This is a genomic window from Caballeronia sp. LZ016, from assembly GCF_031450805.1.
Lineage (GTDB): Bacteria > Pseudomonadota > Gammaproteobacteria > Burkholderiales > Burkholderiaceae > Caballeronia.
In genome coordinates this window covers 57,672-173,014 of the sequence record NZ_JARTVY010000003.1, presented here as the reverse complement: position 1 = coordinate 173,014, position 115,343 = coordinate 57,672, and the positions used below count along the sequence as shown (strand labels likewise).

The 115,343-nt window shown below is 60.8% G+C and carries 94 protein-coding genes and 8 pseudogenes (2 of these 102 cut by a window edge); 37 read left to right on the top strand and 65 right to left on the bottom strand.

The window, feature by feature from the left end; translation table 11 throughout:
- A protein-coding gene (locus P9220_RS19825; protein WP_309767048.1) for a DUF2934 domain-containing protein crosses the window boundary here: on the top strand, positions 1-291 show its 3' portion. The gene continues 180 nt to the left of window position 1, outside the view; 291 of the gene's 471 nt are visible here — the last part of the coding sequence; its start codon lies beyond the left edge, outside the window; the stop codon is at positions 289-291.
- 926 nt (positions 292-1,217) lie between these two features.
- Here P9220_RS19825 and P9220_RS19820 read toward each other — a convergent pair.
- A complete protein-coding gene (locus P9220_RS19820; protein ID WP_309767046.1) occupies positions 1,218-1,493 on the bottom strand; it encodes a hypothetical protein in 276 nt (91 codons plus the stop codon).
- Between the two features lie 106 nt (positions 1,494-1,599).
- Between P9220_RS19820 and P9220_RS19815 the strand changes: the two genes are divergently transcribed.
- Positions 1,600-2,094, top strand: coding sequence for a hypothetical protein (locus P9220_RS19815; protein ID WP_309767045.1), 495 nt, complete (start codon positions 1,600-1,602; stop codon positions 2,092-2,094).
- Here the strand turns inward: P9220_RS19815 and P9220_RS19810 are convergent.
- Positions 2,067-3,251, bottom strand: a pseudogene (locus P9220_RS19810) (IS3 family transposase). The gene P9220_RS19815 and the pseudogene P9220_RS19810 sit on opposite strands and share 28 nt — an antisense overlap.
- Between P9220_RS19810 and ligD the strand changes: the two are divergent.
- Positions 3,193-4,812 carry a DNA ligase D gene (gene ligD, locus P9220_RS19805; protein ID WP_309767044.1) on the top strand — a complete coding sequence of 540 codons (1,620 nt, stop codon included), beginning with the start codon at positions 3,193-3,195 and terminating at the stop codon, positions 4,810-4,812. The pseudogene P9220_RS19810 and the gene ligD sit on opposite strands and share 59 nt — an antisense overlap.
- A 33-nt stretch (positions 4,813-4,845) precedes the next feature.
- Here ligD and P9220_RS19800 read toward each other — a convergent pair whose 3' ends face one another.
- The 6 genes from P9220_RS19800 to gmtY form a co-directional block, all read right to left on the bottom strand.
- On the bottom strand, positions 4,846-5,067 hold the full coding sequence (locus tag P9220_RS19800) for a hypothetical protein (RefSeq protein ID WP_309767042.1): 222 nt from the start codon (positions 5,065-5,067) through the stop codon (positions 4,846-4,848).
- 111 nt (positions 5,068-5,178) lie between these two features.
- Positions 5,179-6,150, bottom strand: coding sequence for an SOS response-associated peptidase family protein (locus P9220_RS19795; RefSeq protein WP_309767236.1), 972 nt, complete (start codon positions 6,148-6,150; stop codon positions 5,179-5,181).
- A gap of 85 nt (positions 6,151-6,235) precedes the next feature.
- Entirely contained in the window at positions 6,236-6,580 is a 345-nt protein-coding gene (locus tag P9220_RS19790; RefSeq protein WP_309767040.1) for a hypothetical protein, read from the bottom strand.
- 483 nt (positions 6,581-7,063) lie between these two features.
- Entirely contained in the window at positions 7,064-7,726 is a 663-nt protein-coding gene (gene gmtX / locus P9220_RS19785; RefSeq protein WP_309767037.1) for a gamma-mobile-trio protein GmtX, read from the bottom strand.
- Complete coding sequence (locus P9220_RS19780) at positions 7,723-10,329, bottom strand: VPA1269 family protein (RefSeq protein WP_309767035.1); 2,607 nt, start codon at positions 10,327-10,329, stop codon at positions 7,723-7,725. Before P9220_RS19780 ends, gmtX begins: the two co-directional genes overlap by 4 nt.
- A gap of 28 nt (positions 10,330-10,357) precedes the next feature.
- The gene (gene gmtY, locus P9220_RS19775) at positions 10,358-11,488 is read right to left on the bottom strand and encodes a gamma-mobile-trio recombinase GmtY (RefSeq protein WP_309767034.1); all 1,131 of its coding nucleotides are present in this window, start codon (positions 11,486-11,488) and stop codon (positions 10,358-10,360) included.
- Between gmtY and P9220_RS19770 the strand changes: the two genes are divergently transcribed.
- Positions 11,430-12,616, top strand: a protein-coding gene (locus P9220_RS19770) for an IS3 family transposase (protein ID WP_309766881.1) whose coding sequence is annotated in 2 segments (ribosomal slippage) — positions 11,430-11,724 and positions 11,724-12,616 — 1,188 coding nt in all. Because the reading frame shifts where the segments join, the coding sequence is not laid out codon by codon here. The two genes, gmtY and P9220_RS19770, sit on opposite strands and share 59 nt — an antisense overlap.
- On the opposite strand, the gene P9220_RS19765 is transcribed toward P9220_RS19770, so the two are convergent.
- The 8 genes from P9220_RS19765 to P9220_RS19730 all read right to left on the bottom strand — a co-directional run bounded on the left by P9220_RS19765 (position 12,589) and on the right by P9220_RS19730 (position 19,027).
- The gene (locus P9220_RS19765) at positions 12,589-13,023 is read right to left on the bottom strand and encodes a hypothetical protein (RefSeq protein ID WP_309767031.1); all 435 of its coding nucleotides are present in this window, start codon (positions 13,021-13,023) and stop codon (positions 12,589-12,591) included. The genes P9220_RS19770 and P9220_RS19765 overlap by 28 nt on opposite strands.
- Positions 13,024-13,107: 84 nt before the next feature.
- Positions 13,108-14,334: an MFS transporter gene (locus tag P9220_RS19760; RefSeq protein ID WP_309767030.1), complete on the bottom strand. Its 1,227-nt coding sequence runs from the start codon at positions 14,332-14,334 to the stop codon at positions 13,108-13,110.
- On the bottom strand, positions 14,321-15,085 hold the full coding sequence (arsH, locus tag P9220_RS19755) for an arsenical resistance protein ArsH (protein WP_309767028.1): 765 nt from the start codon (positions 15,083-15,085) through the stop codon (positions 14,321-14,323). The genes P9220_RS19760 and arsH overlap by 14 nt, the downstream gene beginning before the upstream one ends.
- A 751-nt stretch (positions 15,086-15,836) precedes the next feature.
- Positions 15,837-16,664, bottom strand: a complete 828-nt coding sequence (arsN2, locus tag P9220_RS19750; RefSeq protein ID WP_309767026.1) for an arsenic resistance N-acetyltransferase ArsN2 — start codon at positions 16,662-16,664, stop codon at positions 15,837-15,839.
- Between the two features lie 9 nt (positions 16,665-16,673).
- Positions 16,674-17,735, bottom strand: a complete 1,062-nt coding sequence (gene arsB / locus P9220_RS19745) for an ACR3 family arsenite efflux transporter (protein ID WP_309767024.1) — start codon at positions 17,733-17,735, stop codon at positions 16,674-16,676.
- The gene (locus P9220_RS19740) at positions 17,722-18,243 is read right to left on the bottom strand and encodes an arsenate reductase ArsC (RefSeq protein ID WP_309767023.1); all 522 of its coding nucleotides are present in this window, start codon (positions 18,241-18,243) and stop codon (positions 17,722-17,724) included. The genes arsB and P9220_RS19740 overlap by 14 nt, the downstream gene beginning before the upstream one ends.
- Complete coding sequence (locus P9220_RS19735; protein WP_309767022.1) at positions 18,240-18,698, bottom strand: ArsI/CadI family heavy metal resistance metalloenzyme; 459 nt, start codon at positions 18,696-18,698, stop codon at positions 18,240-18,242. The genes P9220_RS19740 and P9220_RS19735 overlap by 4 nt, the downstream gene beginning before the upstream one ends.
- Positions 18,695-19,027 (bottom strand): metalloregulator ArsR/SmtB family transcription factor, encoded by a 333-nt coding sequence (locus P9220_RS19730; RefSeq protein WP_309767020.1) that lies wholly within the window; start codon positions 19,025-19,027, stop codon positions 18,695-18,697. The genes P9220_RS19735 and P9220_RS19730 overlap by 4 nt, the downstream gene beginning before the upstream one ends.
- A gap of 193 nt (positions 19,028-19,220) precedes the next feature.
- Here P9220_RS19730 and imuA point away from each other — a divergent pair, with 193 nt between their 5' ends.
- From imuA to P9220_RS19715, 3 genes are read left to right on the top strand one after another with little or no spacing between them, the layout of a single operon-like run.
- A complete protein-coding gene (imuA, locus tag P9220_RS19725; RefSeq protein ID WP_309767018.1) occupies positions 19,221-20,012 on the top strand; it encodes a translesion DNA synthesis-associated protein ImuA in 792 nt (263 codons plus the stop codon).
- On the top strand, positions 19,936-21,423 hold the full coding sequence (locus tag P9220_RS19720) for a DNA polymerase Y family protein (protein WP_309767017.1): 1,488 nt from the start codon (positions 19,936-19,938) through the stop codon (positions 21,421-21,423). The genes imuA and P9220_RS19720 overlap by 77 nt, the downstream gene beginning before the upstream one ends.
- Before the next feature lie 20 nt (positions 21,424-21,443).
- Complete coding sequence (locus tag P9220_RS19715; protein WP_309767015.1) at positions 21,444-24,641, top strand: error-prone DNA polymerase; 3,198 nt, start codon at positions 21,444-21,446, stop codon at positions 24,639-24,641.
- Positions 24,642-24,941: 300 nt separating this feature from the next.
- Here the strand turns inward: P9220_RS19715 and P9220_RS19710 are convergent, their stop codons facing one another.
- The 7 genes from P9220_RS19710 to P9220_RS19680 all read right to left on the bottom strand — a co-directional run bounded on the left by P9220_RS19710 (position 24,942) and on the right by P9220_RS19680 (position 30,831).
- Positions 24,942-25,805, bottom strand: a complete 864-nt coding sequence (locus P9220_RS19710; RefSeq protein ID WP_309767014.1) for an alpha/beta hydrolase — start codon at positions 25,803-25,805, stop codon at positions 24,942-24,944.
- Positions 25,806-25,853: 48 nt separating this feature from the next.
- The gene (locus P9220_RS19705; RefSeq protein ID WP_309767012.1) at positions 25,854-26,237 is read right to left on the bottom strand and encodes a DUF3331 domain-containing protein; all 384 of its coding nucleotides are present in this window, start codon (positions 26,235-26,237) and stop codon (positions 25,854-25,856) included.
- Between the two features lie 351 nt (positions 26,238-26,588).
- Positions 26,589-28,160, bottom strand: coding sequence for an aldehyde dehydrogenase (NADP(+)) (locus P9220_RS19700; protein ID WP_309767010.1), 1,572 nt, complete (start codon positions 28,158-28,160; stop codon positions 26,589-26,591).
- Positions 28,161-28,224: 64 nt separating this feature from the next.
- Complete coding sequence (locus P9220_RS19695) at positions 28,225-28,428, bottom strand: hypothetical protein (protein WP_309767009.1); 204 nt, start codon at positions 28,426-28,428, stop codon at positions 28,225-28,227.
- A gap of 138 nt (positions 28,429-28,566) precedes the next feature.
- Entirely contained in the window at positions 28,567-29,895 is a 1,329-nt protein-coding gene (locus P9220_RS19690; protein ID WP_309767007.1) for an epoxide hydrolase, read from the bottom strand.
- A gap of 40 nt (positions 29,896-29,935) precedes the next feature.
- The gene (locus P9220_RS19685; RefSeq protein WP_309767006.1) at positions 29,936-30,571 is read right to left on the bottom strand and encodes an isochorismatase family cysteine hydrolase; all 636 of its coding nucleotides are present in this window, start codon (positions 30,569-30,571) and stop codon (positions 29,936-29,938) included.
- A 20-nt stretch (positions 30,572-30,591) separates the two neighbouring features.
- Positions 30,592-30,831, bottom strand: coding sequence for a hypothetical protein (locus P9220_RS19680; RefSeq protein ID WP_309767004.1), 240 nt, complete (start codon positions 30,829-30,831; stop codon positions 30,592-30,594).
- 56 nt (positions 30,832-30,887) lie between these two features.
- On the opposite strand from P9220_RS19680, the gene P9220_RS19675 reads away from it, so the two are divergent.
- A protein-coding gene (locus P9220_RS19675) for an IS3 family transposase (RefSeq protein ID WP_309766881.1) occupies positions 30,888-32,074 on the top strand; the annotation gives its coding sequence in 2 pieces (ribosomal slippage) (positions 30,888-31,182 and positions 31,182-32,074; 1,188 coding nt in all).
- Here the strand turns inward: P9220_RS19675 and P9220_RS19670 are convergent.
- From P9220_RS19670 to P9220_RS19650, 5 genes are all read right to left on the bottom strand, one after another.
- Entirely contained in the window at positions 32,055-32,399 is a 345-nt protein-coding gene (locus tag P9220_RS19670) for a VOC family protein (protein ID WP_309767002.1), read from the bottom strand. The two genes, P9220_RS19675 and P9220_RS19670, sit on opposite strands and share 20 nt — an antisense overlap.
- Before the next feature lie 79 nt (positions 32,400-32,478).
- The gene (locus tag P9220_RS19665) at positions 32,479-32,838 is read right to left on the bottom strand and encodes a BON domain-containing protein (RefSeq protein WP_309767001.1); all 360 of its coding nucleotides are present in this window, start codon (positions 32,836-32,838) and stop codon (positions 32,479-32,481) included.
- Positions 32,839-32,987: 149 nt separating this feature from the next.
- The gene (locus P9220_RS19660) at positions 32,988-38,942 is read right to left on the bottom strand and encodes an AAA family ATPase (protein ID WP_309767000.1); all 5,955 of its coding nucleotides are present in this window, start codon (positions 38,940-38,942) and stop codon (positions 32,988-32,990) included.
- 140 nt (positions 38,943-39,082) lie between these two features.
- The gene (locus tag P9220_RS19655; protein ID WP_309766999.1) at positions 39,083-39,925 is read right to left on the bottom strand and encodes an enoyl-CoA hydratase/isomerase family protein; all 843 of its coding nucleotides are present in this window, start codon (positions 39,923-39,925) and stop codon (positions 39,083-39,085) included.
- Between the two features lie 41 nt (positions 39,926-39,966).
- Positions 39,967-40,644 carry a type 1 glutamine amidotransferase domain-containing protein gene (locus tag P9220_RS19650; RefSeq protein ID WP_309766997.1) on the bottom strand — a complete coding sequence of 226 codons (678 nt, stop codon included), beginning with the start codon at positions 40,642-40,644 and terminating at the stop codon, positions 39,967-39,969.
- A gap of 439 nt (positions 40,645-41,083) precedes the next feature.
- Between P9220_RS19650 and P9220_RS19645 the strand changes: the two are divergent.
- Positions 41,084-41,725: pseudogene (locus P9220_RS19645) on the top strand (response regulator transcription factor); the annotation flags it as partial.
- Positions 41,726-41,868: 143 nt separating this feature from the next.
- Here the strand turns inward: P9220_RS19645 and P9220_RS19640 are convergent.
- On the bottom strand, positions 41,869-42,876 hold the full coding sequence (locus P9220_RS19640; RefSeq protein ID WP_309766995.1) for an alpha/beta hydrolase: 1,008 nt from the start codon (positions 42,874-42,876) through the stop codon (positions 41,869-41,871).
- Positions 42,877-43,000: 124 nt separating this feature from the next.
- Positions 43,001-43,930 (bottom strand): LysR family transcriptional regulator, encoded by a 930-nt coding sequence (locus P9220_RS19635; RefSeq protein ID WP_309766994.1) that lies wholly within the window; start codon positions 43,928-43,930, stop codon positions 43,001-43,003.
- Positions 43,931-44,112: 182 nt separating this feature from the next.
- Here P9220_RS19635 and P9220_RS19630 point away from each other — a divergent pair, with 182 nt between their 5' ends.
- The 3 genes from P9220_RS19630 (at position 44,113) to P9220_RS19620 (ending at position 46,334) form a co-directional block, all read left to right on the top strand.
- Positions 44,113-44,577: a RidA family protein gene (locus tag P9220_RS19630; RefSeq protein ID WP_309766993.1), complete on the top strand. Its 465-nt coding sequence runs from the start codon at positions 44,113-44,115 to the stop codon at positions 44,575-44,577.
- Between the two features lie 154 nt (positions 44,578-44,731).
- On the top strand, positions 44,732-45,442 hold the full coding sequence (locus P9220_RS19625) for an SDR family NAD(P)-dependent oxidoreductase (RefSeq protein ID WP_309766991.1): 711 nt from the start codon (positions 44,732-44,734) through the stop codon (positions 45,440-45,442).
- A gap of 454 nt (positions 45,443-45,896) precedes the next feature.
- Entirely contained in the window at positions 45,897-46,334 is a 438-nt protein-coding gene (locus P9220_RS19620) for an MFS transporter (RefSeq protein ID WP_309766990.1), read from the top strand.
- A gap of 1,014 nt (positions 46,335-47,348) precedes the next feature.
- On the opposite strand, the gene P9220_RS19615 is transcribed toward P9220_RS19620, so the two are convergent.
- From P9220_RS19615 to P9220_RS19605, 3 genes are all read right to left on the bottom strand, one after another.
- Positions 47,349-47,696 carry a transcriptional regulator gene (locus P9220_RS19615; RefSeq protein WP_087128927.1) on the bottom strand — a complete coding sequence of 116 codons (348 nt, stop codon included), beginning with the start codon at positions 47,694-47,696 and terminating at the stop codon, positions 47,349-47,351.
- Positions 47,693-47,980, bottom strand: coding sequence for a DUF6516 family protein (locus tag P9220_RS19610; protein ID WP_309766988.1), 288 nt, complete (start codon positions 47,978-47,980; stop codon positions 47,693-47,695). Before P9220_RS19610 ends, P9220_RS19615 begins: the two co-directional genes overlap by 4 nt.
- A 115-nt stretch (positions 47,981-48,095) precedes the next feature.
- A complete protein-coding gene (locus P9220_RS19605) occupies positions 48,096-48,542 on the bottom strand; it encodes a hypothetical protein (RefSeq protein ID WP_309766987.1) in 447 nt (148 codons plus the stop codon).
- Positions 48,543-48,922: 380 nt separating this feature from the next.
- Between P9220_RS19605 and P9220_RS19600 the strand changes: the two are divergent.
- Positions 48,923-49,192: pseudogene (locus P9220_RS19600) on the top strand (globin domain-containing protein); the annotation flags it as partial.
- 1,065 nt (positions 49,193-50,257) lie between these two features.
- On the opposite strand, the gene P9220_RS19595 reads toward P9220_RS19600, so the two are convergent.
- The 11 genes from P9220_RS19595 to P9220_RS19545 form a co-directional block, all read right to left on the bottom strand.
- Entirely contained in the window at positions 50,258-50,692 is a 435-nt protein-coding gene (locus tag P9220_RS19595; protein ID WP_309766985.1) for a response regulator, read from the bottom strand.
- 356 nt (positions 50,693-51,048) lie between these two features.
- The gene (locus tag P9220_RS19590) at positions 51,049-51,528 is read right to left on the bottom strand and encodes a hypothetical protein (protein ID WP_309766982.1); all 480 of its coding nucleotides are present in this window, start codon (positions 51,526-51,528) and stop codon (positions 51,049-51,051) included.
- Between the two features lie 75 nt (positions 51,529-51,603).
- A complete protein-coding gene (locus P9220_RS19585) occupies positions 51,604-51,966 on the bottom strand; it encodes a response regulator (protein ID WP_309766980.1) in 363 nt (120 codons plus the stop codon).
- A gap of 2 nt (positions 51,967-51,968) precedes the next feature.
- Positions 51,969-52,565: a HAMP domain-containing sensor histidine kinase gene (locus P9220_RS19580; RefSeq protein ID WP_309766979.1), complete on the bottom strand. Its 597-nt coding sequence runs from the start codon at positions 52,563-52,565 to the stop codon at positions 51,969-51,971.
- Complete coding sequence (locus P9220_RS19575; RefSeq protein WP_309766977.1) at positions 52,546-54,018, bottom strand: PAS domain S-box protein; 1,473 nt, start codon at positions 54,016-54,018, stop codon at positions 52,546-52,548. Before P9220_RS19575 ends, P9220_RS19580 begins: the two co-directional genes overlap by 20 nt.
- Positions 54,019-54,225: 207 nt before the next feature.
- A complete protein-coding gene (locus P9220_RS19570) occupies positions 54,226-56,193 on the bottom strand; it encodes a phage integrase family protein (protein ID WP_309766976.1) in 1,968 nt (655 codons plus the stop codon).
- Between the two features lie 86 nt (positions 56,194-56,279).
- A complete protein-coding gene (locus P9220_RS19565; protein ID WP_309766975.1) occupies positions 56,280-56,756 on the bottom strand; it encodes an RES domain-containing protein in 477 nt (158 codons plus the stop codon).
- Positions 56,757-56,817: 61 nt separating this feature from the next.
- Complete coding sequence (locus P9220_RS19560) at positions 56,818-57,246, bottom strand: antitoxin Xre/MbcA/ParS toxin-binding domain-containing protein (protein ID WP_309767235.1); 429 nt, start codon at positions 57,244-57,246, stop codon at positions 56,818-56,820.
- Positions 57,247-58,048: 802 nt separating this feature from the next.
- Positions 58,049-58,471: a hypothetical protein gene (locus P9220_RS19555; protein ID WP_309766974.1), complete on the bottom strand. Its 423-nt coding sequence runs from the start codon at positions 58,469-58,471 to the stop codon at positions 58,049-58,051.
- Positions 58,472-59,924: 1,453 nt separating this feature from the next.
- Positions 59,925-60,911 (bottom strand): ParB/RepB/Spo0J family partition protein, encoded by a 987-nt coding sequence (locus P9220_RS19550; protein WP_309766972.1) that lies wholly within the window; start codon positions 60,909-60,911, stop codon positions 59,925-59,927.
- On the bottom strand, positions 60,908-62,119 hold the full coding sequence (locus tag P9220_RS19545) for an AAA family ATPase (RefSeq protein ID WP_309766971.1): 1,212 nt from the start codon (positions 62,117-62,119) through the stop codon (positions 60,908-60,910). Before P9220_RS19545 ends, P9220_RS19550 begins: the two co-directional genes overlap by 4 nt.
- 867 nt (positions 62,120-62,986) lie before the next feature.
- On the opposite strand from P9220_RS19545, the gene P9220_RS19540 reads away from it, so the two are divergent.
- Positions 62,987-64,375 carry a replication initiation protein gene (locus P9220_RS19540; protein WP_309766970.1) on the top strand — a complete coding sequence of 463 codons (1,389 nt, stop codon included), beginning with the start codon at positions 62,987-62,989 and terminating at the stop codon, positions 64,373-64,375.
- Between the two features lie 664 nt (positions 64,376-65,039).
- Positions 65,040-65,576 (top strand): annotated as a pseudogene (locus P9220_RS19535) (ArdC-like ssDNA-binding domain-containing protein).
- Between the two features lie 75 nt (positions 65,577-65,651).
- On the opposite strand, the gene istB (P9220_RS19530) reads toward P9220_RS19535, so the two are convergent.
- From istB (P9220_RS19530) to P9220_RS19520, 3 genes are all read right to left on the bottom strand, one after another.
- A complete protein-coding gene (gene istB, locus P9220_RS19530; protein ID WP_309767233.1) occupies positions 65,652-66,419 on the bottom strand; it encodes an IS21-like element helper ATPase IstB in 768 nt (255 codons plus the stop codon).
- Between the two features lie 25 nt (positions 66,420-66,444).
- On the bottom strand, positions 66,445-67,455 hold the full coding sequence (istA, locus tag P9220_RS19525) for an IS21 family transposase (protein ID WP_309766969.1): 1,011 nt from the start codon (positions 67,453-67,455) through the stop codon (positions 66,445-66,447).
- A 166-nt stretch (positions 67,456-67,621) separates the two neighbouring features.
- A complete protein-coding gene (locus tag P9220_RS19520; protein WP_309766968.1) occupies positions 67,622-67,909 on the bottom strand; it encodes a helix-turn-helix transcriptional regulator in 288 nt (95 codons plus the stop codon).
- A 236-nt stretch (positions 67,910-68,145) separates the two neighbouring features.
- Here P9220_RS19520 and P9220_RS19515 point away from each other — a divergent pair, with 236 nt between their 5' ends.
- A complete protein-coding gene (locus P9220_RS19515) occupies positions 68,146-68,580 on the top strand; it encodes a GNAT family N-acetyltransferase (protein WP_309766967.1) in 435 nt (144 codons plus the stop codon).
- 179 nt (positions 68,581-68,759) lie between these two features.
- Here P9220_RS19515 and P9220_RS19510 read toward each other — a convergent pair whose 3' ends face one another.
- The 3 genes from P9220_RS19510 to P9220_RS19500 all read right to left on the bottom strand — a co-directional run bounded on the left by P9220_RS19510 (position 68,760) and on the right by P9220_RS19500 (position 70,307).
- Positions 68,760-68,984 carry a hypothetical protein gene (locus tag P9220_RS19510; RefSeq protein WP_309766966.1) on the bottom strand — a complete coding sequence of 75 codons (225 nt, stop codon included), beginning with the start codon at positions 68,982-68,984 and terminating at the stop codon, positions 68,760-68,762.
- A 137-nt stretch (positions 68,985-69,121) separates the two neighbouring features.
- Positions 69,122-69,586, bottom strand: coding sequence for a hypothetical protein (locus tag P9220_RS19505; RefSeq protein ID WP_309766964.1), 465 nt, complete (start codon positions 69,584-69,586; stop codon positions 69,122-69,124).
- Position 69,587: 1 nt separating this feature from the next.
- Entirely contained in the window at positions 69,588-70,307 is a 720-nt protein-coding gene (locus P9220_RS19500; protein WP_309766962.1) for a conjugal transfer protein TraL, read from the bottom strand.
- 968 nt (positions 70,308-71,275) lie between these two features.
- On the opposite strand from P9220_RS19500, the gene P9220_RS19495 reads away from it, so the two are divergent.
- The 9 genes and pseudogenes from P9220_RS19495 (at position 71,276) to kdpE (ending at position 83,938) form a co-directional block, all read left to right on the top strand.
- Positions 71,276-71,656, top strand: a complete 381-nt coding sequence (locus P9220_RS19495) for a hypothetical protein (RefSeq protein ID WP_309766960.1) — start codon at positions 71,276-71,278, stop codon at positions 71,654-71,656.
- A gap of 1,232 nt (positions 71,657-72,888) precedes the next feature.
- A pseudogene (gene istA / locus P9220_RS19490) lies at positions 72,889-74,386 on the top strand (IS21 family transposase).
- Entirely contained in the window at positions 74,383-75,204 is an 822-nt protein-coding gene (gene istB / locus P9220_RS19485; protein ID WP_309766959.1) for an IS21-like element helper ATPase IstB, read from the top strand. The pseudogene istA (P9220_RS19490) and the gene istB (P9220_RS19485) overlap by 4 nt, the downstream one beginning before the upstream one ends.
- Positions 75,205-75,731: 527 nt before the next feature.
- Entirely contained in the window at positions 75,732-75,827 is a 96-nt protein-coding gene (gene kdpF, locus P9220_RS19480) for a K(+)-transporting ATPase subunit F (protein ID WP_309766957.1), read from the top strand.
- Positions 75,824-77,632: a potassium-transporting ATPase subunit KdpA gene (gene kdpA / locus P9220_RS19475; protein ID WP_309766956.1), complete on the top strand. Its 1,809-nt coding sequence runs from the start codon at positions 75,824-75,826 to the stop codon at positions 77,630-77,632. Before kdpF ends, kdpA begins: the two co-directional genes overlap by 4 nt.
- An 86-nt stretch (positions 77,633-77,718) precedes the next feature.
- Positions 77,719-79,776, top strand: coding sequence for a potassium-transporting ATPase subunit KdpB (kdpB, locus tag P9220_RS19470; protein WP_309767231.1), 2,058 nt, complete (start codon positions 77,719-77,721; stop codon positions 79,774-79,776).
- A 47-nt stretch (positions 79,777-79,823) separates the two neighbouring features.
- Entirely contained in the window at positions 79,824-80,399 is a 576-nt protein-coding gene (gene kdpC / locus P9220_RS19465) for a potassium-transporting ATPase subunit KdpC (RefSeq protein WP_309766955.1), read from the top strand.
- A gap of 46 nt (positions 80,400-80,445) precedes the next feature.
- Complete coding sequence (locus P9220_RS19460) at positions 80,446-83,175, top strand: DUF4118 domain-containing protein (RefSeq protein ID WP_309766953.1); 2,730 nt, start codon at positions 80,446-80,448, stop codon at positions 83,173-83,175.
- Positions 83,176-83,245: 70 nt separating this feature from the next.
- Positions 83,246-83,938 carry a two-component system response regulator KdpE gene (kdpE, locus tag P9220_RS19455; RefSeq protein ID WP_309767230.1) on the top strand — a complete coding sequence of 231 codons (693 nt, stop codon included), beginning with the start codon at positions 83,246-83,248 and terminating at the stop codon, positions 83,936-83,938.
- Between the two features lie 858 nt (positions 83,939-84,796).
- Here kdpE and P9220_RS19450 read toward each other — a convergent pair.
- The 5 genes from P9220_RS19450 to P9220_RS19430 all read right to left on the bottom strand — a co-directional run bounded on the left by P9220_RS19450 (position 84,797) and on the right by P9220_RS19430 (position 88,600).
- Positions 84,797-85,531 carry a Crp/Fnr family transcriptional regulator gene (locus P9220_RS19450; protein ID WP_309766951.1) on the bottom strand — a complete coding sequence of 245 codons (735 nt, stop codon included), beginning with the start codon at positions 85,529-85,531 and terminating at the stop codon, positions 84,797-84,799.
- A gap of 553 nt (positions 85,532-86,084) precedes the next feature.
- Positions 86,085-86,588 (bottom strand): hypothetical protein, encoded by a 504-nt coding sequence (locus tag P9220_RS19445; protein ID WP_309766950.1) that lies wholly within the window; start codon positions 86,586-86,588, stop codon positions 86,085-86,087.
- 90 nt (positions 86,589-86,678) lie between these two features.
- Positions 86,679-86,831 (bottom strand): DUF3717 domain-containing protein, encoded by a 153-nt coding sequence (locus P9220_RS19440; RefSeq protein WP_309766949.1) that lies wholly within the window; start codon positions 86,829-86,831, stop codon positions 86,679-86,681.
- A 227-nt stretch (positions 86,832-87,058) separates the two neighbouring features.
- On the bottom strand, positions 87,059-87,334 hold the full coding sequence (locus P9220_RS19435; RefSeq protein WP_309766947.1) for a hypothetical protein: 276 nt from the start codon (positions 87,332-87,334) through the stop codon (positions 87,059-87,061).
- Between the two features lie 210 nt (positions 87,335-87,544).
- Positions 87,545-88,600 carry a nucleotidyltransferase domain-containing protein gene (locus P9220_RS19430; protein ID WP_309766946.1) on the bottom strand — a complete coding sequence of 352 codons (1,056 nt, stop codon included), beginning with the start codon at positions 88,598-88,600 and terminating at the stop codon, positions 87,545-87,547.
- Positions 88,601-90,016: 1,416 nt separating this feature from the next.
- On the opposite strand from P9220_RS19430, the gene P9220_RS19425 reads away from it, so the two are divergent.
- Both P9220_RS19425 and P9220_RS19420 read left to right on the top strand, forming a co-directional pair.
- The gene (locus tag P9220_RS19425) at positions 90,017-90,250 is read left to right on the top strand and encodes a type II toxin-antitoxin system Phd/YefM family antitoxin (protein WP_035970879.1); all 234 of its coding nucleotides are present in this window, start codon (positions 90,017-90,019) and stop codon (positions 90,248-90,250) included.
- On the top strand, positions 90,250-90,627 hold the full coding sequence (locus P9220_RS19420) for a type II toxin-antitoxin system VapC family toxin (RefSeq protein WP_309766944.1): 378 nt from the start codon (positions 90,250-90,252) through the stop codon (positions 90,625-90,627). The genes P9220_RS19425 and P9220_RS19420 overlap by 1 nt, the downstream gene beginning before the upstream one ends.
- 568 nt (positions 90,628-91,195) lie before the next feature.
- Here the strand turns inward: P9220_RS19420 and P9220_RS19415 are convergent.
- From P9220_RS19415 to P9220_RS19385, 7 genes and pseudogenes are all read right to left on the bottom strand, one after another.
- Positions 91,196-91,585: a cupin domain-containing protein gene (locus P9220_RS19415; RefSeq protein ID WP_309766943.1), complete on the bottom strand. Its 390-nt coding sequence runs from the start codon at positions 91,583-91,585 to the stop codon at positions 91,196-91,198.
- 100 nt (positions 91,586-91,685) lie between these two features.
- Positions 91,686-92,477: pseudogene (locus P9220_RS19410) on the bottom strand (AraC family transcriptional regulator); the annotation flags it as partial.
- Between the two features lie 358 nt (positions 92,478-92,835).
- Positions 92,836-93,996, bottom strand: a complete 1,161-nt coding sequence (locus P9220_RS19405) for an IS30 family transposase (protein ID WP_309766941.1) — start codon at positions 93,994-93,996, stop codon at positions 92,836-92,838.
- Positions 93,997-94,813: 817 nt separating this feature from the next.
- Positions 94,814-96,124 carry an SGNH/GDSL hydrolase family protein gene (locus tag P9220_RS19400; RefSeq protein ID WP_309766939.1) on the bottom strand — a complete coding sequence of 437 codons (1,311 nt, stop codon included), beginning with the start codon at positions 96,122-96,124 and terminating at the stop codon, positions 94,814-94,816.
- Positions 96,125-96,636: 512 nt separating this feature from the next.
- Positions 96,637-97,002, bottom strand: a pseudogene (locus P9220_RS19395) (Crp/Fnr family transcriptional regulator); the annotation flags it as partial.
- Between the two features lie 724 nt (positions 97,003-97,726).
- Positions 97,727-99,373 carry an ABC transporter substrate-binding protein gene (locus tag P9220_RS19390; protein WP_309766937.1) on the bottom strand — a complete coding sequence of 549 codons (1,647 nt, stop codon included), beginning with the start codon at positions 99,371-99,373 and terminating at the stop codon, positions 97,727-97,729.
- A 170-nt stretch (positions 99,374-99,543) separates the two neighbouring features.
- The gene (locus tag P9220_RS19385; protein WP_309766935.1) at positions 99,544-100,737 is read right to left on the bottom strand and encodes a porin; all 1,194 of its coding nucleotides are present in this window, start codon (positions 100,735-100,737) and stop codon (positions 99,544-99,546) included.
- Positions 100,738-101,009: 272 nt separating this feature from the next.
- Here P9220_RS19385 and P9220_RS19380 point away from each other — a divergent pair, with 272 nt between their 5' ends.
- Entirely contained in the window at positions 101,010-102,338 is a 1,329-nt protein-coding gene (locus P9220_RS19380; protein WP_309766933.1) for an LLM class flavin-dependent oxidoreductase, read from the top strand.
- A 3-nt stretch (positions 102,339-102,341) separates the two neighbouring features.
- Positions 102,342-103,310: an aliphatic sulfonate ABC transporter substrate-binding protein gene (locus P9220_RS19375; protein ID WP_309766932.1), complete on the top strand. Its 969-nt coding sequence runs from the start codon at positions 102,342-102,344 to the stop codon at positions 103,308-103,310.
- 27 nt (positions 103,311-103,337) lie between these two features.
- On the opposite strand, the gene P9220_RS19370 is transcribed toward P9220_RS19375, so the two are convergent.
- Positions 103,338-104,177, bottom strand: a complete 840-nt coding sequence (locus tag P9220_RS19370) for a TauD/TfdA family dioxygenase (RefSeq protein WP_309766931.1) — start codon at positions 104,175-104,177, stop codon at positions 103,338-103,340.
- Between the two features lie 483 nt (positions 104,178-104,660).
- Positions 104,661-105,896 (bottom strand): acyl-CoA dehydrogenase, encoded by a 1,236-nt coding sequence (locus P9220_RS19365; protein ID WP_309766929.1) that lies wholly within the window; start codon positions 105,894-105,896, stop codon positions 104,661-104,663.
- Between the two features lie 225 nt (positions 105,897-106,121).
- On the opposite strand from P9220_RS19365, the gene P9220_RS19360 reads away from it, so the two are divergent.
- Genes P9220_RS19360 through P9220_RS19350 form a run of 3 tightly spaced genes read left to right on the top strand, consistent with a single transcriptional unit; the run spans position 106,122 to position 108,831 of the window.
- The gene (locus P9220_RS19360; protein ID WP_309766928.1) at positions 106,122-107,060 is read left to right on the top strand and encodes an ABC transporter permease; all 939 of its coding nucleotides are present in this window, start codon (positions 106,122-106,124) and stop codon (positions 107,058-107,060) included.
- On the top strand, positions 107,047-107,805 hold the full coding sequence (locus tag P9220_RS19355) for an ABC transporter ATP-binding protein (RefSeq protein WP_309766927.1): 759 nt from the start codon (positions 107,047-107,049) through the stop codon (positions 107,803-107,805). The genes P9220_RS19360 and P9220_RS19355 overlap by 14 nt, the downstream gene beginning before the upstream one ends.
- A gap of 27 nt (positions 107,806-107,832) precedes the next feature.
- Entirely contained in the window at positions 107,833-108,831 is a 999-nt protein-coding gene (locus P9220_RS19350) for an ABC transporter substrate-binding protein (RefSeq protein ID WP_309766926.1), read from the top strand.
- A gap of 36 nt (positions 108,832-108,867) precedes the next feature.
- Here the strand turns inward: P9220_RS19350 and P9220_RS19345 are convergent.
- A pseudogene (locus P9220_RS19345) lies at positions 108,868-110,224 on the bottom strand (LLM class flavin-dependent oxidoreductase); the annotation flags it as partial.
- Positions 110,225-110,483: 259 nt separating this feature from the next.
- On the opposite strand from P9220_RS19345, the gene P9220_RS19340 reads away from it, so the two are divergent.
- The 5 genes in view from P9220_RS19340 to P9220_RS19320 are tightly spaced (at most 38 nt apart) and all read left to right on the top strand, a layout consistent with a single transcriptional unit that may run on beyond the window.
- Positions 110,484-111,350, top strand: a complete 867-nt coding sequence (locus P9220_RS19340) for an ABC transporter permease (protein WP_309766925.1) — start codon at positions 110,484-110,486, stop codon at positions 111,348-111,350.
- Positions 111,347-112,066 (top strand): ABC transporter ATP-binding protein, encoded by a 720-nt coding sequence (locus P9220_RS19335; RefSeq protein WP_309766924.1) that lies wholly within the window; start codon positions 111,347-111,349, stop codon positions 112,064-112,066. Before P9220_RS19340 ends, P9220_RS19335 begins: the two co-directional genes overlap by 4 nt.
- Positions 112,067-112,090: 24 nt before the next feature.
- Positions 112,091-113,101 (top strand): ABC transporter substrate-binding protein, encoded by a 1,011-nt coding sequence (locus P9220_RS19330; RefSeq protein ID WP_309766923.1) that lies wholly within the window; start codon positions 112,091-112,093, stop codon positions 113,099-113,101.
- 18 nt (positions 113,102-113,119) lie between these two features.
- Positions 113,120-113,857, top strand: coding sequence for an SDR family oxidoreductase (locus tag P9220_RS19325; protein ID WP_309766922.1), 738 nt, complete (start codon positions 113,120-113,122; stop codon positions 113,855-113,857).
- A gap of 38 nt (positions 113,858-113,895) precedes the next feature.
- On the top strand, positions 113,896-115,343 hold the 5' portion of the coding sequence (locus P9220_RS19320) for a rhodanese-like domain-containing protein (RefSeq protein ID WP_309766921.1). 226 nt of this gene lie beyond the right edge of the window; the window shows 1,448 of its 1,674 coding nt (coding positions 1-1,448); the start codon lies at positions 113,896-113,898; its stop codon lies beyond the right edge, outside the window.

The following is a 115,343-nucleotide window of genomic DNA, read 5'->3' as shown; positions in this document are numbered from 1 at the left end:
TATTGGTATCTGGCCATACAGCTTCTCGAAGAGCAGGCCCAGCTTACTGGACAAATGTCCAAAACCATCGCCGCTTCACCCTCGGCGCGGGAAGGCGACGTGCGCGCTTCGAAGCAAGTTGCCCCCGATCCCGACAGATCGTCAGGATTAGCAGAAGTGGGAGCCGGCATCGATAGCCGCATGCAGACAAGCGCGACGGGCGCCGCAAAGAAAGCGACAACTACCAAACGCAAGGCGGCTGCTACAACAGTCGGCCCGGCTGCAGGAGGAAAGAAAAAAGCGGCGATGTGAAGCGCTACTGCTGTGATGGTCCCAAGCGCAATGTCGCCCTGCGGCCCCCGGCACAGCGACCGTCGATTGAGGACTGCGCCCGATACTGGAGCGTTGTTCTTCCTTGATGGCATGTCCAGGGCCGCGTGTCGGGCGCACGGTCAATGAACGATCTTCGCCGGGGTATGTGCGTTCCAGTTCGCCGCAAGCCGCCGCCGTGTCGCCGTGTACAAGAGCGAACTGGCCGCCAACACCGGGCATCGGGCCTGCGGGGAGATAGCCTACGCGTCAGGCATGAGGATTGTTGACCTAGGGGTTTCCTCCTCGTCTTTCTTTCTCTCGGCGAATGGAGCAGTAGCCCGCCTCTGCCCCCGAGCGCGAGCTCTTTTTATTGTAATCTCCGGTTCGCCACCTAAGCTAATACTGCGTCCCCTTGGCGAGACGCATCGTGGATGTTAAGGATTCGGCCCGTCCCAAGTCCAGGCGGGCTTTTCTTCCTGCTCCCACCGCAATCCGCGCCCACGACTGCACAAGACCGATATGCGGACATAACGCCTAATGTCTCCGGTCTGTAGATCGCGGTTGTTGTGGCTGCCCTTTTATTTCGGGTGTGGCCCAACAACGACAAGCTCAACGCGCACCGATCCGAATCGCGATGTGCCGACGTAAAGTCAAGGGTATGCCGACGGGGCCTCACCTCTCGCAGCCGACTGCGTTAGCTTGAATGGGTACGCCGCGTTTTCTATTTTTAGGATTGCGACTCATCGAAGTAGATTGATTGTGGAGTGGCAACTGCGCTCGGTGGACGAGAACAGGCGGACCAAAGAAAAACCCGCTCAGTTGAGCGGGTTGAATCCATATCGGTGGACATGGAGGAGACAACCCCAGTATAAACCCTTAGCGCTCAACTGCAAGTCCTCTTCAACGTGTCTCACATAGGCAACGGCTTACCGTGCTTTCGCTCCCCAGGCGCAACGCTTGCGTAATCCAGTGCGGGAGGCGCCGCCATGAAAGCGACTACATTCTTGGAACAAGCCCAACGGGAAGCCCAGCTCGTCGATGCGCTGCTCGTTGCCCGATACGCCCTCGTCATCCATGACGGCATGACGCCGGTAGGCGACGATGATCCGCCGTCGCGCTAGCCCATGCGCTTCGACCGCGAACTGCAGTGCATCGATGCAGCCCTCCAGATGGCCGGGATTGACACGACGCAGGCGCTTCATCCGCCGAATCTCTATTGGAAAGACCACGACGCTGATGGCGGCGGTGGTTTGCCACCGGGCGGGGACGACTGAGATGGGGCGCTGGAGCGGTTCACGAGCGACACGCGTGCGCTCACCTGACGCGCTGCCTGGCGAAATGCCCCGGCTGATCGAGCCGCAGCTGGCGACGCTGGTTGAACGTCATCCTGGCGAAGGCGACTGGTCCTACGAGATCAAGTTCGACGGCTATCGCATGCTCGCGCGCATCGAGCGGGGCAACGTGAGGCTCGTGACGCGCAATGGGCACGACTGGACGGAGCGCATGCCGCGGCTGTGCGCAGCACTTGAGGCCATACCGGCCGATACCGCATGGATTGACGGCGAGGCGGTCGTCCTTGATGCGACGGGTAAGCCCGACTTCAACGCACTGCAAACCGCCTTCGACCGGCGCAGTACGGCCGATATCGTCCTGTTCGTCTTCGATCTGCTGTGGCTCAACGGCGCCGACCTCCGCGAACAGCCGCTGCGTGCGCGTCGAGCACTACTGCACCAGTTGATGCAAAGTGACCCTGCCTCCTTTCCACGTACAGCAAATTATGCAGCGATCATCCTAGCCTCGTAATCGACGGGAGTGGAGAAATCGATAGAGGTGTGCAGGCGTTGTCGATTGTAGTAGCCCTCAATCCAGTCGACGATATCCAGACGAGCCTGAGCGCGGGTTTCGTAGCGAACCTGATAGATTCGCTCGACTTTCAGGGTTTTGAAGAAGCTTTCCATTGGCGTTGTCCCATGCATTAGCGCGACGGCTCATCGAAACGTTCATCTTGAAGTCGGCGGCCAGTTTTCGGTACGCCCGACTTGCATATTGACTTCCGCGATCGGAATGTAACAACAACCCTGGCGGGGGCTTACGGTGCCAGCACGCGCCGCGCAGTGCCTGGCAGACCAGTTCCGCGTTGATGCGCTCTGACATTGACCAGCCTACGATGCGTCGGCTTGCCAGATCCAGAATGGCAGCTAGGTATAACCAACCTTCGCCGGTCCTGATGAAGGTGATGTCGCTGACCCAAGCCTGATCGGGCTGCCAGCCGTCAAAACGACGATCAAGCAGGTTGGGAGCCACCGGTAAGCGGTGTGTCGAATCCGTCGTCACCCGATACGGGCGTTTATAGACCGGCCGCAGCTCTAAGCGTTGCAGGCTACGGCGTACACGCTCAGCGCTGGCCGGCTGGCCCTGGATCCTTAATTGCCTTACGATCCGAGGACGGCCGTAGCTGCCGCGACTGGCGCGATGAATCGCTGCCACCTCCCGATCAAGCGCGGCGTTGGCCTGCGCTCGCTGACTTGGCCCGCGCTTACGCCACTGGCAATATCCGCTGCGCGACACCGTCAGGATGTGACACAGCCGAGTAACACTGTACTGGTCGCGGTGCTCGTCGATCCATGCGTACTTCACCGCGACCCCTTCACGAAGTACGCCGTCGCTTTTCGAAGGATCTCGATATCAAGTCGCGCACTGGCGAGCTCTTTGCGAAGGCGGCTGTTCTCCGCCTCCAGTTCGTTGACCGGGCGCGTCGGTCGCGTGCTCTTCACTTCGTGACTGTCGACCTCGCCGATACGTTGAGCAGCGCGACTGCGTCGACTCCAATTGCCCAAGGTTGCCACGGGCACTCCAAGCCTACGCGCGGCTTCGTGCTGCCCGACTGATTCGGCAAGCCTAATGGCCTCGACCTTGAACTCGTCCGTGTACTGCCGCTTTGGCACTAGCTTCTCTGACATTAAAACCTCCGTACAAACAGAAATTAGCAAATTCCTGCTGTACGTGAAATCGAGGCATGGTCAAAGCGTCGAGAATCCGCTCCTGCGCTATTCCGACGATTTCGCCCAGGATCCGGCTTCACTCGTCGCCTCGGCGTGCAAGATGCAGCTCGAAGGCATCATTGGCAAGCGGGCCGATGCGCCCTACCGGTCCGGACGCTCGAACGACTGGATCAAGCTCAAGTGCACGCTGAGACAAGAGTTCGTGGTCGGCGGCTTTTCGCGTGTGAAGGGCGCGAAATCAGGCGTGCGTTCGTTGCTGCTGGGCGTCTACGAGCCAGATGGCATGCTCCGGTATGCCGGCCATGTTGCGCCTCACCTCACGCCCGCACGAAGTGCTGCCTTCAGCAAGCGCGCGCAGGGTTTGCAGCAGGGCCAACCGGCCTTCTATAACGCGCCGGAACCCGAGCGCGATCGCGAGTTTTACTGGCTCAAGCCGGACATCGTGGCGGAGGTCGCCTTCCTCGAATGGACGCCCAATGGCGAAGTCCGCCATCCGGTCTTTCACGCGCTGCGCGAAGACAAGCCGGCCCGTGCGGTGACGGAAGAGAAGGTCATCGACAATCCGTGTGTGGAGGGTCTTCAGCAGATCGGCTCGACGCGCGAGCGGCCCGGGCCGCGCGGGACGGTCATCGTCGGCGACATCAAGATCAGCAATCCGCAGCGCGTGATGGATCAAGCATCAGGGCACACCAAGCTCGACATCGTGCGTTACTACGACGCTATCGCCGAGTGGGCGCTGCCCTATCTACATGCCCGCCCCCTTGCGCTCGTACGCGCGCCCGACGGCATCGCCGGCGAGCTGTTCTTCCAGAAGCACTCCGAGCGCGCGCGCATTCCCGGCATCCAAGAATTGCCTGTGAGTCTGTATCCGGGACACAAGCCGCTGCTGGTGGCGAACACCGCCGACGCGCTGATTGGACTCGCTCAAATGAGCGTCGTCGAGATTCACTCATGGAATGGCGCGGCGCCTGATCTGGAGTATCCGGATCGGGTCATCTTCGATCTCGACCCGGATCCTGCGTTGCCGTGGTCGGCCATGCTCGAAGCGGCAGCGCTCGTGAAGGTGGTGCTAGATGAGCTGGGATTGCGCTCGTTCGCGAAGACCAGCGGCGGCAAAGGCTTTCACATTGTCGTGCCGCTCAACCGGCGACAGGGGTGGGATGAGGTCAAGCTGTTTTCCCAGGCGGTCGCCCAGCATATGACACGCGTGGTGCCGCAGCGTTTTTCAGCGGTCCTCGGTCCGAAGAACCGCGTGGGCAAGATCTTCATCGACTACCTGCGCAACGGTCGGAGCGCCAGCACGGTGGCCGCGTTTTCCGTGCGCGCACGCCCCGGCATGGCGGTGTCGATGCCGGTCTCATGGGATGAATTGAGTGACGTGAAAAGCGGCGACCAATGGACGATGGCACAAGCCATCCACCGACAACGGACGCTCACCACCGATCCGTGGGGAGGCTACTGGCGCACGCGGCAAGGAATCACCGCCGCGATGCGCCGGGCGGTCGGCATGAAGCGCTAGGGAAGTCGCAATCTCACGCTGGCGAATCAAACGCTAGCCACGCGCTTCGGTGCCCTTGAGCTCGCCATGTTTATGCGAGTGCGTCGCGCCGTATTTGAGTTCATAGTGCGCGCCCTTGCCAGTGCGCGTGGGCGGGAAGTGCTCACCCTCAACACACGTCACCTCGAAGGTGTCTTGTCCATCGTCGTGAACTACGGAATAGATACCCGACACCTTGACGATTTCACCGGGCTTATACGAGTTGTCACCTGCCATCGTCGCATCTCCTGAGAAAATAACAATGACCGACGAGCAAGGAGCGTTCCGAGCGTTTCCGGCCAAACGTCGCCGGCCAAAGCATCACCGCTGGTCGCCACTACGCCCCCTCTACGCCGCGAGTCGATGCTCGTAGTACGGCCGGTCTCGATCTTCCAAAATGGCATCGAGCGCGGCGAGGTCGGACGCCTGCGGATGCAACCAGGCGTCGACATGCTCTCGCTTGATCGGGACGATGCAGCGATCATGGCCCGCGGCTTCGACCTCGGCCGGCGGCTCGTCGGTGATGGCCGCGAACGACAACAGATCCGGCTGAGCCGGCGCCGTCCACCTGGACCACAGGCACGCGACCATCAGCAACTGGCCGTTGTTGGGACGAAACTCGAGGACGACGTTCTCGCCCGGCGCCTGCGGTCCGGCATGCGTTTCAAATAAGGTGTTCTCGCACTTCGCGCGCATGACGTTCTCATAGAAGACGTCGACGAGCAGCAGGCCGTGCGTATGGCCAAAGCACGGCTTCCAGAACTTGTCCAGGCTGTCGCGCCGCGCGTTGTACGTGCCGGGAAATTTGATGTCGTAGTTCGCAGGCTTGCCCGCTATGCGGCATTGATAGCGCATCGGCTTAACGACATACTGCCCGTCTTCGACCACAAGCACCGGCGCATAGTAGCCGGGAAAAATGCGCGAATCACGCGGTTCCGGCTCGCAACGATCGAGATCGGTGAGGCGCCGTAGCGCGGCATCGATCTTGTCCGTGGCAATGCGCTTGCTCTCGGTTGCCGCTTTGGTCACCTTCGTCTGCAGCGACCGCTCTGCATCCGCCAGCCGTGTGCGTTGCTTGAACAGATCCTGTTCGAGCCGGGTTGCCTGCTCCGCGTTGAACCGGTCAATGAACGTCTTGATCTGACGCTCGTCATCGGTCGCGGGCTCACGAGAAGCGTCTTCCATCGCCTTGGGGATCTTGGCCTTGCTGCCTTCAGCGCGTTCCCAGAAGAGTCGCGTGAACTCGCGAATATCCATCTGCGCGCCGAACAACTTCACGTACCGACGGTAGTCGGCCTGAATCTGTGCTGAATAACACATGCGTGAGGTCCCCCGTTGGTGCCGTCGTGCTGTTGCGGATCCGTGGCTGCGGTGCACCGTTCCCGGTCGCATCGATGCCGATCTTTCACAGCGCCTCTTTGCACAGCGCGAGCATCTTCTTGATGACGGTGCACCCATAGTTCAATTGCATATCGCCGGTAAAGAGCGCCTGCACATTCGACTGGCGCACCGCGATCCCGGCGCCCTTTAGATCTTGCTTTGCGATTCTGAGCGCCAGCTGCCCGAGCCGTACGCGATCGAGCCAGTCCATCCAGAGGTGGTTACGCCGAAGCCGGATGCGGCAGCTCTCCACCACATGATCGACTCGCCACTCCTGCGTAAGCGAGCGCGACGCCGCGACGGTTGCAACCAGGAAGCACAGCAGTTCCGCACGCGCTTGCGCCACTTCGTTGATATCTGAGTCAGCCATAGGGTGGTTGTTCCTTTGGGTTGTTCGTTCAGGTTGTTCCCTCTCGTCCTTCGTTTCTCGATGTTGACCGCGAGGCGCGTTCACGCCTGGTTGATTGCAAGTGCGGACACGGACGCGAGAATCAACGCCTGTTCCTGCGCGGCTCCGCGGGTCGGACCACGCTGGCCGGAAGTCTTACCGATCCGCCCTTCGAATGGGCAATGGGCTCCAGCATACGCATGCATGCGCCGACGCTGGCAAAAAAGGGCGCAATTCCATGTTGCAGATTTCGATGTAAAGTACTGTACATCCATACAGTACTTATGCAAAATGGCGGCCCTGCCCAAACATGTCGAGTCCATTCATCCCGGCATCTGGACCTATACCCGTGAAGTACATAGTTTGAGGGCGAAAAGCGTGAAGGCGTTCTGCGGTGGGGTCGCCAAGGACTCTCCGTTTCGATGTATGCATACATCGAACTACATCGTTTCGGTTATCGGCTGTTCAAGCTCCGAGGATCTTTCGTATTGCACGCGCGAAGCCGACATCGAACACTGTCCGACCGTGTTCGTTCACGATCTCGCCATGGCTGCCTTCGTGTAAGCCATGTCTTTCGAGGTAGTCGGCAGAGACCGCCTTCCCCAGCGCTTCAAGTTCTGAAGGAGTGAGCTGCGCGTTGTGGCCGTTCGTCGTTGTTGGCAACGCGATGGCGGCTCCTGACGCGCGCACACCGATTGGGCGTCGATCCACGACGACTTGAGCGTGGGATTTCAGAAGGTTGACCTCGGCCCGGAGCTTGTCTCGCTCCCCGATGATTGCTTGCATGATGGAGCGGATCGCGGGGTCGTGAATACGCATGAGGTATTCGTGGCTTGCCAGCGGTTTCGATGGTCGAAGTGTCGGGGGCCCGGCATACGTCGCCCAGGCCAAAATCAGCTTGCGGTAGTCTGCCGATTGCATGTTGTAGAGGACGCGCCCCTTTAGGATGCCTTCCGCCTCCGCCAGGCGACCGATGGTTGAGAGAGAAAAATCGCGCGAGCCTGATTCCTGATGCCTGCGACAAATGTCGTGCAGCGCTTTTAGCCGAGCAAGCCGATGGGCGCGACCACCCTTGGCGAGCAGCGTGCCGAGAAGCACATTCGGGTGGTCGAATGTCACGCTGTTCATGCTTGCGACTCGTCGATTGTTTGAGGCTTGCGCTTAAGCATGCTGGCGGCATTGCATTCCGGCAGAAACGTGGCGAAATCAACGCCAAATCGCTCGCTCAGACTCCGGCCGGCGTCCATCAGGTTGATGACCTGCCGCGTTCCCAGCATTGGATTAGCGGGGTTTATCTGCCGCGCGAGACGGCGCATGAATGCATTGCCAACGCGGAGTTGCTCTTCTTCGCCCAGCGTCATGAAGACGGGCGCAAGGTGATCGCGATAAAGCACGGCATCGAGCAACTGACTACGACGGAAGACTGCCTTGCCTGCATCGAGATCCGGATAGAGCTCGACGTCGTCGCAAACCCCAGCGAGCTGAAGCAATTCCGATTCGGTCTCTTCGAACGCGATGTGCACATCGCTCGCGGTGCCCACCGCCACCAGTTGAGTAGAGTCTTCGACGGCCCGGTCGAGCGCAGCCTTGCAGCGCTCAATGAGCCGCCAACAAGCGGTGAGATCTTCCGCGAAGTCGTTGAATCGCTTCATCGACCCTTCCCACACGCGCTCAGCCTGCCGAAAGGCATCGAGATGAAGGAAGATCTTGCCAGCGTCTTCAGCGTCAGCCTTCTGCTTCTTTAGGTCGAGAAGCATGCGTTCATTCACGAGGCAAGCATTGCGGGCCTCGTCGAAATGGTAGGCGATCGTGTTGAAGTGCGCGGCGAGCGATGGAAGGTAGTGAGGCTCCGTCACAAACCAGCGGCATCGAACGCAGTTGCGATTCCCTCCCGGAACAGGAGCGTGCTTTGCGTTGCCAACGGCAGTCCCCGGCAAAACCATCGGACCTCCGTTATGGCATCCGCCAATCGACCGATTCTCCATCGAATCGCTGGCATTTCCTCCAGCGAGGCACAGGCCGTGGTGCATTGGCATCCAGCCCAACGCGTTTCTTGCCGCTGGATGCTCAGGGATTGCATCGGCAACACTGCTCACACTATTGCAGATTGCACTTCGGACAAGTTCGTCGTGTGCAGTATCGAGCAAGAAGTTCTGAATGCTCGCATTCTTATTTGCATCCAGGCGAGCCTTCGCATCGAGCAGGACGTCGCGAATATGGGTGGCTCCAGGCTTGGTGTAGTACAAGGTCATGACCAACCGGCTATGACCGACAAGCTTCTGCAGCACAGGGAACGGCACCTGTCCTTCCAAGGCCAGCGCAGTGACAAGGGAGACTCGCAAACTGTGAAGTGGGAAGAACGTCCTCCTCTTGGTCTGGGGCGGCAGCAGCCGAATCGGTGTTCCGTTGTGGTGAGTCTCGGAGCGCCCGGCGAGCCGTGACTCGAATTCCTTCAGCAAATAAAACCAGCACGAATTGAGCGCCTGATCCTGAAGCGGGAAGTTACGCATTCGTGCCGTCGGATATTCTGGCAATCGGAAGAGAAAGCACGCGTCAGGATAGCGCGCCAACTGAAAATCAGTCTTGGCGATGATATGTCGACGATCAAGTTCTGCCCATGAGGTCCGACGCGAGATGGGGTTGTACTTCTGTTGCCAGTTGCGCAGCTTCTCGATCCAGTAAAAAACATTCTGGTGAACCGCTCCGCCTTGCATCCACGGCAGCAAATAGCCCTTCTCTGGCCCTGACTTCGAAATATCGGCGGTCTTGTTCGTGTTGATATACAGGACCGCTAGTGCGTCCTCGCTGCTGCTGCGATCAAAGTCGCGCCGGAACACACCCTGCTGTAACGGTCGAGATTCGCTTCCTTCTGCAATGTCGCTGCTGTTTCGTTCCCAACGTCCTGCCGCATAGCGCCAAGTGTCTGCCTCTCCGGAGTCAAGTACACGGACCTGGCTAGTTCGTAACGGCAAGATAAGCTTCACAAGCAGTGCAACCCATCGGACCGGACTCCACATCTGCAACACTTGACCACCGCGATAGTTTCGACTCAGCTTGCGTATGCGCCAGACGCAATCCGGATCGTCGCGATCAATCTCGTCTTCGGTCACGTCGAGCCAATCAGGCGCGCTCGCACCCATATGGCCGATCTTGCTCCCGAGTGCACCATGTGCCCATTGCCAATCGCGAAAATGAGGTCCCGCCGCCAGCATCTGCCGAAGTTGGTCGATGTAGCCATAAGGCAGCGGTGAATAAACGCTCTCGCCGCGCTTCGGCAACCCCGCTTTCGACATACGACGTACCGGGTTGTGATAGCCCTGCATTAATACGGCGTTATCGTTGTTACCAATCTGACTGAAATGCCGAAGCAACACAAACTGCAGGAAAGCGTGAATAAGATTGTTCGCGCTGATGCCCCAAGGAGAGTCAGGACACGCCGTTCGGTGAAATTCTGGAACCTGTGTCGTTTGCGCTAGGAATACACTCGGGTCCAGCGGCAGGCTCTGCAGGATGAGGTAGCGCTCGAAGAAAGTCGATAGGGCCTGCAGCCTTTGGTATAGACCATGCGTTTCCCCACCGAGCCACTCCAAGGCGAAGCCTCTCCAGGCTGCAAGTTCTGGATAAAACTCCAGCACCCAGGCCAGGGTTGCATCCGAATCGCGTCGCATGCTGCGCTCGGTCCTTGCCGCCTTGCGACGCGCCTTGGGCTTAGTTGGAGAGGTTTTGTACATGTATTTGCTCGGTCACGTGGAGATGTGGCTAGTCAGATGAACGGACCAAATCCGACAGGGGCGTCGCAAGAAGTCCATCCAGCCGGTGCGCCGCTTGCTGAAGTGCTTCTCGGGCTTCGCTAAAGCTTGCTTGTGTGTAGATCTCCTGGCTCTCGATCGATGCGTGATGCATGAAGCGGCGAATCATTGGCTTGTCGATTCCCGCGTGCTTCAAACGCTGGCCGTAGGCGTGTCGGTGCCCGTGCGGAGTTGTGCCAAGCGCCTTACCAACTTCGAGGCCAATTCGCTTGCACGCGGCCGCGTGAGCCTTGTTGTATTGCGTGAGGGTGTATATCGCACCATAGGGTTCTCGCCGCAGGTTCACGAAAGCGAACGGATGATCCCGATCAAAATGCGCAAGCTGCTTCAAATAGCGATGCCACAGTTCCAGAAACCACTCGCCGTACTTCGGCACGAACCAGTACGCCTGCTTGTAGTAAGGACCGTCGTGCATACCGCCTTTCCAGCCAGCATGCCGTCGGTCCATCAAGTCTGTACGCGGCACAAGGCCGAAGCGCTGGCCGAGGTATTCTGCCCGGTTCGATTTACGCGGTCGCCCTCGCTCGTCGCACCAATCAGCAGGCGCGGTCCCGTAGTGCGGATGGTGGATAAGGACCTTGGCTTGACGCGGGTCTTGGGGATCTGGAAATACGTCCTGCACGTAAAGGTGAAAAGGCTCCGACTCTCGAAATCCCGCGCCATGGAGCAGTAGCGTGATCAAGATGCCACGATAGTCGTAACGATCGCCGTTACGAAAGCCTTTGAAGAGCAACGCTTCAAAGTGACGTTCTGGAAAAGCTGGCGGCTCACCTCGCGCGACCTTCGGGATGCTCCGGTAGCGAAGCCAATATCCTGTGGCGCGCGCTGTGGCATTCGATGCCCACGTATGCCCAAGGAAGGCCTTGCTTCTACGGTATTGGTAAGCGGCTTCATCGATCTGTCGATCGAACCTGCTGCCGACGTAGCGAGGATTGACGCTGGCTGCTTCGGGACGAACTTGACCATGCCTCGATTTCACGTACAGCAGGAATTTGCTAATTTCTGTTTGTACGGAGGTTTTAATGTCAGAGAAGCTAGTGCCAAAGCGGCAGTACACGGACGAGTTCAAGGTCGAGGCCATTAGGCTTGCCGAATCAGTCGGGCAGCACGAAGCCGCGCGTAGGCTTGGAGTGCCCGTGGCAACCTTGGGCAATTGGAGTCGACGCAGTCGCGCTGCTCAACGTATCGGCGAGGTCGACAGTCACGAAGTGAAGAGCACGCGACCGACGCGCCCGGTCAACGAACTGGAGGCGGAGAACAGCCGCCTTCGCAAAGAGCTCGCCAGTGCGCGACTTGATATCGAGATCCTTCGAAAAGCGACGGCGTACTTCGTGAAGGGGTCGCGGTGAAGTACGCATGGATCGACGAGCACCGCGACCAGTACAGTGTTACTCGGCTGTGTCACATCCTGACGGTGTCGCGCAGCGGATATTGCCAGTGGCGTAAGCGCGGGCCAAGTCAGCGAGCGCAGGCCAACGCCGCGCTTGATCGGGAGGTGGCAGCGATTCATCGCGCCAGTCGCGGCAGCTACGGCCGTCCTCGGATCGTAAGGCAATTAAGGATCCAGGGCCAGCCGGCCAGCGCTGAGCGTGTACGCCGTAGCCTGCAACGCTTAGAGCTGCGGCCGGTCTATAAACGCCCGTATCGGGTGACGACGGATTCGACACACCGCTTACCGGTGGCTCCCAACCTGCTTGATCGTCGTTTTGACGGCTGGCAGCCCGATCAGGCTTGGGTCAGCGACATCACCTTCATCAGGACCGGCGAAGGTTGGTTATACCTAGCTGCCATTCTGGATCTGGCAAGCCGACGCATCGTAGGCTGGTCAATGTCAGAGCGCATCAACGCGGAACTGGTCTGCCAGGCACTGCGCGGCGCGTGCTGGCACCGTAAGCCCCCGCCAGGGTTGTTGTTACATTCCGATCGCGGAAGTCAATATGCAAGTCGGGCGTACCGAAAACTGGCCGCCGACTTCAAGATGAACGTTTCGATGAGCCGTCGCGCTAATGCATGGGACAACGCGCCAATGGAAAGCTTCTTCAAAACCCTGAAAGTCGAGCGAATCTATCAGGTTCGCTACGAAACCCGCGCTCAGGCTCGTCTGGATATCGTCGACTGGATTGAGGGCTACTACAATCGACAACGCCTGCACACCTCTATCGATTTCTCCACTCCCGTCGATTACGAGGCTAGGATGATCGCTGCATAATTTGCTGTACGTGGAAAGGAGGCAGGGTCAACTTCGCCCAACCAATTGAAGAAGTCGCTCAAATGGATGATGATGCGTGCCGCGTCGTGCGGCGAGCGAGGTGGCCAGCAAAGGCCCGTGGCGTCGATTCCTGTTTCGCGATTGAACGTTCCTGTGTACAGGCGCTTCGCGAAATTCTGAAACAGTTGATGAGGGTCGCGTTCGGCGGGGTTAAGCTGAATGTACTCAAGAAAGAGCCGCACCGATCGCGTCACCTTGCGCATCCATTCCAGACTGCGATCGTGGCTTCTATGGAGGAAATAATCAATCAGCGGCTCGAGTATCCCCGTCGCCGCGACCAGGGCGGGGATCTCAGTATAGACGCCGGTTTCGTCCGTGAGGACCTTAGCTCTGATGCTGCCGAACATCACTCGACAGAAATAGCAAACACCTTACGCACGCATTAAGTCACCACGTTGACAGTTGTAAGTCATCGCTGCTCCCGCATCGACTCACCGATAAGAGGGCCGCGCCGGCGCGCACTTCGCTGCGATAAAAAAGCTGACGGCGGATAGCGCGGAGACAAGTAACACCGTCCATTCGACGGCGACATACCCATGCGTCAGTCCCCAGATGCTCGCCGCTGCGATGGGCGCGATGCCCTTCGCAATGTTCGACGGAAACGACAGCATGCCGCTGATCGCGCCGTAGCCCTCCGTCCACAGAAACTGCTGGACGATCGTGCCCCGCAGGATCGTCATCATTCCGTTGGCGGCGCCATAGCAGAGCGCGAAGATCCACAAAAGCGCAGCGGATTTGCCAGCCACGATCAGGACGACCGTCGAGACGGGAAAGAGCGTCACTACGATGAAACCAACTGTCGTGATGGTGACCTTGCGATCGAATGCGAACCAGACCGCGCGGGCGATGACTTGCGCGGGTCCGATCAGCGCCATGGTGATGACCAGAACCGTGTTGGTGACGCCGCGCTCGACCATCAACGGAACCAGATGAAATGTGAGCGCGGCGAAGGTCGCGTAGTAGGTTGTGAAGCACAGCGCGAGCGCCCAGAAGGTAGGCGTGCGCAGTGCACGTCGCGTCGCCGCAGCATCGACCGCCATGCGCTCCGCGCTCCGCTGGGAAGCGTTCGGGTCGATTCGTGAAGAGCGGTTCGCGACGACATGAATCGGCAGGCAAATGATTAGGTTGCACGCGGCCAGTGCGACAAGCGCGAGACGCCACCCGGCCACATCCACGAGAAACTGCGTGACCGGAATGAAAACCGTGCTCGCGAATCCCGCAACGAGCGTCACCAGTGTGATCTTGGTCTTGTATCGCAGCGGATAGCGATGCGTGAGCACGGCAAAGAGCGGGTCATAGAAGGTCGCCGCCATCGACAAGCCCAAGCCGATCCACGCTACGAAGAGAACCGTAAGCGACGAAGTGGCGGACCACATCAGCAGCATAGCTGCCGCGATCAGCGATCCAATGGCCATGACCCGACGTCCGAGCCCGTGGTCGATCCATTTGCCCACCGGATACGCCGCGAAACCCGAGACCAGCAGTCCGAGCGAGAGGGCCGCATTCGTGGACGTTCGGCTCCAGCCCATCGTCTGCTCCATGGGTACGACCAGCAGCGAAAACGAATAGTAGACCGAGCCCCACGACACCAGTTGGGCGAGCGCGAGCGCCCAGGTGGCCAGTGATTCGGCGCGATCCGCCGAATTACTCGACTTCATTGTCGTCGGTGTCGGCGTTCTGTGTGCTGTACTCATGGCTCATTGCTGCATTGGCGAGGGTGGAAACTGATGCCGGGGCGTTCTCTTTACGCTCGCTGTACCGGTCGGTCAGGTAATCTGAGCGGTCGCGCACGAGCAACGTGAATTTATAGAGCTCCTCCATCACATCGACCACGCGGTCGTAGTACGGCGATGGCTTCATGCGTCCGTCCTCATCGAACTCTTGAAACGCCTTGGCAACGGAGCTCTGGTTGGGAATGGTCACCATCCGCATCCAGCGGCCAAGCACGCGCAAAGCGTTCACCGCATTGAAGGATTGCGAGCCTCCCGACACCTGCATGACCGCTAGCGTGCGCCCTTGCGTCGGCCGGATGCTACCGGAATCGAGCGGCAGCCAGTCGATCTGATTCTTGAACACGCCAGTCAGTGCGCCATGTCGTTCCGGGCTGCACCACACTTGGCCCTCGGACCAGATGGACGCTTCGCGCAATTCGACGACCTTTGGGTGGTCTGCGGGCACGCTGTCGGCGAGTGGCAGGCCATGCGGATCAAACACTCTGGTCTCAGCGCCGAACTGCCGGAGGATGCGTTCAGCTTCAAGCGTCAGCAGCCTGCTGTACGACGTGGGTCGAAGTGAACCGTACAGGAGGAGGATTCGGGGCGGGTGCTGCGAAATCGCATGCGCCTCAAGCTTCGCGAGATCGGGTATGTCGAGATGCGAGGCGCTGACGTGCGGCAGGTCATTGATCATATTGATGTGCAGTTACAGGTGGCTCGTGTTGACGTCCGACTTGCCAATCCGGAAGGCTCCGCAACAAAAGTGGCGTGCGGACATTAGCGCCGACGCTATCGACGAAGCCAAACTGTCTTCCGCCCCGTTGCGCGTTTCAGCGACTCGCGCTTCGTCCCTCGTTAGAAGTCCAACACCGTTCGTGTCACAAAACCGAGCGAGTCGCGATCCCTCGTACCGGTCGTTTAATCGGTACAGCGCGCCTGACAGGCTATGCTCCCTGCGGCCATTCACCAGAAGCGCATAGACCTTGAATCCGTCGTCAGAGAGGCGGTTGCGTGTTTGCAGGAGCGGGGCTTGCCAGTTACAGCGCGGGACCTGAAACAGGGTTGGCACATCGAGTAACAGGACAGCAGCGGCTGTTGTGCCGCCCAAGACAAATCGCATCAAGTCCTCATGCCCGCTTCGAGCCGCGGTTAAATCCATTGCTTCCGCGAACTGCCCGGCCTCCCGGCCAAGCGATCGTAAGAGTGCATCGATCAAGGTTGAGGTGGACATGCTGACTGACTGCAAAGCAGCGGGTACATTCGATCCAGTGATGGTCCTGAGTCTCGCGTTGCAGGACTTCCGTGCCGGGCGCAATCGAAGCGCGATCGCAGCCGTCATCGGGTTGCAGCGCGAGCCAGAGGAACCAACCCACAACGAGGGTGCCGTGATGTCAACATTGTCCATGACTGGACTCCAATTAAGTGCCATCCCGCGCTCGCGCGAGCTACAGGGTAATGGCACGCGACATGAGTACCGCACTGGCCGGACACAGGGTGCAAGCCTGTTGCGTCATTAGAATCGTTGGGGGCGCCGCCTCGCGCATGACGGCCCTGAAACCAGTCTTCTCGAAAAAGGCCGAGGTGTCCGTCGTGAGCAGCCATGCAGTGCGAGCACCTGCATCGAATGCCTCGTGCAGCAATACATTTAGCAGGTGGCGACCGATGCCCAAGCCTCGATGCCCGGACGCGACGACGATCGAACGGACGAGCGCATCACTACCGTACCGTTCGAATCCACCGGAGCCGATGTGTACACCGGCTAGCGTGCTGAGCGTAAAGAATGCGCGTCCGGGCTCGGACAGGTCATCGACCGGTAGTTCGGCATCCCTCATAGTCTGCACAAAGGTGGCGTCGTCGCCCGGGATTGCCCGGGCGACGAGGAACGGTACGCCATTCTCCTTTAGCATCTCGCGCTCGGGCGCATGAGCCAGTACGTCAACAACAGCGTCCGAAGGTCGGCATAGACGTGTGCCGCGCGGCGTCACGACAATCGGTCGATTGATCAGGATCGGATGGACCAGCATCGCGTCAATCAGTTGCGCATCGGTCAATGCCGCATCGTCGAGTCCGAGTTCCGCATACGGCGTGCCTTTGATCCGGAGTATGTCCCTGACCGCCAGTCCGGTGTCCGTGATGATCCGTTCGAGCGTTGTGCGATCCGGTGGTGTCTTCAGATACTCGATGACGCATAGGTCTTCACCGGCTTCGCGCAAGATAGCGAGGACATTGCGCGACGTACCGCAATCGGGGTTGTGGTAAATGATGATGCTCACGCCCGCTCCTCACGCGGTCTCGTACCAGCGCTGCGAGCGGTTCACAACGCCAACCACGAGCAGCATGACTGGCACCTCGATCAGCACGCCAACGACAGTCGCGAGCGCCGCGCCCGACTGGAAGCCGAACAGGCTGATGGCGGTCGCGACGGCCAGCTCGAAGAAATTGCTTGCGCCGATTAGACTCGAAGGCCCGGCTACGCAATGCGCGACACCGAGCTTACGGTTCAGCAAATAGGCCAACCCGGAGTTCATAAACACCTGAATGAGAATCGGGACTGGGAGCATCGCGATGACCAGCGGCTCCCGGACGATGGCTTGCCCCTGGAAGGCAAACAGCAGCATCAGCGTGGCGAGCAACGCGCTAATCGAATAGGGCCCGAGGCGTGAAACCGTGCGATTGAAGTGGGCCTCACCGTTCACGAGCAGCACGCGACGCAGTAACTGCGCGATGACGACTGGAATGATGATGTAGAGACCCACCGACGAGATCAACGTATTCCACGGAACGGTGATGGCGGACAAGCCAAGCAACAGTGCCACGATCGGCGCGAACGCGACAATCATGATCGCGTCGTTCAGGGCCACCTGCGACAAGGTGAAATAGGGATCGCCCTTGCAAAGCTGCGACCAGACGAACACCATCGCGGTGCATGGGGCAGCAGCCAGCAGAATGAGGCCGGCAATGTAGCTATCGAGTTGCGTTGCGGGCAACCAGGCGGCGAAGACGTGGCGCACGAAGATCCATCCGAGCAGCGCCATCGAGAACGGCTTGACGAGCCAGTTCACGAATAGCGTGACGCCGATTCCGCGCCAGTGGCCCTTGACCTGCGCCATCGCACCGAAGTCAATTTTGATGAGCATCGGGATGATCATCACCCAGATGAGCACGCCCACCGGCAGATTGACCTGCGCCACTTCCATGCGACCGATCGCCTGAAACAGCGCCGGCAACCATTGGCCCAGCGCGATGCCCGCGACGATGCACAGTGCAACCCACAACGTCAGATATCGCTCGAAGAAGCCAATGACGGGGCGGCTGGCGCGAGCGACCGAGTCAGTGCTGCTCATTGGATTCCTCGGCGGGACGTTCGCCAATCGCGCGCACTTCCTTCTGGGCTGCATTGCGATCGAGTATGTGCAACGGCAGGTTCACAAACTGGCTTACCCGCGTCAGAATCTGCCGATAGACCTTGGTGAAGACCGCGCGCTTCTCTTCGTCGCTGCCCAGGAATGCGGCAGGGTCTTCAAAACCCCAGTGCGCGGTGATCGGCTTGCCGGGCCATATCGGGCACACCTCGCCAGCCGCCTGGTCGCACACGGTGATCACGAAGTCCATTTGCGGCGCGTCCGGCGCACCGAACTCATCCCAGCTCTTACTGCGCAGCCCGGTCGTGTCGTAGTCCAGTGACTCGCAGCGCTCAAGCGCAAACGGATTGACCGCGCCTGACGGGTGACTGCCTGCGCTGAACGCGTGGAATCGGCCCTTGCCGAGCGTGTTAAAAAGCGCTTCGGCCATAATGCTTCGGGCGCTGTTGCCCGTGCAAAGGACCAGAATGTTGTAGGTTTTGTCGTTCACGTGTTGCTCCGATTGAGATCTGCGCCCGAGCAGCAGGCATTTGAAGACACGCGGGCTTCGCGCGAACGATCGCGCGACTCTCCATAAACAGGGGCGTGCTCAAGCGTTTGAAAGGTCTCCCATGCGACGCCCTGTGGGTCCACTGTCCAGGTCTTATCCGACTTTGCGTAACAGCAGGTCGTCGCCGTCTGATTCGTGACGGGCAACTCAGCGCTTGCGAAGCGCGCTCGCATCTCAGCGAGTTCCTCGTCCGATTCGACCTGAATGCCAAGGTGATCAATGCCCGGCTTTACGCCACGCTGCGAAATAGCGAAGTTGACCTTCGGATCGCTTAACTCCCATTTGCGGTAGTCCGACTGCGATACCGTCGGTTTTGCGCCTCCAAACATGGCGACGTAGAACCGGGTGCTCGCATCAATATCTTCGACAGCAACGTGGATGTGCATACGTTTCATGATTTAGCTCCTGGGCACTGCGACACACCTTGAACGGAACAGTCAGCGCCGGCACAGCAGTTCTCAGTTAGAAACCCGACCAGTCCGTTCATCGCATCGAAGTTGGCTGAATAGAAGATGAACCGTCCCTTCTGTTCGCTGTTGACGAGGCCCGCATGCGACAGGTCTTTAAGGTGAAACGACAGGCCAGACGGCGAGAGGCCAAGCTGCTGAGCGATCTCACCAGCCGGCATGCCTTCGGGGCCCGCGACAACCAGTGCGCGGAAGATCGCCAGGCGCGATTCATGAGCGAGCGCGCCGAGCGCGCGTACAACGAGGTTCGAGTCCATGGCGGCATCATAGACCCGTCAATTCAAAGATTCAAGTAATCTTGAAACGACAGGGCGACGGTGCTTGGTCGATCAATTAGGGACGGGAGATAGCGAGCGGAATCGACGAAGGTTGGACTCGACCTCCAACCTGAGACTCAAATACTTGGGCTAGAATACCTGTATATTTATACAGTATCTCTGGAGCCAAATCGTGAGTCGGACTGCCTTAGCCGCACAGCAGTTACGCACGCCCGAGGAACGGGCGCGCTCCATCGATGCTGCGCTCGATAGAAATATGTATTCGGAGTCGGGGGGAATAACGCTGTGGCGCGGATCGCAGCTCGCGCGCGCCTACGGCAAGACCGTCGACACCGGCTACGCGGCGTTGTCGGCGGAGTTGCCTGGCGGTGGCTGGCCCTTGGGTGCGCTCGTGGAATTGCTGGTCCAGCAGCCCGGCGTGGGCGAGATGCGTCTGATGCGTCCGGCGCTCGCACGCGTCGCTCATGATGCTCAGCGGCCCGTCGTGCTGCTGCAGGCGCCGCACGTGCCAAACGCGCTGGCGTTCTCCTACCTCGGCGTGCCACTCGAGAAGCTGATGTGGCTGCGTGCGTCGAAAACGGCGGACGCCTTGTGGTGCGCGGAGCGCGTGCTGCAGGCCGGCACTTGCGGTGCGCTGCTGTTCTGGCCACAGCACATCCGCTCCGAGGCGTTGCGACGCTTGCATCTGGCCGCTCAGGCAACCGAGACGTTGCTAATTCTGGTGCGGCCGCTTGCCAGCGCCCAGGATGCGTCGCCGGCGAGCTTACGGCTTGGCGTTCGACCGGCAGAGGGCGGGATTGCCGTCGACATGATTAAACGACGCGGCCCCAACCGAACGGAGCCCTTGACCGTCACCCTACAACCGTCGCCGATCTTGCTGAGTCCCTATGGCCGTGTTCGTCGCCATTCACTTGCCCCGGCTGTCGCTGGAGGTGTTCAGACCGAGGTGGTCGCCTCCGTCTGAGCACGGGTGCGTGGTGCTCGAGCGCGACAAGGTCATTGTGCTCGATGCAGGGGCAAGAGACGCGGGTGTGCGCGTCGGGATGAAACGCGGTGGGGTCACGACGCTCGCGTCGGAAGCACTGATGTTCGATCGCAGCCCAGAGCGCGAACACGACATGCAGCGCGAGGTGGCCATTGCGCTGCTGCGTTTTTCGCCGCAGGTGGCCGTGTGCGAAGAGGAAACCATCGTTGTCGACGTCACGGCGAGCTTGCGACTCTTCGGCGGCATCTTGCGCGTGTGCAGGGAGATCAGGTGCGTCGTCGCGACCATCGGCGTCACCGGGCGCATGAGCGTCGCGCCGACCGGGCGCGGCGCCTGGCTCCTCGCCAAGGCCGGCCGCCGGCGAGTGCTCACGATGCGCTCGCTTGAACGTCACTTAGGCGCCTTGCCGTTCATGGTGGTGCCAGAGCTGCGGCCGTTCGCCGACTGGTTCAGTGGGCTGGGCTGCCGTGTCCTGAGCGATATACAACGCCTGCCTCGTGCAGGTTTGAAGAAAAGGTGTGGCGTGGACCTACTCGATTTCCTGGACCGGGCCTATGGCCTGGCGCCTGAACTGCAGGAATGGCTGGAACTGCCGCCGACCTTCAGCGCGCGCGTCGAGCTGCCTGATCGCGTCGAGCATGCCGAAGCCATCCTGTTTTCCGCGCGGCGACTCGTCGTGCAGCTCTGCGGGTGGCTCACCGCCCAGCAACTGGCGCTCACGCATGCCACCATCACGCTCGAGCATGAACGCGGACGCCAGGCCATCGAGCCGACGCTGATCGAGATCGCGCTTGCCGAACCGACCTGGCATGAAGAGCACCTGGTGCGTCTTTTGAAAGAGCGACTTGGGCGCACCGAACTCGAAGCCGCGGTCATCGCCGTGCGGCTGACGGCGTCTGAAGTGCGCGCGGCTGAGCCGCCCAGCGATTCGCTGTTTCCCGAGCCTGGTGGATCCGCGCAAGACCATAACCGGCTGCTGGAGTTACTGGCTGCGCGCCTCGGCCCCGAAAATGTTTTGCGGCCAGCGCCCGCGCCCGATCATCGCCCGGAGCACGCCAATCAGTGGGTGCCCGTGCAAGGCAGCCCAAGGACGCACGCCGTGACCCTCGCGTCCTCTGCGCTCGCGCCGGATGATCTGCCGCGGCCCACCTGGCTGCTGCATGTGCCGTTGCGGTTGATGGTCAAGCACCATCGTCCGTTCTACGGCTCGCCGCTCAAGCTCGTTTCGACCGGCGAACGCATCGAGGCCGGATGGCATGACGGCGCACTGGTGACGCGCGATTACTTCGTCGCGGAAGCGGACGACAAGAGCTGCTACTGGATCTACCGCGAACGCCCGAGCGTCAGAACCGAGGAGACACGCTGGTTCCTTCACGGACTGTTTGGCTAAGCGGATCAGCAGGTGGCATTGTGGAATTTCCCTCATCGGCCCTGCCGGATTACGCGGAGCTTTTCGCGTTCAGTAACTTTTCGTTCCTGCACGGCGCATCGCACGGCGAAGAGCTGGTGCTGCGTGCGGCACAACTGGGTTACGCGGGACTGGCCATCACCGACGAGTGTTCGGTCGCGGGCGTCGTGCGCGCGCATGTTCAGGCCAAGGAAGAGAAGTTGCCGCTGATCATCGGCTCGTACTTTCGTCTGGTCCATGCGCGTCAGGGTGCGGATAGCGGTCCCAAAAACCGCCCCGCTCTTGGTCCCACTTCTAGCCCCGCGTTTGGCCTCATCTTGCTCGCCCAAAACCGCGATGGTTACGGCAACCTGTGCGAGCTCATTACGCTTGCGCGCATGCGGGCGGCCAAGGGCAGTTACCTGCTGACACCCGACGATCTTGCACGGCCGGAACCAAACTACGCGCATTTGAAGGGCGCTCCAGACTGCCTTGCGATCCTGGTGCCGGACTTTCCGGCGAACGAAGAGACGCTGACTGCGCAAGTCGATTGGCTGCGCCAGACGTTTCCGGCGCGTGCGTGGATCGGGCTCACGTTGCATCAGCGCGCGATGGACGACATCCATCGCGGCATCGTGGAACAGGTGGCGTTGCGGGCCGGAATGCCGGTCGTGGCCACCGGCAACGTCGTGATGCACGTGCGCTCGCGCAAGCCCCTGCAAGACACCATGACCGCGATCCGCGTCGGCAAACCGGTGGCCGAATGCGGGTATGAGCTCGCGCCCAACGCCGAGCAGCATCTGCGTTCCCGCTTGCGGCTCGCCAACCTATATCCGCCGCATGCGCTTGCCGAAACGTTGAGGATTCTCGCGCGCTGCAGCTTCTCGCTCGACGAACTGCGCTACGAGTATCCCGACGAACTGGTTCCCGAAGGCTACACGCATGAAGCCTATCTCCGGCAGGAGACCTATATCGGTGCGCACCGGCGCTTTCCTGCCGGCGTTCCCCACGACGTGCAGCAACAAATCGAGCATGAGCTGCAGCTTATTCGCGAGCTGCGTTATGAGGCGTACTTTCTCACCGTTTACGACATCGTGCGCTTCGCGCGCAGTCAGCACATTCTCTGTCAGGGCCGGGGGTCGGCTGCAAACAGCGCGGTGTGTTATTGCCTGGGCGTCACCGAAGTCGATCCCTCACGCGGCAACATGCTGTTCGAGCGCTTCATCAGCAAGGAGCGCGGCGAGCCACCCGACATCGATGTCGACTTCGAACACCAACGGCGCGAAGAGGTCATCCAGTACATCTACCGCAAGTACGGGCGCGATCGCGCGGCGATCGCGGCCGCGGTATCGACCTACCGACCGCGGGGCGCGCTGCGGGAAACCGGCAAGGCGCTCGGCATCGATCCGCAGATCGTCGACAAGGTCGCGAAGAGCCATCAATGGTTCGATCACTCGCAGGATCTGTTGCGTCGATTCGAAGAGTCCGGCCTCGACCCTGCCAATCCGCTGATCGCCATGTGGGCGAATCTGGCGGCGCAGATCCTCAACTTTCCTCGCCATCTGTCGCAGCACTCGGGCGGCTTTGTGATCAGTCGCGGCAAGCTCACACGGCTGGTGCCAGTCGAGAATGCGGCGATGCCGGAGCGCAGCGCGATCCAGTGGGACAAGGACGACCTCGAAGCGCTTGGCCTACTGAAAATCGACGTGCTCGCGCTCGGCATGCTGTCCGCGATTCGACGCACGCTCGATATCGTCTCGGAGCAACGCGGTGAGCGTTTCGAGATGCAGGACATTCCGGCGGAAGATGCGGCCACCTACGAAATGATCTCCCGCGCGGACACGGTCGGTGTCTTTCAGATCGAGTCGCGCGCGCAGATGAGCATGCTGCCGCGCATGCAACCCAGGGAGTTCTATGATCTAGTGATCGAAGTGGCGATCGTGAGGCCCGGGCCGATTCAGGGTGGTGCTGTCCATCCTTACCTGCGGCGCCGCCAGAAGCTGGAACCGGTCACCTATCCCAGCAAGGAATTGGAGATTGCGCTGGGCCGCACGCTCGGCGTGCCGATCTTCCAAGAGCAGGTCATGCAGGTGGCGATCCTGGCCGCAGGCTTCACGCCGGGTGAAGCCGATCAGTTACGGCGCGCCATGGCCGCCTGGAAGCGCAAGGGCGGCCTGCAGCAGTACTACGATCGCATCGTGAACGGCATGCAGGAGCGCGGCTACGATAAAGCCTTCGCGGAAGCGATCTTCGAGCAGATCAAGGGATTCGGTGAATATGGCTTTCCGGAGAGTCATGCGGCGAGCTTCGCGCTGCTGGTCTATGCGAGCAGCTGGCTCAAGTGCCATGAGCCCGCCGCGTTTCTGGCCGCCATGCTCAACTCTCAGCCGATGGGCTTTTACTCGCCCTCTCAGCTGGTGCAAGACGCCCGGCGTCATGGCGTTGAGATCGCGCCAATCGACGTGACCATCAGCGGATGGGATTCTGTGCTGGAAAAGCAGCCCGGCCACAGGAAGCCGGTAGTACGACTCGGGCTGTCGTTGCTCAAGGGCATGCGCGAGGGCGCCGCCGAGCGGATCGAAACGGCACGCGCGGTGAAGCCGTTCGCAAGCGTGAGCGACTTGGCGCGCCGCGCGCAGCTCGATCGCCGCGACCTGCAAGTACTCGCGGCAGCGAACGCGCTCCGGTCACTGGCGGGAAACCGTCGCGAAGCGCTGTGGCAGTCTGCGGCCGCGGTGCCCGACCGCGACATCCTGGCCGATACACGGATCGACGATGAGACGCCGACCCTCGGTGCCCCGTCGGAAGCGCAGGAGATCGTGAGCGACTACAACACTGCCGGACTGACACTCGGGCGCCATCCGCTCTCGCTCTTGCGGCCGGCGCTGCTTGAACAACGGCTCATGCCCGCTTCAACCTTGCGGACCTATCGGAACGGCCGTCTGGCGCGGGGCTGTGGGCTGGTGACCGTACGGCAGCGACCCGGCACGGCTAAAGGCGTCATGTTCGTGACGCTCGAGGATGAGACGGGCAACGTCAATGTCATCGTGTGGCCGTCGTTGCTGGAGAAGCAGCGACGCGAAGCGTTGGGCGCGGCATTGCTCGCGGTGTACGGCACCTGGCAATGCGAAGGGGAAGTTCGTCACCTAGTCGCGCATCGACTCGTCGACATGTCGCATCTGCTCGGTGGTTTGACGAACGTCAGCAAGAACTTCTGTTGACGCGGAGCGATACCGGCTTCGACGACCGGCGAATAGCGACCCATCTCAGACATACGGCTCCGCGGGGCCGCGGTGACTGCTTTCTGTCAGTGAACAGCCGCAAGGTATTGGTCTCGGGAAGCGCCTTAGCTAGCTCCCCCTCGGTCACCGCGTCGTCCGATACAAACGAGCGGGTCTAAGCATCTAGCCACCTAGCTCGCGATTACGACGGATCACCGCATCACCGATACTTTGCGACGACAGATTTTCGCAGTATTCGCGATGGGCGGTGCAAGCCGAGTCAAATCAATGGGGCATGCCTTACTGTTCCTGCCAACGCCGGAAGAATGCACGTACGATGCGCGCGATTTCGTCGGCCTTCTCGTCAAGCGCAAAATGCCCTGCTTTCAAGACGTTAACTTCGGCGTCCGGCACATCGGCGCGATACGCCTGCGCTTCGTTAAGCATGAAGGACGGATCGTATTGTCCCCAGAGAATGAGCAGACGGGGCCGGTGGGCCCTAAGCCATGCCTGCCACGCTGGGTATAACGCGACGTTGTTCCGATAGTCGTAGAAGAGGTCGCTCTGTATTGAGAGCTGCCCCGGACGCGATAGGAAGGCGTACTCGTCGGTCCACAAGTCTGGGTCATAGAATTCGGCATTCGGACTTGTCCCAACGTGGCGATACCGTGCCGCCGAAAGCGACATTAAGTTCTGTTTGATGGCAGCCTGATGCGCTTCCCGGTCTTGCCAGAACGCGCGGCGAGTCTCCCACAGTGGCCCAAGTCCGGCCTCGTGCGCTACCGCGTTCTGAACGATCAGCGACTGCAGCCGCTTGGAACCATCAAGGGCAAGCCGAAACCCGACCGGTCCGCCGTAGTCCTGCAGATAGAGCGAGTACGAACCGAGACCGAGTGCCTCGATGAACCCCCTCATAACTTCGGCAATATGATCGAACGTGTACGAGAATTCGCGAGGATCGGGGCAATCACTGTGACCAAAACCGGGGTAGTCCGGGGCGATAAGGTGGAATTCGTCGCTCAACCTTCGAAGCAGCGGCTCATACATTCGTGACGATGACGGAAAGCCGTGCAGCAGGAGTAGCACGCGCCGATTTTCCCAGCCTGACTCGCGATAGAAAACCGACAAGCCCCCGACCTTGATGGACCGGTATCGCACTAGCATCTTTTTTCGCTCCTCCGTGTGTCAGTTTGAGAAAGCACATGCACAGTCTTAAGGGGAAGCCCTCACCCCCATCGTGCGGCGCTCGAGCTCCGACGTCAGGATCATCGCGTGTGCATTGGATACGGTGGCGCTTCGCCTCGGCACGTAGATGGCGTCACCGCGTTTTATCGGCAGCCCGCTCATCGCACAATGCCCCGTTCTGCGCGCAACTGCTGCCCTCCATGCCTGGTCTGGATAACAACAACGCGTGGCATCTCGCCAGTAGAGCGTCGCGGTGCTTGCGGTCGGGCGGTCCACAACGCTGATGACAAGGGAATCGCCGAACGCGCCCTGACCGTTTCGATTCGCCTTCACAGGTACAACGGGCGTGGTGCCATCCCACGATGCGCGCATCATCGCGATGGTTCGCGACCAAGGGTCGCGCGTTTTCATGCCTGTTTGCATCGTTTAGTCCCTCACTCAAGAATCGTTAGATCGCGTGGACGGCTCATTTCGTCAGGCACCGGGGTGGGACACTAAGCCTCGCTGCTGCAGCCACTATTTCGCCGTCGAGCGCCTTGAATCATCGGAAGCCGCCGTCATCAGGGCGTTTCAAGATGGAGGACGTGCAGGCATATGCTCCCTCCCCAACGCTGCATGACCGTTTCCTTCTACCGTACGCTGTGAGCCTTTCCAAAAGTGCCTTTCATGCAAAGGTCGGATGAGCCGGCGAACAAATGAGCCGTCCGGCCAGTAACGTCTGGTTCAGGAAATCTCAAGATAGGCGCGACTCAATAGACCAATTTACCGGAGCTCTCCATCGATCAGCCGGGGCACGTGTGCAGGGTTCGCCGCTCTGAGGGCTTCCGGCAACAGTTCGTCCGGAAATCCCTGGTAGCAGACCGGCCGGAGAAAGCGCTCGATCGCGCTCATGCCGACGGACGTGAACCGTGAATCCGACGTTGCCGGAAAAGGCCCCCCATGAATCGAGGCATACGACACTTCTTGCGGATGCGAAAATGCATTGACGACAATACGCCCTGTCCGTCGTTCGAGTACCGGGAGAAGACGTGCGGCAAGCGCATAATCGGCGGGCTCAATGTGCATGGTCGCGGACAGCTGTCCACGCAGCTGCTTAGCGATGTCCTCCATTTGCCCGAAATCCGTTGCGCGAACCAGAAGCGCTGCCGGGCCGAACAATTCTTCCGAAAGCGAAGGCACGTCCAGCAATTGCGCTCCTTCGACCTGAAAGAGAACCGCTTGCCCCTCCCACGGCCCCCGTTCCTCACCGCCTGTTGCAATGCGCTTCGCCCCAGTGCCTGCGCGCCGCTCGACGCCTTTCCGATACGCCACGTTTATCGCCGGTGTCAGCATGGTTCGCGCGTGCATTCCCTTCACGCGCGCTATCATCGCGTGGCGCAACTCGTCGAAGCCGGCACCGGTAATCGCAAGCAGGATGGCAGGCTTGAGGCACGCTTGCCCGACGTTCACGAGCATGCGTTCGGCGAAACCATCTCCGATGCCAGCCCCTCGGGCGGCAAGCGCCGCCGGCAAGACGAAAGTCGGATTGACGCTCGTCATTTCGGTGAAGACGGGGATAGGATCCGAACGTTGCTGTGCCCGCTGGAATAGCGCCATGCCTCCGGCCTCTGACCCAGTGAACGTGACCGCCTTGATGAGCGGATGATCCACCAGCGCCTCGCCGATTTCGTTGCCGCCGCCACGCACCATCGAGAAGACGCCGCTGTGCAGGCCCATATCCTTGACTGCCTGCATAATCACGCGACTCTCGAGTTCCGATGCGCCAGGATGCGCGTTGTGCGCTTTCAATATCACCGGACAGCCAGCGGCCAAGGCGGATGCCGTATCTCCTCCTGCTACGGAGTAGGAGATTGGAAAATTGCTGGCGCCAAAAATCGCAACCGGCCCGAGCGCGATTTTCTGCATGCGATGATCCATCCTCGCGCGCGGCTGACGTTCGGGCAACGCGGGGTCGATCGTCGCCTGACGGAACCGGCCTTGACTGACCAGGGCGCCGAACTGGCGGAAGACTGTCGCAGACTTGACAATCTCCGCTTCGATCTGAGTGATTGGCAAGCCCGTCTCAAGCGACGTGCGTTGCGCCAATTCCTCCTTGATCGCCTCCAGCCCATCGGCGATGCGCGCGAGGAACGAACTTCTTTGTTCGAGGGTCGTGGCGTTGTAAGTGTCGAATGCTTCATCGGCGCACCGCGCGGCGCGGTCAACTTCAGCCGCACCGCCAAGAGAAAATGACGGTTCGATGTGCGCGTTGGTTGCTGGATTCAAGGCTTTCATCGTCCCGGCCGTCCCGCGTACTTCGTCACCGCCGATAAACAGCTTCCCAGTGAAGTCCATGCGTACTCTCCTTGCAGCGTGCGCGCTGCGTGGCGTCAGTGCAACTGTGGCCGAGTATTGCTCATTAAGGATTCTTGTAGATAGGTCCCAGTCCAACCACGGAGTCGTCCGCAGTGGAGTAACCCGAAGGGGTTTGCATACTGCCGCTCGCACCGCCGACAGAACCTAACCCGGAATTGCCCGCCGCTTGTTGATCGCTCGTTTGAGCCGACGCAAGCGCGGGCGCAGCGATGAGCGCCGCGATAATGAATTTCTTGACGAGTTTCATCACAAGTTCCTCCAGTTTCACGGAAACGATAAATCGCTCCGTGGTGCCCCTACTCCATCGACATTCGTTACGACCTGGCGACGCAGGAACACCGCAACATCGCGCAACGCATGAGCGCATCGCATAAGCGAACTTCCGTCAGCGCACCGACCGAAAGCTTGCGCGGATTTCCTCAGCGAAGGTTTGTGGTTGTTCCCACGCCGCGAAGTGACCACCCTTCGGCAGGCGGTTGTAGTGAATCAGATTGACGTACGCATTTTCGGTCCAGCTTTTCGGGGCCGCGTAAATCTCGTCTGGAAAGACGCTGACCGCTACTGGAATCGAAACATGCTTTGGCTCGAAGAAGTTGAGCTTGTTTTCCCAGTACAGGCGCGCGGACGAAATCGCCGTGCGCGTAAGCCAGTACAGCGTAACGTTATCGAGAATGTCATCGCGCGTAAGCCCTTCCTGCTGCCCCTGGAACACGCGGGCGATTAACGCCTGACTGCTAGCATCGTGGTCGAGCATCCATGCAGCCAGACCAATCGGGGAATCTTCGATGCCGTAGAGTGTCTGCGGTCGATTCGCCATTTCGAGTGCGTAGCCGAGTCCGTGCTTGTAGAAGAAATCGAGCTGATCAAACGCGTGCTTCTCGTCTGGCGAGAGACCGGCCGGCGTAGCTTCTCCATACTTCAGCGCCTTCGCGATATTGTCGGGGACCGTAGCAGGCATGTTCGTGTGGATTGCGACCAGCCCAGGGGGCTTCAGCAGCGCCATCTGCTCGGTGACGGCATTGCCCCAGTCTCCGCCTTGCGCAACGTACCGCGAATAGTCAAGGCGCTGCATCAGGACGACCCACGCGCGCGCGATGCGCACGGGGTCCCAGCCCGTCGTGATCGGCTTCTCGGAAAACCCGTAGCCGGGTAGCGAGGGGATCACGACGTCGAAGGCATCGGCGGCCGCCCCGCCATGCGCGAGCGGATCGGTCAGCGGCCCGATGATCTTCAACTGTTCGACGATGGAGCCGGGCCATCCATGCGTGATGATGATTGGTAATGAATTTGGCTGTCTTGAACGCACGTGAATGAAGTGAATATCCAGCCCGTCGATAGAGGTAACGAACTGCGGCAATGCGTTCAATCTCGCCTCGACCTTGCGCCAGTCATACGCTGTCGTCCAGTACCGCGCGACACTTTGCATCGTCGCAATCTGAACGCCCTGCGAAGCATCGTTCACCGTTTCGCGCGTCGGCCACCGTGTCGCCTGAACCCGGCGTCGCAAGTCGGCCAGCTCCGCGTTGCTCGCGTGAATGCGCAGCCTGCGGAGGCCGGCTTTGTCGTCGGCTGAGGATTGCGAGATTTGCACCATGGGCGCGGCCGTCGTATCAGCGAACGCCCCGCGACTCCATGCACCCGCAGCCAGCACAGCCGCTGCCGCACCGATGAAGCCTCGGCGTGAAGCGGTTCGGAGGAAGTTGTCGTCGAGCATGCAAGCTCCTTTGCTGCAGTGTTGGACCGTAAGCAACCGATTACGCGCCGTGCGTGGCTTCGAGTGCCGCAATCAGTTCCGCCGTCGTCACAATCTCGTGTGCGAACGTCGGTCCGTTGAGTTCGTGCGCGGCACGCATCATCTCGCGCGTGAAGGCGGCGGTCGCATCGCGCACAAGCGTGACGTGATACCCCAGTTCCATTGCGAAGCGGCCCGTACATTCAACGCAGGTGTTGGCCAGCAGCCCGATCAGAATCACATGCGTGATGCCCTGCTGTTTCAGTTGAAAATCAAGGTCCGTGTTAGCGAAGCCGCTCTGCGCCCAGTGTTCTTTTATGATGATGTCATCGGCGCTTGGCAAAAAATCTGGGTGCCATTGCCCGCCCCACGTTCCCTCTTCGAACGTATGGCGCTGCTGAATGCGCCGCTGCGTCGGATTTGGATGATGCCAATTCTCGTAATCGCCCGGTCGCCATCGCCGATGCGGCACGTGCAGTACTTGTACGTGCGCGCGGCGCGTGGCGGCGACAATCGCGCGCATATGGTCCAGCAGGCCAACGTCTTCGGCAATCTCTTTGACCATTGGAAAAATCTTGCCGCCGTCAGAAAGAAAGTCGTTGTACGGATCGATCAGCAAGAGTCCTGTGCGCTCAGCGCAATAAGAAAGATCGGCCATTCTTTTCTCCGGTTTGAGCGTCACGCGCTCTTCGCACGATGGAGCACCTCGACAATCTGACTGCTGAATCGTTGATCGCCCGGCTCGACATCAGGCGAGAGGCGGGCGGTAACCTCCTGAAGGACCCAGCGGTTGCCGTCCGGATCGCCGAACATCGCGAACGAGCCATAGCTTTTCCGACCTGGACTCGCGCCGCTTGAACGTCCCTTTCCGTCGGCTCGGTGAAAGACGCCGCCTGCATCGTGAAACAGCTTGACCATGCCTCGATTTCACGTACAGCAGGAATTTGCTAATTTCTGTTTGTACGGAGGTTTTAATGTCAGAGAAGCTAGTGCCAAAGCGGCAGTACACGGACGAGTTCAAGGTCGAGGCCATTAGGCTTGCCGAATCAGTCGGGCAGCACGAAGCCGCGCGTAGGCTTGGAGTGCCCGTGGCAACCTTGGGCAATTGGAGTCGACGCAGTCGCGCTGCTCAACGTATCGGCGAGGTCGACAGTCACGAAGTGAAGAGCACGCGACCGACGCGCCCGGTCAACGAACTGGAGGCGGAGAACAGCCGCCTTCGCAAAGAGCTCGCCAGTGCGCGACTTGATATCGAGATCCTTCGAAAAGCGACGGCGTACTTCGTGAAGGGGTCGCGGTGAAGTACGCATGGATCGACGAGCACCGCGACCAGTACAGTGTTACTCGGCTGTGTCACATCCTGACGGTGTCGCGCAGCGGATATTGCCAGTGGCGTAAGCGCGGGCCAAGTCAGCGAGCGCAGGCCAACGCCGCGCTTGATCGGGAGGTGGCAGCGATTCATCGCGCCAGTCGCGGCAGCTACGGCCGTCCTCGGATCGTAAGGCAATTAAGGATCCAGGGCCAGCCGGCCAGCGCTGAGCGTGTACGCCGTAGCCTGCAACGCTTAGAGCTGCGGCCGGTCTATAAACGCCCGTATCGGGTGACGACGGATTCGACACACCGCTTACCGGTGGCTCCCAACCTGCTTGATCGTCGTTTTGACGGCTGGCAGCCCGATCAGGCTTGGGTCAGCGACATCACCTTCATCAGGACCGGCGAAGGTTGGTTATACCTAGCTGCCATTCTGGATCTGGCAAGCCGACGCATCGTAGGCTGGTCAATGTCAGAGCGCATCAACGCGGAACTGGTCTGCCAGGCACTGCGCGGCGCGTGCTGGCACCGTAAGCCCCCGCCAGGGTTGTTGTTACATTCCGATCGCGGAAGTCAATATGCAAGTCGGGCGTACCGAAAACTGGCCGCCGACTTCAAGATGAACGTTTCGATGAGCCGTCGCGCTAATGCATGGGACAACGCGCCAATGGAAAGCTTCTTCAAAACCCTGAAAGTCGAGCGAATCTATCAGGTTCGCTACGAAACCCGCGCTCAGGCTCGTCTGGATATCGTCGACTGGATTGAGGGCTACTACAATCGACAACGCCTGCACACCTCTATCGATTTCTCCACTCCCGTCGATTACGAGGCTAGGATGATCGCTGCATAATTTGCTGTACGTGGAAAGGAGGCAGGGTCAGCTCGCTAACTTCCACTCCGCGACTCAGGAGTTCCATACGAGCCGCAACGATGTCCGGAACAACTAAATAATGTCCGCGCGCGGAGCCCGGAGCGGCGTCGGTTACGTTCTGGCCGAAGATAACGGAGCACTCCGAACCGGTTGGCGTGAACTGGACGACGCGATAGCCATCGTCGGTTTTGAAGTCGACGTCGAGCCGCCATCCAAGACCACCATAGAACTGCTTCGCGCGGTCGGTATCCGACACTGCAATGACGACGATCTCGAGCTTCATGTCGAGACTGGGCTGGTTCATCGTTGACTCCTTGCTTGCGTTGTCTCGTTCGTCGATGCAGAACGGCCTGTCGCTCAAACGCTATTGATTGCGAATCGGACTAATGACCCGGCTCACTCACCGTCAGCCGGTTATCGACACGACCCACGCCGGCCACCTTTGACGCCGCAGCGCCGGCGGCCTCGATCTGGACTTGATCCGGCGCGCTACCGGCAAGCGTGACGGTGCTGCCGCGTGAGACAACGTTAATGCGGGAAGCGTCTAGCCCGCGCGTGTGCGTGAAGGACTGTCGGACGGCGTGGCTCAGCGCACGATTTTCCGCGTGGACCTGTTTCTTGGTAGGCGCATCAACGCCGGTGGTAGAAAGATCAGCGGCGAAGGCCCTTGGCATTTCCGCCAGCGACGTCGCGGAGAACGCCGTCACGGCCGCCATGGATAGAATGAACGCTCGCGTTTGCATACCTTGGCTCCTGAGGGTGACGACCCGGCGCATCACGCAAGGGTCGGAAATCAGGCTCTATTACAGGCATTTTTTTGCTGTGCTTCAATTGTCGCGAGGTATTGGGATGCTATCCATACGTATGACTTCCGCGTACGAAAGGAACCCCGCTAGACAGCACCCTCGTTCACTTCCGCCGGCGACGCAGCAAGCGGAAGTGTGAAGAAAAAGCGCGCGCCCCCATGCGGAGACGCGTTGTCGGCGGCAATGGTCCCACCGTGCATTTCGATGATCGAGCGCGAAATGGCGAGTCCCATACCCATGCCGCCTGCCTTCGTCGTGTAGAAGCTTTCGAAAACGCGCTTAACGTTTCCCAGGTCGATGCCCGGCCCGCCGTCCTCAACGGAGCACGTGACCGACGAAGTATCGAGAGCATGCGTCGCGACAGTAATCTGGCCGCCCGTGACCGCTGCGGCCTCCATTGCCTGCATCGCGTTGACGACGAGATTTACGACAACCTGCTGCAACTGCACCCTGTCCACAATTACCACCGGCACACCAGCCGCGCGTTTGCGCACGATGGCGATGCCCCGCTTATGCAATTCGTGATGCAGGAAAAGCAGCGCCTCATCGACGAGCGGATCGAGCGGCGCTGCGACCCGCTTCAATTCGCGCCGCGTCGCCATTGCGTGAATGCGATCGACGATTTCGACGGCGCGCTGCGCATCGACCGTGATGTGCTGATTGACAAGCCGGGCTTCCGCGATGTCCGGTTCAGACCGGTCTAGCCATCGGTTGCCGAGCGAGCTGTTCATTCTGATAGCCGCCAGCGGCTGCTTCAGCTCGTGCGCGATGGATGCCGTTAGCTCCCCGAGCATGGAAACGCGGGCCGCGTGGGCGAATTCCGCTTGCAGTTGCTGCAGCAGTTCCTCAGCGCGGATGCGCTCTGTCAGATCGACAAGACTGATCAACACCATACCTGATTCTTCGGCGCCACCGGGATGTGCAACTGTGAGCAGTACATCGATGCTCCGTCCGTCGAGCGTAGGAAGCTTGGTTTGTTCCTGAAACAGCGATGCGCCGCCGTATCGGCTTTCGAGGACGCGCCGAAAGGTGTCCGGCCGCTCACGCCATAGCCAGCGCAGGGGCCCGAGCAACACAGTCCTATCGCGTGCGCCGAACATCTGCGCGGCGTGAATATTGACTTCATCCACACGCAGCAGCTCCATTGCGCGATCGAGCCAGCCAGGATGTTCGTCGATGTAACGGGACACGTCGTATACGCCCTGCGCCCGCAGTTTCGCCAGCAACGTCGTGAGCGGTTGGGCATCAACCTGCCATAGCCCAACTGGCATATCGAAGAACAGCGTGCGATATCGATGTTCGCTGCGCGCGAGCGCAGCATGCGCGCGCTTGCGCGTCGTAATGTCTTTGAGCGCGCCGACTACGCGCATCCCCGCGTCAGCATCGACCACCACACGCGCGATGAGTTGGAGATGCCGCACAGAGCCGTCCGGCAGCAATAGTCGACACTCGACATCGAGTGGCTCCCGGTCGCGGGTCGCCCGGTCGAGCACAAGCCGCACATAGGCCGCGTCCTCCGGGTGTACGCGCGCAAGCATCAATGCAATGGTCGGCGTGGTCGTGCCCTCGTACTCGAAGATCCGAAAGCTCTCTCTCGACCAAAAAAGCTCGCCGCTTCGCACGTGCCAGTCAAAACTGCCCGTGCTACTCAGCCGCTGCGCTTCTGCAAGCAGCGCTTCGGCATTCTGAAGATCGGCGTAGAGCCGCGCGCTTTCCAAAGACATCGCCGCTTGCGTAGCAAGCAATCGGAGCATCGCCGTGCGTGCCGGCGTGAACGCGTTCGACGCAAGGTTGTTCTCCAGGTACAGCACGCCGATTAGCCTGGCTTGTTTAATCAGCGGGAGGCATAAGATGGATCGCGACCCGTGGCGCCGGACATAGTCGTCGAGGGAATACGGCGTGACCGCGGACGCATCGTCGAGCAAGAGGCTGTCGGACGCGCGGATCACATAGCGCAGCACTGATTCGGGCAGATCTGCCTCCTCGAAACGGATCTTCAGAAGCCGCACGTCCACGCCATCAGCGCACGTCGCGGCTTCCGCTTCCACAACCAATCCCTTCGGGCGTTTCAGTATCAGCACGCAACGGCTTCCGCCCGCATGTTCGAGTGCGAGCCTCATCAGCGTGTGTATCAGGTCGTTCATATCGAGGCCGCTAAAAAGCGACCGCGACACGCTGACGACCGTGGCAAGGTCGAGCTGCTCACTCGATGTCGAGATGGCGCCGTCGGATTTGAATGCATCCTGTTGGAGGGCCGTGTAACGCCGCACGAGTTGATCGACCTTGCCGGTCGCACCCCAGCGTTCGTAGCAGGCGCGAGCGTTCAGCATATAGCTATCCGCAATCGTCCCGAGCCCACGCTCTGCGTAGAAGCGCCCGGCCAACTCGTGCGAGAGCGCCTGCACGTGAATCAAGCCGTGCTCGCGGGCCAGGCGCACCGCTTCTTCGTACAGTAGCATCGCTTCCGAGTCGCGGCCTTCGACGCGCGCGACTTCCGCGCGAAGAAGCGCATGCCGATGCTGAAAGTTTGCGGGGCAATGCTTCGCCCACGACTCGAATTTGTCACATACGGCATGAACGACGCGGCGCGATTCTGCTTGCTGGTTTTCGTTTTCCGAGGCATCGAGCGCGACGAGCGTCAATGCATGAAAGAAATGGAACGTAGGCTCGATTGGAAGCGCCATCACGGCATTTAGCGTCGACTGCGCTTCGCGTGCGGCCCCGAGGGCTGCACGATAACGTCCATCCATGAAGGCGTGGATCATCCGCATGATGTGGCAGAACGCGATGCCGCAGCCGAAATTCGCCCGCATGACCACTGCTAACGACGCATCGTCATCGAGCGCATGACCCGACTGGCCTTGCAACGCGGCGACGAAACCCTGTTGCAGGCGAATTGTCTCGTAGACCGCATCGTTGTGGCTTTGCTGCGCAAATGCAGCGTGCGTTTGGGCCGTGCGTTGAACGTCGGCGAGCGGCGCGCCTTTCTCGATCGTCTGCCACACCGTGGTGAAGGCCAGATAGCCGGCAAAGGCAAGGTCGCCGACATCGAGGCATGCGGCACTAGCGCGCTCGAGAATCGCCAGGTCGGTCGATATATGCCGTCGCCAAAAGTTGACGTGATTGCCGTGCAAATGCAGCAGCTTGCCCTGGAACCGTCGATTGTCGAATCTCTCATTGAGACGCAACGACATCTCGGAGAACTGCACGGCCGAGACGATGTCGCCGATGCGCGACACCAAAATCAACGCGTAGTTACCGTACGCGAAGCTTGATTTGTCGGTGTTACCTACACGCAGGGACAGGTTGACCGCCTTTAGCGTCACGAGCGGATAGAACGCCGGACGGGCGATGAAAGCGCAAGGCATCGATTCGACCAAAAGATCCACGATGGTTCGGGCAGCATCATCCGATGCGACCGGTGCATCGACAAGCCGATCGATGGCGCGTCCCGCCAGGTTCGCAGCAACGTCACGCAGCTCCGCCTCGAATTGCAGCGCGGCGCCTTCGTCCTCGGACGGCAGCAGCACGCCGAATTCGCGCAACGCCTCGCGAGCCACGTCAAAGCTCTCATCGTATCGCCCCGCAACCTGGTACAGCTCCATGCGCAAGGCATGAACCCGCGCGCGATACAGATTCGAACGGGCGCGGCCCAGGATCGCGTCGAACAGCGCATCCGCGTCGGCAAAATCAGCCATAACGAACTGGCATTCGGCGAACGCCAGATACAGATCAAAGGTGCCATCGTAGTCGCGCGACCAGGCATTCTCGGCAATCAGAGCTACGCCGTTAGAGAGATAGTTACGCGCCGACGCGAAAGCAGCGGAGTTCATTGCCCGCCGTCCTGCCGCGAAGTTTAAGGCAACAGTGCGCTGGCGCTCCGCTTCATCTGTCATAAGCGACGCACCACGATTCAGGTGGTTGACGATATCGAAAATGGCCGGATCCGCCGCATCAGCCGGTGCCTCGGATGCGAGGGCCCGGCCGAGCTGTAAATGCGCCGCGGGGCGGTCTGCCTCCGGAATCAGCGCATACGCGGCTTCCTGGACGCGATCGTGCGCAAACATGAACGCGTCCCCGACGCGGTGTAGCAGGCCCGCATTCACAGCATCCCAGAGCTTCATATCCACGGATGCCCTTGGCTCATCGCGTGTCCGTGCCAACGCGTCCAGGTTCGCGATATTGCCCAGTATCGCGAGCTGACTTAGAACCTCCCGCGTGGCATGCGGCAAGCGGTATAGTTTGGCCGCCATCAGACCGGCGACGTTGTCGGTCAATTCTCTATCGCGAATTCGCGGCAGGCTCCATGTCCAAATGCCGGCCTGATGATCGAACGCGATGAGACCGTCGTCGGCAAGCGCGGTGAGAAACTGAACCAGGTAAAAAGGGTTGCCGCCCGTTTTCTCGTGGACAAGCTCGGCAAGCGGCGCAGCCGTTGCGGCCGGACAGCGCAGCAAATCGCCAACGAACTCCGCAGCACTCGTCATGCTCAACGGCAACAGCTCTAACAGATGCGGTTTCGAGCCAGCTTTGCGGATGTCATCGATCATCGTTGCGAGCCGAACTTGCGAACCCGCCTCGTTGTTCCGATAAGCGCCAATCAGCAGCATGTTCCGAATGTCGCGGTGCGTGGCCAAATGCACGAAGAAATCGAGCGTGGCAGCGTCGTGCCATTGCAGATCGTCGATGAACAACACGAGAGGATGCCCAGGCTGCGCGAATACGCTCAGGAAGCGTCGAAACGCGATATACAGGCGGTTGCGCGCATCGTCCGGTGACAAGTCCGGAACCGCGGGCTGCTCCCCGATGATCAGCGCCAATTCGGGGACGAGATTGAGCATCAGCCGGCCGTTGGGCGCAAGCGCCTCCGGCAGCGCGTGCTGCCATTGTTCTAGCTCCCTGTCGCCGCTAACGAGCAAGTCGCGCACGAGCGACTGAAACGCTTGCACGAGCGGCACGTACGGCGTGTCGGCGCGGTACTGATCGAACTTGCCAGATGCAAACAGCGGGCGTGCGCCCGCGAGCGCGCTCTGCAAATGGCTCACCATCGAGGACTTGCCGACGCCCGCATAGCCCGACAAGAAAACGATTTGAGTATCGCCCTGAGTCGCTACCTCGTCGAACGTCGCGATCAGCTGGTCGATCTGCGCATTCCGGCCATGAAGTTTCTCCGGGATTTGTATCCGGTACGATGCGTCACGCGTGCCGAGCGCGAACGGTGCGATCGCATGCTGAGTCTCCCACTCCGATAGGCAACGTAGCAGATCGACGTGTACCCCTGTTGCTGTCTGATAGCGGTCCTCCGGGTTTTTTTCCAGCAACTTCTCTACGATGTGCTCGACAACTAGCGGCAAGTCTTGCACGCGCTCCGACGGCGGCACCGGCCGGCGAGCGACATGACAATGAATCCATTCGATAGGGTCGGACGCGGAGAATGGCGGCGTGCCCGTAAGCATCTCATAGCAGACCACGCCAAACGAATATAAATCGCTTCGTTCATCGGGAGGCCGGTTCATACGGCCGGTCTGTTCGGGCGCCATGTACATCAGGGTGCCCCGAATCAGCGTGGAAGAAGCGGCCGCATCACGCTCAATCCGCGACATAGCCGCAATTCCAAAACCGGTAAGTCGCACGTTGTCGCTCGCATCGACCAGCACATTCGCCGGCTTGATGTCTTTGTGCAAGATGCCGCGTGCGTGCGCCCGCGCGATTGCTTGTGCGAGGCTCGCGGCGATGCGCAAGAAGCGCGGAAGCGCTAGCGGTCGATTGAGCAAGCGACTCAACGGCGCACCGCCACTGTCGTCGAGAATGAGCACGGGCGGCACATGGCTGAGGTCGAGTGCGAGCGGCTGTGCAGCCCACTCCGGATCGAGCAACGATGCAAGGCCGTACTCGCGTTCGAGCCGACTGATGCTGTGCGACGCTGGCTTCGCAGCCACAAGCGCTAGCACCGAGCCCGGAGCGCCGGGTTTGCGCGCGCGGCAAAGCAGCATGTCACCATCGTCATGCAGCGGCTCTAGCGAAAAGCCAGTCAGATCCATTCGAGGCGCTCCTCATCTCGCTGATATCCGGCAAGCGCGATGCGCACCTGTACTCTTGTGCGAGTCACATCGCTCACTAAACCGGACACAGGCTAACATGGGAAGCGCTACCAACCTCACAGCCCTGTCCCGCGCAGCAACTAACGCCAGAGTAGTGTGCCTCTATAGTGCCCGAGTCGCGCTTCGACGTCGTATTCATTCTGCAGGCCCAGTTTCATCAACTGGCCGATCTTTTCTTGCGCGGCCGGCCGTCCGACCGACGCAATGAACGCATCCCACTCCGGCGCAACCGCAGAGTCTGGCGGCAGCGTCTGTGCGTTGACAAGCTGCTTGATGGCACTGAGCGACTGCTTATCGAATAAGCTGATGCGCGTCGCAAGACCGTCGACAAATGCGTCGAGTTCGCCGTCGGGCAGCGAGCGGTTGACATACCCGTAGCGTTCAGCGAGTGGACCATCGATGTCGTTTCCGCTCGTCAACACTTCGAGTGCGCGGCCCCGTCCGATCAACCGCGATAGACGCGTCATTGGACCACCTCCCGGTACGAGCGCGGCGCCGATTTCCCATTGCGACAGCAACGCATACTCGTTGCTGGCAAAGCGCATATCGCTTGCAAGCGCCAGTTCACTGCCGACGCCCGACGCACGCCCGCGAATTTTCGCAATCGAGATGACAGAAGCACGCCCGATGCGCGCCAGCATGTCCGGTAGCGGCGGCATGCCTGTCGGGCCGGGCGGCAGATTCATCGTCACTTCGAGCGGAGGGACGAAGTCGTAATGGGTGAGGAAGAAGTCCGGCACAGCGCTGTCGAAAACCACCACCTTCAGATGGGGGTCGTTTTCGAGTGCGGTCACCACCGCGCCCAGTTGTGGCATCGTATCCGGCCCGAAAATGTTGAATGGTGGACGATCGAAGACTACTCGCCAATACCAAGGGCTGCGACGTTCGACCTTGATCTGCGCATCTGCGCTCTCTTGATTCATGTCGTTCTCCGGGAAGTGAATGTCCGATTCGGTCGCTCGGCCTATCTGTGCAGCATGTCTAACAGATCTCGCGCTACCGCTTGCGAAGACGCTGGATTCTGGCCCGTGATGAGACGGCCGTCGATGATCGACAGCGCCTCCCAGTCAGCGACTTTTTCAAAGCGGCCGCCCAGACGTTTCAGTTCATCCTCGACGAGGAACGGTACGACATGCGTGAGTTGCACCGCCTCTTCCTCCGAGTTCGTGAAGCCCGAGACGCGCCTTCCTTTAACCAGTGGCTCGCCATCGAATTTGACGTGGCGCAACACACCGGGCGAATGGCACACGAACGCCACCGGTTTGCCCGCGTTATAAAAGCGCTCGATCAGCGCGACAGAGATGGGATCCTCAGCAAGGTCCCACAAGGGCCCGTGACCACCGGGATAGAAGACAGCGTCGTACTTGTCTGGTTCCATGTCCGCCAATACGGCCGCGTTGGCAAGCACGTGCTGCGCGGCAACATCACGCTTGAAGCGCTCTGTCAGGTCCGTCTTGCCTTCAGGCGTATCGCTTTTCGGATCGATGGGCGGCTGTCCGCCTTTCGGAGAGCACACCGTAACCTCGATGCCCGCATCGAGGAAGGTGTAGTACGGCGCAGCAAATTCCTCAAGCCAGAAGCCAGTCTTTCTACCCGTATCGCCGAGTTCGTCATGCGATGTCATTACCATCAGTATCTTCATGGTCGCACCGAGTCCAATGAAATTTGTCTTGCCACGCGATGCCGTGGTCACACCACTATACGTTCACAACTGCGGACCGGAGGGCCGCTCTATACCAACGTATTAGGTCTTAATGACATTGTTAGATCGAGTCGTCGACGCGTCTGATCGGGAATTGGGTCATCTGTAAAAACTCGAGAATTAGCCTTGCAAATATCTGCTAAAGTTAGACGGCAATTCAGCAGTATCAGTAAGATCGTTTTTGTCGCGGCGCCGCCAGGCGGAGCACCAAAACGGTACTCGCTTGACGTCGCGACCACTCAACGCTTCACGACTCTGCTACGTTGAGCAAGCAAATGCGACCGCCTTGAACCGGTTCTTCTATCGTCTGACGTTCGCACAAAGAAATGCTCGGAACGTAGTGTTGCGATGTTCGTTAATCACCCTGAGTGGAGAAATGATGAGCCCTCGTTTTGATACGAACTTGGACCGCAGGATGCCAGGGAGCGAGACGTCCATCGTCTATGTCATCGACGATGACGAATCGATTCGATTTACTCTTCATAGCCTCGTGCGGTCCGTCGGGCTGCGCGTCCAGACCTTCGAATCGCCCGCCGCTTTTCTTGCTTGGCCTAAAGACGATGTGCCGAGTTGCCTCGTGCTTGATGTGCGTCTTCAGGGCGAAAGCGGCCTTGGTTTTCAGGAAGACATGGCGCAACTGGGCCTGCGCATACCAATAATTTTCATGACCGCATACGCTGACGTTGAAATGACGGTCACTGCAATGAAAGCCGGGGCGCTGGATTTTTTTCAAAAGCCGTTTCGTGATCAAAACATGCTTGATGCGATCGCGCACGCCCTAAAGGGAGATGCCCAACGCCTCGCAGGCGAACAAGCGCAAGCCGGCGTTTTTGCCGCGTACGGATCGCTGACTGTGCGCGAGAAGGAAGTGATGAAATATGTAGTCGCGGGCTTGCTGAACAAGCAGATCGCTTACGAGATGAATCTCAGCGAGGTCACCGTAAAGATCCATCGCGGACAGGTAATGAAGAAGATGGCAGCGAGGAGCTTGCCCGATCTGGTCCGGAAAGCGGAGTCGCTCCAGTCCACTTGCGCCGGGTCAGCATCAGTTCGCCTTGGATCGGTGCTCAACGCTGCACGCAATGACGATGCGGCCAGCTTGCGCGTCGTGCATAGTGTCGAACGTGTGCCCCCCCGCCACGAACATTTTGAGCTACTAGCTAGTCACAGGCTCACTGCCTGGCGAACGGCGTCTGCGAAGGCCTCGGGGGCTTCCTGCGGCAAGTTATGACCGATGCCTCCGCTGATGTTCCGATGCACATACTTGCCGACAAACATGCGCGCATAGGCGGCCGGCTCAGGATGAGGTGCACCGTTAGCATCGCCTTCTAGCGTGACAGTCGGCACAGAGATTGTTGGCGCACTGGCAAGCCGCTGTTCGAAGCTGTCGTAGTCCGCCTCGCCGCCCGCTAGACCAAGGCGCCATCGATAGTTATGTATGACGATCGCAACATGGTCGGGGTTTCGGAAAGACGCGGCCGAGCGCTGATAGGTTGCGTCATCGAATTGCCACCTGGGTGATGCCAGTTGCCATATCAGCCTGTTGAACGCATCTAGGTTAGCTGCATACCCGTGCGCGCCGCGATCCGTCGCGAAGTAGTACTGATACCACCACTGCAGTTCTGCCTGTGGTGCCAACGGCCGGGCGTTTGCCGCCTGGCTGCCGATGAGATATCCGCTTACGGAAACGAGCGCCTTCACGCGCTCGGGCCATAGGGCGGCGATGATGTTGGCGGTACGCGCACCCCAGTCATATCCGCCGAGGACTGCCTGGTCAATTCCGAGAGCGTCCATCAATGCGACGATATCGATCGCAGTGACGACCTGTTGTCCATTGCGCACCCCGTTCGGCGAGAGGAAACGTGTGCTGCCATAGCCCCGAAGGTACGGCACTAGGACTCTGTATCCGTCGCCCGCCAAGCGAGGCGCCACGTCGACGTAGCTGTGAATATCGTACGGCCAGCCGTGCAGCAATATGACGACGCTACCACTGGCGGGGCCGAGTTCCGCATAGCCAACACTAAGCAAGCCAGCATTGATCTGCCGGATAGGACCGAACGTCGCCGATGTCATCGCGTGCGCAGTGTCGATGACGTTCATACGAGCCATAGTTAATGCCGCGATTGAGGAGCGAAGTACACGTCGACGTTGCAGATCGATAACATCAGTCATGGCGAGGCCTCCGTTCGATGCAGCGCGCAGCGCTGCAGTCAGCACAGGGAGTGTAGGAGAGCACATCACCACGCGCACTCATACGATCGTATGTGGCTCGAACGTCTCGACCGATTCCCCTCATTTAGGGTGTGGCGACACCGTCGCGGCGCAGTCGCTCAATTAGGAAATCGACAAATACCTTCACGCGTAAAGACAGATATCGCGCATGCGGATACAGCAGGACGAACGGACGGGACGGGCCACCGTGATCTCTCAGTACCTCCACGAGCCGCCCGGCGCGAAGGTACTCATCGACAACGAAGCGATAGGTTTGAAACAATCCGGCCCCGCTAAGCGCTAGCGTCACCCCGGCGAGCGCATCTCCAGACGTTCGGTAATTTCCGCGGGTGATTACCTCGACTTCACGAGCTCCGTCGCTGAATGTCCACAAGAGGTCCCGGCCGCTACTCGGCATCTCAAACTGAATGCACTCGTGCGACGCAAGGTCATCGATAGACCTCGGCACTCCTGCACGACCCAAGTATGAGGGTGATGCCACCACGACCAGTTCGGCATCTTCCAGCTTGCGCGCTATGAGGCTTGAGTCATCGGGAGCGCGGCCTCGGATCGCGAGGTCGAATCCCTCATCGGCGAAGTCTATGTTCCGGTTGCTCAAATGCGTTTCGACGCGCACATCCGGATACCGTTCGCGAAAAGCAGGAAGCGAAGGCAGCAGCCGATAGTGCCCGTACGGTGTAGGTACGCTGATTCGAAGCACGCCGGCCGGCGTACGCTGCTGCCCTGTTGCTTCGCGTTCCGCCTCCACTAGTTGCGATAAGGCATCCCGACACTGCTCGTAGTAACGTCGGCCCGAATCGGTGAGTCGAATCTGGCGCGTGGTTCGGACAAAAAGTCGTACTCCCAGTCGTTCTTCCAACCGCGAGACGGATCGGCTCACCGCAGCCGGCGTGACGCTTGCCGCGTTGGCCGCGAGCGTGAAGCTGCCTGCTTCCGCGGCAAGACAGAACAGCTCGATACTCCCCAGCAGAAGGTCATCAAATTTTCGTTGCATGGTCGAAGTGCAGCATTGGCCGCAAAGGACGTGATTATCGCCTTATCTCGCATAAGAGCTAACCTGTGTTGGTCAAGACTACTTCCGGTTGGTTGAGATTTGCAGCAGCGTCAACTACGGTAGGTGAGTCGTGACGTAAGGTAAGCGACACGCCGTGCTCATTCACCTCCAAGGGGAAACGTATGTCTGTGGAACACAAATTGGCCGGGCTCGGCCTCGCTTTGCCCGAACCGCCTCAACCACTCGGAAGCTATCGCGCCGTAAGCGAAGCTGGTGACTTGCTCTTCATCTCCGGACAAGTCCCACTTGCCGACGGCAAGATGGCATACACCGGCCGCATCGGCGAGCAACTCACGGTGGAAGACGGCCGACGAGCTGCTCAACTGACCGCCCTAAACGTGCTTGCCCAGATCAAGCGGCATCTTGGCGGCTTCGATCGCTTAAGTCATATCGTACGCGTCGAGGGTCATGTTAGTTCCGCCGATGGCTTTCACGGTCAACCCGCGGTGCTGGATGGTGCGTCTGACCTCTTCGCCGCCGTACTCGGGGACAAGGCGGGGCACGCCAGGTCCGCCTTTTCGCATTCGCAACTCCCCGCCGACGCTGCAGTCGTGCTTGTTGTGATTGCGCTAGTTCTTCCGGCCTGAAGGGTCAGCCGCATTTGTGACGCCGACGCAAAACTGTTGGTATGCGCCGTGCCTTCGAATGCGGCACTGGAACGCCTACATTCATGTCAACCGGAACACCGCGCCCCTGCGCTTCCGACAGTCAATCAATGAACCATGAACCAGAGCCAACAAAATGAATGAGCAAACGAAGGTGGTTGTCGTCACAGGTGCCTCACAAGGCATTGGAGCGGAACTTGTCAAAGCGCTTCGCGCTCGCGACTACCGCGTCGTCGCGACCGCGAGATCCATCCAACAATCGGACGATCCGAATGTTGTGACTGTAGCGGGGGACATCAGCGACCCTGCAACCGCGCAGCGGGTGATATCGCAAGCGATCGAGCGCTTCGGTCGCGTCGATACGCTGGTGAACAACGCGGGCATTTTCATCGCGAAGCCTTTCACGGCTTATAAAGATGAGGACTATGCGGCGATCATAGGCGTAAACGTATCTGGCTTCTTCTACGTCACGCAGCATGCGGTCGCGCAAATGGAAAAACAGGGCAGTGGGCATGTTGTTAGCATCACGACGAGCCTCGTTGATCATCCAATCAGCGGCGTACCGTCAGTGCTAGCTTCACTAAGCAAGGGCGGCATCGCTGCTGCAACGCGGTCGCTGGCGATCGAATATGCTAAACGCGGAATCCGTGCGAACGCGGTGTCGCCGGGCATCATCAAATCGCCGATGCATCCGGAGGAAACGCATGCGGCGCTCCATGCGCTTCATCCGGTCGGGCATATGGGCGAAATGCGCGACGTCGTCGACGCTGTCTTGTTCCTCGACGATGCGTCATTCGTCACGGGTGAAATCTTGCACGTCGATGGCGGACAGAGCGCGGGCCATTAACAGCTACACGGCAAGCCGCCTACCAGTGGTAATTGTGAAGCACGCACCGTCCGGCGAACGCGCCGAATTGCGGAAGAATGTCTGCCGTCGGAGGATTCTTCAACCGCGCTGCCGTGGCTAGACTGTTTCCAACGGTGAGTCGGAGCCAGTATGTGTCCGCTTCGACCGTGCTTGTCGGCACACAGGCACCGCCTAAACGCGCCGGTTGGGCGCTTGGCCTAGTGTCTACTGGCGCGTTGACGGGTAGCCTGATTGGCCCGCTCGTTGGCGAGCTGCTGCCCGGACGAATCGGCATTCGAGGGACGTTCTTCGCGGGCGGCGCTATGATGGCGGTGCGGCCGCGCTGACGATCGGCTTAGTAAAGGAAAACTTCCGGTCGGAACAAGACGCAGCGACACGAGGTGCAGAAGGCTTCGCTACTCATAAGCGGACATCATATTGGATCGTTGGCGCCTTGCTGATTGCCGCCATGATGGTCTTGCTGGCTAACACCGACCGCGTGGGGAGCTGGAAGGTGATAACCAGTTGCCTCGTGCTGACCGGTCTTGTGGTGATCCCGCAGGCGTTCGTCGCAAAATGGTGGCATCTAGCAAGCCTTCGTTTTCTGATGGGGATGTCGCTCGCCGGACTACCGCCTTCCGCCTTCAATTGGGAAAGTCTTCCGCCACGTAGTGCCGGAACATTCCACCGGCCGCATGCTTGGGTGCTGCAATCCGCACAATTTTTCGGCCAAGTCGTTGGGCCGCTGGTTGGCGGGGTCATCGGAGTCCATCCCGGGCTGCGTGCAGTGTTTTTTTCTTCCGGCGCGTTACTGTTTTTATGCAGCGCGCTTGCAATTGCCGCAAGTCGGCCACATAGATCAGCTATGCGTGATGCCGCTATGTGCGGCTGATTAACCTGCCTACAAACGCTACTTGTCTTTCAGGTTCTGACAGCGTTACTGGTTTCAGAATCTTCGGGTCGGCTAACGCCGGCCCTTTTTTTGAGCGGTGGTGCTATCGACCGCATCTAATCGCCGTCAGACGGTCCGCCGGTTCCTGCGTTCTTGCGGTGTTGACCTGTTGACCTCGCCGTCGGGCGCACGCTTAATAAGCAAGGCCGCGCTAATCTCTCCCGTCCTCAACAATCCAATTGCAGCGTATTAGATTGATTGTCTTGCGTTCGAGCTATTGGGTCGCCCCACTAGAATACCGCCTCAGACGGAACACCTTTCTAAGGGCGGATATCTGTCATCGTTCGGCCATTCGACGAGATCCATCGGTAGACCTGTCAGCGGCGGCTATTGGCCGCACTGAGCCATCTGACGTTCACTCCGCAACGTCGTCGTGCCTCACGCCTTCTGACTTCGAATGGCGCACAGCCTTGGCGAGCCAAGGGCCGATCTGACAGCTTTCGCTGAGGCAACCGCCGTCTCTTCGCTGATGTGTTTGGACTGTTGGACGACAGCTTGGTCGACGATAAACTGGCTTCTGTGTCCATCAATCCTTAAGGCGCCCCATGAGCACCAAGACATCTATCGGGTATCACTACGGCGAAGGAAAGGACCATCCTGGCACCTCTATGAAGAGGCGTTCGAGAATGATGTGGTCTACCTCTAACTCGAAGGCGTGCAAGCCGACGTCGTGATGATCGACAGTCTTTGGGGGGCCAAGGCCGGCACGGTGCTGCTACGGCTGCCCAGCGCGACGGCCCGTCAGCTCGGACACTTCCGCACTGGGATGAAGGCGATGCGCCACCGGTGGGTAAGGGATAGACAGCACGCCATCACAAGCGATGGCGCTTAGGAGGCTTAGGAGGCTTAGGAGGCTTAGGAGGGAGGGATTGGAGCAGCTGTCCGATGCGCCCACGGTCCTTCCGAGATCATCGCGGGTGAATCTCGGTAAAGCGCATCCACGCCTAACAGCATTCAGGCGGCCTCGGCCTGTAACGTGAAATCAACGTGGATAGCATCATAGGGAAAAATGATGTCGCCGTTGTCCGAACGTTCCAGGACGCCCACATTGATTAGCGCGAGAACGTCATCATGCACGCGGCGGACATCGCGATCGACGCGCCGGGCAAGTTCTCTGATCGACATGGCGCCCGCGCCTGTCATCTTCTTGAGGATGTCCCAGCGCAGTTGGGTGAGCGTCCTGAGCAACAGTTCGGGCGTTGCGAAGCTGATGAATTCGCCCTGCTCTTCGCCGCGCATTGCGGCTGCGAAGCTTCGGGTGATGTCGTCGCGAGAGGCGATCCCAAGCGTTACCGTGGTCATTGTGCGGCCCTCCATTGGTCTACGTCTGACCAGAAATCAGCCATAAGCTGTTCCGGCGTCGTGAATGCATAGGGCGTCTCGACTGCACCAACATGCTTATGGTCGCCCTTCCCGCGTTCGTTATCGTAACGAAGCACGCATACGTTCCTCACGATGTACGCGGCACTGTACTTGTAGAAGTGTGCGCTGCCGTCGACAGGGTGCGGAACCTTCCAGACAAGTAAAGCCGCAAATGACGCCTCATCGACAGGGACACGGCGCTTCAAGAGGGGAATTGCGTTCATGTTGACAATGATGACAACACGCGCCGATGTTGTCAATCAGGTCAACGTCATCGGGTTGCAGGAAGTTCCAGCATTGGTGACGATTGCTTGGTCTGAGGAACAGCCGCGCAACGCCTTACCGGCTGTCCACCCGAAGACGGTCAGCGTCCCCGTGCACCTTGGGACCGCTGCCGGTTTGTCTTGAAGCGTCAAGCGGACGCATTTGGAACCATCGAGCCCGGCGGCCGCAGCTGCGCATCATCAGATCGGTCGGGAATGATGGTATCCGGTGAATCGCGCACATTGCCTGCGCTCGTGCCGTATCGTCGGGCACTACAACGCCGGTAACGCGATCGCGCTTGACTGCGTCCTTGTCGAAAATCTCTGGCGTTGCCTGGAATACGAACTTCATTAACTGATCGACCTGCGCGATGAGTAACTGAACATCATCACCTACCCGTGCCGTCTCTTTCCGCGTCTGAATAGTATTCCCAGTCAACCGCCGCTCGATCTCGCGAAGCTCGTCTCGGAGTCCCTCTTCTCTCACGAACTGCGCGACGGCCTGGTTGATGAGTGCCGTCACGTTCGTTGGCGTAGGCAAGTCGCTCGTCTCGACGATACTTGACCAGTGGTTTTTGAAAATCGGGGCGCCAGTTAAAGCTTACGATCTGGATCAAGAGAATACGACGCTGGCACACTACCAAGCCCTTTCAGTCACGCACTTGTCGGTAATGAAGCCCGACCGGACGATCGACCCAAAGCAGTTCGACAAGCTGATGATTGATATCCTCGAGTCCCCGGAATCTGAAAATGGTATGAACTATGTGATCGACACAGGCGCAAACACGTTTTCGCCCCTGCTGGCGTATTTGATTGCCAACTTTGCTTTCGATGCGATTCGAGACGCCGGCAAGAAACCGATTATTCATTCGATCATCGGCGGCGGCGACCTGCTCGCGGATACCCGAGAGCCTGGCGGCGGTATTGAAGAACATCGCAAACAAGCACGCCAGCCTCGATGTGCGACCCGAGCACTACCCAATTGTGGGCGAGCACCTCTTGGGCGCGATCAAGGACGTATTGGGCGACGCTGCAACGGACGACATCATCTCTGCATGGGCGCAAGCCTATGGAAATCTGGCTGACGTTCTGATGGGCATGGAAAGTGAGCTCCGCGAGCGATCAGCGAGTGCAATGGGTGGCTGGAACGGATGGCGGAAGTTCGTCGTGAAAGCATAATCCGTAAAAATCACGGCAACGTCGATTCGACGGTGATAACGACACGGGGGGAATAAGCGAACGATAAGAATGTTTTGATGAGTTGCGCCGCCCTTTCTCTTCAGCGGTTAGTCTCAAGCTGCCCCAGCCGCTGGGCACGGTCTTGACCTTCGCCATCCCCTGAGCTCTCCGTCGCGGCGCCGAACCCGGGGGCCAGGAAGAACTGTGACTTACCGGTCAGCTGAGAGTCGAGCGCTTTCGCCTAGCCGTCGTCGAGCGCGATACTGACTGGCTGAGCGAGCTGAGGCCCGAGCTCGAATTCCGCAATCGTCTTAGCAAACGTTTGCCTTAGGCATATACTTAAACTTCTCTCAGCATCCGCTGTTGTGACTGGAGGCGGGTGTTCTCCGGCCGACGCCCTCCGCGTCGGCTCTTTTTCGCCTTTGTTATCGCGCCCCCAATTGCGTTGGATAGCGCTGGTTTTGGCGGCCCTTCGCTCATCGATTCGAGCGTCGGTGGGCTAGGACAACGCTCTTTCCCAATGCAGGAAGCGCAGCGAGCGATCCGCTATCCATATCAGAACGAGCCTCAGGACGTAGACTTGCAGCGGATTGTGGTCATCTTGCCAGTGTTTGCGCGTCAGGAAAGACAGACACTGAAAACCTCGATCTGGGTGCCGATGCTCGCATTGCCAAGCTCGGCCTTGGCTGTCAAGCACTCGTGCGTTGGATTCTTTCGCCAGTTTGCGCGCAATGGGGCGCACGCGCACCTCGGCGCGACGACGCGGCAAGCCGGCAGCGTCAGAGCGCCTATTCGGCTTCGGATGACTGGCAGTCTCTCGCGATACGCGAGCGAGCGATCCGCAGCGCTTGACGAGGCCGTGCTACCAGCGAGCGTCTAGCTCGGCACCGGCGCATAAGCGCACGAGCGTCAACACACTCATATATAAACGTTCGTAAAGGACGTATGCATCATGCGGGTCGGCACCGCGTCGGTACATGCCGTCCAACCGTTCCCGCTGCGCGTGCATGAGCTGAATGCCGCGACGAATCTTGGCGGTGCAGGCTTCGATTTTCGCATTCACGGTGGACTCGCGGACGGGCGAGGTGGAAGATCCGGCACGCTTATACACCATCGCACCATCGCGCTGTAATTCTCATCAGCCGCTCTTCCGTCCATCGCAGCATGAAGTAATGTGATGAGCAGGGCTGCGTCCACCGGCTTCTGCAGCATCGCGGCCACCGGCGCCGATGTGCTCGGCACCTCGCCTGACACCAGCACGACTGGCACGTTCGTGGATTCGGGCAGTGTCTTTAGGATCCACGCTACGTCCCGCCCGTCCACCAGCGGCATATTGACGTCGGAGACGACCGCGTCCGGCGGCTCGTTGATTGCTGCACACAGACCATCGAGTCCGTTGTCTGCTACTGCGACGGTATGGCCGCAGTTGGTCAGGACCGCTTCCAACGCGGTCCGACCGGCTCGGTCATCGTCAATCAATAAAACGCGGCTCATCTCGAAAGTCGCAGCACTGCAGTCATGGGGCTCGGAGCACGACGTGTTCCAGCGCCTTGAATGCTTGGGCCTTCACGACAGGTGCGCTTCTATCGTTCAATTGAAGCGCCCGCATCGACAAGTGCGTATTTCAGATGGACGAGATCCTCTGCTCCGAGAGAAGGGCCATGCTGGGCGGTGCCGCTTGTCGGTCACCCCTGACAGGCGTTGCGGTCCGTCGAGGTGCACCATTGACGTGTTACGGCAGGGCAACGAATTTAGCGGTCGACACAGGCTTGAGCAGCCCCGATCGGCGGCTTTGGCAGGGACGCGCGCGATCGAGCCAGAACCCACCGGCGGCAAGCCAGTGGAGGATTTCAATCGGATTCGCATCGGCGTCGTTCGAGCCGGATGATGTGCTCCACGACGACGCCCCGATATCCCATCATCGTGTCGAGTGTGACGCGTAAAAGGCTCAACAGTCTTTGCGCCTCCGTTGCGTCCCGTCCCTCTCGCGTCAGCGTCCTGACGAGTTCGGTTTGCCGCGCGATACGCGCGGTAGCCAGCGCAATCCGTTCGTCAGCCCGGCGAAGCTGATCCTGTTCAAAGGCTAGTTGCATCACGCCTCCAGCGGCCAACCGGTGCGCGACGCCCGGCGCCGCGCGAAAGCAGCTTGCGCCGTGCAGAATCGCTCCGTCTGCAGTGTTGGTGACCTGGCTCGATGATACGCCGCGGTCAAAAACGTCGGGAGTGCTGACCGTCCAGATGTGTTCTTCGTCTATTTTTTGAGACCGTGATGTCGTGCGAAGCCGACCGGGTCGCATCGAGCAAGTACGCGCCATGGCCGTCTTAAGCACTACCCATCTGCGGGACCCGCGCCGCGCCTCAGGGGCAGCCCGCCATTCACCCATTGAATCACACCGCTGGTGCAATCAGATTTTCGTTGACGCAATTTCACCCAACAGTCCCAGCAACGCCTTGAAATCAACCGGCTTAACAAAGTGATGATCAAAGCCGGCAGCCAAGGCTTTTTGCTTGTCCTGCGGGAGTCCATATCCGGTGACGGCAATTAGGACCGTCTTCGCTGCTTCAGCCTTGCTGCGAAGGAGGCCAGCCAGCTGATAGCCGCCGATATCCGGAAGACCAATGTCGAGCAAGCAAACGTCCGGCCGCCACCGTGCGGCGAGTTCAAGCGCCGTGGTTGCGTGTGACGCGTACTGGACCTCATTGCCCGCGGTTTCAACCAACATTCCGAGGGCTTCCGATGCGTCAGCGTTGTCGTCGACAATCAGCACCTTCAGGCCCGCGAGCAAAGACGACTCACGTGCCGCCTCATTGTCGACGCGATCGGCAACCGCATGGGTGACTTCAAGGCAGGGCAGGCAGACGACGAACGTGCTGCCCTGCCGCAGGCCCGCGCTCCACGCGTAGACAGACCCGCCATGCGCTGTGACCGGCTGCGTACGAGCGCCAAACCGATGCCCAGTCCGCCTTGCGACCGGTCAGCGCTGCGTTCCGCTTGGGCGAACAACTCGAACGCGCGCGCCGTGACCTCCGGGGTCATACCGATCCCATTGTCCGACACAACCAACTCAACGTGCCCGCGTTCGATACCCACGCTAAATTCGATCGCCCCTCCTTCCGGCGTGTATTTCGCGGCGTCGTTGAGCAAGTTAGCCAGCACTTGCACCAAGCGCTTGTGGTCGCCGCGCACAAGCGCGGCGACCGGAGAGGTGTGGAGCGAGAGCCGGTGCTTTTTTCGCTCAATCACGGGCCGCACCTGCTCAATCGCATCCGCCGCTGCCCGATTCAGGTCTAACACCTCGAACTGGTATTGGACGAGGCCTTGCGTGACGCGCGAGACGTCAAGCAGGTCATCGATCAAGCTCGTCATGTGCTTTGCCTGGCGAGCAATGATCGCACTCGCCACTCACCCGACGCTCATCGTTGGGGAAGGTCCGGATCAGATCCGCCGCGGAGGCAATGGGTGCCAGCGGGTTGCGCAGTTCGTGAGATAGCATGGCCAGAAACTCGTCTTTGCGTTTCCCGGCGACTACCAATTCCTCCTCGGCCGCTATCCGTTCGGTGATGTCCAACTGCGCAACGACCGCGCCCGTGATCTCGCCGTTTTCGTTGCGGACTGGTGCGCCGTTGCTCAACAGCACGCGCCGCACCGGCGGTTCGTCGAAACTTTCGATTTCGAACACGTCACCGACGACCTCTTCACCACGCAGTGCCCTCGCCGTCGTCCAGTCGTCGAGCGTCAGAAGCTGTCCATGTCGCTCGGAGTGGTCTGCCCAGCGAGCCTTCCACTCTCTCAAATCATCGAGCTGGGTCCGGTCCGGATGATGCTCACCCCACAGTTGCGCAAACGTTCGGTTCTCACGCTCCATGGCGCCATGGCGGTCGCTGACGACGATGCCGACCGGCGCGACCTCGAGCAGCGCGTCAAGGCGGCGAGTGGCCGCTTCCGCCAAGCGAGCGGCCGCGCGGGCGCTGCGCTCGCTGCGCGTCAATCGCAGCTGCGCATCACGCTGCTCGGTAATAGCCGAGAACAGGATGGCCACTTGATTTGGCTGGGACGGATCCAGGCGAAATGCATGCACGTCGTACCAGCGTTTGAGCTCCGCCGCCTGGTTTTGGAAATGCACCGGGATGCCGGTTCGCGCGACTTGAGCGTAGGTTTCGAACCAGTGCCGCTCATGCTCGGGCACCAGTTTCAGCATGGTCCGCCCGGTTGCATCGACCAACCCGGTGTTCGCCTCAAACGCTGGGTTCACCGTCAGAAACCGATAGTCCGCAGCCCTTCCGTCCCCATCAAATAGCATCTCGATGATGCAAAAGCCTTGATTAATCTGCTCAAACAACGTTCGATAACGTAGTTCGCTGTCGGGGAGTGTCGCATCAGGCGCCGTGTTTGGCACTTCCGGCGGAACGGTGAACGTCTGGCGGATGCAGATAAGTTCACCGCGTCCGTCGTGCACTGGCGCGTGCTCGACGCTCCACTCGCGAGTCTCATTGTTTTGCGCGGCAGCTTCGGCAGGCCACGCCAGTTGGCTGGCGGCGACAACGACTCGGTTCGGCCGGCCGCTCGCGGCTGCGAGCGAAATCGAATGACGTAACACTTCACGCGTCGATGCGCGATCGGCAGGCGCTAGCTGAGGGAGGTCGAAAAGACTGGCGCCGACGATCTGGCTTGCCAGGATCGAAAACGCCTGCGCAAACGCATCGGTCACTGCGAGCACGACGGCATCGATATCCGTGGATAGAAGCAGGCAGGCAGCAGGGAAAGTGCGGAAGGCGTTCTGGTAGACGGATAGAGAAGTCACTTCGTCAGGTTCGCTCATGTTGTGGGTGTGGGCCGAGAACGCAGGACCGCGTCTGTGATCGCGGGGGGCACGACCTAGCCGCGGTCAGGCCCTGCAGGCTTCGTTTCGACGCGCCCGGGGACGGCGGACATCATCACCCCTGCCGAGCAAACTGCGGTCCGCCCGCGCCGGGGCCCGCCGGCACCACCTCGGTCAAGCACGACTATGTCGAGGGCGAGCGGTCCGTCATTCCGCTTCATCCGCGTAATAGCGGGCCGCCGCCTCGAGCATGCGGCGTCGCTCCGCACGCACATAAATCGAGGTGGTCTGCAACGACGCATGCCCAAGAATGGCCTGCACGACATCGGGCGGCATGTCGCGCGCGACCGCGCGCGTGCCGAACGTGTGCCTAAAAGCATGTGCCGACGTGTTCGCCAGCTGCACCAGGTCGTCGGTGCTGAAGTCCGCCAGCGGCGCACTCTCCTTCGCCAGCCGTTGCACGGCCATCCGCACGAGCCGCCCGAACGCATCGACGGTGTAGGGCGCGTCGTCTGCACTGGCGTCGTGTCGCTCGAGCGCGGCGCGTGTGCCCGGGATCCACTGCGGCGCAATCAAGGGTCCGTGCACATGCGGCGCATCAAAATCGCGCCCCCGGTCCTGCCAGTGTTCGCGCAGTGCCGCGATAGTCGCGCCACTGACCGGCACCGTGCGCTGCTGGCGGCGCTTGCCGATCACGGTCAGCGTCCAGACCGACGACGCGATGCGGCCCGACTCGGCGGAATCGACGGAGCGCGACGACGTTGGGGACGACGCTGTCTGCGACACCGAGCGCGGCGAGGGACTGCGCGACGCGCGTCCGTCCGCGGCCACCTCGGCGAGGCGCAAGTCTTCGCGCCGCGCGAGCGCCGCTTCCGAGCGCCGCAATCCTGAATCCCCCATCAGTAAGATGGCCGCCCGCGCGGCGCGCCACTGCCGCCTTTCTTCCTCGGACTCCACGTTGTCCCCGCCTATGCCGTCGCAGCGGGCATCGAGCGCCTGACGCACCCGCGTCCATAAGCTCGCGGGCAGCGCCCGGTGGACTTGCACGGACAATTCCCGTGTGACCGTCGCCGGTTCATGCACCGCGCTCCACGGATTGCCGGCGAGATACCGCACTTCAACTAGCCACGCAAACGCGGCGCGCAGCACCCGCACCGCATACGCCTGACTGTCGGCGGACAAGCCCTGCGGGACGAACGGGCGCCAGCGGCCGCTGGTGCGGGGTCGCTTCGGTCCAGTGAACGACGCCAGCGGCGCCTGCAAGAAATCCTTGTACGCCTCGCAGTCCTCGACCGTCAGCGACGACAGGGCCTTCTTTCGTACCACCACGCTCCACAGGATCAGCCGCTCGAGCTCGCGCGTGTACGCGCGCAAGGTCGTCGGCCGGTCGCGGTAGCGGTGCAGGTACGCGTGCACCGCGGCGAGATCGTGTTCGGCACGAATGAACGCAAAACTCGCAGCGCGATTGAATCCCGCGGCCCCGGACAATTCGGCCGGCACCGCCAGCTGCTCGAACGGCGCCAGCCGCGGCTCGGCCGGATCGCCGCCGACCACAATGACGGAGTCGGCCCCCTTCCCTTCGCCGGCACGCGCCGGCACCAACGATGCGGTGTCGACATCGGCGGCGACTTTCACGCCGAGTGTCGCCTCATGCCGCCGCAACCACGCGACGATCGTCCGCGCGCGCAACGCGCCGATGCGGGGCACGGAGCGCCACCAGCTGCCACCGCGCGCATTGCAGTACTCAATCAGCGCGCCGAGCGTGCCAATGCCCTCCCCGTTCAGACGCTGAGCGATCAGCGGCCGGAACCACAGCTGTACCGGGTGGGCGGCGAGCGGCACGGCGGCCGCCAGCGTCGACGCCTGCTCGACCATGCGCAAGGTCATCGCGGTGAGCTTCGCGCTGCCGTGCTGTTTGATCGACGCCTTCAGGTGATCGGCCAGCACCGAGGAGCCGTGCCGTAACGCGAGCTGCACCAGGTCATCGCGCATCGTGCGCAGATACCGCTCCATCGCGTCGGCGCTCGCCGCGTGCGGCGCGTGATCGGGATCGTAGTACAGCCGCGCGATGGTGGCCGCCGGCAGGCGTTGCACGAACGCGCGCAGCGCGGTGAAGTCGGTACGCGTGTAGGTCCGCGGCGGCGGTAGCGTCAGCTGTTGCGGTTGATTGGCCATCGCGATGTGCCTGGGTCCATCGATGAAAGAAGCAAGTGACTTCCAACTGTCAACAAAGTGAAGCTTTGCAGGAGGCGACGGTCAGCCTATTCGGGCGACCCGTCCCGTCCGACTGCGAACAACCGCTGATCCCAGACGACGGGCTGCGGCGCCGACACCACCAGACGCGCCGCGTCGGGATGCGCCGGATTGACCACGGCATTGCATTCCGCCCGCGCGACCACCGACGGCACCACTAGAATGGCTGACCTTGCCTCGTCGAGCCATTGGTCGCCCAAGCGGCGTGCGACCTGCGCATCGGGCGCGTCCCACCCGGGCGGCAGGCCGTCAATCTCCACCCGCTCGATCGGCACGTCCTCCGGCACCTCGGCTTGGACCCACACGTGATGCTTGGGGACTCTGCCGATCCGCGCGTGCACCAGCACCTCGAGCATCGCGCCGGCGAAGTTCAGCGCGCCATAAATCACCGGCCGGCCCGGACTATTAAAACGTCCGCCGACCAGCATCGCGCCGGTGCCGCTCCAGATGGGATGGCGGCTGTCGGCGATCCGAAAAATCCGCATCAGCCCGGCACTCCAAGCTCATGCTGAAGCACCTCTATATAGAGAGTCCCGCGGTCCATCGTCATGCCGGCAATCCGTAGAACAGCTTCCACAGCAATTCTTCGACACGTCGGGCGCCCAGTTCCGTCAACGCCACCTCGACCGGGGTGCGCCCTTCGAGCAGCGGGTGCGCGGTATTTAGAAATTCCCGTGCGTCGCCCTCGTCGTCCCATACGTAACGGGCGGTCGCGACGATCCGCGCGAGCCGCTCGGTCTTTTCCGACTCGTCGGGACTCAGCTTGTCGCGGCGCCGTTTAAACGTCGCTTCCGGCACGATGCGAGCGAGCAGCGCGCGGCGTTCCTCGGCGCTGCGCGTCGCGTGCTCGACGCCTTCCTTTAAGGCGGACTTCGGCAAGCCCTCGCGGACTTGTTCATCGAGTTCGGCCACCGAGTGCGGGATGCGCGTGAGCGCCATCACCGCAGCGATCTGTTCCGGCGACACGAGTAACATGGCGACCCCCAGAATCATTTGAACCGTCATTATAGCCCAAATGATACCCTTTCCCTATCAGAACGAAGCGTAAGGCGAACCTTACCACATTCTATTGATTAAACCGTTCACTGCTAATAGGAATTAGCAGATAAGGTACGCTCGAGTATTCGGGTGTTCTGGTAGTCGGCGGGCGACTTTCTTCGCGTCCGCCCTGCTCTACCAGCGCCCCGGCAACCGCTCTGATCGCCAAGACGCCGTGGCTTACGCCGGCTTGATGTTCGACGCCTTGCTCTGCCCCTAATAGATCCGAATTCAGCCATTATCGGGCTCGACCCAACGCGGGCGCTCCAATTTCGCAGCCGCCCTTCCCGTCCGGCTGCCTAATTCGCGGCCCCTCTTCCTGCTTCAGCCGCATCGAGTGGGCCGATCCGCTCGGATCGCCCGATGCAAGAAACGCAAGCTTCCATGTACAGCGACTGAATTGTCTTTGTGGACGCGAGCGGCGATCACAGGCTGACGTCCGTCGCTGGGGCGTATACCCTTTTCGTTTTGTGTACTGCAATGTCGAAGAGGCACCTGCGGATGCCATCGTGTCCGAGTAAAGCGATTCCAGTGGGCACTCAAGTCATCACTGCGTGGTGCGGGCTGAAATCGAGATTCGGCTTTACCGCGGGTGTTCCGCTGGGCAGGAAAGCGCACGAGGCAGTTAGAGAGCGCATCTGCGGCCGAGTTAGCCGCCCCGCATCGGAGCCTCGGATTCTTGGATCTGCCGCCGGCGTCGCGATCAATGCGCAAGCTCGGCGCCCTTGACGGCGCACCTTTACGACGCCACGCGGTCTCGGGCTTTCAGCGGGTCAATTTGCTCGACGATCACCTGGCGGCGCTCAAGCATCGCGTGCAACGCGTCGCTGAACACCGGCAGGAGGTCGCCCGACTGCGCAGCGTCATGCCCGTCGCGCTCGAGCCGCGCCGTGCGGTCCATTTGCTCACGGATGCGTTCGCGCGCGCGGACGATGTCCCGATCGGCTTTCTCGAGCATGCGGCAATGGTAGACCCGACTTAGGCGTCGGACTCCAGCGTGCTCGGTCTGGACGCCTGCGGCCACGGCCGCCGCCTCCTCGGTTGCCGGCGAATCACAATCGGTGGCGACATTGCACGTGCGATTTGCGTCTATGTAGCGGGGCACCTCATGCGCCGTGCGCTGTAGATGCAACCTGTGCGTACTTTCGGGATTGCCCGTCATACCGCCCTCCGATGTCGAAATGTCGGCCGTCGAGTACTCGGCCAAGGTAGTCGATTGTTCCCTCAACTGACGCACGTATCAGGCCGGCGACGCGTCCCAGTCTCGTGGGCCCCATCGAGCTAATCCGGCGGCGGCGCTATCCAGCCCAATCGGGCCGCTTGCCAGCCAGGTCGGCGGCCTCGTGCGATCCCTCTTCCGACTCGACAGCCACGGTGTTCGCAAAGAAGATCGGTAGTTGCGTAGTCCTGTTGGCCCGGCTTCCTTTTTTCCCCGACGTACGTCGCGTCCAACAGGAAGGGAACGCTGGATATTCGGTCAGGCTGAAAATCGTCGACGGGTCGCCAACCGAGCTGACCACGGACTGGCGGTGGTTGTCGGTATCCATGGACGTGCGGCCGGCGTATTAAGGGCGGTCGCCTTCCTTCGACTTGCTTCTGCGCGCGTGCCGCAGACCGGCACATGGGGCGACGCGCGACGTGTGCGAAATGGACCGGATGGCGGAGGGCCGCGCGCGATATGCGACCGGCGCTTTCGCAAGTCATCATGTGGCCCAGCCTCGGCCACGTCGGAGAGTCGCTTGCCATGCTCACGCGCTTCGCGTTTGAAAATCAAGAAATCGAAGAGACCTAGAATGCGCAGGCGTTGCAGATCCGCGGGTAAGTGACCTAGTTGCCTAATCTGAAAGACAGAAGGGGTTGGGGCTTTACAATTTCCACCGTTCGCCACCTTGGCAGACGTTACGGAGATGAACATTGAGCCTCGGGCGGGGAGGCCCGTGCGGGTGAAGGAAGCAGTCTCGCCACTCTGCGCGCATGGGGACCGACGAGACCTAGCAGGGCAGTAACGTGCGCGGTCCGATGGAGATACGCGCGACCAAACAGGCCGGGCTCGACGGACCGCGCTCGAGGCGCGACGATCGATCAAGACCGGTGGGCTTCCGCGTCGGCAACGCTGCGGTAGACGGTCCGCGTCGATCGCAGCGCACCGCCGGTGAGAACGCTTTCGTCTGCAAATATGGCAGACGGCGGCGGATACGACGGTGTGTCGACAACGTCTTTATTTCCGCGCAACCAAAAAGCCCCCGCGAAGTACCGCGCCTAAATGACGACAGCACGTCAAGCTCGCCCATCGCAGACAGCTTAGGCGGTGGGTAAAACGTCGGCTGGATTGGCAGCGCACTCTCGAGACAAACGATCGAGGCGACCGTTGCAGCGGTAGGGTCTGCAGATATGACTCTCAGCGCCGCAAAGCTGAGGTCAAAGCCGACCCGGTTCGTGGGTGTGTCGACTCGACACACGCTTTTCGCCGAAGCCGATCGTGTGTCGACTCGACACACTTGCAACCGTGCGTTGAACGGCCACAACGCCCGAGCACTTCGATAGTGCTAGCAGAGTCTGCCCCGTTCGCAGCGAGAAGAATAAATGGCCGCTCAGTGGCGGCCATTTATTAAAGATCAACTGGGTCTTACGCTGAATAACGAGCTAATCAATTTCCGAATCTCTCTTTCTTGATCGTCTGACAGGACGCCGGTCTTGATCTTCACCGTAAAGCTACTCGAATCTCTAGTGATGGTGCCAGCATGGCTTTTCCCTGCGAAAATCTTCTCGATACTCCGTTCGTGTACGCCTTCATGGCGATGCCCTCTCGCGACGTACTGGCCGATTGCGGTGGCGAACTTCCCCTGGTCGAGGGCACCAGTGACCACGGAGCTCCACAGCGCGCGAGCCGCCTCGAAACCCGCGTCCCCGTGCTTTTTGATAGCCGACACCACTTCATCGGCAGCGGTTCCGCCAAGCAAATGCGGGTTCAGGTCAAGATCCTGACGGACGAAGTCTGGAAGATTTTCAAACGCGAGGAAGCGATACAATCCCTTGCGCGACATGCCCAGCGCTTCTGCCATGCGTTTTCTATTGGGAAACTCCGACTCCACCACGCGCAGAGATTGACCAATCTCGTAGTCAGTCAAGTCTTCGCGACCGACGTTTTCGACGAGCGAAAGCACGGCCATGTCTTCGTCGGAACATTCAATGACCGCTGCCTTGATTTCTTCGAGCTTGAGTAACTTGTGGGCACGAAGGCGGCGCTCACCTGCAATTAACTGATATCCGCCCTCGACGCGACGAACGACAACGGGCTCAACAAGTCCCACTTCGCGAATCGACTCAGCGAGTGAGGCGAGAGCCTCGCCGCTGAAAACCTTACGAGGCTGCCAGGGATTCGGCCCGATCGCCTCGACCGACAGCATTAGCTTGTCGCTGGTAGCCTCCAACTGCTGGATGCGCTGCTCCGCGGCGGCCAGTGCCCCGAGCATTCCCGGACCTGTCTTGAAGGCACTCGAGCGACGCGTTTCGCCTTGCGCGGATTGCGCCTTCGCTTGGCGCTCCACGCCTGCCCCTAGTTCGGCGGTTTTTTTCAGCATCCGCTCGCGAAACGAACTCATTTGCCGGTCCTCCAGTGTTCGATGTAAAGCTCGTCCAGCCAACGCACGTAGTCCATTAGCGGCTGGCGCACACGCGAAACGGTCTTTTCGGCCAGGTCACCCTTGCTGATGTCAAAAACCGTCGCCATGGCAAGCGCGCCGTTACTCATTGCGGAACTCGCCGGCACTTCAAGCCCGCTTAGCCATTCCTTGTACGTCCGTTGAACCCAAGAGCGCACGACTGGTGCGGACGAAGAGGTTCCATTGTCGACCTTCGACAAAAGGACCGAGATAAAGTCGTACGTGCGCGTATCGCCATGTTCCATGATGCTCTGAGCGAGATCAGAGAAAAGCCCCCAGAAGGAAACCGAACTAATGAAATCCAGGCTTTCAGGTACAAGCGGCATCACCATCGAATCCGCCGCCATCAGCGCATTGATAGTCAGATACGATAGCGACGGCGCCGTATCAAGAATTATGTAGTCGTAGCGCTTGCGCAGCGGCTCCATCCCGTCGCGGAGCAACGACCAAAATTTGTAGTTAGGGTTTTTGATGACGGACCCGGGGATGTGGAACTCCGCGGAAAACAGCGTCGGGTGGGCAGGAATCACATCAAGCCCATCCCAATACGTCTCTTGCACAAAATTGAGCAGGCCGCCTTCCATCTGCGGGTTATAGATGAAGGGCAACACCGTGTTTTCCTCGGTGACTTCCTTTTCCGCATAGAGACCGCAAAGCTCCGTTAACGACGCCTGAGGATCGAGATCAATCAGCAGAACCTTGCGCCCTCGCAGAGTCAGTCCCTGCGCAAGACACATCGTCGTCGTTGTTTTGGTCGAGCCACCCTTGAAGTTTGCGACTAGCACGACCTTACCGTTACCATCGCGCACGCCTGTATGTAGGGGTGTCTGATAGATATCAGAAACTTTCTGCACCCACGCCCGCGTCTCACTCAATGAGAACGCGCGACTGCGCCCAGACCCGTGGACCTCGCCAGACGGCAGTTCACTGCCTTCTCGGGACGCGAGATAATTCAGCTTCGCTCTATCGATTCCACAGAGTTCCGCAACTTGGGCTGAGGTAAATCGTGGCGCCGTCTTCCGCGGCCGCGGCGCGAGCATCATCTCCCGAAGTTCGTCAGAGAGCGTCGCCGCTTCCTCCGCAAATTCGATAACCCCTTGCAGATCGATCCGACGATCAATTTCCGGCAATTCGATGGTTTTCGCCATTTAGACGCTTTTCCTGAAAAATAGGATAAAGCGAAGATTACACGTAAAGCGTCAAAGTTCCCATTGCGCAGATCGCATTCTTTCGAAAATTTCAGCTAGCGGGACTTCTCGCGGACGAACGACAATGAAATCACGGCGCGGCGCGCTCGAAAATCGCTAGCTAAGGTAACGATTTTTGTGCGCTTTCGCATTCACGAACGGACGCGCCAGGCGGGAAGGTGTCGGTTTTTGTGCAGCCGGCCTAGGCACGGCCGGCGCCAAAGTCACAGGCGCACACAAACCGTTACCTTACTTGCCTATTTGGCATGGCAGGATGGTGCGCGACACGGCTACGGACGATTCGCGCACATAATTCGTCACTTTCACCCCTGCCCCGGGCGCTCGCGGTGTGCTCGCACGCGACGATACAGCTACGAACGCGCCTCATGGCACCTGTCTCATCCTTCCGACCCAAAAAACGTTACCTTGGGTAAATGCATTGCACAAAAAACACCACCATCCAAAATGGGCAGACCTCACGCAGGCTAGCCAGATGCTCGATTTGCCGCTACCGACCTCGCTACGACAATCTCCACGCAGGTGTTGGTTGGTTTTTATAAGTACAAAAGAACCTACCAACTTACCAACAGCAACGTCTCAATGAGTTAGATCAACAGGTTATCTGGCTGAACGTCACGTTTTTTGTGCCAACGGTAACAGTCCTTGTGCTGATAGGTACCGTTCTATGAGCGGCCATGTAACGGATGTTGTGCACCGAGGCACGGTTCTTGTGCGCTAGTAAAAGCGATGTGCTCCGAGGGTAACGTTTATTGTGTTGACTCTGCGTTCGGGAGTGGTACAGTCCGCCGGAACTTATGCGGAGGAGGGATGGACGATCAAGCAGGGCAAGGGGCAACGTCTGCGCAGATGTCCTTGCAGCTATTCGAGGACATGTCGGGACAGCCGATCGATGAGTCGACGAAGGAGATCGGCTTTAAGCGTAACAACCTCTTTGTGGCGATCAGCGGACTCGGCCTCGCTCCTCGTCGTTTCATCGATGCTGCCTATTTCATCGCAGCCCAAGACCCGGCTCCCCGCGATTATTACGATGTCGACCTCAACTACTTCAAATGGCTGATGCGCTATGACAGCCGCAACGTCCGTCATCTTCGCTCGGTGATCAAGGATGCCCAGCGTGCGCTCATCGAAGTTACAGACACCCCCCCGGACCGTGCGCCCACGGAGGACGATCGATGGGTCTCTGAGCAGCTCATGGGTACCGTCGGGATAGGGAAGGGACGCGTCCAGTTTCGGATACCCCCGCTCATCCTTCGGCATATCACCGGCCCGGAGAAGCATCACTGGCTAAATCTTTGCATTACAGCGTCGTTCACGCAGACCTATTCGCGTGCCATCTACGATCATGTGCTTCCGCATGTCCACGACGGCCTGACTGACTGGCTCGATCTCGACGTAATGCGTAGTTGGCCTGGCAAGCTTGGCAAAAGCGCGTCCGAGTTCAAGCATTTCCGGCAGAAGTATCTCGAGCCGGCGGTGAAGCAGATCAACGAGCTCTCAGATCTCGACCTCGCGTATGAAACACGTGCCGACACGCCGGGCTCGAAAAGGATCAATCGAATTCGCTTCCGCATCAAACGCAAGGACACGGTCGCGTCGATGCTTGCGCGCCAGCCTGAATCCCAGGATTTGCTGCTTATCCTGCGCAATGAGTTCGGCCTCGACACGAAGCAGTTCGATGCAATCGCGCAGCATCGCCTTGATTGGACAGATGACCGCATCCAACAAGCGATCGAATACACCCGCTTTCGTCTCAATCAAGGCAAAGTGACAAAGAGTCCAGCGGGGTATCTAATGCAGGCCCTTAGCCACAACTGGCGCGTTTCCGAGGCCGAGCGCAAGATGGTCGTCATTCAGGAGGAACGGGCGAAAGCCGTGGATACCGCAGCGGCCGCGAAATCGGCGGCGAGTGAGACGGTGGCGAAGAGCGTCGCCCAGCGCGATCAAGAAGCGCGCGAACGCATGAACAACGAAGTCCGTCTCGGGCGTGAACATTTCGAGGCTGCAGACGCCAAGACCCGTAAGGATCTCTTTCGTTCGTATGTACTTTCAGCGCAGGGAAAGCTCACGCTCAAGCGTCTTCAGCTGGACGCATCGGCGTTATCCGACTGCAACATCCTTGGACATTCGGATCTTGCGTGGTACTTCGGTCAGTTCGTGTTCGGACGTATCAAGCCGCAGGTCCGCATGTCGCGGTAAATGAGCGGCGGACGTCCTCTACGATTACCAGCAATCCTGTTGGACACATCCCGTCGCATGCGCCGCTCCGTTGAAGAATGCGTCGCCGGTCGCCCTCGATGCACTCATAGCTCTCACCGGTTGCGGCCTCACCGGCCGTTGATCTGTGCCGGAGCGCCCTTGTAACACTCGGTCTGCGGTCCAAAAAATGTCATAAATTTAGGATTTCTTTAAAGTTGCCCTGCGACGTCCCTGTCACTCCTCCAACGGCAACTAATAGTCTGGCCGACATCCTGCCTCGAATCACGAACGTCCTGGCAGGATGTGATGGAGTGGTGGCGATCAAGTTCGGCGCGAATCCGACTGTCGTCGGACCGGGCTCTATTCGCTTTGCTTACCGGGCCCAAACCCCGTCCGGCCATTCGGTGACGATCCCTTTCGCAACGTCAAGAGCACGATCAGACGGGACGAACTAAGGGCCGCTGCTCCTGGCGCGCTACAGGGGAAATGGCTTCGCCCTAGCCGCGGGCTCTCCCCAAAATTTTTCGATAGAGCGCTGAAAAAATCCCGGGTGATCCCCCTCCCGCGTCCAGCCCTTGCAGCTTGCCTCCCCGTCGTCGCCCGACGGTCATCGGGTGCATGTGCGCAACCCCAGAACATCCACCCCGAGGCCTAAAGGAAGGCCATGAAAGCGCAAACGAAGACCGCTCTTCCCGACATCTACAGCCGGGTGACCGACAAGATCATCGCCGACCTGGAGCAGGGCGTCAGGCCATGGGTCAAGCCCTGTAAAGGTCGGAACACCGACGGCCGGATCACGCTCCCCGTGCGTCACAACGGCGTCCCTTCTCACGGCATCAACATTCTGCTTCTCTAGGGCGCGCAGCTCGACAAAGGCTTCCAATCCAATCGCTGGATGACATTCAAGCAAGCGCAGGCGCTCAACGCAAACGTCCGTAGGGGCGAGCACGGAAGCCTCGTGGTCTACGCCAACAATGTCACCAAGAGCGAGACCGACGACAAAGGCGACGAGATCGAACGCGACATTCCTTTCATGAAGGGATACATCGTGTTCCCTTGTTCAACGTCGACCAAATCGAGAATTTGCCCGCGGAATACCGTACCCAACGAAGTCTGTGGAGAGAGAGCCCCTCAAGTTAATCGAGCACGCAGAAGCGTTCTTTGCCAACACCGGCGCTGTCATCCGTCACGGCGGGAATAGGTGTCAACGCCGACTGAAACCTGACCCACATTTCTGGGTTTCGCCGAAGTAAATGTGACCCACCCGGGTCGTTGATCACGCGGCTACTTTCGTGCTGGCCCGCGTGCCTGTTTGTCCCGCCTTTCTTTTGTCCTTTAGTCGATAGCTCTCGCCGCTGATTTGCACGATATGAGCGTGATGCAGGAGCCGGTCGAGCATTGCAGCCGTCAGCGTCTGGTCATCGGCGAATGCTGTCGCCCACTGTGTGAACGGCAGGTTGCTGGTCAATACGATTGAGCCGCGCTCGTAGCGTTTCGCCACGACATTGAAGAATAGGTTCGCCTCCTCCCGTCCAAATGGCAGATAGCCGATTTCGTCGATAACCAGCAGCCGGGGTCCAATGACCGCGCGATTGAAGAACTCCCGCAGGCGGTTCTGCTGCCGGGCAGCGGCCAGTTGCATCATCAGGTCAGCGGCGGTGATGAACCGCGTCTTGATGCCGGCCTGCGCAGCGCGGTAAGCAAGCGAGGTCGCGATATGCGTCTTACCCACCCCGGATGGTCCGAGCAGCACGATGTTCTCGGCCCGTTCGACGAACGCCAGACTTGCCAGTTCCTGAATCTGCGCACGTGGCGCGCCGCTGGCGAAGCTGAAGTCGTATTGCTCAAGCGTCTTGATGCCAGGCAACGCTGCCAGCTTCGTGAGCACCTGACGCTTGCGCTGCTCGCGCGCGCCAAGTTCCGCTTGCAGAAGTTGTTCAAGGAAGTCGGCCATACTCGAATCGGTCGTTGCATTGCGTTGTGCAAGCGGCGCCCAATCGGTCGCGACGCAGTCCAGCTTCAGTTGTGCGCATAGCGCGCCAATCCGTTCATGTGTTCATGTTGCAGATTCATGCTGCGACCTCCAGCAATGCGTCGTAGACCGCTAGCGGATGCTGCAGGCTCTCGCGTGGCAGCACCCGTCGGTTGTCTGGCGCTGCGAGCGCTGGCGCCTGGGTTGGTAACGGCAGGAGCGCCGCCTGCTCCGAACAAAGCAGGACCGCCGGACGCTCACCTGTCGTCGCGTGGCGGCGTACATTGGCAACTTCTGATAGCCAACGGCCAATTTGCGCATTGGCGGCCCCAACATCAAGCTTCAACCCCGAGGACCTGAGCGTCGCGGCAAGCGGCACAACGAAGCTCTCCTTGAGATAGCGGTTGAAGCGTTCCACCTTACCCTTGGTCTTCGCGCGATACGGACGACACACCTTCGGCGTGAAGCCGTAGGTCTCAGCCAGCGCAAGCAGCTGTGGGTTCCAGCGATGCTCGCCTTCGCCGAATGCATCGCGTTCGATGACCACCGACTTCGCGTTGTCGAACAGCACATGTTCTGGCGTGCCACCGAAATAGACGAGTGCTTCACGTAGGCATTCGCATAGCGTCGCGGCGTCCTCACGCGAGGTGAAACGCACGAAACTCGCACGGCTGTAACCCATCGTCGCGACCAGCGCGAGCAATGGCTCGCGCCCTCGTCGAATAACGGTGAAATCGGCCTGCAACTGCTTGCCCGGCGCGGTTTCGAAGCGCACCACCGGTTCAGCTTCGGGACGCTTGTAGGGCATCAGAAATGCCTTGAGCTGACTGATGCCGCCTTCGTACCCAGCTTCCTGCAGTTCGCGAAGCAGGACCGTTGCCGGAATCCAGTGCGGCCGCGCGGCGGCGACGCGCTCCAGCAGATAGTCCTTAAACGGGTCGAGCTTCGTGGCTCGCGGCTCACGCTGGCTGTAACGGCTCGCCTGCTCATCCCTCAAATATCGGCGCACAGTGTTGCGTGATAAACCCGTTTGCCTTGCTATCTCACGTACCGCCGTCCCGCGCCGGGCCAATACCTTGATTTCCACTGTTTGCTCCTGAGTCAGCATCGGCGGCAAAAGCCGGCATCGTCTCCCAGGTGGGTCATGTTTACTTCGGCGCCAGGGTCATTTTTACATCGGCGCTAACAAATAGGGCGTACTACGCACATGTGCAAGACATCCTGCAGTTTCCCATCCCCGAGTCATTCAATACAGCCGAAAACCTTCGTAAGCTCTAGTCGCCCGACACCAGACCGCGTAGCTCCCGCTCAAGCAGAGATAGGAGGGCATCAACGCGCGACTCGTTTAATGTAGGAAGCATCGAGACCGCGATTAGCGTTGCGGGGTGGACGCCGGCGACGTTCGCCAACTGCATCAGCTTGTCTAGCGTCGGCGACTTGAGGTCTCTCTCGAGGCTGCTGAGATACGTGCGACTCGACACCTCTGAAAAATCTTCTTGGGTGAGACCGCGCGCTTTGCGCACCAAACGAATCGCCTTCCCAATGCCCATCGGATGCGACATGCCAACTCCATACAAAAAGAGTTGATCACCGCATTTTGAACACTTTAGCGCTACAATCTAAAGTGTTCATTTACGCCCGAAAGGTTGACTGTGCTGGGAATATGGCTGTCGAGCGTCGCGGAGTTGCGCACATGACATGCGCTCAAGACGATGGACGACTGCTTGAGGAAAATTCTCCAACCCCGTCACACTCACGGCATCCGACGTGCGCCCGACCACTCATGTGACATATCGCCATGAACTTTGAAATTGTTACGACGGACATCCTTGATTTGGAGCACGTGGCCGAGCTTACAAATCTTCTAGGCCAGCACATTGAGGAAACTAGCGGCTACGCAGACGATTACTGGCCGCTCTCAGTGGTGATGGTTGTGCCAGGGACGGACGACGTGATGGCGGGCCTTCACGCTGGCACAAAGTATGGCCAGTTGCATGTCTTGGCCTTATACGTGCACGAGAATTTACGGGGGCGAGGGGTAGGCCGCCGACTGATGCATGGAGCCGAAGAAGAGGCACGCCGCCGCAGTTGCACGGGAGCATGGCTTGACACATTCAGCCCAGACGCATTGAAGTTTTATGAGCGGCTCGACTATTCGGTATTTGGCGTAATTGATGACTTTCCGCCAGGACAGAAACGCTTCTTTTTGAAGAAAAAGCTTGCGTTAGAGTGAACATGTTCACGTCGAGCTGCCCTTGCTTCGATGCAAACGATTCTACATCTAACGCCGCGCCGAACACGCGCAATACAGCATCGCCAAAGGCTGGAGGAAGCTACCGCTCCTCTCAGCCGGCAATGCAGGCAGCCTTCCATGACGTCCAGATTCTCACTCGATGCATTCGCAGGTGCAACTTAGCCGCTAGCGCGGCTGACGAGATGTTCCCCGTATTGATCGAACGTTACGAACTCGACACGGCCGTCCGGGTATCTCTTTTCGACGATATCAGACGGTGTTTCATCCGTCTGAACGTAGATGGGAAACCCTGCTTCCAGATGTTCCCGAGCCGCTGCGCCGTCATCCTCCCGCAAAGCTTCATCGAGCGACTTGAAGAACTCGAATTCCTCTTCGGACGTCATTATCTCAACTCCCTACGGGCCAGGTTCCTTTGACCAAAAGCCCATCGCCGTTGATGCTCTTGCGCAGAGCGACGAGGCTTGGCGAATTACCGTTCGTTCTCCAAGCTCGAAACCAACAGACTATCGAGGGGCGGCGCTCAACGCCCATTTGTACTTGCGGCCTTGTTGATGGCCGTTTGGATCTTTTCCCTCGTAGCTCGATCAAGCAAAGGAAATGCGGCACTGACAGCCCGCCCGATGCGCGCGTCGTCGTCTCCCTGGCGTCCCGTGATGGCGACGGTGGTCAAGCATATGACGGACGCTACAAATGCACTAGTGAGCGACGTTATCCAGAGGCGTTTAGGCGTATGTGCCGCTAACAGCTTCGCGGTCACAATGTTGAGGTCAGTCAAGTCCACCGCTGCGACTGACGACGGACGCCTTGCTCTCGTCGCAGCAGCAACGCTGGCAGCAGTGATCGATGCGGCAGCCTCAGCCCCCGCTTTGCGCAACATTTCGCTTTGGATCAGCGCGGCACTAACAATCGGATCTGACACCTCGACTTTCTGTCCGGTCAGTTCGAATATCTCGCCGACAAGGTTCCTCACGTCGCTTTCGTCCATGTTAGATGGCTAATGTATCAAGTTGATCGAAAATAGACTTTTTAACGATCTTGAGGCGTTGTCGCGGCATGATCGAGAACAGGGGGGATTCCATCGCTTGGTCGAACGTCAACTTGTTGCTCACAAGCATCTCGATATCCTTTCCGAAGGTGTCTTCGTTTCGCCTGTCGATCGTGACAATGCCTCTGATTCTCGATTTGTTTTGATCATATAACTTCGAATCTCGGAATCTCCGCCCATCTTTCTCGACAGGTCCAAAGAACTCGTTCTCCCAGACCACGACAGGAGCGTCCTGATTAGCAAGCAACGCGAGCAGTCCTTGCGTCGTGTCGTCGAACGATTGTCCGCCAGTCAAGACAGTATGCAGCACAACTTTCTTCCCATTCGCATTCAGGAATTGAACGGTTTCGTTTTCTACCATGTATGCGGAGAGCGGGAGAAACGTCGAGGCCCCGTTATCGATTACTGCGTTCCCATCGTGTTGCAGGATCGATTCGACCAGGCCGTCAAACTCACGAGTATTGATTTGTTGAGATTTAGTAAGCAGTTCAAGCTTGCGGACCTGAAACGCTTCATACCGTGAGAATGTATCGTTTACGGGATCGGTGTCGGCGCAGAAGAGTTTATCCGAGCGGCCGGCGAGATATTGCGCAAGCAGCGCAGCAATAAGTGACTTACCGACACCGCCTTTCCCTTGTAGAACGAGATGAATCGCTGTCATTGTTTTTCCCCAATTTTCATGATGTATTAGGTTAAGTTCTACCTTCAATCCTCGTTTCACCATTCCACCTTTGCCTTCGGTTTCACGAAATACTTTGGTTCGCCGCTTCGAGGCAGTTGTCCGTCCGCATCAATCGAAGGGCGTTGAGTACGTTCTGTCCGATCAACGTTCATTGCAACGTTCCGCTCTGGCTGCTGCTGCGATTCGTTCCCGATCGTTTCAGCGAATAGGCTGTGCGATTCATCCGCGTAGGTTACGGCTGCATCGCGACACGACGGTTGTCGAAAGCTGTCTAGGGTCGTTGACCAATTCGGCTGCGCCCTCGCACGTTGCAGCGCCGTCTTGAAGTTGAAAGCGCCTATCTCGAATCCGGACTGCTTGAGGACTTCGCGTATCACTCGATGGGAAAACCGAAGTGCCACGGCACGATCTATCAGGGGCAAAAGGCTTTTGATGACAGCCGTCTGCGAACGACGCGGCTGTTCCAACAATGCGATCGATCGCTCCTTGATCGCTGACAACACAGTTAGCTCGTCCAACATAGTAATGAGATACACAGAGGATACAAAAGATACTAAAGATGTATAAAAGGGAAACTAAAAATGTACAAACGGTAATGGCTCCGTGCGGATCCAAGCCACATGGTACTTCTTCTGCGTCAAAATAGGATACAACATGGATTAATTTTTTGATTCTTTCCGATTGCAGACGTGTTGTCGGTTCGCGACGTTTCCCAGAAACGGTCGAAATACGCTCTTATGGATGACTTGGTCGGTTCAGGAGTCGTCTTTGGCGAGATAAATCCGAGGGTGGAAGAGGGTCCTAAGAGACACACACCATACGCACCTCTCGCGATGTGCTACAAAGCCTTGCCCAGCAAGGACACCGGAGGCCTCGACACCACAAAAAGCGCTTCCCGTGTCATACGAAAGGGCCTAAAATCGCTTTTTATACAAGGGCGAGGGCGTATGACTAAAGTATTGAGTGTTCGGCTGACGGTGGAAGAAGAAGCGGCGATGCGCCGACAGATGGCGCTATCGGGCGATCGCGAGATCGGCCCGCACATCAAACGTATTTATTTCGGCCAGCTTCACCCAGGGGAGGGCGTGTTGGCCGAACTGCAGCGGAACAGCGAACTGGCGCTCGACATGCTCGCCACGCTAGGCAGGAACGCCCGGCGCGTTGACTGTGAAACGGAACCTAATGAGAATAATCGAGATACTGAGTTACGGTTGCTTGCTGCAATTTTCACAATGATTTATAGCTCAATTGGTAAATTGCAGCAGGCTCTAATCGGTAGATACGTCGATCATCAGGTGGTGGAAGATTTTCTCAAAGCAAAAGGATAATAAGTGGCGAAAGTCGCGGGCGTGCGGCCGGCGCGTGACCATAAGCGTTCTGCGGTGGAGTATGTGCAAGAGGCAGTGCTCATCATTCGTGGGACTTCCCGAAAATGCGACAAATGGGTTTCATCGTAAAGTGTGAAAAGCTTTAGGATCAAGTGACGAGATGAGTGAGAGTTGCAACAACGCCTAGCGTTGGGCCAACAAGCCAACTCGTCATCGGGTGAGGGTCATTGAATTTGGTAGCGTAAGTGAGGCGCAGCGATTTCGGTGACCGAAGCACGAGCTTGGCGTTCTTGAAACGAGCGCAGTTTGCTGGCGGCAAGTATGAGTACCCGTTAAGAGGAGCAAATACGAAGCGATAGGCGCACTGTTAGGGATACACCGAAATCTCGTGCTGGCGCTTGGTTGAAAGTTGTTGATCGGAGGTGACAGCGCCGCGTCGGAGTGGCCACAACTTAAGGAATTCGACCTTTTCGAAAACACACGTGGCACGGCCCTGTTCGGTGCCGCACTCAAGACGGCTAACGAGAGTGTGCGCGTGGTCGCAATGTACGAGTACAGTTAATTTTCGATACGAGGCAGTGATGCTTGAATTTCGGAATCAGACGGTTGTAGAAGTCGCCGCTTGCATTTGCGACCGCTGTAAGCGGCGGATGTTACCGGAGGACGACAGCGTGGAATGGCTTGAACGACTCTCTATCTCGTTCCGGGGCGGTTACGGTTCGATCTTTGGTGACGGTCACTTAATTTCCCTGGATTTATGCCAGCGATGCGTCCGAGAGACACTTGGCGAGTGGTTGCAGGTATCGCCCGAGAGCGATTTCGGACTTCCTACTTAAGTGCGGGTCAGCGCCGAAGACAGCGTGCGTGGCGCGTGCCGACCGTGGTCATCTTTCGACTGTAATAATGAAGCCAACAATTGAGCGTAGGGAGTCCGTCAGCCAAAGAGTCGAAGATCTTTTCCGTGCAGTGTGCGCATGTCGCAACAAGGCATCAACCGATTGTGTCCCTAAGGGCCGCTGCGTATCGACGCCAAAAATTGTGAGTGTATTCGGAACTCATGATTAGCTCATCGATGAAGAACGACAATTATCTTGGCCGGTCCTTTGACAGTTACCTTGGCCGGTGGTGAGGATTCGAAGGCGGCGTAGCCGCCGGAGACGACGAACTACCGGCGGCGCCGGAGTAGCGGGGTTTTACGATGGCTGATCGCGTCGAACAAGAAGCGAACAGCCATGCCTGGAACCTACGTGACGGACCAGCAGGTCCGACTCTATATGAGCGCGCGCAAACATCACACTCAGGAAGTCGCCGCGGCGATGGCGGGCATGAGCGTTCGCACGGCCCGGCGCATCGAGCATGACGGCCGTCTGCCGTCGCAGAAGCCAGCACGCACGTGGCGTACACGTGCCGATCCGTTCGCGGAAGTCTGGGAGAGCGAGGTCGTGCCATTGCTGCGCCACGCGCCCCGGCTCAAGGCCATCACGCTGCTGTCCAAGCTGCAGGAGGCGCATCCCGGCCTCTTCCCCGACAGCATGCGGCGTACGCTCGAACGGCGCGTCAACAAATGGCGCGCACTCGAGGGACCTGACAAGGAGATATTCTTCCCGCAGCAGCACTTGCCCGGCGTGCAGGGGCTCTCGGACTTCACCGACATGCGGGATCTGCGCGTCACGGTCGCGGGCGCGCCCCTCCATCACCGGCTCTATCACTTCGTGCTCGCGTTCTCGCACTGGGAATACGCCTATGTTCTCGAAGGTGGTGAGAGTTTCGAGGCCCTCTCCACCGGATTACAGAATGCACTGTGGCAGGCCGGCGGCTGCCCGCATGAGCATCGCACCGACAGCCTATCGGCAGCGTTCAAGAATTTGCAGACTGAAGAGGACTTCACGGCTCGCTATGACGCACTGCTGATGCATTACGGCATGGTCGGAACGCGCAATAACGTCGGCGTGGCCCATGAGAACGGTAGTGTGGAATCCTCGCACCGCCATCTAAAGGAGGCGATCGATCAGGCGCTAATGCTGCGTGGTCATCGCGACTTCGACGATCGTGCTGCGTATGAGGCGTTCGTTCGCGACGTCGTCATGCGCCGTAACCGTCGCAACGCAGCGGCGTTCAACCCTGAGCGCGAACATTTGCGCGATCTGCCCGCACATCGCACGACCGACTTCATCGAAGAAGAAGCACGCGTGACACGCTGTGGCACCTTCACCGTGCGGGGCATTCTCTATAGCGCACCGTCGCGCCTGATTGGCCACCGTCTGAAGGTGCGCGTCTTTGCCGATCACCTCGACTGCTATCTGTCCGGCGCGCTCGTGCACAGCACAGTACGCGGCTCGCATGCGGCCAATAGCCGCCGTCGCAAGCTCGACTACCGGCACTTCATTGAGGCGCTCAAACGCAAGCCCCAGGCGTTCAAGGGGCTGGCGTTTCGCGACGACCTGTTCCCGCGAGGCGTACCGCCGGACGTGGGAGCGGCTTGAGGCTCGGCTCACGCAGCGCGAAGCCTGCAAGACCATGGTCGGCTTACTCGAACTGGCCGCAAATCACGGAGTTGAGGCCGTTCTTGCTGGGCGGCTCGAGGCCTTGCTCGCCGTCGGCGAGCTGCCCGATCTCGAGCAACTACAGAATGAATTCGCGCCGCGGCAGCCGCAATGCCCAGACGTGGCTGTCGACATGCCGACGGCAGCTCTCTACGACACGCTGCTTGACGAGGAGGCATCGGTATGAACGCGCCCGCAATCTACGATGCCGCCCGTATGGGGCTGATGCTCACCGAGCTGCGCCTGCCGACGATCGCGCGGCTATGGGCTGAGTTCACTGAGCGCTCCGATAAAGAAGGCTGGCCATCGACGCGCCTGCTCGGCGCGCTGCTCGAGCATGAACTGGCCGAGCGCGCGAAACGGCGCATCGAGCGGCATCGCGTCGAATCGCGTTTGGATCCAAGCAAGACGCTCGAGGCCTTCGACTTCGGCTTGGTACCGATGGTCTCAAAGGCACATGTAATGGCGCTTGCGAGTGGCGACTCGTGGCTCGAGAAAGGCGCCACGATCCTACTGTTTGGGCCACCGGGTGCCGGGAAGAGTCTTTTAGGCTCCGGCATTGGTCATGCGCTGATCGACGCCGGATACCGGGTGCTGTTCACTCGCACCGGCGAAATCGTGCAGAAGCTGCAGGCGGCACGCCAAAGCCTGCAGTTGCCATCGATGCTCGCCAAGCTCGATCGCTTCGATCTGATCATCCTGGATGACCTGTCGTACGTAAGAAAGGACCAAGCCGAAACGAGCGTGCTGTTCGAATTGATCGCAGAAAGATACGAGCGTCGAAGCCTTCTGATCACGGCCAACGCAGCGTTCTCTGGCTGGAATGATGTCTTCCCCGATCCCTCAATGACGGTGGCCGCCATCGACCGACTGGTCCATCACTCGACGATCTTCGAGCTGAACGTCGAAAGCTACCGGCGTCGCAGTGCCGACGACAACAAGCGCGCGCGACGGCGTCAATTACACCACCCCGAATCGGAAGGAGCGACAACTATGCCGAGGTGAGCAGCGACAACTAACCCCATCGACCGGCCAAGATAGTTGTCGCCCGGGCGGCCATCGTAATTGACAATCTACACATCGAGCAGTGCTATCTGCGAAGGACGTTTTTCCTAACTCTCGCCTTACTATCGCGAGCCAACCGACGCTGATGTCGATTTCGACTTGCCACAGCCGGGCCGGAAACGGCCACTTTCCGTCATTCGCTCATGCTTAGTTGCCGCCATTCGGCCGGCGATTTTGGTCAACAAACGGCCGTTCGCCGATCCAACAACGGCACAGCGGCATGGGCTAGAAAGCCTCTCATATTTGAAGTTCTAGTAGCCCTTTACAAGTTTTTTATATCGTCTGCATCACTTTTTTCACGGCCTTTACATCCGTTTTCGTACTCTCCAGCTTGTCCTGAACTGCACAAGGGAACACGACAAAATGGACTTCATGTATCTCGCCGGCATCGTCCTGTTCTGGGGATTCTGCGTGGCGCTCACGAGTGGCTGCGAGCGATTGGGCCGCCGCGCGACGGGAGTCCGTCCATGAGCGCCTGGATGATATGGCTGGCCGCAGCATCGACGCTGCTGCTATTCGTGTACCTCGTGTACGCGCTTTTGCGCGCGGAGGATCTCGAATGAACGCCAATACCTTCATGCAGACGGCGATCTTCATTATCGTGCTGATCGCGCTCTCGATTCCGCTCGGCCGGCATATCGCCAGGGTGCTCGACGGTTCGTCCGTCGTCGTGCGCAAAATCGGCCGGCCTGTCGAACGTGTGTTGTATCGCCTGGCCGGCGTCGATCCGGAAGCGGAAATGTCCTGGAAGCATTACGCGTTGGCCGTCATGCTCTTCAACGTAATCGGCGCTTTGGCGCTCTACGCTACGCTGCGTCTGCAAGGCCTGCTGCCGGCCAATCCGCAGGGTTTCGCCGGCATGACGCCGGATGATGCCTTCAACACTGCCGTCAGCTTCGTGACCAACACGAACTGGCAGGACTACGGCGGCGAGAGCACGCTCGGCTATCTCGCGCAGATGCTCGGCCTCACGGTGCAGAACTTCGTGTCCGCAGCGACGGGCATCGCCGTGGTGATCGCGCTGATTCGCGGCTTCACGCGGCACACGGCCCAGACCATCGGCAACTTCTGGGTCGACCTCACGCGCACGACGCTCTATATCCTCGCGCCGCTGGCCGTGGTCTTCTCGGTCGCGTTCATCAGCCAGGGCGCGATCCAGAATTTCACCGCCTACAAGGATGTGCCGACGCTGCAGGTCACGACGTATCGAACGCCGAAGACCGACGCAGAGGGCAATCCCATGAAGGACGCCAGCGGCAACCCGGTGAGGCAGGATGCACGAGCCGACAAGCAGACGCTTCCGATGGGCCCGGTCGCCTCGCAGGAAGCGATCAAGATGCTCGGCACGAACGGCGGCGGCTTCTTCAACGCGAACTCGGCGCATCCGTACGAGAACCCGACGCCGCTCTCGAACTTCATGCAGATGCTGGCGATGCTCGTCATCCCGGCGGCGCTGTGCGTGGTGTTCGGACGCGCCGTCGGCGACAAACGGCAAGGCTATGCCGTGCTCGCCGCGATGACCATCGCGTTCGCGGTTGCGTGCGGCAGCGAGATCGCCTCCGAGCAGGCGGGCAATCCGGTCTTCGCGTCGCTCAAGGTCGACACCGCGGCTTCCGCGTTGCAGGCAGGCGGCAACATGGAAGGCAAGGAAACGCGCTTCGGCATCGCGCAGTCGGGCATCTTCACTGTTGCGACGACGGCGGCTTCCTGCGGCGCCGTGAACAACACGCATGATTCGCTCACGCCACTCGGCGGCCTCGTTCCCATGCTCCTGATCCAGCTCGGCGAAGTCATCTTCGGCGGCGTCGGCTCGGGTCTCTACGGCATGCTTGCGTTCGCGTTGCTGGCGGTCTTCGTCGCGGGTCTCATGATCGGCCGCACGCCCGAGTACGTCGGCAAGAAGATCGAGTCGTTCGAAATGAAGATGGTGTCGGTCGTGATCCTGCTCACGCCGATGCTGGTGCTCGCCGGCACGGCGATCGCGGTGCTGACCGCATCCGGCACCGCGGGCATCGCCAATCCGGGGGCGCACGGATTCTCCGAAGTGCTCTACGCGTTCAGCTCCGCCGCCAACAACAACGGCAGTGCGTTCGGGGGCCTCTCGGTGAATACGCCGTTCTATAACGTGATGCTCGGCATGGCAATGTGGTTCGGCCGCTTCGGATCGCTCATTCCGATCCTCGCCATCGCAGGCTCGCTCGCCGCAAAAAAGCGCCTGGCCGTCACGGCCGGCACGTTGCCCACGCACGGCCCGCTCTTCGTGGTGCTGCTGCTCGGCACGCTGCTGCTGGTCGGCGCGCTCACCTACATTCCCGCGCTCGCGCTGGGCCCCATCGTCGAACACATCGCGATGGTCTCGGGTCATTGAGTTTCTAGGAAAGCATGAATCAACCGAATCAAACGCCGATGCATCGTCCGGGCAACACCGGGCACGCACGCACGGCCGTCACTTCGATGTTCGACCCGGCGCTCGTCAGGCCGGCGATCGTCGATTCGCTCAGAAAGCTTGCGCCGCGCACGCAGTTGCGCAATCCGGTGATGTTCTGCGTGTATGTCGGCAGCATCCTCACGACCGTGTTGTGGATCGCGGCGCTTGGCGGCCGGGCGGAAGCGCCATCCGGCCTCATTGTCGCCATCGCGCTGTGGCTGTGGTTCACGGTGCTGTTCGCGAACTTTGCGGAAGCGCTCGCCGAGGGCCGCTCGAAGGCGCAGGCGGCGTCGCTGCGCAGCGCCAAGAGCAACGTGATGGCGAAGAAGCTCAACGAGCCTCATCCCAAGTCGCCGATCCGCATCACGACATCCACCGATCTGGTCAAGGGCGACGTCTTGCTGGTCGAAGCGGGCGACGTGATACCCGCCGACGGAGAGGTGATAGAAGGCGTGGCGTCCGTCGACGAGTCGGCGATCACCGGTGAATCCGCGCCGGTGATCCGAGAGTCGGGCGGCGACTTCTCGTCGGTGACGGGCGGCACTTGCGTGCTGTCCGACTGGATCGTCGTGCGGGTGACGGTCAATCCCGGCGAAGCGTTTCTCGACCGCATGATTGCGATGGTCGAAGGCGCCAAGCGTCAGAAGACACCGAACGAGATTGCGCTCACGATCCTGCTCGTCGCGTTGACGCTCGTGCTGCTGTTCGCCACGGCTACGCTGCTGCCGTTTTCGATGTTCTCGGTCGAGTCCGCCAAAGCGGGGCATGTCGTGAGTATCACGGCGCTGGTCGCGCTGCTCGTGTGCCTGATTCCGACGACCATCGGCGGTCTGCTTTCCGCCATCGGGGTGGCCGGCATGAGCCGCATGATGCAGGCCAACGTGATCGCCACGTCCGGTCGCGCCGTCGAAGCCGCCGGTGACATCGATGTGCTGCTGCTCGACAAGACCGGCACCATCACGCTCGGCAATCGGCAGGCGTCGTCGTTCACGCCGGCGCCCGGTGTGAACGAGCGCCATCTGGCCGATGCCGCACAACTCTCGTCGCTTGCCGATGAGACGCCGGAAGGCCGCAGCATCGTCGTGCTGGCCAAGCAGCGCTTCGACATCCGCGAGCGCGAGATGAACGCGTTGCAGGCAACCTTCCTGTCGTTCACTGCGCAGACGCGCATGAGTGGCGTGGATCTGCCCAATCGCCAGATCCGCAAGGGCGCGGCCGATGCAGTGAAGAAGTACGTCGAGCAGAACGGCGGACGCTTTCCTCAAGAAGTGCTGAATGCGGTCGATGATATCGCGCGTCGCGGCAGCACGCCGCTCGTGGTCGCCGAACATGTCGAAGGCAAGGCGCGCGCTCTAGGCGTAATCGAGCTGAAGGACATCGTGAAGGGCGGCATCAGGGAGCGCTTCGCCGAACTGCGCAAGATGGGCATCAAGACCGTGATGGTCACGGGCGACAACCGCCTGACCGCGGCCGCGATCGCAGCGGAAGCGGGCGTCGACGACTTCCTTGCGGAAGCGACCCCAGAGACGAAGCTCGCGACGATTCGCGCGCATCAGGCCGAAGGCCGGCTTGTGGCGATGACCGGCGACGGCACCAACGACGCCCCGGCGCTCGCTCAGGCCGACGTGGCCGTCGCGATGAACACCGGCACGCAGGCGGCGAAGGAAGCGGGCAACATGGTCGATCTCGATTCGAATCCGACCAAACTGATCGAGATCGTCGAGATCGGCAAGCAGATGCTCATGACGCGCGGCTCGCTCACCACCTTCTCCATCGCCAACGACGTAGCCAAGTACTTCGCGATCATCCCGGCCGCGTTCGCGACGACCTACCCGCAATTGCGCGTGCTGGACGTGATGCATCTAGCGTCGCCCTCGTCGGCCATCCTGTCGGCGGTGATCTTCAACGCGCTGATCATCGTGTTCCTGATTCCGCTCGCGCTCAAGGGCGTCAGGTATCGCGCGCTCGGCGCGGCTTCGCTCCTGCGGCGCAACCTGCTCGTCTACGGTCTCGGCGGTATCGTCCTGCCGTTCCCGTTCATTAAGCTAATCGACATGGTCATCACGGCGCTGGGCTGGAACTGAGCATCGGTCGAATGTCGCACGTTCAAGGCAATCAAGGAAACGACATCATGAAAAACCTACTTCGCCCGGCACTGGTGCTGTTCGTCGCGCTGACGGTCATGACGGGGCTGATCTATCCCGCGGTCGTCACCGCGATCGGTCAGGCCGCGTTTCATCATGAGGCCAACGGCAGTCTGATCGAGAGGGACGGCAAGACCTACGGCTCGGAGATCATCGGCCAGCAGTTCGATGCGCCCAGCTATTTCTGGGGACGGCTCTCGGCCACCACGCCGAATCCGTATAACGCGGGCAGTTCCAGCGGTTCGAATCTCGGGCCGACCAACCCCTCGCTCCCCGAAGAAATCAAAGGACGCATCGACGCGCTGCATGCAGCCGACGCCGACAACGCGGCACCGCCGCCGGTAGATCTGGTAACGTCGTCGGGCAGCGGCCTCGATCCGGAGATCAGCCCGGCCGCGGCCGCGTATCAGGTGGCGCGCGTGGCGAAGGCGCGCGGCATGACGGTGCCGCAAGTCGAGGCGCTGGTCGCGCAGGCAACCGCTGGGCGCCAGTTCGGCGTGCTCGGCGAGCCGCGCGTGAACGTGCTGAAGCTCAACCTCGCGCTCGATGCGGCGCGGAGTTGAGCCGATTCAAGTCGGCAAGCACGCAATGCATGGATAAGCGAGAACGATGAACCGTCCCGACCCCGATGAACTGCTCGACAAGCTGCAACGCGAAGAGGAGAAGCGCCAGCGCGGCCGGCTGAAGGTCTTCTTCGGTGCTTCCGCGGGCGTCGGCAAAACCTTCGCCATGTTGCAGGCAGCGCGGCGGCGCAAGGAAGAGGGCGTGGACGCGGTGGTCGGCGTCGTCGAAACGCATGGACGCAAGGAGACGCTCGCGCTGCTCGACGGCGTCGAGACGCTGCCGGCGGCGCGCATCGAATATCGCGGACGCCTCCTTCCCGAGTTCGATCTCGATGCGGCGCTTGCGCGCAAGCCGCAACTGCTGCTGGTCGACGAACTCGCGCACTCGAACGTCCACGGGTCGCGCCATGCGAAGCGCTGGCAAGACGTGCAGGAACTGCTCGACGCGGGCATCGACGTGTACACCACCGTCAACGTGCAGCATCTTGAAAGCCTCAACGATATTGTCGGGCGTATCACCGGCATCCGCGTGTGGGAGACGGTGCCCGACCGCATGTTCGATCTGGCCGACGACGTGACGCTCGTCGATCTGCCGCCCGAGGAGTTGCTCGACCGTCTGCGCGACGGCAAGGTTTACCTGCCGGCGCAGGCCGAGAGCGCGGTGCGCAACTTCTTTCGCAAAGGCAACCTGATCGCGCTGCGCGAACTGGCGCTGCGTCTCACGGCCGATCGTGTCGATGCGCAGATGCGCGAGTATCGCGCCGATCAGTCCATCAAACGCATCTGGCGCGCGCGCGAGCGGCTGATCGCCTGCGTCGGACCGGGGAAGGAAAGCGCGGCGCTGGTTCGCGCGGCGGCGCGGCTCGCGGCCGCGCTGAAGGCCGACTGGCTCGCGGTCTACGTCGAAACGCCGAAGCTGCAACGCCTTGCCGCGGACGACCGCGCCCGCGCGCTCGATGCCCTCAAGCTCGCGTCCGAACTCGGCGCGGAAACGGTCGCCCTCGACGGAGCGGACGCCGCGGCGACGCTGATCGACTATGCGCGCATGCGCAACGTCTCCAGACTGGTCACGGGCGCTCCTTCCATGCAAGGCTGGCGGCGCTATATCGACCGGTCCGTGAGCGAACGCATCATCCGGCAGGCGGCTGATATTGACGTCACGCTGATATCGACAGGCACGCGGGAAAGCCACAAGCCGCCGCTCACGTTCGGTGCGCTCAAGGAAGGCATGCGTTCGCCGCCGCGCGTGTATGGCTATGCGCTTGCGATCGGGGCGGGGATCACGCTCGTCGCAAGCGCGCTCGCTTCCCGCGAGTTCGCGGTGACGAATCTGGTGATGCTGTATCTGCTCGGCGTCGTCTTCGCGGCGGTGCGACTGGGCCGCGGACCCGGCGTGATGCTGTCTTTCTTCTCGGTTGCCGCGTTCGACTATTTTTTCGTCGCGCCGGTGATGTCGTTCTCGGTCAGCGACACGCAGTATCTGCTGACCTTCGCGGTCATGTTGCTCACCTCGCTGACCATCAGTCATCTGACGTCCAGCCTGCGGCGCCAGGCGCGTATCGCGTCGCAGCGCGAGCGCCGCACCGGCGCGATGTACGCGATGACGAAGGAACTCGCCGCCGCGCTCATGACGGGGCAGATCATCGAGATCGGCACGCGGCATATTGCCGAGGTGTTCCAGGCGCGCGCGGCCATCCTCTTGCCGGACAGCGGCGAAAAGGTACAGCAGAAGGTCGACGACGCAAGTCCCGACTCGACGCTCCTGAAGTCGGAACTGGACCTGGACATTGCGCAGTGGGTCTACGACCAGCAGAAACCGGCAGGTCTGGGCACCGATACGCTGCCGGCTGCCCGAGCCCTGTATCTGCCGCTCAAAGCGCCAATGCGCACGCGCGGCGTACTCGCATTTTCTTCTCGCAGCGCCTTCGACCTTGCGATTCCGGAACAGCGCCGGATGATCGCGACCTTCGCGTCACAGATTGCGCTCGCGCTCGAACGCGTCCACTACGTCGAAATCGCACAGGATGCCCTTGTCAGCATGGAATCCGAGCGTCTGCGCAATTCGCTTCTCTCGGCCATTTCACATGACTTGCGCACGCCGCTCACTGCAATCGTCGGCTTGTCTTCGATGCTCGCGGCGCAGCGAGACCAGCGCACTGAGGCATCGAACGAACTGGTCGATGCAATCCAGGACGAAGCGTCGAGGATGACGGCGATCGTCACGAACCTGCTCGACATGGCGCGTCTGCAGGCGGGCAGTCCGAAGCTCAACCTGGAGTGGTCGCTGCTGGAGGAGGCGGTCGGGTCGGCTTTGCGCGATTGCCGGCGCACCCTCGCGAGGCACCCCGTTCGCGTGGTGTTGCCTGCTGGATTGCCGCTGCTGCAGTTCGACGCCGTGCTGATGGAGCGCCTCTTCGCGAACCTGTTGGAAAACGCGGCGAAGTACGTGCCGGCCGGTACGCCGGTGACCATCGGCGCTGCGCGCATCGAAGAAGACGGCAAGCCGTATGTGCGCGTGACTGTCGACGATGCTGGCCCGGGCCTGCCGCTCGGCCTGGAGACCCGCATCTTCGAGAAGTTCATGCGCGGCGATAGCGAATCGTCGACGCCGGGCGTCGGGCTCGGGCTCGCCATCTGCCGCGCCATCGCCGAAGCGCACGGCGGTAAAATCGGCGCGATCAACCGGGTCGCCGCCGATGGGCGCGTGGAAGGCGCGCGCTTCTGGTTCACGCTGCCGGTCGACACTCCGCCCGCCATGCCGGACATGCTCGAATAGCTGACGTCCAGAGTGACGGGCGACGAACCACGGCTTCGTGAACAACGAATCAAACGGACCACCATTGCCCATGCGCGCCGCGAGCATCACCGTCGTACTTATCGAAGACGAGCAGCAGATTCGCCGATTCGTGCGGACATCCCTCGAGGGTGAAGGCATGACCGTGTACGACGCGCCGACGGGCAAACAGGGGTTGATAGAAGCGGCCACGCGCCAACCGGATCTCGTTATCGTCGACCTCGGCTTGCCCGACACCGACGGCATCGACCTGATCCGCGAACTGCGTGGCTGGAGCGGATTGCCTGTGATCGTGCTGTCGGCGCGCAGCCGGGAAGACGAAAAAGTGGCCGCGCTCGATGCGGGTGCCGACGACTATCTGACGAAGCCCTTCGGCATATCGGAACTGCTCGCGCGAATTCGCGCGCATTTGCGCCGGCGCAATGACGCCGGGGGAGTTCCGCAAGTGCATTTCGGAAGTGTTTCCGTCGATCTGGCGCTGCGTCAGGTCGCGCGTGACGGCGAGGCCGTCCATCTGACGCCGCTCGAATATCGGCTATTAGCGACGCTCGTGCGCCATGCAGGTCGCGTACTGACGCACCGGCAGCTGCTTAACGACGTCTGGGGCCCGTCGCACGTCGAGAGTAACCACTACTTGCGCATCTATATGGCGCATTTACGGCAGAAGCTCGAGCGCGATCCGGCGCAGCCGGAACACATCATCACTGAGACGGGCGTCGGTTATCGCCTGGTCGGCGTTTCTTAAGCGCGGTTACGCGAGTGGAAGAGATTACGCCGAGCATAAGAAACGGCTGGAAGTCTACTGACAACGGCCATTGCAAATACGGCTTGCGAGCGGCGGTAACGGGTCGGTTTCAGCCATTCGCCGACATCAATGGCTGCTCCTCAGTCGACGCTGCATAGGATGCAACTAGTCGTCTTCGCGCTGCCAACCTCCGACAATGGCTGCGCCACGATATGCGGCCAGCGGAGGTACTGCCGTACAAGAATGGAGTGCGGGCCACCGGACCCATCGAGTGCGCCACCAAATAAAGACCGCTGATGCGGAGACGGTCACATACTAGAGTAGGACCTTGTCCGCTTCTGCGAGAAGCATTCGTGCGTACTCCGATGCAATGACATCGTCGCTGTGGTCGGCGCGACCAAGAACTACCGGATTCACGCGTCGGGCCTCCGCAACAAATGCGATTCGCGCTTCGGCCGACACAAACATGACGTCCGTGACAATCATCTCGCGACATCATGAATCTGACCAGCCTGAGTCCCGTCCTCGGCCACGATCGTCGCGGTAGCGTTGACGCCACGGCGAGTATGCTCGAATTTGATAGTCCCTGCGTCGACACTGAAGCCCATCCTGACTCTCCTTCGAAATGGCCGAACAGGGGCTGCGCGGCTCATTACATAGGCTAGCGACTAGCTGGCGTTGTCAAGCGCAGGACTTCTCGCGTTCCTCGTTGTTCGCTCCGGATAACGTCCAAAAGCGCGTGTCACACCCGACCGGCATTTTCAACCAGGAACGTTTCAGCGTAACGCATCGATGAAGGGGCGTATTCGGTCGTCGGCGCCCCTGCCATTTCAATCAGAAGACGGGTCCTCGCCCGGATTAAGCCAGCGCCTCCGCCTGGCGCATAATCGGCAGCATTCGATCAAACTCGCGCTTGACGATGCCGTAGCACTCGCAAGCGCTTGCCTCTAGACCGGCGCGATCTAGCACCTTGATGCGGCCGCGGCTGTTGTGGATGAGTCCGGCGTCGTGCAATCTCCCTGCGGCTTCGGTGACCCCTTCACGACGCACGCCGAGCATGTCAGCGATCATTTGCTGCGTCACTCGCATGTCGTCCGACCGCGTGCAGTCTGATTGGATAAGCAGCCAACGGCAAAGCTGTTTGCTCAGCGCATGGTGACGGTTGCATGCCGCCGTCTGGGCGACTTGCGTCAACAAGGCCTGCATGTAGAGCAGCGTCACGCGCCGCAGAAGATCCGAACGGCCGAAATGCTCACGCAGCGCGTTGGCGCTCATACGATAAGCGGACCCTGCGCTTTGCACTTGAACGCGCGTTGGCATCGTGTCGCCGCCCGTCAGCACCGGTACACCTGTCATTCCCTCCCGGCCGACGGCAGCGACCTCGACGCATCCACCATCTTCCATCGTGTGCAGGAGCGTGATGACACTGGTAGTGGGGAAGTAGACGTGATGGATGCGTCTGCCTGAATCACAAAGCAATTGCCCCGCGCGCAGTTGAACGAGCTCTAGGTCGCTCGCAATCGCCTGCCATTCATTTCTGGGAAGTGCGCCTAATAAGTAATTTCCGTGAAGGTCCGACTGAAGGGTCAACATACTCTCTCGTTGGTCTATGCGCGTTGCGCTCTAATTTTCCGGCCCGATTCCCGATCGTGATTTACTTCGCTGAAGGACTGGCCGGCCCCATGCACCCTCGCGCTGCCCGCTCGCAGACAGTGCTGGCTGTTTATTTTGTGCGTGGTCATACATAAGCGAGAGCTGTGCCAACGCTCATACCAAATGACCGGCGAGGGGAATGCGACGGGGCGCGCCAGTGACTTTCGATTCAGCTATGAAACCAACAGATTGGGACCATCCGGGCCGAATGAACGTATTGTAAAAAGTCGCCCGGCATTTTAACGTTTGCGACGACGGTCTGCTTAGACACTCGAGAAGAACGATCTCCCCATAAGGGGCAAATCGCAAAACGTTGCAGCCGGGAATCAAAACTGGTGAGGACGGGCGCCGCGTCGAACTAGCTGAACTAGCCGTCAGCGCGTTGGATCGGTTCGACAATTGTCCCCATAGCGCGGCGTCGATAGAAGATGCAAAACAGGAGAAGAAACTTGCACAGCCCAGGTGCGAGTGCGGTCCTCGTCGCCTGGGACGCTCAGTGGGACGTGATCTTGCCAGCAGCGATGGCCTTTGCAAGTTCGTCGGCAAGCGCCGCCTGCACGGACGCATGCTTTTCTCGCACGGCCTCGGCGTCCTTCGTGAGTTCGGGAAGATCATGGACAAGAGATGCGATGTCTGCGTCCCGTGCGGTGACCAACTTCGCCAAATTCTCTGGCCGCAATGCGCTTTCGAGGACTCTAGCATCAATGCCGAAATGCTTGCTGATGGCGTCGCAAGCATGTATGAGCGCGAACGAGACTTGCTTTTCCTCGTCTAAGCCTTTGCTCTCAGGGCAGAAATAGCCCGCGTATAGAACGTCGCCGATTATCTCCGTTGCCACCCAGTCGGTGAGGTCTTCCTCAAAAGCCCGCGTGTCGCTGCTGGCTGAGGCGAACATGCGCAGCGCGTCCGCCCTGGACACCTCTCGCGAATAGATTTCGACGCGGCCACCACCGGCGACAGCGTCGACCCACACCAAGGCGCTAACGGCGTTCGACATGTTTGCTCCCTCTCGTTGGGATCAAAAAAGTTCCTTCTGGGCGAGCGCAAGACCTATCGCTTCATTTTGCTCTGGCGTCAGGTTTCTGGCTTAAATGCGATCCCGTTGATGATAGATCATCGCTCCGTAGGCGTCGGCCAGTACCCTTGCTCTTGGGCAGACCGCGAAGTCATCCGTCGCCGCCTGCCGCGATCGCCAGTAGTTGATGGCGTTCTCAATATCAGTGATTGTGTACTCGTCCATCCTGCCGGCTGCCATTGCTCGGTCAAACGCGGATGATACTCTTCGCTGCCCCTCGCGTTGTCAGCGATCGGCGGCGGTGATGGTTTGTCGGGCGAGTGGCCAATGGCTGGACGCGCGGGCGTCACCGACGCTCATTTGGCCTTAAGCGTTGGGCGGCACGGTGCTAGTGCCTTACTTCGCCTCGCAACTCGATGGCCAATTCCGCAGCCAACACAGCCTGCACGTTTCTATGCTTTTCGCGGATTGCTTCGGCGCCGGCTAATTTCCGGATGGTCGTTAAGGAACGAAGCCAGTTCCGCGTCCCTTGCGAAGCTGAGCGCCGCCACGTTCGCGGGTTCTAGCGTGCGCTCCAACGTCTCGGCGTCGACGCCGAAATGCTCGCTGATAGCAGAGACTGCGTGCACAAGCGGGAACGCCACATCCTCGTGCGCGTCTTTGCCGCCCTCGACGAAGAAGTAGCCTTCGCAGAGCAGGTCGCCCTTGACCTCCGCTGCGACGCGCAAGGCGAGATCGTCCTCGATTGCACGCCTGTCTTACTTCTTTCTGCCGATGTACAAGGACGGTGCCGCATGGCATCGCATCGGTGGCCGCTGCATCCGCGCACCTTTGCCATGCCCATTCCTGCCCGCTGCCGCGTGGCCTGGCTTCGTACTGTCCCCGGTCGGACGCGGACAGGGCGCAAGTACGCCATCCGGTAGCCAGTAATGCTGGCGTCATCCGGGCGGCATCTCCCACAATGAGGGTGAGGCAAGGTCTGGATAACGCTGAAGCAGCGCGTCGCGGCCGGCCGTGGCGTGCTTCTTCCAACTGGGACCGCGAGCCACCGCGTCTGCCCAGGCGGCTGCGAACACCTCCTGCTGACCGTTCTTAATGTGCCACTGGGCGAGCGCGGCGGACTGAACAAGGTCTTTCACCGCCTTTGGTCGCTCGGCAAGGGGCCGGAGACCGTGAACGATCAGCTTATGAACCGCATAGCGCTCGGGAGCCGGGATGTTCACGATGACCGACCCCTCACGGCTAAGCACGATGGCTTGCGTCGTGCCTTCCAACGAGTACTCCATAAAGCGCAGCGGTTCGAGCGTGAGGCCTAGGTCTTTCATGACGACTGGCTCGTCATTGCGACCCCGACTCGTGACGAAATCCAGTCGAAGCTCGGGATCTTTGGGGTTCTGATACTGACCGCCGGCGTGACCGCCGAACTGCTGGATCGGCAGCAGGCCCATCTCCAGCGACGTCAGTGCGTCGTGCACGGAGATGTTCATGCTTGCCGGCAGCGCGACGGAGATGTTGTTGCCCGCGTGCGCGAAGTCGATGTCCAACGTCTGGTTGGCTTGTGTCCAACGCACCCCGAGCAGGTTGCCCATCGCGACGAAGGCATGCGTGCCGATCAGAACCCCCCCGGCCTGATAGAAGCCGTAATTCCCAAGCTGCTTGAGAATGCGGAAGTGCTTCGGGACGACAGCCGTGCAGCCCAGCGCGATCGCCGCTTGCGCGACAGGCGCAAGCTTCTTCGGGGCCTTCACCTGCTCAAAGTGCTCGATGAGGGCGTTTATCCGATCATCAATCGGGCCGACGTACGCCATGCGGAGCTTTCCGTCGATGTCTTTGAAGCTGAAGTAGGCGTATTCGCGGCCGCGGATATTGCGTCTCCCGAAAGAGCCTTTGAGTCCCGCGAGCCGCTCCAGTTCGAAGACGCGGGTCTGCTCGAAGAGCTCAGAATATGCGGTTTGAGCCCCGAGGGAGAGTTCGGTGTGCAGTAGCGGGTTCATCGAAGGACATTACTGTACAAAACGCGTTTTGTATAGTAATTGTGTTGTTATACATTTCGTTTTTAGTATAGTAACGCGCGCGCGGCGCGTCCTCTTCGACGCATCGGGCGCCCCCGCAGCGCAAAGCAGTCTCGCGGGCGAGTGCACGGCTCAGCACTGTTAGTCCGTCGTGCGTGTGCGCAAGGGGCATTCGTCGGCACGCTCGGTTCATTAGCTGCGGGAGGCGAAATCGGCGCCCTCGCCCGTCCGAAGAAGTGAAAATCGGTACGTTTTGGAAGTGAATACCTAAACAGCGGCGGCGTTCCGCAAATCGGCGATCCCATCGATTTCAGTCGCGCTTCACCAGTCGCGCACCCATGCCGTTATGGAGACAGGGACACCCGTGACACTGACCGCTTAAGGGCATTCGAACTCCGGGTGATCGACGCCGATATCTCCCATATTCGACTTGCTATTGGAGCGGTCTTGCAGGAGCCAAACTCTGCGCTGCCGCTTGTTTATTGGCGCAGGCGGCTTGAGCAACTCTTGCATAGCTGTCATGTCATGCACCATCAGTTCTCCGCGGTCGCCGACTTGCTCAGCGGACTCGCGAAGATCGACGACGACTCACCCGGCCTCGCGCTCCCGCCAGAGCCGTTCGACGAACGATTTCCCAACATTCAAGCGTTCGTTAGGATCTACGTTACGTTGGCTAGGAAGCGCCACGCGGCCGCAACGCAGATTGTTGAAAGGCATGAAGCTCCGAGGGCAGGACCAGGTCCGGAGCGCGAATGTTAGGCGCACCGCAGGGGCGGCGATCTTGACGGTCTTTTCGGGTGTCTCAGACGCGAAGGATTGCAATAGCAGTGGGTTCTTCCGCATAGGCGGGCAGCACCCCATAGTGAAGCTCGTAGTGTCCCGCGAGGCACACCCATCGATGCACTTCGCGCGCAGGCGGTCCATGCCGCTGCAGCGTCGGACCGCATCTATGCGACCGAGCCAGTTTCACCGGTGAAACTTTTATGGGTCAGTAGACAAACTGAAAGTCAGTTTCCCCGGGGAAACTATCCGACGCTGACAAGCCGTGCCGTAAACGAACGGTCGTGCGATAACTGCCATTATGATAATCCGCGTCGTTCGGGCCTATGTTCGCGATAGCGCTCGACCCCGACCAGAGACCCAGACCGCTACCGCGGTTAGGAAAAACTTGCCGCCGGCGGCACCCGGGTTGCACTGGCCGCGTCATTCGCTGACGAAGCTGCCAAAACCTGATGAGACCGAACTGCTCCTTCTTGCGCGGGCGAAAGGTGCGTCTTTTCACGCGTCTTTTGCCCTTTTCCTCGTCTGAGTTAGGTCCGGCTTCAGAACACCTGGTGCGTCGAGCGCGTTGCAGTCCGATCCCCAGTTGGCTAGACTAAGCTAACCAACGGAGGATCCATGCAGACCGTGAATATCCATGAAGCAAAGTCGCAACTGTCGCGTCTCATAGAGGCAGCCGTTAGCGGCGAAGAGGTCGTGATTGCGAAGGCCGGAACGCCGGTGGTGCGCCTAGTTTCGGTGGAGCAAAAGCCGAAACTCCGCTTCGGTTTGATGAAGGGAAAAATCAAAATTGCTGACGACTTCGACGCGCCGTTGCCCGACGAGGTCTTGGCGACATTCGAGGGCCGTTGATGCGTCTTTTGATCGACACACACGTTCTGTTGTGGGCGATGAGCGGCGATAAAAGGCTTTCCAAACGTGCCGAAGCAACGATGCTCAGCGCCGACGCCGTGTTCGTCAGCGCTGCGAGCATTTGGGAGATCTCTATCAAGGCTGCACTCGGGAAGCTCGACGCCGATGTGAAGGAGCTAGTCACGCGCATGGAGGACGCCGGGTTTCGCGACCTACCAGTAACAGCGGCGCACGCTGCAACAGTTCGCGAGCTGCCAGATATCCATCGAGATCCGTTTGATAGGATGCTCGTGGCACAAGCCATCACGGAGCCACTGCGCCTGCTTAGCGACGACGACAACGTCGCGAAGTACACGGATCTCATCATTCGAGCATGATGGGCACGGAAAACAGACGGCATCACAGGCAAGCCGGTTCGCACCCGCAAGAACCGGGAGGACCAATGGCGATACCACTTAACGCCGCAGCGGACGCGCGTTCTATCTACAGACACTTATGAGGAAGAAGGAAATGGTCGGGCGTTATGTAGTCGTGTTGACGATGATAGCGGCTGTGATCGGCTTGACTGCTTGTAACACGGTCGCCGGTTTCGGGCGTGACATCACCGATTCTGCGAACGCGGTTAAGCGTGTCGTTTTTTGATCGGGTGCCAAAGTTGGAAATGCGCACCGCTAGGCACCGCTAGCCGTGACACCTTGCGATCCGGCCACAAACGGGCGGTCGAGGGCATCGTCCAGTTCTAAGGCCACGGTCTCAAGCGCCATTGCTCAATGACCGGTTCTCGGCGTCGTAATTGCCGTTGCACTACCGCGACCCGGCCGCAAGCGGCCGTTGAAATGGCGGGTCCAATTGGCGACAACGCGCCCGCATTCGTTCGCCGATCTCATTGGTCATACCCGGGTGGGCGGCTCAAACCCACTGGTCGTTTGCGACAGTACGCTCGCCTTAGGCACCGTCGCCCGTGTTCACTACCCCTCGCGGCTCGATAAGCAGCAGCTTGACTTCTGCATTCGCACCGGGCTTGTGCTCGACGCCCTTCGGCACCACGCCCAGCTGTCCGGCACGCAATACGATCGAACCATCGCATGAAGGCCCCGTCCGAAAATCGATATGTAGCTCGCCTTCGAGGACGATAAACGCTTCGTCGGTTTCTGCATGTCGGTGCCACTGGAATTCGCCTACGACCTTTACGACCTTGAACTGATAATCGTTCATTTCAGCGACGACGCGCTGTTGCCAGTGACCGTTGATCTGCGCGATCTTGCCGATCAGATCAATGGTTTGGCACTGGCCGCGGGTGACCGGCGCGGTGCGATCGTGCAAGGATTGGGACATCGTTCTCTCCGTTTAAAGGTGGATGCGCTGAGTGTACGCATGCGCCTTGCGGTCGTATTGAACGATCGTGGGTGCTCTTTAGCCGCGCCGCACGCCGCCCGCGACCTGGCGTCATTCCAAATGCCCTTGTAAAGTGTCGCGTCATATGACTCCGGTCGGCAAAACCCGCGGCTGCAGCAGCGTAGGCGAGCGGGGTGCCAGTCAGCAACATGCGACGTACTCCATCGAGGCGCCGCATCGTCAGATACCGGTAGGGGCTGGTGCCGTAGAACGTACGAAAGTCGTGCGACAGGCTCCAGCGATCCCGGCCCGTCGCCGATTCGAGTTCGTCGAGGGTGACAATGCGCGCCCAATTCGCGCACAGATACTCGCGTGCGCGCCGCGCAGCGAGGAAGTCGCCTTTAGCTTTTGGCGCGGACGAACTGGCGACAGCGGCAAGGGCATTCGCCAATTCGGCAAGCGCATCGCTCTGTTCGAGCGGCTCAAGCGTATAGCGCACGTGCTGCAGCAACGTCGCGGTCGCAGCCGCAAGGCGCGGATCGGTCGTCACGCCACCCTCGAGGAACGGCAGCGCTCGCCCGCCGAGCACATCCTGAAGGAGTGCGGGTTCTACGTAAACCATCCGGTACTGGAACCCTTCCTCGGTGCCTGCCTGACCATCGTGAGCCTGGTCGGGATGGAGTACGAGCGTGTTGCCCGGCAGGCTGTTTTGCTGGCTGCCCCGATAGCTGAAACTCTGGACACCAGAGAGCGTGCGGCCAATTGCATAGGTGTCGTGGCGGTGCATGGCATAAGCGCTGCCGTGAAACCGCGCTTCGATTCGCTCGACGCCTTCTATTGGCTCGGCGCGCCTAACCCAGTCGGCGGGCAAGGCCGGTGTCTGTCGGTTCATGATGTATGGCGAGATGGTGTGACGTACCGCAATCCATCGTTGGCGCTCACGCGCGGTCGACGCGCAAGGGCCAACCGGATTGTCGCACGAGGCGGCCGGCGCTACCCGTTGACGACCGGCTGTCAGGAAGCGAAATACCAATGACCGCTTTGCGGCGATCAGTTCGAAGCGCCGACGGACTCAGTCCGACCCACTCCGGTCAGACGGCCGTCTCCAAAGCGGTCAGTCGGTCGAATCGAGGGTCTGTGAAATGGATTGCCATAAAGCGGCCATTGGTGACTTCACCCAATCGGCCACATCCGGACATTCATGTCCGCCGGCGACATGGACTTTCGAGAGTCAGCTCCAGACGGCGGATTCAACCGGTCGATGCAATAGCTTGATGGAATCGTTCAGCTGGTGTCTCGTAATCTAGCGTCTTTCTCGGGCGCTCGTTCAGCCTTCTCGCCACGGCATTGAGTTTGGCTTGCGAATAAACCGACAGGTCGATGCCCTTTGGGAAGTACTGTCGTAACAGCCCGTTCGTGTTCTCATTGGAGCCGCGTTGCCACGGATGCTTGGGGTCACAGAAATATACGGCGATGTCAGTGGCGATGGTGAACCGTTTGTGTCCCGCCATCTCGGTGCCGCGATCCCAGGTGAGCGATTTGTAGAGTTCTTGCGGAAGCTTGCCGGCGTGTTTGATGAGCGCCTTGGCGACGGTTTCACTGTCCTTGCTGTCAATCTTGAGCAGCAGCACATAGCGTGTGTGTCGCTCTACAAGCGTTGCGATCTGGCTGTTACCGCTGCCGCACAGTAGATCGCCTTCCCAGTGCCCCGGAACGGCGCGGTCCTCGACCGTAGCGGGACGTTCACTGATCGAAACCGCATCGCGGATCCGACCGTGATCATCGGTCTTCTGCGTGTGATGACGCGAGCGACGCATAGCACGGGTGCGCCGCAGGTGCTCCAGCAACTCTTTTTTCAGCGCGCCGCGTGCTTGAATAAAAAGCGTCCGATAGATCGTTTCGTGAGACACGTGGAGACCCTCGTTACCCGGCCATGTTCGCTTTAGCCATCCAGCGATCTGCTGCGGTGCCCATTGCAGTTGCAGCTTCGCCGCCACGACTCTTGCCAGCGCCGGTTTCGCGACCAGTTTGCATGCCTTGGGGCGCAGCGCCCGCTGCCAGGCAAGCTCATCGGCGCAGTCCGCCCGGTAGCCTTTCTCGCCGCTGTTGCGCTTGATCTCGCGGCAGATCGTAGACGGTGCTCGCGACAGGCGCCGTGCGATCGATTGGATCGAATCATCCGCTGCGAGACCTCTTGAGATCTCTTCACGCTCGGCCAGCGTGAGCGACTGTCTCGATCGCCGTCGCGGTGGGGGCTGGATTCCTCCAGTTTGCGCCAATATTCCCGCCACGGATGAATGGTTACGATCGAATAGCTGCGCAATATGCTGAAGCGACTCGCCCGCGCGCCAGCGCTCCCACATCAGCGCTTTCTGACTCTCACTGTAATAGATCCGGCGTCTTTGTTTCATCGCAACACTCCCGCCGCTTACATAGCGCTATTGTGTTGCATCGACCGGTTGAATCCGCCACAGGTAGCGGACGCTGATCGGTTCCGCTCAGACGACATCGTAGCTTCTGTGGTCGCACTTCCCGCCCCTTATTGCAGTTCATCAGCAATCCTAAGGGCACACCGCCCCATGAGGATCGCTCGGCACTTCAACAGTGCAGAATCTTGAAGGCTTCCCGAAACAGCGGTTCGGCCTTAGCCAGCATTCATGCGTCAGGAATTAGCCATGGAATCTCTCCATCGGTGCCCCCTAATTACTTGCTGTTCAACAATGAACTTTCGACGGTTGAAGCAAAGTTTTCATCTGTGTAACTGCAAGAAGCCGTCGGGAATTTTTTGCATCGCCGAGGCACGAGGTCGAGACCGCGGCATTCAGGGCGGCGGGCACCAAGGTCCCGTTTGAACCAGCGGAGCCGACGGATAAGCGCGACGGCGCAAGCCGTCAGTTGTATCAGCGGCTAAAGTTCGTGAGCACGGTTTGCGAAACCGGCCTGGGTTGGAATTACTCTCAGATCCTCTTTGATTCTCCCGTCTTACCTGCCGTTGGAACCGCGAAGCGCCGACCGTCGGCTTTGGGTGGCGACTTTCGCCACCTACATGGTCGCGCAGCCTTCGCCGGAATTGCCGGTGTTCTCGATAACGTCCCGACATATAACGCTAAGTGGAAACCGTTGGCACCCGGAGCGATCGCTTTCGCGAATTGGAAGCAGGCACCTCAAGAACAACCAAGGCCCTGCTAGTGGCGGGGCCTTGGTCTTACTGCACGATGCAAAGCTGGATTATTGTTGGTCGTTGTCTCTGTCCCTGTCCCGACCGCGCAGGACCGACAGGTCGATCGCGTTTGCCATCGCAACGTACCCGGCATCGTTCGGATGCAGATGGTCGCCGCTATCGTATTGCGTCTGCATCGAGATTGGGTGCGCGGGGTCGCGAATCACGGCATCGAAATCCACAACGGCATCAAACTCGCGGCTATTGCGGATCCAGTTGTTGACGGCCTGCCGCACCGCTTCCTTCTGAGACGTGTAATAGCCTTCGTTCGGCGTGCCTTGCAGTGCATTACGAAAAGGCGTGAGGGTGCCGCCCATGATGCGAATGCCCCGCAGATGCGTGCGTGCGATGATCTGCTTATAGCCGTCGATGATTCCTTCCGCCGTGGCCTGAGGCGCTGATGGATCAAGCGCAGTGCCCGGCCAGCCGATATCGTTGATGCCCTCCAGCATGATCACCCACTTGACGCCTTGCTGGCTCAGCACGTCGCGGTCGTAGCGTGCGAGTGCGCTCACCCCGGCGCCATCGCTCAGCACTCTGTTTCCGCTGATTGCTTGATTAAGAATGGCCGTTCCGTGACGCGACTGTCCGCTGTTGAGCCGCCGCGAGAGGTTGTCCGGCCAACGGCGATTCGCGTCGACCGTCGAGGAGTAGCCATCGGTGATGGAGTCGCCGAATGCGACGATGGCGTCCGTATGACCGCGCGTGTTAACGAGCACGCCCGACAAGTAGAAGCGGTTCGTGTAAGCCTTGGGCGAAGGCTGGTCTGGCGCGGCCGTGTTGTCGCCACTCGATACGTAGGCGTTCTGCACTGCAAGCTGATGCACGGTCTCAAGTTTAGTCGCTTGCGGTAGGAACAGGCTGATCGCAAGGTTCGCAAACGGCCCGACTGTAATATCGAGAGGGTCGCTAAGTATCGGCGCGCCGGCATACAGCGTCACGGAGGTCTTACCGCCGAACGTCAGAGTCCTGTCCGTGTTCGGGTAGATCTTCGATCCGCCCGCTGATACTGCAATGTGAACCGGGCCAACGGTGACCGGCGACTGACCAAACTCATTGGTGAGCCGCACGCGCACCTGATTGCCTCCGACGCTCGTATGCACGATCTGCCGGATCGTCGTCGCCGCATTGAAGTTCTGCGGCGTCGTGATGTTGTTGTTGCGGTCCGCGCTCGCGGTCCAAGTCGATAGCCATCCGTCGCTCACATCGCCATCTCGCTGATCGTGCGCGAAGGAAGCGGGCGCAGACATCAGCGCTGCGATCGCCAATAGCGGCGCAACCGCGTGAGCAAACAGCCTCGGAAGTGAACGATTTCGCATTCGTGCTCTCCAGACTCGTTGTTGGTCACGCCGGGGATCGGTCGGACACCGAACCAATATGGTGCATGGGCTTATAACAGAAAAGATCGTTTACCCGTATTTGATTACGTAACCGAGCTCGGGCGGCAAATTCGTCCTTGTGAGCGTCTGTCGATTTCGCCTCGAAGAAGCGTTGATACTTCGCCGAATGCACCAGTGAAAGCATTGTAATTTTAAGCGGTGACGGTGGCCGCCGCGCACGGGAGCGCCTACGACGCGCGGTTGCAGCTGATAGCACCTAACGCGGCCGCGTCCCGCCGATGACTTCTCCGCGCAACGTGGCAAGCAGATGCACCGCCTGAACATGCAGACGCACGGCGTTCGAGTCTTGCGACACGCCATTCGATGAATGAATCGGTCCCATCACATTGTCCCGACATCTACGACTAAGACTGCGCATCGGCCTTCGTTGAAGGGCGCATCGGATCGCCGGCGCCCTCGCCAACCAAATGAGATGCAGGCCGTCGCCTCCGTCACGCCAGCGCCTCCGCCTGGCGCATACTCGGCAGCATCCGATCAAACTCACGCTTGACGATGCCGTAGCACTCGCACGCGCTTGCCTCCAGGCCGACGCGATCTAGCACCTTGATGCGACCGTGGCTGTGTGGATGAGTCCGGCGTCGTGCCATCTCCCCGCAGCCTCGGTAACCCCTTCACGGCGCACGCCGAGCATGTCAGCGATCATTTGCTGCGTTGCTCGCATGTCGTCCGACCGCGTGCAGTCTGATTGGATAAGCAGCCAACGGCAAAGCTGTTTTCTCAGCGTATGGTGACGGTGCCGCCGTCTGGGCTACTTGCATCAACAAGGCCTGCATGTAGCGCGGCGTAACGCGACGCAGAAGGGGTTAGATCAATCGTTCGGTAGAAGGCGATTACCCGATCTGACAAGTAACGGAGAATCCAGCGCCGATTGTGCCCTGCGGTGCCGGTCCCGCGGTGATACAAATACAACCGGAAGGTCTTCGCCCCACGAAGTCGGTGATAACGCTACACGGCCGATTTTGCCTAAAATAATTGCCGAATGGTAGGACGACATCGTCGATGTGATCGACAAAAGTTCAGCTGACTCATTGCTGGAGGGACGCTGGGTGCTTCAACGCGTGCCCCGCTCGGGCACGAGCGTTTTACAGGCGCCTGCTATGGACGCAGCCCATCCGTCCGCTCCTTGCATGACACGCGAGCATTACAGTTGGCCCGGTCGGCTTCTCCCCGGCACACGAGAGCGATCATCGTCCGTCGGATGACCGCCCGGCTAACGATGATCTCATTGAGGTCGTCGCAATCGATGTATCGCACATGCACGGCCGAATCATGGTCCGGTTTCGACCAAACAGATTTACATTGAGTTCCGTGCACGGCGGGCTATCCTGGCAACAAAACAATACGTCAAGAGCGCCGCTGACGGACGCTGGCGCAGCCCCCCCCAGAACAGCGCGACGCATCTTGCCCGTAGTAAGCCTCGCCTAGCGCGAAGCGTCGTCCTGCGCGCAGGCTCCTGCTCGTCAGCTACAAGCCGGACATTGCCGACGAGATACCACGACGACGGAAGCTTGCGCTTGCCAGTTATTCAAGCGTAATGCCGTCGAATCGATGTCCGCCCAGCGGACTGATCAAGTATCCGTGCACCCGCTTGGAAATGGGCTGAAACGTGTTCGCGTGGGCGATCGGCGTGTAAGGAACCTGGTCCTTGAAGACGACCTGCGCTGCTTCGTAAAGCTTGGTGCGCGCGTTCTGATCGGTGATAAGCCGGGCTTTCGCGAGCAGATCGTCGAACTGCTTGTTGCACCATTTTGCCATGTTGCTGCCGTGCACGGCGTCGCAGCCGAGCGTCGTGCCGAGCCAGTTGTCGGGATCGCCGTTGTCACCAAGCCAGCCGTACAGGATGGCGTCGTGCTCGCCATTAGTCTTTGCGCGCTTGTTGTACTCAGCCCATTCGTAACTCACAATGTTCGCCATCACGCCGATCTTCGCCCAGTCCGCTTGAATGAGCTGCGCCATTAGCCGCGCATTCGGGTTGTAGCCACGCTGTACGGGCATGGCCCAGAGCGTGATGGCGAAGCCATCGGGGAAGCCGGCCTCTTTCAGTAACGCTCGCGCGCGTGCCGGATCGTATGGGGCGTCCTTGAGCGCCTTGTTATACGACCATTGCGATGGCGGCATCGGATTAGTGGCGACCGTCGCCGCGCCTTCGTACACGGACTTGATGATCGCCTGCTTGTCGATAGCCATGTCGAGCGCGCGACGTACCTGCACGTTGTCGAGCGGCTTGTGCGTCGTGTTGTAACCGACGTAAGCGACATTGAAGCCCACGCCCGACAGCACCGCGAGATTGGGCTTCTTCTTCGCGCTCGCAATATCGGCCGGCCGCGCGAACGACGTGATCTGGCATTCGCCGCTCTCGAGCTTCTGTTCGCGCACGGCAGCGTCCGGCGTGATCGAGAACACGAGCTTGTCGATGTGCACGTCCCTGCGGTTCCAGAAGGTCGGATTCGCGTCGTAGCGAATCGTCGAGTCCTTCTGGTAATCGCGGAAAACAAACGCGCCCGTGCCCACGGGCTTCTGATTGAAGTCCTCGACCTTGCCGGCCTTGAGCAACTGCGCGGCATATTCCGCCGATACGATCGACGCGAACTCCATCGCCACATTGCGCACGAACACGACGTCCGGCGTCTTGAGCGTGAAGCGCACGGTGTAATCGTCCACCTTCTCGACCGACGCGATGTTCTTGTCGTAGCCGAGGTCGGTCAGATACGGAAAGCTGACCGGATGCGCTTTCTGAAAGGGCTCGTTCGGATCGATCATGCGTCTGAACGTGAACACGACATCGTCCGCATTGAAGTCGCGCGTCGGCTCGAAGTAGGACGTCGATTGAAACTTCACGCCATGACGCAGATGGAACGTGAACGTCTTCGCATCCGGTGACGCGTCCCAGGTCTCGGCGAGACCCGGCGTGAGATCCAGCGTGCCGCGCTTGAACTCCACCAGTGTGTCGAAGACGGCGTGCGCGCCGGCGTCGAAGTCCGTGCTGGTCGTGTATTGCGCGGAATCGAATCCGGCGGGGCTGCCTTCGGAGCAGAAGACGAGCGTCTTGCTTGCTGCTTGCGCGGATTGCGGCGCGGCGCTGAATGCAGCAAGGGCGGTAAGCGCGCAGAGGGCGACCGCGCGCATCGGCGCGGCCCATGAACTGCGTGTTGCGGCGATTGTCGGCATTGTCGCTTTGGCACGAGAAGGGTTGTCATCCCGCGTCCGGGCGGGTTCGATCGCGTACTTTACCAACAGAAGCAATTACGCACATATTCCGTCGCTGCAAAAAAGGTCGATGCATGGCTCCCAATCGATCATCAACGCGGGCATCGATCCTCAACGCGATAACGACTCGCTTAGAACCTCACCCGCACGCCGCCGAACGCCGCCACTTGCCGGTTCGTCGACGACGCAGTTCCCGCGTCGGCGATAGCAGCGATCTTTCGATAGCCGGCGTCGACTCGTGTCGATGCGTCGCCGGCGGCGAGCTGATAGACGCCCGACAGATACAAGTCGGTACGCCTCGACAATGCGTAATCGACGCCCAGCGTGAACTGATGCCAGCGCGGCTTCAGCGTCGCGCCGTTCGTGCCGGGCAGACTGTAAGCGCGGCCGTCCGTGAACGTGTAGACGCCTACGAGCGTCGTCGCCGGAGTCAGGCTGTAACGCCCGTTGACGTCGTAGTTATTGAACTTGCGCGAGGAGCCGTCGTTGTAGTCGAGTTGCGTATGACTCCACGCGAAGCCGATGGTCGCCAGCGATCCGATCGCATAATTTCCGCCCGCCACGGTGATCTGCTGACGCGCGACGCCACCGTTGAGGCCATAGAAGAGCGCGCCGCTGTAGTCATCGCCCGTCGTCGTCGATGCACCGCCGATCGCCCCGCTCGTGTTCGTCGTCGCATTCGGATGATCGAGCCGCACATAGCCCGCGCCGAGCGACAACGGCCCGCGCCCGTAGCTTGCCGATACGCCCCACGCGCGGTTGTTGCCGAAGCCCGCGCCCGCGCCGTTACTGGGCTGATTGCTGAAGGCATATAGTGCATCGACGGTTACGCCCGCGATGGTATCGCTCTTGAACTTCACCGCGTTGTTGATGCGGAACGTCTGGTTCAGATTGTCGTTATCGCCGACATGCGTCGCGGGCGACCAGAACCCCGGCCCCGCGAAAAGCGCGACGAGATCGGTGTTCGGATCGTATTGACGCCCAAGCGTCAGCGTGCCGATGCCTTTCTTTCCCACGCCCGCATACGCTTGCCGGCCGAACTCGCGTCCGCCTTGCGCGAGCGTGCCGTCGTTGACGCGATAACCGTTTTCCAGCGTGAACAGCGCGGTATAGCCGCCGCCCAGGTCTTCGACGCCCTTGATGCCCCAGCGGCTGCCGTTGAGCTTGCCGCTGGTCGCCTGCACGTTCGATGCCCCGCGCTGATTGTTCGTGTAGGCGATGCCGGCATCGATCAACCCGTAGAGCGTAACCCAGCTTTGCGCCTGAGCAATCCCGGGAAGGGCGACCATCAAGCCAGCGGCGCTGGCGAGTGCGACTCGTTTCATTTGCTTCCTTTTCGTACGTGTTAACCACGAGTTTTTAGAGGAAGGCGATCTTACGGTCGCGCATATCGATGCCGAACGAACGAATTCTGATTTGTAATGTGCCGGCGAGGCGATTTGCAATGCGAAGCATTTGTCGAAAGCAACCGATGTGCGCAAGCGAAAGCATCGGGTCGGCAATGCGCGTGTGATATCGATATGAAACCTCGTTGGTTAGCGCTTGAAAAACGCTGCACTAGAATGGTCCGCCCATCTTGCCGAACCAACGTCTGCTCATGGCCCGACATCTCCATTTGAATCTCTTCGTTCACGGACGCGGTCATCATGAAGCGGGCTGGCGTCATGCCGGCGCGACGCGTCGGGCGCTCACGGATATCGACTACTTCCGCCATCTCGCTGTAGAAGCCGAGCGAAGCCTCTTCGATTCCGTCTTCTGCGCCGATTCCCTCGCGCTGGGCGATGGCGCGCAGTTCGTCGCGTCCGGCGCGCTAGAACCGCTCACGACGCTCGCGGCGCTCTCACAGGCAACGACCCGCATCGGGCTGATCGCAACCGCATCGACCACGTACACGGAGCCGTTCAACCTCGCGCGGCAGTTCGCATCGCTGGACCACCTATCGCGCGGGCGCATCGGCTGGAACATCGTCACGTCGTGGGTCGGCGGCGCGGGGCCGAACTTCGGCTATGACGAGCAGATCGAGCATGCCGAGCGATACGAACGCGCGAATGAGTTCCTCGAAGTGGTCACGCGACTGTGGGATAGCTGGGCCGACGACGCCATCATCGATGACGTTGCGAGCGGCCGCTTCCTCGATTCGTCGCGCGTGCGGCGCATCGATTACAAGGGCAAATTTCATCGCGTGGCGGGTCCGCTGAATGTGCCGAGGCCGCCGCAAGGGCATCCGGTGCTCGTGCAGGCGGGTTCGTCGGCGACGGGCAAGGCGTTCGCCGCGCGCCATGCTGAAGCCGTGTTCACCGCGCATCTCGCGAAGGAATCGGCGATCGACTTCTATGCGGAGCTCAAGGCGGGCGCGACGGCGCTCGGGCGCAGGGAGCAGGACATCGTGATCCTGCCCGGCATCAGCGCGGCAATCGGCGCGACCGAAGCGCAAGCAAGCGCGTTGCTCGACGAACTCGATTCGCTCACCGACGTGAGCGTTGGCCTGAGCCGCCTGTCGAATCGCTTCGGCGGATACGACTTCTCGAAGCTGCCGCTCGATCATCCGCTATCCGTCGATGACTTCCCCGATCCCTCCACCGTCCAGGCCGCGCAAAGCCGCGCGGCGGTCATCACGCAACTGGTCGCGCGCGAGCGCCCGACGCTGCGCGCCCTGTTGAGGCAACTCGCGGCGGCACGCGGACACTACACGCTGTCCGGCACGCCGGAGAAGATCGCCGATGTCATCGCCGACTGGTTCGAGAGCCGCGCCGCCGACGGCTTCAACGTAATGCCGCCCGTGCTTCCCGCGCAATTCGACATCTTCACCGAAAATGTCGTGCCGATCCTGCAAAAGCGCGGCTTGTTCCGGCGCGAATACGACGCAGCGACCTTGCGCGGACATTATGGTCTCGCGCGTCCCGCGAACCCTTACTTCGGACATTGATCGATGCCGCTCCTTTCTTTCCGACACATCGCGCGCACGCTGACCGTCGCGCTCGGCCTGCTCTCGGCCGCATGCGTCGCGCAAGCCGACGACGGTTATCCCGCGCGTATCCGCATCGGCATTCAGAAGGGCGACGGGCTCGTCGCGTTGCGCGCATCGGGCAAGCTGGAGCAGGCTTTCGCGTCGCATCATGTCGAAGTGACGTGGCACGAGTTCGTGTACGGCGCGCCGCTCGTCGAAGCAATCAACGCGGGCAACGTGGATCTCGGCACCGTCGGTTCGACGCCGCCGATCATGGCGCAGGCCGGCGCGGCGCCATCGGTCGTGTACGTCGCGTATGCGCCGCCGCTCGCCAGAAGCTATGCGATCGTCGTGCCGAAGGACTCGCCCGTGAAGAACGTGCGCGATCTCACGGGCAAGAAAATCGCCTTCGCAAAGGGCTCGCAGGGGCATCTCTTCGTCTTGAAGGCGATGCAGGACGCGCACATGGCCGCCGATTCCGTGCACTTCACGTATCTCTCCTACGGCGATGCGCGCGCGGCTTTCGAGCGCGGTTTCGTCGATGCGTGGGCCGTGCCCGATCCTCGTTACGCGGACACGGAACTGGCTACGGGCGCGCGCACCATTCTGACCATCGGCGATTTGTCGGTGCCGCAGTACGGCTTCTATATCTCGACGCGCGACTTCGCGACGCGCTATCCGGCGGCGCTGCGATTGCTCTTCGATCAGCTCGCGCTGCAGACGGGCGAGAACCTCGCGCATCCGCAGGAAACCGCGCGCTTTCTGTCGGGCAATACCGGCGTGCCATTCGATGTCTGGAACAGAGCCATCGCGCGTCTGGAGTGGGGCGTGCGCTATCCGGTCACGGAGGAAGTGATTCGCGCGCAGCAGGACGCGGCGAACCTTGCGTTCGAAACGAAGGTGATCCCGCGCCGCATCGACGTGCGGCAGGCGGTGCTCCAGATCAAGTGAACGCGTGACGCCGCGCGACGGCCTTAATCATCGATAAGGCCTGTCTCCGTTGATCGTCACGCGATAACCCGACCGCACGTTGGGATAGTAGTCCCACACCGCCAGATGCTGCACGGCGCGGTTGTCCCAGAACCCGACCGAGTGCGGCTCCCATTTGAAACGCACCTGAAATTCCGGCGACGCGAAACGCTCGAACAACAGCCGGAGGATGCCTTCGCTTTCGGCCGCGGGCACATCGTCGATATGCGTCGTGAAATTCGAATTCACGAAGATGCCTTTGCGGCCGGATTCGGGATGCGTGCGCACCACTGGATGCGATGCCTTCGGGAACGTCTTGCCGGTATCGTCGATGCCGCGCAGACGGTTGCGTTGCCGATACGTCGGCTCGCCGTCATGCGTCGCGGTCAGTTCTTCCAGATACCGCCGCAAGCCCGGCGATAGCGACTCATACACCGCGTAAGCGCTCGAAAAGAGCGTGTCGCCACCGTGCGGCGGCAGCGTGTGCAGATGCAGGATGCTGCCCATCGGCGGGGCTTCGTCGCAGGAGACGTCCGAATGCCAGCGGTCGCCGGCGATGCGGCCCGTGGCGGCATCGCTATGGATCGGCAGGATTTCCGGATAGCCCTCTGGCCCCGGACTGTTCGGATGCACATGCAGCGTGCCGAAGCGACGGCCGAGCGCGAGATGCTGATCGAGCGTGAGCGGCTGGTCCCGAAAGAAGATCACCTGATGGGCGAGCAGCGCGCGGCGCACGTCGGCCACCTGTTGCTGCGTGAGCGGGCGAGTCAGATCGATCCCGCCGATCAATGCGCCGATGTGACGCGTGAGCGGCTTGACCGCGATCGTTTCGTAGGCGGTATCCAGCATGAACGTTGTCCTTGATCGACGGTAGCGGAACATCTTGACCCGCGCGTGTGCCGATGCAAAGCAACGAAAACAGATATCGATTGCATATTAATGCTGTAGTCGTTTCCCACGTTGATGCGGGCGTGTTTGCGTCGGAATCCGAATTATTGTCACGCGATGCGATATCTCCCGTCCCTCAGACGCGAACTTTCCTGCGGCTTCGTCAGTCAGCGCACGAGGCGTGCATGAGCGCCGATGTCCCGGCGGACTTCGACGACGCGATCTAAGCATCGAGCGTTTATCGGAAGCGGGATGTCGAATCGGCGGAAATGACCGGCCACGCACCTGCCTGTCGCGATGAATGGGCAAGCACGCGCAGCTTCAAAGAAGCAACGGCGTGCCGTGTTCACGCATCGAGCGTTTATCGGGAGCGGGATGTCGAATCGACGAAATGGCCGCCCGCGCACCTGCCTGTCGCGATACATGAACAACCACGCCCAGCCCTCAAAAAAACGCCGCCGTAGGCAACGGCGTCCCGTGCAGCGCGTGTTCCCCGAGCGCCCGCGCCTTGTATGACACCGGATTATGCGAGGCGATGGTGCGGATGTTGCGCCAGTGCCGGTCGAGCGCCGCGCTCTGCTTGCCCGCCGATGCGCCGCCGACATCGAACAGGCGCGTCGCCGCATCGAGCGCGAGTTCGTCGATCAGCACCTTCGAGCGCGCCGAGTGCAGCGCCGCCTCGAGAAAGAGCGCGTGATCCGGCGTGCCCGTCAACGCGGAATCGAAGGCGCGGCCGAGCACATCGGCGGCGCGCAGCACGCTTGATTCCGCCACATAGGCGGCGGCATCGAGCCGTCCGACGATCTCCTGCAGCAGCGGATCGTCGGCGGGACGGGCCGTCACCGCGTGATAGTAGTTGCGCTCGCGCCGCTTCAGAAGCGCCACTGCGTCGCGCAACACCGCGCGCAGGATTCCCGCGACGATGGTCGTCAGCCAGAGCTGCGAGAACGTGGCTTGCCAGGGGACCTTGAATTCGTCGTCGTAGTAGAGCACGTCGTCGCGCTCGACGCTCACGTGGTCATACACCGTGGTGCCGCTCGCGGTCAGGCGCTGGCCGATGCCGTCCCAGTCGTCGCGTACATCCACGCCCGGCTGGCGCACCGCGACGCGGGCGGCCACGAAGCGTCCGTCGTCCGTCTTCGCATTGACGACGATGTAGTCCGCATAGAGATTGCCGCTGCTGTAGTACTTGACGCCGTCGAGCACGAAGCCGCCGTCGCGGGCTTTGAGCGAGGTCGCGCCATCGCCGTCGCCGATGTTCTGATTGCCCAGCTCACTCGCGCCGATTCCGTAAAGCGCGCCGCTGCGCGCCGAATCGAGCCAGCGCGAATAGGGCGATTGCGGCAATGCGCGCCGCGCCCGTTCGACGAACGCGAAATGATTGCGCAGGATGTGCGGAATGTTCGAGTCGGCTTGCGCGAGATCGAGCACGAGCTCGAAGAGTTGCGGCAGCGTCGCGCCGCCCCCGCCATCCTCCACCGGCAGGCGATAAAGACCGAGCCGCGCGGCCCGCACGAGCGCAATGGCGCGATGCGGGTCGGATTCGCCGTTGCCGCGCGCCTCGGCATCCTCGGCGATTGCCGCGATCAGTTCGCGCAACGCCGGTGAACCGGGCGTCACTGCTTCGACGCGAGCGCCATCGGCGGCGGCTGGCGAAACTTCCGCTTCGATCGTGGCCATGAGTGTCCGTCCGTTGAGAGAGTCCGTTGAATGAGTCAGCACACGTTAGGTCAGCACGCCGCATTCGCCAACGAAGCGAATCTGCTAAGCAAAACAAACGGCCGATTGCGCCCAAGCGGGAATCCAAATGAACCGGCGGACGCTTAGCATCGCGAAATCGGTTCGTTGGTCGCGGGCGGACGCGACCGTACCATCGGTGGTTCATCTTCTCTTCGACGAACCTTCATGGCCGTTCCTCGCTTTCCATCCGCTGCGCTCGGACTCGATCCGGGCACGCCGCTCGAACGCCCGGACGCGGGCATCGATGAGCGCCTTCCCGACCATCCTCGCGCCGACGCGGGCCGCGCGCTGATCGATCTTCCGACGCGCGCAGCGTCGCGCCGCAGCGCGCTGTGGTGGTCCGTGCTGCGTTCCCGATTTTTTCGCGTCGGCGTGCCGGTGGCGCTCATCGTGCTGTGGCAGCTCGCGTCCTCGCTGCGACTCGTGGCGCCGGAGACGCTCCCGCCGCCGACCGTCATTCTCGCCGCGCTCAGGGAACTGGTCGCGGATGGCGAACTGCAGGGCGCGATCGGCGTATCGCTCGTGCGGGCGGCGACGGGGCTGGCGATCGGCGGCGGCATCGGCCTGATCGCGGGGCTTTTTGCGGGCCTGTGGCGCGTGGGCGAAGAAATGGTCGATGCGCCGCTGCAAATGCTGCGCACCATTCCGTTCATCGCGCTGATTCCGCTTTTCATCACGTGGTTCGGCATCGGCGAAGGCGCGAAGATCGCCGTGATCCTCGCGGCCACCATTTTCCCGATGTACCTCAACACCTATGCCGGCGTGCGCGGCGTCGATCCGAAGCTGCTCGAAGCGGCGAGCGTGTTCGGCCTCTCGAGCCGCCAGGTCGCGCTGCGCATCATCCTGCCGACCGCGCTGCCGTCTATCCTCGTCGGCGTGCGCTATGCGTCGGCGGTGGCGCTGCTCGCGCTGGTCGTCGCCGAGCAGATCAACGCGCAGAACGGCATCGGCTACATCCTCGTCAACGCGAACCAGAACCAGCGCGCGGACATCATCATCGCGGGCATTCTCGTCTATGCGGCGCTCGGGATCGTCACCGACCTCATCATGCGCACGCTCGAACATCTCGCTCTTCCGTGGAGGCCGCGCTTTGAACTCGCCTGATCGCGCCGCGCCGCAGACCGCGCTCGAACTCGATTCCGTCAGCCGCGTTTTCGCGGGCCGCGCGGTGCTCAAGGACGTATCGCTTCGCATCGGGCGCGGCCAGTTCGTGTCGATGCTCGGCGCGTCGGGCGCGGGCAAGACGACGCTGCTGCGCATTCTCGCCGGACTCGATCAGGCCGACAGCGGCCGCGTGCGCGTAGCCGGCGCGCGCTCGGTCGTGTTTCAGGAGCCGCGGCTCGTGCCCGCCAAGCGCGTGTGGGAGAACGTGGTCATCGGTCATCAGCGGCTTCGCGCGGCGCGCTCGCCGGCTCTCGCCGCGCTCGATGAAGTCGGTCTCGCCCGTCACGCCGATGGCTGGCCGAAGACGCTGTCGGGCGGCGAGGCGCAGCGCGTCGCGCTGGCTCGCGCGCTGGTCCGCGAACCGAAGCTGCTGTTGCTCGACGAACCGTTCGCCGCGCTCGACGCGCTCACGCGCATCCGCATGTACGAGCTGGTCGCGAAGCTGTGGCGGGCGCACACGCCGGCGGTCGTTCTCGTCACGCATGACATCGACGAAGCGATCCTGCTGTCGGACCGCATCGTCGTGTTGTCGCAGGGCGAGATCAGCGCGGACGTGGACGTCGATTTCCCGCGGCCCCGCTCGCGCAGCGACGAAGCCGCGATCGCGCTCAGAACCCGGCTGCTTGCGGAGCTCGGCGTCACGCAGGCCGATGCATCGCAAGCCGCCGCCGCCCAAACCGCATGACCCGATCCAACCTCACATCGAACGACAATGCCCCTCGCAAAACGCCTCACCGCTCTCATCGTTGCAAGCCTGTTCGCGAGTTCTCCGGCGGCCTTCGCCGACGAGCCGGTCACCATCACCATCGGCACGCAGGATGCCGCGTGGCCGCTCATCGTCGAGCAGTCGCGGGTGCTCGAAGGCACGCCGTACAAGGTCAAGTGGGCCGTGCTCACCGGACCCGCCGCGCAGCTCTCGGCGCTTTACTCGAAAAGCCTCGATGTCGGGCTGATGGGCGATACGTCGCTCATCATCGAGCAGGGCAACGCGCGAACGCCGTGGACCGCGGACACCGCGCCGCTGCAGATCATCGCGGGCTGGCGCAATCCGGACAGCAGCTACCCGCCGATCGTCACGGTGGTGCGCAAGAACGCGGACGTCAAGACGCTCGCCGACCTGCGCGGCAAGACCTGGGGCTATAACTTCGGCGGCTTCAACTACCTGCAGTACGTGCTCTCTTACGTGAAGGCCGATCTCAAGCCGAAGGACTTCCAGGGCGTGAAGTTCGGCGACGGCAACGTGTCGGCGTCGGCGTTCAACGCGGGGCAGGTCGCCGTGTATTCGGGCGGCTACGGACCGGTAAAGGAAGCGGTGGACAAGGGCGATGCCCGCGTCATCATCCGAAGCGACGAGCTCGACATTCCCGCGCTCTCGGTGTTCGCCGCGCGCACCGAAGTGCTGCGCGATCCCGCAAAGAGCCAGGCCATCGGCGACTTTCTCGGGCGGCTGAAAAACTCGTGGACGTGGTGGGCGCAGAACGTTCCGGCTGTCGAAAAGATCTACCTCGAGAAGATGAAGCAGAGCCCCGTGCGCGCGAAGTTCTCCGCCGAGAACGGACGCTCGGTGTTCTATCCGCTCGACAAGAAGCTGGTCGCGCGCGAGCAGAAGATCGCGGACACGCTCTACAAGTCGGGCGACATCAAGAACAACATCAAGGTCGATGTCGAGTTCAATCCCGTGTTCGATGCGCAGGCGGTGGCGGCGCGCTGAACATGGTTCGGCCCGGCGCTCGCCGGGTCAGGGCGTCCGGTAGCGCGCGCCCGGGTGCGTGCCGGCGAGATGCGGGCCGCGCCCGGCGAATAGCTTCTCGCGCAGCGTGCCGTCCGCATACGACGTGCGGTAGCGTCCCCGGTTCTGCAATTCCGGCACGACCAGATCGACGAACGCCTCGAGGCTTTCGGGCATCACGAGCCGGCGCAGGTTGAAGCCGTCCGCGCCGGTTTCGTCGATCCATGCGATGAGCTGATCGGCGACTTCGCGCGAATCGCCGACGATGAACGGTCCTCGCCCGCCAATCTGATCGAAGCGCGTCATGTCGCGCGGCGTGATCGGCCGGCCGGCGCGCCTCGTCAGGTTCTCGACGGTCGATTGCAGCGCGTTGCTCTGCACATAGCGGATCGGCTCGTCGAGGCCGAGCGCCGCCATGTCGATGCCGGTCCAGCCGGAAATCAGCGCGAGCTGACCGGCCGTATCGACGTACTGCGCATACTCGGCATGCAGTTCGCGCGCCTCCTTCGAAGTGCGCGCGACCACCACCGTCGCGCCGAGGTAAAGCAGGATGTCGTCGGGGGCGCGGCCCGCATCGACGGCGTGCTTGCGGATATCGCGCGCGGCGGCGGCGACGATCGCGGGCGTCTGGCCTTCGACGAAGACGCATTCGGCGTGCTTGCCCGCGAAGGCCTTGCCTCGCCCCGATGCGCCCGCCTGATACAGCACCGGCGTGCGCTGCGGCGAAGGATCGGCGAGATTGAAGCCGTCGACACGGTAGAACGGGCCGTCGTGCGTGATGCGTCGAATGCGCGACGGGTCGGTATACGGCTGGCCGATGCGCCGGTCGCGCACGACCGCGCCTTCCGCCCAACTGCCTTCCCACAGCTTGTAGGCGGCGGCGAGAAAGTCCTCGCCCGCCGCGTAGCGTTGGTCGTGTTCGCGCGCCCGGTCGAGCCCCATGCCGCGCGCCGCGCTCTCGAGATAGCCGGTGACGATGTTCCATCCCGCGCGGCCGCCGGTCAGATGATCGAGCGTCGAAAAGCGCCGCGAACGCGTACGGATGCTCGTACGTGAGATTCACCGTCACGCCGAAGCCGAGATGCTTCGTGACCAGGGCCATCGCCGGCACGGTCAGCATTGGATCGTGCGAGGGCGACTGGGCCGCGGCAAGAAGCGTGGCGTCGGCGTTGCCGCCGTAGGTTTCATAGATGCCGAAGACATCGGCGAGAAACACGCCGTCGAAGAGACCGCGTTCGGCAGTCGTGGCGAGATCGGTCCAGTAGCCGAGCGTCGCATGCTCGACCGAGCGATCGCGCGGATGCCGCCAGAAGCCGGCCCACGAATGCGCGGGCGCGTTCATGTGAAACGCGTTGAAGTGGATGTGCTGATTCATGGGCGATGGGCGCGGTCTCCATGTGGGGCGGATGCCGGCCAGACAGATTAGAAGACGCGCGAGCGCATCCCAACGAATTTCGCGGGATAAGCAATCCAGACGTTTCGCCGGAAGAGCGCAGGACGAAGCGCGTGACGATGCATCCCGCGCATGTAGCTATGCAAAGCAACGGCCGGTGCAAAAGCATCGCTGAAAAGATCGGTTTGGGATGCCCGCCTGCACGCCGAAGATAGCGCTTCCTCTCCCGCATGACCCGCCCATGTCAGCCCATCCCGTCATCGACGCTTCGCCTGTGCGTCAAGGCCGCGCGAGCTTGCGCGTATTTGCGCCGCGCCGCGCCGGCCGCCGGCCCGCCGTCTCGCGCAAGGAACTGACGCGCCTGATCTTTCCCGCGCTCGTGCTCGCCGCATGGCAGGCAGCTTCGTCGGCCGGATGGATCGATCCGCGCGTGCTCGAAGCGCCGCTCGATGTCGCCGCCGCGCTCGTCGATCTCGCGCGCAGCGGCGTGTTGCTGGACAGCCTCCTCGCGTCGCTGCAACGCGCGGTCATCGGCTTCGTGATCGGCGGCGGCATCGGGCTGCTGCTCGGACTGATCGCGGGGCTGTCGCGCGCGGGCGAGCGCACCTACGACGCGCTCCTGCAAATGTTGCGCATGGTGCCGTTTCTCGCGCTGATCCCGCTGTTCGTGATCTGGTTCGGCGTTGACGAGAAGCCGAAGATTCTGCTGATCGCCGTGGCGTGCATCTTTCCGGTGTATCTCAACACGTTCTCGGGCGTGCGCAACGTCGACGCGAAGCTCGTCGAGGCCGCGCAGGTTTTCGGCATGTCGCGCACGGCCATCGCGATGCGCATCGTGCTGCCGCTCGCGATGCCGTCGATTCTCGTCGGCGTCCGCTATGCAATGGGCACTGCGCTGCTCGCGCTCGTCGCGGCCGAGCAGGTCAACGCGACATCGGGCATCGGCTATCTCGCGCTGAATCCGCGCGCGGCGCTGCGCACCGACATCATTCTCGGCGTGGTGCTCGTGTACTCGCTGCTCGGCCTCACGATCGACGCGCTGCTGCGCGCCGCCGAACGTCTCGCGTTACCCTGGCATCGCACGTTGAATACGGAGCGCAGCCGATGAGCGACGACCTCGCCGTTTCCATCGCCCAAGGCACGAAGCGTTTCGGCGATCGCGTGATCTTCGGGAACCTCGACCTGCTAATCCGCCGCGGGGAGTTCGTCGCGCTGCTCGGCGCGTCCGGTTCCGGCAAGACGACGCTGCTGCGCACCTTGCTCGATCTCGATACGCTCGACAGCGGCGACGGCTTCGTTGCAACGCCGCGCGCCGCCGTGTTTCAGGAGCCGCGCCTCATTCCTTCCCAGCGCGTGTGGCAGAACGTGCTGATGGGCGTGCCGAGAACCGCGCGCGCCCGCGAACTCGCGCTGGCGACGCTGGCCGAAGTGGGCCTCACGCGTCATGCCGATGCGTGGCCGCAGACGCTGTCAGGCGGCGAGGCGCAGCGCGTCGCGCTCGCCCGCGCGCTGATCCGCGATCCGTCGCTGCTGCTGCTCGACGAACCGTTCGCCGCGCTCGATGCGCTCACGCGTCTGCGCATGCAGGACCTCGTACGCCAGCTCGTCGCGCGGCATGGTCCCGGCGTGCTGCTCGTCACGCATGACGTGGACGAAGCGTTGCGGCTCGCCGACCGCATCGTCGTGCTGCGCGAAGGACGCCTGACGCTCGATGTATCCGTGAACGGCGCCGCCGGTCATCGCGAAGCGGCGCACGTCGAAGGCGGCGCGCTGGGAGCGCGTCTGTATGCCGAACTCGGCGTGCCGCACGCCGTCGCCGCCTGATTTCCACTCATCTACTCGCCCGCCATGTCCATGATACGTCTTGGTTTCGCCGCCGCCTTGCTCGGCGCCACGCTCTTCGTTTCGCAGGCTTCGCATGCGGCGGAGACCGTGCTGCGCGTCGGCATCTTCCAAGATGTCACGCGCGAGGCCATCGAGGCCACCGATTTCCTGGAGGGCACCCCATACCGGATCGAATGGGCCCGTCTCAACGGCGCGGGGCCGACGGTGCAGGCGCTCGGCGGCAACGCCATCGACATTAGCTGGGGCCTGAGCGACACGGCCGCGCTCAAGGCGTCGTCCGAAGATCGCCGCAACTGGAGCGCGGGCAACGCGCCGATCAAGCTGATCGGGCTGCTCGCGCCGGTCGACAGCACGCACTATTCGCCGAGTCTCGTGATCGCGAGCAAAGCGTCGGGCGTGACGAAGCTCGCGGACTTGCGCGGCAAGACCTACGCGTTCAACGAAGGCGGCAATGCGAACGCGGTCGGCCTGCTCGCGCTCGACAAGGCGGGCATGAGCCTGAAGGACGTGAAGCTGCGCCTGCTCACCTACGATGCAACCGCGCCCGCTGTCGTCGCGGGCGCGGTCGATGCGGCCCCCGCCACGCGTTCGCGCGTCGCCGATGCGCTCGCGACCGGCGCCGTGCGCGAACTGGCAACCGAGAACGAAGTGGGCTTTCCGGGCTTCGTGTCGGTGACGGCGCGCACGGCGGCGCTGAAGGATCCTCAACTGGATGCCGCCATCGGCGACTTCATGACCCGTCTCGCGCGCTATCTCAACTGGGCCGCTACGCACGACGCCGAGACAGCCGCCGCCTATGCCAAAACGCAGCAACTCACGCAGGAGCAGGCGCTTTTTGCCGCGAAGAGCGGGGCGTACCGGCTCGTGCCCGTCAACGCCGATGGCGCGCCCTTCAAGGCCGAAGTCGCGGCCACGCGCAAGCTCGGCGATATCGGGTTCTATCCGCGCCCGGTGGACTTTTCCACCGTCGTCGATGACCGGTACACCGCGCGGATCGAAGCGGGCAATCGCTGACAAGCCACGGAGCACATCATGAGCGCAGGATTCGACAATCGCGTGTTCTGGGTAACGGGCGCGTTTGGCGCGCTGGGCGCGGCCACGGTGACACGGCTCGCGGATGCGGGAGCGCGCGTCGTCGCCTCGTCGCGCCATGTCGATGCCGCGCGTTTCGCCGATTGGCCCCTGGTTACGCCGATCGCCGTCGATGTTGCCGACGAACGCAGCGTGCGCTCGGCTCTCGCGCAGATCGAATCGCGCTTCGAGCATATCGACGGCCTCGTGACGAGCACGAACGTCGCCGCGTTCGGCGACTTCCTCGAACTCACGGACGAGGACTGGCAGCGCGTGATCGACGCCAAGCTGCTCGGCACCGTGCGGCCGATCCGCGCCGTGCTGCCCCGCCTGATCGCGCAACGACGCGGCGCGGTCGTCGTGATATCGGGGCGCGGCGGCATTGCGCCGCCACCGAACCATTTTCCGGGCGCGAGCGTGAATGCCGCGCTCGACCTGCTCGTGCAGGGCCTCGGCCGCCAGTACGGGCCGCAGGGCGTGCGCTTCAATGCGGTCGCGCCGGGGCCGATCGGCTCGCCGCGTTTTGCCGCGATGGCGGCCGCTCAGGACGACGCCGAGCCCACGCGCCTTACCGCGCTCGACGGTCCCGGCACGCCGGACGACGTCGCGGCGGCGGTGGCCTATCTGCTGTCGGACGACGCGCGTTTCGTCACCGGCACGCGGCTCTATGTGGACGGCGGCGGACCGCCCTACGCGTGAGCCGTCTCTTTCATTCCAAATTCGAGGATCGATCGCCCATGTCCCGCTTCGTGTCTCCCGCGCAGTTGCGCACGCTGATTGCCCAACGCACCGAACTCGCCGTGCTCGATGTGCGCGAGGAGGGCGTCTCGGCGCGCCGCCGCCTGTTCTATTCGTCGGTCGCGCCGGTCGGACGGCTGGGCTTGCTGATCGGGCGGCTCGTGCCGCGTCGCGGTACGCCCGTCGTGCTCGTCGATACCCACGGCGAGCACGCGCCGCGCGCCGCCGCGCTGCTCGCGCGTTGGGGATATACGGATGTCTCGATCCTCGCCGGCGGTATCGACGGATGGGCCGAAGCCGGCTTCGAAGTGTTCAGCGGCACCAACGTGCCGGGCAAGGCGTTCGGCGAACTGATCGAGCACCGGCTGCAAACGCCCAACATCGACGCGGAGACGCTTAAGGCGCGTCAGGATGCGGGCGACGATCTCGTCGTGCTCGACTCGCGGCCCTTCGGCGAATATCACACGATGAGCATTCCGGGCGGCGTCGATTGCGCGGGCGCCGAACTGGTGTATCGCGCGCTCACGGCGGCGCCGTCGCCGGATACGCTGATCGTCGTGAATTGCGCGGGCCGCACGCGCAGCATTCTCGGCGCGCAGTCGCTGATCAATGCGGGCATGCCTAATCCGGTCGCCGCGCTGACGGGCGGATCGATGTCCTGGCTGCTCGCGGGCCTCGAACTCGACCACGGCGAATTGCGCACCGCGCCGCGTCCCGATGCCGCCGCGCTCGCCGCCGCGCGCGAACTCGCGGCGGCGGCGGCGCGCAAGGCGGACGTTTCCGTGATCGACGGCCAGACGCTCGCGGCGCTCGAGCGCGAAAGCGGCGAGCGCACGCTCTACCGGTTCGACGTGCGGGATCCGTTGGAATACGAGGCGGGGCATCCGGCGGGCTGGCGTTCGGCGCCCGGCGGCCAGCTCGTGCAGGCGACCGACGAATACATCGGCACGCTGCATGCCCGCGTCGTGCTGCGCGACGACGACGGCGTGCGTGCGCGCATGACGGCGTCGTGGCTAAGGCAACTCGGCTATCTGGATGTCCGCGTGCTCGACGATGCCGCGAGCGCCGCGCTCGTGCAGGACGCCTATGAAGCCGGTCCGGAGCCGCTGCGCGTGCGGCCGCACGGCGCGCGCACGGAATGGATCGAAGCCGACCGGCTCGCGAGCGCGCTCGAAGCAGGGCAGGCCGAGGTCGTCGATATCGACAGCAGTCTTGCATTCCGGCGCGCGCATATCGCAGGCGCGCGCTTCATCGCGGCAAGCGAGCTGCATGCAAAGCTCGCCGACCTCGCCGACCTCGCGCCGGACCGGCAACTCGTGCTCGCCTCCGCCGACGGCGTGCTCGCGGCGCTCGTCGCCGCCGAACTGTCCGGGCAACGCGCGCATGTCGCGGCGCTCGCGGGCGGCACGAATCGCTGGATCGAGCTAGGGCTGCCGCGCGATAGCGG

Coding starts and splice junctions, on each gene's coding strand:
- P9220_RS19820 (WP_309767046.1), bottom strand. CDS start 1,493: ATGAAGCGCCTGCGTCGTGTCAATCCCGGCCATCTGGAGGGCTGCATC.
- ligD (WP_309767044.1), top strand. CDS start 3,193: ATGGCCTCGACCTTGAACTCGTCCGTGTACTGCCGCTTTGGCACTAGC.
- P9220_RS19800 (WP_309767042.1), bottom strand. CDS start 5,067: ATGGCAGGTGACAACTCGTATAAGCCCGGTGAAATCGTCAAGGTGTCG.
- P9220_RS19795 (WP_309767236.1), bottom strand. CDS start 6,150: ATGTGTTATTCAGCACAGATTCAGGCCGACTACCGTCGGTACGTGAAG.
- P9220_RS19790 (WP_309767040.1), bottom strand. CDS start 6,580: ATGGCTGACTCAGATATCAACGAAGTGGCGCAAGCGCGTGCGGAACTG.
- gmtX (WP_309767037.1), bottom strand. CDS start 7,726: ATGAACAGCGTGACATTCGACCACCCGAATGTGCTTCTCGGCACGCTG.
- P9220_RS19780 (WP_309767035.1), bottom strand. CDS start 10,329: ATGTACAAAACCTCTCCAACTAAGCCCAAGGCGCGTCGCAAGGCGGCA.
- gmtY (WP_309767034.1), bottom strand. CDS start 11,488: ATGGCCTCGACCTTGAACTCGTCCGTGTACTGCCGCTTTGGCACTAGC.
- P9220_RS19765 (WP_309767031.1), bottom strand. CDS start 13,023: ATGTTCGGCAGCATCAGAGCTAAGGTCCTCACGGACGAAACCGGCGTC.
- P9220_RS19760 (WP_309767030.1), bottom strand. CDS start 14,334: ATGAAGTCGAGTAATTCGGCGGATCGCGCCGAATCACTGGCCACCTGG.
- arsH (WP_309767028.1), bottom strand. CDS start 15,085: ATGATCAATGACCTGCCGCACGTCAGCGCCTCGCATCTCGACATACCC.
- arsB (WP_309767024.1), bottom strand. CDS start 17,735: ATGAGCAGCACTGACTCGGTCGCTCGCGCCAGCCGCCCCGTCATTGGC.
- P9220_RS19735 (WP_309767022.1), bottom strand. CDS start 18,698: ATGAAACGTATGCACATCCACGTTGCTGTCGAAGATATTGATGCGAGC.
- P9220_RS19730 (WP_309767020.1), bottom strand. CDS start 19,027: ATGGACTCGAACCTCGTTGTACGCGCGCTCGGCGCGCTCGCTCATGAA.
- P9220_RS19720 (WP_309767017.1), top strand. CDS start 19,936: ATGGCCGTGTTCGTCGCCATTCACTTGCCCCGGCTGTCGCTGGAGGTG.
- P9220_RS19710 (WP_309767014.1), bottom strand. CDS start 25,805: ATGCTAGTGCGATACCGGTCCATCAAGGTCGGGGGCTTGTCGGTTTTC.
- P9220_RS19705 (WP_309767012.1), bottom strand. CDS start 26,237: ATGAAAACGCGCGACCCTTGGTCGCGAACCATCGCGATGATGCGCGCA.
- P9220_RS19700 (WP_309767010.1), bottom strand. CDS start 28,160: ATGGACTTCACTGGGAAGCTGTTTATCGGCGGTGACGAAGTACGCGGG.
- P9220_RS19695 (WP_309767009.1), bottom strand. CDS start 28,428: ATGAAACTCGTCAAGAAATTCATTATCGCGGCGCTCATCGCTGCGCCC.
- P9220_RS19690 (WP_309767007.1), bottom strand. CDS start 29,895: ATGCTCGACGACAACTTCCTCCGAACCGCTTCACGCCGAGGCTTCATC.
- P9220_RS19685 (WP_309767006.1), bottom strand. CDS start 30,571: ATGGCCGATCTTTCTTATTGCGCTGAGCGCACAGGACTCTTGCTGATC.
- P9220_RS19680 (WP_309767004.1), bottom strand. CDS start 30,831: ATGGTCAAGCTGTTTCACGATGCAGGCGGCGTCTTTCACCGAGCCGAC.
- P9220_RS19670 (WP_309767002.1), bottom strand. CDS start 32,399: ATGAACCAGCCCAGTCTCGACATGAAGCTCGAGATCGTCGTCATTGCA.
- P9220_RS19665 (WP_309767001.1), bottom strand. CDS start 32,838: ATGCAAACGCGAGCGTTCATTCTATCCATGGCGGCCGTGACGGCGTTC.
- P9220_RS19660 (WP_309767000.1), bottom strand. CDS start 38,942: ATGGATCTGACTGGCTTTTCGCTAGAGCCGCTGCATGACGATGGTGAC.
- P9220_RS19655 (WP_309766999.1), bottom strand. CDS start 39,925: ATGAATCAAGAGAGCGCAGATGCGCAGATCAAGGTCGAACGTCGCAGC.
- P9220_RS19650 (WP_309766997.1), bottom strand. CDS start 40,644: ATGAAGATACTGATGGTAATGACATCGCATGACGAACTCGGCGATACG.
- P9220_RS19640 (WP_309766995.1), bottom strand. CDS start 42,876: ATGACTGATGTTATCGATCTGCAACGTCGACGTGTACTTCGCTCCTCA.
- P9220_RS19635 (WP_309766994.1), bottom strand. CDS start 43,930: ATGCAACGAAAATTTGATGACCTTCTGCTGGGGAGTATCGAGCTGTTC.
- P9220_RS19630 (WP_309766993.1), top strand. CDS start 44,113: ATGTCTGTGGAACACAAATTGGCCGGGCTCGGCCTCGCTTTGCCCGAA.
- P9220_RS19625 (WP_309766991.1), top strand. CDS start 44,732: ATGAATGAGCAAACGAAGGTGGTTGTCGTCACAGGTGCCTCACAAGGC.
- P9220_RS19615 (WP_087128927.1), bottom strand. CDS start 47,696: ATGACCACGGTAACGCTTGGGATCGCCTCTCGCGACGACATCACCCGA.
- P9220_RS19610 (WP_309766988.1), bottom strand. CDS start 47,980: ATGAACGCAATTCCCCTCTTGAAGCGCCGTGTCCCTGTCGATGAGGCG.
- P9220_RS19595 (WP_309766985.1), bottom strand. CDS start 50,692: ATGAGCCGCGTTTTATTGATTGACGATGACCGAGCCGGTCGGACCGCG.
- P9220_RS19580 (WP_309766979.1), bottom strand. CDS start 52,565: ATGACGAGCTTGATCGATGACCTGCTTGACGTCTCGCGCGTCACGCAA.
- P9220_RS19575 (WP_309766977.1), bottom strand. CDS start 54,018: ATGAGCGAACCTGACGAAGTGACTTCTCTATCCGTCTACCAGAACGCC.
- P9220_RS19570 (WP_309766976.1), bottom strand. CDS start 56,193: ATGGCCAATCAACCGCAACAGCTGACGCTACCGCCGCCGCGGACCTAC.
- P9220_RS19565 (WP_309766975.1), bottom strand. CDS start 56,756: ATGCGGATTTTTCGGATCGCCGACAGCCGCCATCCCATCTGGAGCGGC.
- P9220_RS19560 (WP_309767235.1), bottom strand. CDS start 57,246: ATGTTACTCGTGTCGCCGGAACAGATCGCTGCGGTGATGGCGCTCACG.
- P9220_RS19555 (WP_309766974.1), bottom strand. CDS start 58,471: ATGACGGGCAATCCCGAAAGTACGCACAGGTTGCATCTACAGCGCACG.
- P9220_RS19550 (WP_309766972.1), bottom strand. CDS start 60,911: ATGAGTTCGTTTCGCGAGCGGATGCTGAAAAAAACCGCCGAACTAGGG.
- P9220_RS19545 (WP_309766971.1), bottom strand. CDS start 62,119: ATGGCGAAAACCATCGAATTGCCGGAAATTGATCGTCGGATCGATCTG.
- P9220_RS19540 (WP_309766970.1), top strand. CDS start 62,987: ATGGACGATCAAGCAGGGCAAGGGGCAACGTCTGCGCAGATGTCCTTG.
- istA (WP_309766969.1), bottom strand. CDS start 67,455: ATGCTGACTCAGGAGCAAACAGTGGAAATCAAGGTATTGGCCCGGCGC.
- P9220_RS19520 (WP_309766968.1), bottom strand. CDS start 67,909: ATGTCGCATCCGATGGGCATTGGGAAGGCGATTCGTTTGGTGCGCAAA.
- P9220_RS19515 (WP_309766967.1), top strand. CDS start 68,146: ATGAACTTTGAAATTGTTACGACGGACATCCTTGATTTGGAGCACGTG.
- P9220_RS19510 (WP_309766966.1), bottom strand. CDS start 68,984: ATGACGTCCGAAGAGGAATTCGAGTTCTTCAAGTCGCTCGATGAAGCT.
- P9220_RS19505 (WP_309766964.1), bottom strand. CDS start 69,586: ATGGACGAAAGCGACGTGAGGAACCTTGTCGGCGAGATATTCGAACTG.
- P9220_RS19500 (WP_309766962.1), bottom strand. CDS start 70,307: ATGACAGCGATTCATCTCGTTCTACAAGGGAAAGGCGGTGTCGGTAAG.
- P9220_RS19495 (WP_309766960.1), top strand. CDS start 71,276: ATGACTAAAGTATTGAGTGTTCGGCTGACGGTGGAAGAAGAAGCGGCG.
- istB (WP_309766959.1), top strand. CDS start 74,383: ATGAACGCGCCCGCAATCTACGATGCCGCCCGTATGGGGCTGATGCTC.
- kdpF (WP_309766957.1), top strand. CDS start 75,732: ATGAGCGCCTGGATGATATGGCTGGCCGCAGCATCGACGCTGCTGCTA.
- kdpA (WP_309766956.1), top strand. CDS start 75,824: ATGAACGCCAATACCTTCATGCAGACGGCGATCTTCATTATCGTGCTG.
- kdpB (WP_309767231.1), top strand. CDS start 77,719: ATGTTCGACCCGGCGCTCGTCAGGCCGGCGATCGTCGATTCGCTCAGA.
- kdpC (WP_309766955.1), top strand. CDS start 79,824: ATGAAAAACCTACTTCGCCCGGCACTGGTGCTGTTCGTCGCGCTGACG.
- P9220_RS19460 (WP_309766953.1), top strand. CDS start 80,446: ATGAACCGTCCCGACCCCGATGAACTGCTCGACAAGCTGCAACGCGAA.
- kdpE (WP_309767230.1), top strand. CDS start 83,246: ATGCGCGCCGCGAGCATCACCGTCGTACTTATCGAAGACGAGCAGCAG.
- P9220_RS19450 (WP_309766951.1), bottom strand. CDS start 85,531: ATGTTGACCCTTCAGTCGGACCTTCACGGAAATTACTTATTAGGCGCA.
- P9220_RS19445 (WP_309766950.1), bottom strand. CDS start 86,588: ATGTCGAACGCCGTTAGCGCCTTGGTGTGGGTCGACGCTGTCGCCGGT.
- P9220_RS19440 (WP_309766949.1), bottom strand. CDS start 86,831: ATGGACGAGTACACAATCACTGATATTGAGAACGCCATCAACTACTGG.
- P9220_RS19430 (WP_309766946.1), bottom strand. CDS start 88,600: ATGAACCCGCTACTGCACACCGAACTCTCCCTCGGGGCTCAAACCGCA.
- P9220_RS19425 (WP_035970879.1), top strand. CDS start 90,017: ATGCAGACCGTGAATATCCATGAAGCAAAGTCGCAACTGTCGCGTCTC.
- P9220_RS19420 (WP_309766944.1), top strand. CDS start 90,250: ATGCGTCTTTTGATCGACACACACGTTCTGTTGTGGGCGATGAGCGGC.
- P9220_RS19415 (WP_309766943.1), bottom strand. CDS start 91,585: ATGTCCCAATCCTTGCACGATCGCACCGCGCCGGTCACCCGCGGCCAG.
- P9220_RS19405 (WP_309766941.1), bottom strand. CDS start 93,996: ATGAAACAAAGACGCCGGATCTATTACAGTGAGAGTCAGAAAGCGCTG.
- P9220_RS19400 (WP_309766939.1), bottom strand. CDS start 96,124: ATGCGAAATCGTTCACTTCCGAGGCTGTTTGCTCACGCGGTTGCGCCG.
- P9220_RS19390 (WP_309766937.1), bottom strand. CDS start 99,373: ATGCCGACAATCGCCGCAACACGCAGTTCATGGGCCGCGCCGATGCGC.
- P9220_RS19385 (WP_309766935.1), bottom strand. CDS start 100,737: ATGAAACGAGTCGCACTCGCCAGCGCCGCTGGCTTGATGGTCGCCCTT.
- P9220_RS19380 (WP_309766933.1), top strand. CDS start 101,010: ATGGCCCGACATCTCCATTTGAATCTCTTCGTTCACGGACGCGGTCAT.
- P9220_RS19375 (WP_309766932.1), top strand. CDS start 102,342: ATGCCGCTCCTTTCTTTCCGACACATCGCGCGCACGCTGACCGTCGCG.
- P9220_RS19370 (WP_309766931.1), bottom strand. CDS start 104,177: ATGCTGGATACCGCCTACGAAACGATCGCGGTCAAGCCGCTCACGCGT.
- P9220_RS19365 (WP_309766929.1), bottom strand. CDS start 105,896: ATGGCCACGATCGAAGCGGAAGTTTCGCCAGCCGCCGCCGATGGCGCT.
- P9220_RS19360 (WP_309766928.1), top strand. CDS start 106,122: ATGGCCGTTCCTCGCTTTCCATCCGCTGCGCTCGGACTCGATCCGGGC.
- P9220_RS19350 (WP_309766926.1), top strand. CDS start 107,833: ATGCCCCTCGCAAAACGCCTCACCGCTCTCATCGTTGCAAGCCTGTTC.
- P9220_RS19340 (WP_309766925.1), top strand. CDS start 110,484: ATGTCAGCCCATCCCGTCATCGACGCTTCGCCTGTGCGTCAAGGCCGC.
- P9220_RS19335 (WP_309766924.1), top strand. CDS start 111,347: ATGAGCGACGACCTCGCCGTTTCCATCGCCCAAGGCACGAAGCGTTTC.
- P9220_RS19330 (WP_309766923.1), top strand. CDS start 112,091: ATGTCCATGATACGTCTTGGTTTCGCCGCCGCCTTGCTCGGCGCCACG.
- P9220_RS19325 (WP_309766922.1), top strand. CDS start 113,120: ATGAGCGCAGGATTCGACAATCGCGTGTTCTGGGTAACGGGCGCGTTT.